112 protein-coding genes, 4 tRNA genes and 2 riboswitches (2 of these 118 cut by a window edge) are annotated in these 115343 nt (G+C 36.6%); of the genes, 31 read left to right on the forward strand and 85 right to left on the reverse strand.

Annotated elements, in window-relative coordinates; translation table 11 throughout:
* Positions 1-442: the 3' portion of an alpha/beta hydrolase gene (locus tag FN817_RS05505; RefSeq protein ID WP_142717102.1), read on the forward strand. Its footprint begins 377 nt before the window's first position; only the last 442 of its 819 coding nucleotides appear in the window; the start codon falls outside the window, past its left edge; its stop codon occupies positions 440-442.
* Between the two features lie 47 nt (positions 443-489).
* On the opposite strand, the gene FN817_RS05510 is transcribed toward FN817_RS05505, so the two are convergent.
* The 9 genes from FN817_RS05510 to FN817_RS05550 all read right to left on the reverse strand — a co-directional run bounded on the left by FN817_RS05510 (position 490) and on the right by FN817_RS05550 (position 10194).
* Positions 490-1776, reverse strand: coding sequence for a citrate synthase (locus tag FN817_RS05510; RefSeq protein WP_047422422.1), 1287 nt, complete (start codon positions 1774-1776; stop codon positions 490-492).
* Positions 1777-1864: 88 nt separating this feature from the next.
* Positions 1865-3157 carry a phosphopyruvate hydratase gene (gene eno / locus FN817_RS05515; protein ID WP_105702132.1) on the reverse strand — a complete coding sequence of 431 codons (1293 nt, stop codon included), beginning with the start codon at positions 3155-3157 and terminating at the stop codon, positions 1865-1867.
* A gap of 222 nt (positions 3158-3379) precedes the next feature.
* A complete protein-coding gene (locus FN817_RS05520; RefSeq protein WP_142717103.1) occupies positions 3380-4360 on the reverse strand; it encodes a hypothetical protein in 981 nt (326 codons plus the stop codon).
* Positions 4361-4540: 180 nt separating this feature from the next.
* Positions 4541-4855: a hypothetical protein gene (locus tag FN817_RS05525; protein ID WP_047422419.1), complete on the reverse strand. Its 315-nt coding sequence runs from the start codon at positions 4853-4855 to the stop codon at positions 4541-4543.
* 21 nt (positions 4856-4876) lie between these two features.
* A complete protein-coding gene (locus tag FN817_RS05530; RefSeq protein ID WP_047422418.1) occupies positions 4877-5206 on the reverse strand; it encodes a hypothetical protein in 330 nt (109 codons plus the stop codon).
* 69 nt (positions 5207-5275) lie between these two features.
* Complete coding sequence (locus tag FN817_RS05535; RefSeq protein ID WP_142717104.1) at positions 5276-6064, reverse strand: sensor histidine kinase; 789 nt, start codon at positions 6062-6064, stop codon at positions 5276-5278.
* Positions 6065-6697: 633 nt separating this feature from the next.
* Positions 6698-7486 (reverse strand): hypothetical protein, encoded by a 789-nt coding sequence (locus tag FN817_RS05540; protein ID WP_142717105.1) that lies wholly within the window; start codon positions 7484-7486, stop codon positions 6698-6700.
* 6 nt (positions 7487-7492) lie between these two features.
* Positions 7493-8125, reverse strand: coding sequence for a response regulator (locus FN817_RS05545; RefSeq protein ID WP_047422414.1), 633 nt, complete (start codon positions 8123-8125; stop codon positions 7493-7495).
* Positions 8126-8340: 215 nt separating this feature from the next.
* The gene (locus tag FN817_RS05550) at positions 8341-10194 is read right to left on the reverse strand and encodes a glycoside hydrolase family 35 protein (RefSeq protein WP_142717106.1); all 1854 of its coding nucleotides are present in this window, start codon (positions 10192-10194) and stop codon (positions 8341-8343) included.
* A gap of 66 nt (positions 10195-10260) precedes the next feature.
* Here FN817_RS05550 and FN817_RS05555 point away from each other — a divergent pair, with 66 nt between their 5' ends.
* The gene (locus tag FN817_RS05555; protein ID WP_142717107.1) at positions 10261-10695 is read left to right on the forward strand and encodes a hypothetical protein; all 435 of its coding nucleotides are present in this window, start codon (positions 10261-10263) and stop codon (positions 10693-10695) included.
* A gap of 110 nt (positions 10696-10805) precedes the next feature.
* Here the strand turns inward: FN817_RS05555 and rplQ are convergent, their stop codons facing one another.
* The 29 genes from rplQ to FN817_RS05700 form a co-directional block, all read right to left on the reverse strand.
* Positions 10806-11327, reverse strand: coding sequence for a 50S ribosomal protein L17 (gene rplQ, locus FN817_RS05560; protein WP_047422412.1), 522 nt, complete (start codon positions 11325-11327; stop codon positions 10806-10808).
* Positions 11328-11333: 6 nt separating this feature from the next.
* On the reverse strand, positions 11334-12329 hold the full coding sequence (locus FN817_RS05565) for a DNA-directed RNA polymerase subunit alpha (RefSeq protein ID WP_047376582.1): 996 nt from the start codon (positions 12327-12329) through the stop codon (positions 11334-11336).
* A 33-nt stretch (positions 12330-12362) separates the two neighbouring features.
* Entirely contained in the window at positions 12363-12971 is a 609-nt protein-coding gene (gene rpsD / locus FN817_RS05570) for a 30S ribosomal protein S4 (RefSeq protein WP_047096812.1), read from the reverse strand.
* 19 nt (positions 12972-12990) lie between these two features.
* The gene (gene rpsK, locus FN817_RS05575; RefSeq protein ID WP_047376581.1) at positions 12991-13380 is read right to left on the reverse strand and encodes a 30S ribosomal protein S11; all 390 of its coding nucleotides are present in this window, start codon (positions 13378-13380) and stop codon (positions 12991-12993) included.
* A gap of 12 nt (positions 13381-13392) precedes the next feature.
* Positions 13393-13770 carry a 30S ribosomal protein S13 gene (rpsM, locus tag FN817_RS05580; protein WP_002983260.1) on the reverse strand — a complete coding sequence of 126 codons (378 nt, stop codon included), beginning with the start codon at positions 13768-13770 and terminating at the stop codon, positions 13393-13395.
* A gap of 9 nt (positions 13771-13779) precedes the next feature.
* Positions 13780-13896, reverse strand: coding sequence for a 50S ribosomal protein L36 (gene rpmJ, locus FN817_RS05585; protein ID WP_007839480.1), 117 nt, complete (start codon positions 13894-13896; stop codon positions 13780-13782).
* Between the two features lie 60 nt (positions 13897-13956).
* Positions 13957-14172 carry a translation initiation factor IF-1 gene (gene infA, locus FN817_RS05590; RefSeq protein WP_034684855.1) on the reverse strand — a complete coding sequence of 72 codons (216 nt, stop codon included), beginning with the start codon at positions 14170-14172 and terminating at the stop codon, positions 13957-13959.
* 3 nt (positions 14173-14175) lie between these two features.
* On the reverse strand, positions 14176-15555 hold the full coding sequence (gene secY, locus FN817_RS05595) for a preprotein translocase subunit SecY (protein WP_047376580.1): 1380 nt from the start codon (positions 15553-15555) through the stop codon (positions 14176-14178).
* Positions 15556-15564: 9 nt separating this feature from the next.
* Complete coding sequence (gene rplO / locus FN817_RS05600; RefSeq protein WP_047376579.1) at positions 15565-16014, reverse strand: 50S ribosomal protein L15; 450 nt, start codon at positions 16012-16014, stop codon at positions 15565-15567.
* Between the two features lie 21 nt (positions 16015-16035).
* Entirely contained in the window at positions 16036-16212 is a 177-nt protein-coding gene (rpmD, locus tag FN817_RS05605) for a 50S ribosomal protein L30 (protein WP_027371710.1), read from the reverse strand.
* Between the two features lie 11 nt (positions 16213-16223).
* The gene (gene rpsE / locus FN817_RS05610) at positions 16224-16745 is read right to left on the reverse strand and encodes a 30S ribosomal protein S5 (RefSeq protein ID WP_045491132.1); all 522 of its coding nucleotides are present in this window, start codon (positions 16743-16745) and stop codon (positions 16224-16226) included.
* Between the two features lie 19 nt (positions 16746-16764).
* Complete coding sequence (gene rplR, locus FN817_RS05615) at positions 16765-17118, reverse strand: 50S ribosomal protein L18 (RefSeq protein ID WP_034694689.1); 354 nt, start codon at positions 17116-17118, stop codon at positions 16765-16767.
* A gap of 15 nt (positions 17119-17133) precedes the next feature.
* Positions 17134-17679, reverse strand: coding sequence for a 50S ribosomal protein L6 (gene rplF, locus FN817_RS05620; protein ID WP_047422409.1), 546 nt, complete (start codon positions 17677-17679; stop codon positions 17134-17136).
* A gap of 17 nt (positions 17680-17696) precedes the next feature.
* On the reverse strand, positions 17697-18095 hold the full coding sequence (gene rpsH / locus FN817_RS05625) for a 30S ribosomal protein S8 (RefSeq protein ID WP_047376575.1): 399 nt from the start codon (positions 18093-18095) through the stop codon (positions 17697-17699).
* A 146-nt stretch (positions 18096-18241) separates the two neighbouring features.
* Entirely contained in the window at positions 18242-18511 is a 270-nt protein-coding gene (gene rpsN, locus FN817_RS05630; RefSeq protein WP_002983233.1) for a 30S ribosomal protein S14, read from the reverse strand.
* Between the two features lie 3 nt (positions 18512-18514).
* Positions 18515-19066, reverse strand: coding sequence for a 50S ribosomal protein L5 (rplE, locus tag FN817_RS05635; protein ID WP_047422408.1), 552 nt, complete (start codon positions 19064-19066; stop codon positions 18515-18517).
* An 11-nt stretch (positions 19067-19077) separates the two neighbouring features.
* Entirely contained in the window at positions 19078-19404 is a 327-nt protein-coding gene (gene rplX, locus FN817_RS05640; RefSeq protein ID WP_047376572.1) for a 50S ribosomal protein L24, read from the reverse strand.
* A gap of 21 nt (positions 19405-19425) precedes the next feature.
* Complete coding sequence (gene rplN / locus FN817_RS05645) at positions 19426-19794, reverse strand: 50S ribosomal protein L14 (protein ID WP_002983226.1); 369 nt, start codon at positions 19792-19794, stop codon at positions 19426-19428.
* Between the two features lie 2 nt (positions 19795-19796).
* Positions 19797-20051, reverse strand: a complete 255-nt coding sequence (gene rpsQ / locus FN817_RS05650; protein WP_027371715.1) for a 30S ribosomal protein S17 — start codon at positions 20049-20051, stop codon at positions 19797-19799.
* Positions 20052-20063: 12 nt separating this feature from the next.
* On the reverse strand, positions 20064-20249 hold the full coding sequence (gene rpmC / locus FN817_RS05655; protein ID WP_034694678.1) for a 50S ribosomal protein L29: 186 nt from the start codon (positions 20247-20249) through the stop codon (positions 20064-20066).
* Positions 20250-20261: 12 nt separating this feature from the next.
* Positions 20262-20687, reverse strand: a complete 426-nt coding sequence (gene rplP / locus FN817_RS05660; RefSeq protein ID WP_029297776.1) for a 50S ribosomal protein L16 — start codon at positions 20685-20687, stop codon at positions 20262-20264.
* 98 nt (positions 20688-20785) lie between these two features.
* Entirely contained in the window at positions 20786-21535 is a 750-nt protein-coding gene (gene rpsC, locus FN817_RS05665; protein WP_034694675.1) for a 30S ribosomal protein S3, read from the reverse strand.
* Between the two features lie 7 nt (positions 21536-21542).
* Positions 21543-21941: a 50S ribosomal protein L22 gene (gene rplV / locus FN817_RS05670; protein ID WP_034694674.1), complete on the reverse strand. Its 399-nt coding sequence runs from the start codon at positions 21939-21941 to the stop codon at positions 21543-21545.
* Between the two features lie 2 nt (positions 21942-21943).
* Positions 21944-22222 (reverse strand): 30S ribosomal protein S19, encoded by a 279-nt coding sequence (gene rpsS, locus FN817_RS05675; RefSeq protein ID WP_034678015.1) that lies wholly within the window; start codon positions 22220-22222, stop codon positions 21944-21946.
* Positions 22223-22224: 2 nt separating this feature from the next.
* A complete protein-coding gene (rplB, locus tag FN817_RS05680) occupies positions 22225-23046 on the reverse strand; it encodes a 50S ribosomal protein L2 (RefSeq protein WP_047422407.1) in 822 nt (273 codons plus the stop codon).
* A gap of 22 nt (positions 23047-23068) precedes the next feature.
* A complete protein-coding gene (gene rplW, locus FN817_RS05685) occupies positions 23069-23359 on the reverse strand; it encodes a 50S ribosomal protein L23 (RefSeq protein WP_047376571.1) in 291 nt (96 codons plus the stop codon).
* Positions 23360-23362: 3 nt separating this feature from the next.
* A complete protein-coding gene (gene rplD / locus FN817_RS05690; protein ID WP_047422406.1) occupies positions 23363-23992 on the reverse strand; it encodes a 50S ribosomal protein L4 in 630 nt (209 codons plus the stop codon).
* Positions 23983-24606, reverse strand: coding sequence for a 50S ribosomal protein L3 (gene rplC / locus FN817_RS05695; RefSeq protein ID WP_047422405.1), 624 nt, complete (start codon positions 24604-24606; stop codon positions 23983-23985). The genes rplD and rplC overlap by 10 nt, the downstream gene beginning before the upstream one ends.
* Before the next feature lie 249 nt (positions 24607-24855).
* Complete coding sequence (locus FN817_RS05700; RefSeq protein WP_142717108.1) at positions 24856-25620, reverse strand: DeoR/GlpR family DNA-binding transcription regulator; 765 nt, start codon at positions 25618-25620, stop codon at positions 24856-24858.
* A 116-nt stretch (positions 25621-25736) separates the two neighbouring features.
* Here FN817_RS05700 and FN817_RS05705 point away from each other — a divergent pair, with 116 nt between their 5' ends.
* From FN817_RS05705 to FN817_RS05735, 7 genes are all read left to right on the forward strand, one after another.
* Positions 25737-27335, forward strand: a complete 1599-nt coding sequence (locus tag FN817_RS05705) for a glycerol-3-phosphate dehydrogenase/oxidase (RefSeq protein WP_142717109.1) — start codon at positions 25737-25739, stop codon at positions 27333-27335.
* A 10-nt stretch (positions 27336-27345) separates the two neighbouring features.
* The gene (glpK, locus tag FN817_RS05710) at positions 27346-28842 is read left to right on the forward strand and encodes a glycerol kinase GlpK (protein WP_142717110.1); all 1497 of its coding nucleotides are present in this window, start codon (positions 27346-27348) and stop codon (positions 28840-28842) included.
* Positions 28797-29597 (forward strand): MIP/aquaporin family protein, encoded by an 801-nt coding sequence (locus FN817_RS05715; protein WP_262712097.1) that lies wholly within the window; start codon positions 28797-28799, stop codon positions 29595-29597. The genes glpK and FN817_RS05715 overlap by 46 nt, the downstream gene beginning before the upstream one ends.
* 4 nt (positions 29598-29601) lie before the next feature.
* The gene (locus FN817_RS05720; protein ID WP_394345033.1) at positions 29602-30414 is read left to right on the forward strand and encodes a hypothetical protein; all 813 of its coding nucleotides are present in this window, start codon (positions 29602-29604) and stop codon (positions 30412-30414) included.
* Between the two features lie 177 nt (positions 30415-30591).
* Positions 30592-31014, forward strand: a complete 423-nt coding sequence (locus tag FN817_RS05725; protein ID WP_142717112.1) for a hypothetical protein — start codon at positions 30592-30594, stop codon at positions 31012-31014.
* A gap of 170 nt (positions 31015-31184) precedes the next feature.
* Entirely contained in the window at positions 31185-32162 is a 978-nt protein-coding gene (locus FN817_RS05730; RefSeq protein ID WP_142717113.1) for a hypothetical protein, read from the forward strand.
* Between the two features lie 78 nt (positions 32163-32240).
* A complete protein-coding gene (locus FN817_RS05735) occupies positions 32241-34967 on the forward strand; it encodes a hypothetical protein (protein WP_142717114.1) in 2727 nt (908 codons plus the stop codon).
* A 60-nt stretch (positions 34968-35027) separates the two neighbouring features.
* Here the strand turns inward: FN817_RS05735 and FN817_RS05740 are convergent, their stop codons facing one another.
* From FN817_RS05740 to FN817_RS05785, 10 genes are all read right to left on the reverse strand, one after another.
* A complete protein-coding gene (locus FN817_RS05740; RefSeq protein WP_142717115.1) occupies positions 35028-37271 on the reverse strand; it encodes a zinc-dependent metalloprotease in 2244 nt (747 codons plus the stop codon).
* Between the two features lie 158 nt (positions 37272-37429).
* On the reverse strand, positions 37430-37921 hold the full coding sequence (locus FN817_RS05745) for a low affinity iron permease family protein (RefSeq protein ID WP_142717116.1): 492 nt from the start codon (positions 37919-37921) through the stop codon (positions 37430-37432).
* A 94-nt stretch (positions 37922-38015) separates the two neighbouring features.
* Positions 38016-39212, reverse strand: coding sequence for a PepSY-associated TM helix domain-containing protein (locus FN817_RS05750; protein WP_142717117.1), 1197 nt, complete (start codon positions 39210-39212; stop codon positions 38016-38018).
* 269 nt (positions 39213-39481) lie between these two features.
* The gene (locus FN817_RS05755) at positions 39482-40099 is read right to left on the reverse strand and encodes a hypothetical protein (RefSeq protein WP_142717118.1); all 618 of its coding nucleotides are present in this window, start codon (positions 40097-40099) and stop codon (positions 39482-39484) included.
* Between the two features lie 18 nt (positions 40100-40117).
* Complete coding sequence (locus tag FN817_RS05760; RefSeq protein WP_142717119.1) at positions 40118-42289, reverse strand: TonB-dependent siderophore receptor; 2172 nt, start codon at positions 42287-42289, stop codon at positions 40118-40120.
* A 305-nt stretch (positions 42290-42594) separates the two neighbouring features.
* Positions 42595-42900 (reverse strand): 30S ribosomal protein S10, encoded by a 306-nt coding sequence (gene rpsJ, locus FN817_RS05765; protein ID WP_002661363.1) that lies wholly within the window; start codon positions 42898-42900, stop codon positions 42595-42597.
* A 16-nt stretch (positions 42901-42916) separates the two neighbouring features.
* Positions 42917-45034 (reverse strand): elongation factor G, encoded by a 2118-nt coding sequence (gene fusA, locus FN817_RS05770; RefSeq protein WP_142717120.1) that lies wholly within the window; start codon positions 45032-45034, stop codon positions 42917-42919.
* Positions 45035-45040: 6 nt separating this feature from the next.
* Positions 45041-45517, reverse strand: coding sequence for a 30S ribosomal protein S7 (rpsG, locus tag FN817_RS05775; RefSeq protein WP_034694654.1), 477 nt, complete (start codon positions 45515-45517; stop codon positions 45041-45043).
* Between the two features lie 23 nt (positions 45518-45540).
* Entirely contained in the window at positions 45541-45954 is a 414-nt protein-coding gene (gene rpsL, locus FN817_RS05780; protein WP_002983146.1) for a 30S ribosomal protein S12, read from the reverse strand.
* A gap of 170 nt (positions 45955-46124) precedes the next feature.
* On the reverse strand, positions 46125-47072 hold the full coding sequence (locus FN817_RS05785) for an alkaline phosphatase family protein (protein WP_142717121.1): 948 nt from the start codon (positions 47070-47072) through the stop codon (positions 46125-46127).
* Positions 47073-47508: 436 nt separating this feature from the next.
* On the opposite strand from FN817_RS05785, the gene FN817_RS05790 reads away from it, so the two are divergent.
* From FN817_RS05790 to FN817_RS05815, 6 genes are all read left to right on the forward strand, one after another.
* Complete coding sequence (locus tag FN817_RS05790; RefSeq protein WP_142717122.1) at positions 47509-47985, forward strand: Dps family protein; 477 nt, start codon at positions 47509-47511, stop codon at positions 47983-47985.
* A gap of 95 nt (positions 47986-48080) precedes the next feature.
* Positions 48081-49259 (forward strand): nicotinate phosphoribosyltransferase, encoded by a 1179-nt coding sequence (gene pncB / locus FN817_RS05795; protein WP_142717123.1) that lies wholly within the window; start codon positions 48081-48083, stop codon positions 49257-49259.
* A gap of 131 nt (positions 49260-49390) precedes the next feature.
* The gene (locus tag FN817_RS05800) at positions 49391-49861 is read left to right on the forward strand and encodes a YciI family protein (RefSeq protein WP_142717124.1); all 471 of its coding nucleotides are present in this window, start codon (positions 49391-49393) and stop codon (positions 49859-49861) included.
* 81 nt (positions 49862-49942) lie between these two features.
* Positions 49943-50917, forward strand: coding sequence for a DUF6624 domain-containing protein (locus tag FN817_RS05805; protein ID WP_185149897.1), 975 nt, complete (start codon positions 49943-49945; stop codon positions 50915-50917).
* Positions 50918-51142: 225 nt separating this feature from the next.
* Positions 51143-51376, forward strand: coding sequence for a hypothetical protein (locus tag FN817_RS05810; RefSeq protein WP_077413577.1), 234 nt, complete (start codon positions 51143-51145; stop codon positions 51374-51376).
* A gap of 72 nt (positions 51377-51448) precedes the next feature.
* Positions 51449-52204: a DUF5995 family protein gene (locus tag FN817_RS05815; RefSeq protein WP_142717125.1), complete on the forward strand. Its 756-nt coding sequence runs from the start codon at positions 51449-51451 to the stop codon at positions 52202-52204.
* A 58-nt stretch (positions 52205-52262) separates the two neighbouring features.
* On the opposite strand, the gene FN817_RS05820 is transcribed toward FN817_RS05815, so the two are convergent.
* From FN817_RS05820 to FN817_RS05840, 5 genes are all read right to left on the reverse strand, one after another.
* Positions 52263-55361, reverse strand: a complete 3099-nt coding sequence (locus tag FN817_RS05820; protein WP_142717126.1) for an efflux RND transporter permease subunit — start codon at positions 55359-55361, stop codon at positions 52263-52265.
* Positions 55361-56476 (reverse strand): efflux RND transporter periplasmic adaptor subunit, encoded by a 1116-nt coding sequence (locus FN817_RS05825; protein WP_142717127.1) that lies wholly within the window; start codon positions 56474-56476, stop codon positions 55361-55363. The genes FN817_RS05820 and FN817_RS05825 overlap by 1 nt, the downstream gene beginning before the upstream one ends.
* Positions 56477-56479: 3 nt before the next feature.
* Entirely contained in the window at positions 56480-57682 is a 1203-nt protein-coding gene (locus FN817_RS05830) for a TolC family protein (protein ID WP_167498816.1), read from the reverse strand.
* A 311-nt stretch (positions 57683-57993) separates the two neighbouring features.
* Positions 57994-59355, reverse strand: coding sequence for a sensor histidine kinase (locus tag FN817_RS05835; protein WP_142717129.1), 1362 nt, complete (start codon positions 59353-59355; stop codon positions 57994-57996).
* Positions 59356-59357: 2 nt separating this feature from the next.
* On the reverse strand, positions 59358-60032 hold the full coding sequence (locus tag FN817_RS05840) for a response regulator transcription factor (protein WP_142717130.1): 675 nt from the start codon (positions 60030-60032) through the stop codon (positions 59358-59360).
* 172 nt (positions 60033-60204) lie between these two features.
* On the opposite strand from FN817_RS05840, the gene rmuC reads away from it, so the two are divergent.
* Together rmuC and FN817_RS05850 are read left to right on the forward strand one after the other, a co-directional pair.
* Positions 60205-61710: a DNA recombination protein RmuC gene (gene rmuC / locus FN817_RS05845; protein WP_394345034.1), complete on the forward strand. Its 1506-nt coding sequence runs from the start codon at positions 60205-60207 to the stop codon at positions 61708-61710.
* Positions 61711-61832: 122 nt separating this feature from the next.
* Positions 61833-62600 carry a TrmH family RNA methyltransferase gene (locus FN817_RS05850; protein WP_142717131.1) on the forward strand — a complete coding sequence of 256 codons (768 nt, stop codon included), beginning with the start codon at positions 61833-61835 and terminating at the stop codon, positions 62598-62600.
* Between the two features lie 127 nt (positions 62601-62727).
* Here the strand turns inward: FN817_RS05850 and FN817_RS05855 are convergent, their stop codons facing one another.
* Positions 62728-63069 carry a hypothetical protein gene (locus FN817_RS05855; RefSeq protein ID WP_142717132.1) on the reverse strand — a complete coding sequence of 114 codons (342 nt, stop codon included), beginning with the start codon at positions 63067-63069 and terminating at the stop codon, positions 62728-62730.
* A 183-nt stretch (positions 63070-63252) separates the two neighbouring features.
* Here FN817_RS05855 and FN817_RS05860 point away from each other — a divergent pair, with 183 nt between their 5' ends.
* Together FN817_RS05860 and FN817_RS05865 are read left to right on the forward strand one after the other, a co-directional pair.
* Positions 63253-64434 (forward strand): hypothetical protein, encoded by a 1182-nt coding sequence (locus FN817_RS05860; protein ID WP_142717133.1) that lies wholly within the window; start codon positions 63253-63255, stop codon positions 64432-64434.
* Positions 64418-64999: a hypothetical protein gene (locus tag FN817_RS05865; RefSeq protein WP_142717134.1), complete on the forward strand. Its 582-nt coding sequence runs from the start codon at positions 64418-64420 to the stop codon at positions 64997-64999. The genes FN817_RS05860 and FN817_RS05865 overlap by 17 nt, the downstream gene beginning before the upstream one ends.
* Here the strand turns inward: FN817_RS05865 and FN817_RS05870 are convergent.
* Entirely contained in the window at positions 64948-65523 is a 576-nt protein-coding gene (locus FN817_RS05870; RefSeq protein WP_142717135.1) for a 5-formyltetrahydrofolate cyclo-ligase, read from the reverse strand. The genes FN817_RS05865 and FN817_RS05870 overlap by 52 nt on opposite strands.
* A 63-nt stretch (positions 65524-65586) precedes the next feature.
* On the reverse strand, positions 65587-66948 hold the full coding sequence (trhO, locus tag FN817_RS05875; RefSeq protein WP_142717136.1) for an oxygen-dependent tRNA uridine(34) hydroxylase TrhO: 1362 nt from the start codon (positions 66946-66948) through the stop codon (positions 65587-65589).
* A gap of 361 nt (positions 66949-67309) precedes the next feature.
* Here trhO and FN817_RS05880 point away from each other — a divergent pair, with 361 nt between their 5' ends.
* A complete protein-coding gene (locus FN817_RS05880) occupies positions 67310-68845 on the forward strand; it encodes a trypsin-like peptidase domain-containing protein (RefSeq protein ID WP_142717137.1) in 1536 nt (511 codons plus the stop codon).
* Between the two features lie 69 nt (positions 68846-68914).
* On the opposite strand, the gene FN817_RS05885 is transcribed toward FN817_RS05880, so the two are convergent.
* The 3 genes from FN817_RS05885 to FN817_RS05895 form a co-directional block, all read right to left on the reverse strand.
* Positions 68915-69370, reverse strand: coding sequence for a hypothetical protein (locus FN817_RS05885; RefSeq protein WP_047422376.1), 456 nt, complete (start codon positions 69368-69370; stop codon positions 68915-68917).
* Positions 69370-69750, reverse strand: coding sequence for a RidA family protein (locus FN817_RS05890; RefSeq protein ID WP_034694591.1), 381 nt, complete (start codon positions 69748-69750; stop codon positions 69370-69372). The genes FN817_RS05885 and FN817_RS05890 overlap by 1 nt, the downstream gene beginning before the upstream one ends.
* 134 nt (positions 69751-69884) lie before the next feature.
* Positions 69885-72470 carry a putative LPS assembly protein LptD gene (locus tag FN817_RS05895; RefSeq protein ID WP_142717138.1) on the reverse strand — a complete coding sequence of 862 codons (2586 nt, stop codon included), beginning with the start codon at positions 72468-72470 and terminating at the stop codon, positions 69885-69887.
* Positions 72471-72523: 53 nt separating this feature from the next.
* Here FN817_RS05895 and FN817_RS05900 point away from each other — a divergent pair, with 53 nt between their 5' ends.
* From FN817_RS05900 to FN817_RS05940, 9 genes are all read left to right on the forward strand, one after another.
* Positions 72524-73810 (forward strand): N-acetylmuramoyl-L-alanine amidase family protein, encoded by a 1287-nt coding sequence (locus tag FN817_RS05900; RefSeq protein WP_185149898.1) that lies wholly within the window; start codon positions 72524-72526, stop codon positions 73808-73810.
* Between the two features lie 59 nt (positions 73811-73869).
* Positions 73870-73944 (forward strand) — tRNA-Glu (locus tag FN817_RS05905).
* Positions 73945-74315: 371 nt separating this feature from the next.
* Entirely contained in the window at positions 74316-74636 is a 321-nt protein-coding gene (locus FN817_RS05910) for a hypothetical protein (protein WP_047380487.1), read from the forward strand.
* A 66-nt stretch (positions 74637-74702) separates the two neighbouring features.
* On the forward strand, positions 74703-74957 hold the full coding sequence (gene rpsT / locus FN817_RS05915) for a 30S ribosomal protein S20 (protein WP_002983073.1): 255 nt from the start codon (positions 74703-74705) through the stop codon (positions 74955-74957).
* A 10-nt stretch (positions 74958-74967) separates the two neighbouring features.
* Positions 74968-75039 (forward strand) — tRNA-Glu (locus FN817_RS05920).
* A gap of 83 nt (positions 75040-75122) precedes the next feature.
* A tRNA-Glu gene (locus FN817_RS05925) sits at positions 75123-75194 on the forward strand.
* A 66-nt stretch (positions 75195-75260) separates the two neighbouring features.
* Positions 75261-75332 (forward strand) — tRNA-Glu (locus FN817_RS05930).
* Between the two features lie 344 nt (positions 75333-75676).
* The gene (locus FN817_RS05935) at positions 75677-76441 is read left to right on the forward strand and encodes a T9SS type A sorting domain-containing protein (protein WP_142717139.1); all 765 of its coding nucleotides are present in this window, start codon (positions 75677-75679) and stop codon (positions 76439-76441) included.
* 213 nt (positions 76442-76654) lie between these two features.
* A complete protein-coding gene (locus tag FN817_RS05940) occupies positions 76655-77443 on the forward strand; it encodes a T9SS type A sorting domain-containing protein (RefSeq protein WP_142717140.1) in 789 nt (262 codons plus the stop codon).
* A gap of 162 nt (positions 77444-77605) precedes the next feature.
* Here the strand turns inward: FN817_RS05940 and FN817_RS05945 are convergent, their stop codons facing one another.
* The 21 genes from FN817_RS05945 to FN817_RS06045 form a co-directional block, all read right to left on the reverse strand.
* Positions 77606-79864 carry a T9SS type A sorting domain-containing protein gene (locus FN817_RS05945; RefSeq protein WP_142717141.1) on the reverse strand — a complete coding sequence of 753 codons (2259 nt, stop codon included), beginning with the start codon at positions 79862-79864 and terminating at the stop codon, positions 77606-77608.
* Between the two features lie 28 nt (positions 79865-79892).
* Entirely contained in the window at positions 79893-81086 is a 1194-nt protein-coding gene (locus FN817_RS05950; protein WP_142717142.1) for a cell surface protein, read from the reverse strand.
* Positions 81087-81099: 13 nt separating this feature from the next.
* Positions 81100-82233, reverse strand: a complete 1134-nt coding sequence (locus tag FN817_RS05955; protein ID WP_142717143.1) for a YncE family protein — start codon at positions 82231-82233, stop codon at positions 81100-81102.
* Complete coding sequence (locus FN817_RS05960) at positions 82230-84263, reverse strand: TonB-dependent receptor plug domain-containing protein (RefSeq protein WP_142717144.1); 2034 nt, start codon at positions 84261-84263, stop codon at positions 82230-82232. Before FN817_RS05960 ends, FN817_RS05955 begins: the two co-directional genes overlap by 4 nt.
* A 109-nt stretch (positions 84264-84372) precedes the next feature.
* A riboswitch (cobalamin riboswitch) is annotated at positions 84373-84559 on the reverse strand.
* A gap of 90 nt (positions 84560-84649) precedes the next feature.
* Positions 84650-85597 (reverse strand): transporter, encoded by a 948-nt coding sequence (locus tag FN817_RS05965; RefSeq protein WP_142717145.1) that lies wholly within the window; start codon positions 85595-85597, stop codon positions 84650-84652.
* A 12-nt stretch (positions 85598-85609) separates the two neighbouring features.
* Positions 85610-86659, reverse strand: a complete 1050-nt coding sequence (locus FN817_RS05970) for a cytochrome-c peroxidase (protein ID WP_142717146.1) — start codon at positions 86657-86659, stop codon at positions 85610-85612.
* A complete protein-coding gene (locus FN817_RS05975; RefSeq protein WP_142717147.1) occupies positions 86652-87479 on the reverse strand; it encodes an MbnP family protein in 828 nt (275 codons plus the stop codon). The genes FN817_RS05970 and FN817_RS05975 overlap by 8 nt, the downstream gene beginning before the upstream one ends.
* Before the next feature lie 212 nt (positions 87480-87691).
* Positions 87692-88060: a hypothetical protein gene (locus FN817_RS05980; protein WP_167498817.1), complete on the reverse strand. Its 369-nt coding sequence runs from the start codon at positions 88058-88060 to the stop codon at positions 87692-87694.
* Between the two features lie 4 nt (positions 88061-88064).
* Complete coding sequence (locus FN817_RS05985) at positions 88065-88739, reverse strand: superoxide dismutase (RefSeq protein ID WP_142717148.1); 675 nt, start codon at positions 88737-88739, stop codon at positions 88065-88067.
* 188 nt (positions 88740-88927) lie between these two features.
* A complete protein-coding gene (locus FN817_RS05990) occupies positions 88928-89605 on the reverse strand; it encodes an SCO family protein (RefSeq protein WP_142717149.1) in 678 nt (225 codons plus the stop codon).
* Entirely contained in the window at positions 89592-89867 is a 276-nt protein-coding gene (locus tag FN817_RS23320; RefSeq protein WP_185149899.1) for a YHS domain-containing protein, read from the reverse strand. Before FN817_RS23320 ends, FN817_RS05990 begins: the two co-directional genes overlap by 14 nt.
* Before the next feature lie 211 nt (positions 89868-90078).
* Positions 90079-90441, reverse strand: a complete 363-nt coding sequence (locus FN817_RS06000; RefSeq protein ID WP_142717150.1) for a hypothetical protein — start codon at positions 90439-90441, stop codon at positions 90079-90081.
* A 404-nt stretch (positions 90442-90845) separates the two neighbouring features.
* The gene (locus tag FN817_RS06005; RefSeq protein ID WP_142717151.1) at positions 90846-92828 is read right to left on the reverse strand and encodes a heavy metal translocating P-type ATPase; all 1983 of its coding nucleotides are present in this window, start codon (positions 92826-92828) and stop codon (positions 90846-90848) included.
* Between the two features lie 44 nt (positions 92829-92872).
* Positions 92873-93292, reverse strand: a complete 420-nt coding sequence (locus tag FN817_RS06010; protein ID WP_002983024.1) for a Fur family transcriptional regulator — start codon at positions 93290-93292, stop codon at positions 92873-92875.
* A gap of 17 nt (positions 93293-93309) precedes the next feature.
* On the reverse strand, positions 93310-94206 hold the full coding sequence (locus FN817_RS06015) for a cation diffusion facilitator family transporter (protein ID WP_142717152.1): 897 nt from the start codon (positions 94204-94206) through the stop codon (positions 93310-93312).
* 18 nt (positions 94207-94224) lie between these two features.
* A complete protein-coding gene (locus FN817_RS06020) occupies positions 94225-95106 on the reverse strand; it encodes a bestrophin family protein (protein ID WP_142717153.1) in 882 nt (293 codons plus the stop codon).
* A gap of 132 nt (positions 95107-95238) precedes the next feature.
* Entirely contained in the window at positions 95239-96468 is a 1230-nt protein-coding gene (locus FN817_RS06025) for an efflux RND transporter periplasmic adaptor subunit (protein WP_142717154.1), read from the reverse strand.
* Positions 96469-96514: 46 nt separating this feature from the next.
* On the reverse strand, positions 96515-100873 hold the full coding sequence (locus FN817_RS06030; protein WP_142717155.1) for a CusA/CzcA family heavy metal efflux RND transporter: 4359 nt from the start codon (positions 100871-100873) through the stop codon (positions 96515-96517).
* Positions 100874-101020: 147 nt separating this feature from the next.
* Entirely contained in the window at positions 101021-101344 is a 324-nt protein-coding gene (locus tag FN817_RS06035) for a DUF6660 family protein (RefSeq protein WP_142717156.1), read from the reverse strand.
* A 1505-nt stretch (positions 101345-102849) separates the two neighbouring features.
* Entirely contained in the window at positions 102850-104343 is a 1494-nt protein-coding gene (locus tag FN817_RS06040; protein WP_142717157.1) for a RagB/SusD family nutrient uptake outer membrane protein, read from the reverse strand.
* A 17-nt stretch (positions 104344-104360) separates the two neighbouring features.
* Positions 104361-107294 (reverse strand): SusC/RagA family TonB-linked outer membrane protein, encoded by a 2934-nt coding sequence (locus FN817_RS06045; protein WP_142717158.1) that lies wholly within the window; start codon positions 107292-107294, stop codon positions 104361-104363.
* Between the two features lie 83 nt (positions 107295-107377).
* Positions 107378-107476, reverse strand: a riboswitch (SAM riboswitch).
* Positions 107477-107721: 245 nt separating this feature from the next.
* On the opposite strand from FN817_RS06045, the gene FN817_RS06050 reads away from it, so the two are divergent.
* Together FN817_RS06050 and FN817_RS06055 are read left to right on the forward strand one after the other, a co-directional pair.
* Positions 107722-108129, forward strand: a complete 408-nt coding sequence (locus FN817_RS06050; RefSeq protein ID WP_142717159.1) for a type II 3-dehydroquinate dehydratase — start codon at positions 107722-107724, stop codon at positions 108127-108129.
* A gap of 61 nt (positions 108130-108190) precedes the next feature.
* On the forward strand, positions 108191-108628 hold the full coding sequence (locus FN817_RS06055) for a hypothetical protein (protein ID WP_142717160.1): 438 nt from the start codon (positions 108191-108193) through the stop codon (positions 108626-108628).
* A 51-nt stretch (positions 108629-108679) separates the two neighbouring features.
* Here FN817_RS06055 and pckA read toward each other — a convergent pair whose 3' ends face one another.
* From pckA to bshC, 5 genes are all read right to left on the reverse strand, one after another.
* Entirely contained in the window at positions 108680-110296 is a 1617-nt protein-coding gene (pckA, locus tag FN817_RS06060; RefSeq protein ID WP_142717161.1) for a phosphoenolpyruvate carboxykinase (ATP), read from the reverse strand.
* A 127-nt stretch (positions 110297-110423) separates the two neighbouring features.
* Entirely contained in the window at positions 110424-111329 is a 906-nt protein-coding gene (locus FN817_RS23375; protein ID WP_142717162.1) for a GYDIA family GHMP kinase, read from the reverse strand.
* A 10-nt stretch (positions 111330-111339) separates the two neighbouring features.
* Positions 111340-112215 carry an ACP S-malonyltransferase gene (gene fabD / locus FN817_RS06070; protein ID WP_047422329.1) on the reverse strand — a complete coding sequence of 292 codons (876 nt, stop codon included), beginning with the start codon at positions 112213-112215 and terminating at the stop codon, positions 111340-111342.
* A 70-nt stretch (positions 112216-112285) separates the two neighbouring features.
* Positions 112286-114253 carry a LysM peptidoglycan-binding domain-containing protein gene (locus tag FN817_RS06075; protein WP_228451490.1) on the reverse strand — a complete coding sequence of 656 codons (1968 nt, stop codon included), beginning with the start codon at positions 114251-114253 and terminating at the stop codon, positions 112286-112288.
* A 38-nt stretch (positions 114254-114291) separates the two neighbouring features.
* Positions 114292-115343, reverse strand: the 3' portion of a protein-coding gene (gene bshC / locus FN817_RS06080) for a bacillithiol biosynthesis cysteine-adding enzyme BshC (protein WP_142717163.1). It continues 535 nt past the right edge of the window; 1052 of the gene's 1587 nt are visible here — the last part of the coding sequence; the start codon falls outside the window, past its right edge; it ends in the stop codon at positions 114292-114294.

The following is a 115343-nucleotide window of genomic DNA, read 5'->3' on the forward strand; positions in this document are numbered from 1 at the left end:
AAAAAATGTTTTCATCAGTGGATTGAGCATGGGAGGATATGGTGCTATCCGATATTTTTTGCTTCATCAGGATTATTTCAATACTGCCGGAAGTACGAGTGGTGCGTTTTCATTAGATCCTAATATTATCCAAAATGCAAGTTTACAGTTCTTTAATACAACAAGAATTACTAATGATCTGGGCAAAACATTAGGTTCACCAGAAGAATGGAGTCAATATAATATTTCAACACTTTTAAAAGCTTATAATAAAGGAAATCCTTTTCTAATAGATTGCGGCACGGAAGATATACTTTATCCTTCCACTATTGAAATTAGAGATATTGCCGATAGCCTGAAAATTCCCATCACATTTATTTCTCAACCGGGAAATCATAATACAGAATATTGGAAAAACTCCATTGAGCATCATTTTATTTTTTTCAGGCAACATTTTAAATAAAAAATCCCAAAGTAAGCTTTGGGATTTTTTTATGGTATAAGCAAATATTATCTGCTTGCAATGTCGATGTAGTTTCTTTCCTGAGCACCTTGGTAAACCTGTCTTGGTCTTCCGATAGGGTCTCCTTTCAGTCTCATTTCTTTCCACTGAGAAATCCATCCCGGAAGTCTTCCCAATGCAAACATTACTGTAAACATTTCTGTAGGGATTCCTAATGCTCTGTAGATGATTCCTGAATAGAAGTCTACGTTTGGATATAGTTTTCTTTCTACGAAGTACTCGTCTTCAAGGGCTACTCTTTCTAACTGCATTGCAATGTCAAGAGCTTTATCCTGAATACCTAATGCTGTAAGGATATCGTCAGCAGCTTTCTTGATGATTTTCGCTCTTGGGTCGAAGTTTTTGTACACTCTGTGTCCGAATCCCATTAGACGGAAGTTATCAGCTTTATCTTTAGCTTTAGCAACATATTTAGATACGTCACCACCATCTTTCTCGATCAATTCAAGCATTTCAATTACCGCCTGGTTAGCACCACCGTGAAGTGGTCCCCAAAGTGCAGATACCCCAGCAGAGATGGAAGCGAAAAGACCTGTGTGAGCAGAACCTACCATTCTTACTGTAGAAGTAGAACAGTTTTGTTCGTGGTCTGCGTGAAGGATTAATAATTTATCTAAAGCATTTACAACTACCGGATCGATTTCAAAATCAGCGTTTGGTAATCTGAATGCCATTTTGTAGAAGTTCTCTACGTAGTTCAGGTTGTTATCTCCGTGGTTTAATGGTAAACCTTGAGTTTTTCTGTAAGTCCAGGCACAAAGGTGAGAGAACTTAGCGATCATCAGCTCAGCTGCGTGATCCATTTCTTCTTTAGAGTTTACGTTAACTGCTTTCGGGTTGAAAGCTGTCAAAGCAGAAGTTAAAGAAGATAAAACTCCCATAGGGTGGGCAGAACGAGGAAAAACATCAATGATTTTTTTCATTTCGTCTGCGATAAAGTTATATTTTTTAATATTGCTGTCGAATGAAGTAAACTGATCCTGAGTAGGTAATTCTCCATGTAATAAAAGATACATTACTTCTGTGAAGTTAGATTTTTCAGCAATCTGCTCAATTGGATAACCTCTGTAGAATAATTCTCCTTTATCTCCGTCTAAGTAAGTGATGTCGCTAATGGTAGCTCCTGTATTTTTATAACCTAAATCCAGAGTGATCAAACCTGTCTGGTCTCTTAATTTTGAAATATCAATCCCTCTGTCTCCGATAGTACTATCCACAATTGGATATTCATATGAATTACCGTCGTAATTCAATATTACTTTGTTGTCTGACATTATTTATTTATTTTTTTTAAATATACCACTTTCCATAAAATACGGCAAACTAAAAATTTCGCTTGCCGTTATTTATAAATTCGATTAATTATCTTTTGATTTTAAAAGCTTCCAATCCTGGGAAAATTGCAGTTTCACCTAAAGCTTCTTCTATTCTCAATAGTTGGTTGTATTTTGCCATTCTGTCTGATCTTGAAGCTGAACCTGTTTTGATCTGTCCACAGTTCATTGCTACTGCTAAATCAGCGATGGTAGAATCTTCAGTTTCTCCTGATCTGTGAGACATTACTGAAGTGAATTTGTTGTTCTGCGCCATTTGTACGGCTGCCATTGTTTCAGAAAGAGAACCGATCTGGTTTACTTTTACAAGGATTGAGTTCGCAATATTTTCTTTTACTCCTCTTGATAATCTCTCTACGTTAGTCACAAATAAATCATCTCCTACCAATTGTACTCTGTCACCAATTTTATCAGTTAACATTTTCCAACCTTCCCAGTCATTTTCCTGCATACCATCTTCGATAGAAATGATTGGATATTTAGCTGCCAACTCAGCAAGATAAGAAACCTGCTCACTGCTTGAAAACTGAGCCGCATCCGGAGTCTGGAATTTTCTGTAGTCATAAATTCCGTCTTTGTAGAATTCTGAAGCCGCACAGTCTAATGCCAGCATAATGTCGTCACCAGGCTTATAACCTGCTTTTTCAATTGCCTGAAGTAAGGTATCCAAAGCATCTTCAGTTCCTTTGAAAGTAGGAGCAAAACCACCTTCGTCACCTACTGCAGTAGATAAACCTCTTGAATGAAGAATAGATTTAAGATTGTGGAAAATTTCAGTTCCTTTTCTCAATGCATGAGAGAAAGAGTCTGCTTTTACCGGCATAACCATAAATTCCTGGAATGCAATAGGAGCATCTGAGTGAGATCCACCATTGATTACATTCATCATTGGAACAGGAAGTGTGTTTGCGTTTACTCCTCCTACATATTTATAAAGTGGCATTCCCAATTCTGCAGCCGCAGCTCTTGCTACAGCCAAAGAAACACCAAGAATAGCATTAGCACCAAGATTTCCTTTGTTAGCCGTTCCGTCAAGATCAATCATAATCTGATCGATATAGTTTTGTTCGAAAACCGGCTGTCCAACTAAATTCTCTGCAATTACTTCTTTTACATTTTCAACAGCTTTCAGAACTCCTTTCCCTTGATATTCTGAACCACCGTCACGTAATTCTACCGCTTCATGTTCTCCTGTAGATGCTCCTGAAGGTACAGCAGCACGGCCCATTGCTCCGCTTTCTGTAAATACATCTACTTCGATGGTAGGATTACCTCTGGAATCTAAAATCTGTCTTGCTTCTATATAAGAAATTGCACTCATTTTTTATTTTTTTTAGTTTAGACAAATTTAATCAAAATTTAACTTTTAGGGCTATTTCGAGGGATTTTTTTGAAATAAATCCAAGTTAAATTTTAGTTAATTTATATTATGATAATTCCATAATTTCTTTGTGTTGGATTGAGGATTTAAAATAGGGAAAGAATAATAAAAAACTCACCTTTTAACATTGGAAAGGTGAGTTTTCATTCTTTAATTATTATGCTATTCTTTTTTCATTGCATCAAAATTGAAACTGACATTTAAGAAACCAAAAAGATTATTGTTTTTAATGTCATATTTTAAAATCAATGGAATCCAGAGGTTTTTTAAAATTCTTATTCTTAAATCTGCATTGGCCAGGAACTGGTCATTTTTTTCATCAGTCATTATTCCTGAAACAATCCTTTTATATTCAAAATTAGGCTTAAGTTCTACGATAGATTTCTCTTTCGTTTCCCAAATCGAAATATTCAATCCTAATTGTGATGAAAACTCCTTTCTTTTTATAACCGATGTTGTGATACTATCTTTTGCTTTAAACTGATTCCGGAAATCTATTTCCAGTTTGCTTCCCTTTTTAGATTTCAATCCTTGCAGATAAACCAAATTGGCATCAAATTCATCTAAAAACTTAGAATCCTTTTGAAAATTACTATGAAATCCTACAGTTAATAAAGGCTGCCTTTTTAACTTTCCTAGTTCATCTTGAAAAGTATCTAAAAATTTTTTGGCATCTATTCCATCTTGCTCTTCCAGCAATATCTTTTTAAAATCCTCCGGCAGGTTATCTATAGGCAAGTAATATTGTTTTTCAATAGAAGCCTTTGCTAATTTCTCAATTTTCTGATAGTTTTCAGGAGTTGCTACGTTTCTATATTTTTGTAAAGCAAAAATTAAAGCCGAACTAAGCTTTTCAAAATTTTCACCTGATTCATACTCTTTTCTAGCTAAACTGGCTACGGTTGTATCTCTTTTATTAATGATTGCCCAATCAAAACCATAATTAAATCCTTTAAATTTATAATCATTATCAAGATTCAATCCTATTTGTATCTGAAAATTCCTATAAAATGTTTCCCTTTTACTTGCATAGTTATAGTCAATTAATAAAGTACTATCAACTTTCGATCTCAAAGAAAAAATGTTTGCTTTAAATTGAAAAGATTTGTTTTCACTTGTTAATCCTTTAAAAGAAGCCTGCATATAATCAGTCAATACATCTTTCCAGTTTCCTGATTTTGTTTCTTCAATTTTATTATAAAAACCTTCTGATTTTAAATCTTTTTTTGCAAAACCTCCATTCTGGGCACAAACCAATAATGCATTAAAGAAAAACAGAATAATCCCTAATTTATGTATAAATGTTTTCATGATTCCTATTTATTACTTTACTTTAAAATGATATGTTAATAAATACCCATTCCCTTTTCTATTTGCTGGATTTAAATCAGAATCCTCACTAAGGACAATATCTCCATCAATTTTTACTCTTGTATTTCTATCTGCTGATAAAGGATTCGACCCAATTATATAAAGATCATATTCTATTTTTTCTTCTAATTCAAATTCTTCAGAGAAAGAACCTTTTTCAGTTTTTTCAAAAAGTGGTTCTGTACTGCCTTTTTTAAAAATTTTATAGATAATTCCTAAAATTGAAGTTCCACCTGTTACTGTAATATTTAATGTTATAGTTTTCATGATATCTGGTTTTTAAGTTATTTATTTTCTCGGTGTAGGAGATAAAAGGCCAGCCAAAGCTCCAATAGCTCCTGATGAAATGGTTGCAAAGATTGTTACAAGTTGATTATTCTTACTTTCACCGTCATTCCAGTAAGCAATAAGGATAAGTCCTGCTATAATGGTAATTACTGCCAGCCCAAGCATAAGCACTATAATTCTGTAGATCCAATAATCGGTGTCTTTGGGGTTTCTTATTTCCACCTCTTTCATAGCTTCTACAGGATTGGTTTTAAATTTCTCCTGAAGATCTGTATTGTTTTTTAAAGCAGCTTCTAAATCTCCAATACTGTCATTAATAAGAGTTTTCATGGCTTTTAGTTTTATAGATCAAATTTCCCTCTAAAAAACACACCAGTCAATTACACAAAGGGGTAATTTTTATATTAGTATTTTAAAAAGCAGGCAGGTACCAGGTTTTTCGGATGAAATATGACATTCACCGGATAATTCATTCATCCTTCTTTTCATATTTCTGAGGCCGTTTCCTTTTGGCAGGTCGTCCTGAATACCAATTCCGTTATCTGATATTCTCATAGAAAAGTTATTTTCTTCCTGTGAAAATGAAAGTTTCAATGTATCTGCATGACTGTGTTTGTATACATTATTCACCGCTTCTTTTAAGCAAAGAAAAAGATTACGCCTCATTTCTGTAGAAAGAGGAGTTTCGGCAGTGATATCTTCACATTCTGAAAGCAGTACTATTTTTGTTTTCTTTAAAAAATTTCCGGTATACAATATCGCATAATCAATAAAACTGCCTAATGTATCATTGCCTGAGTTCAGGCTCCAGAGCATTTCCCGCATGGAAATATTCATTTCTTCTGAAGTCTTCAGGAGTTCATCAATATCACTCTGCAGATCATCATCTTCTGCTTTCTGCTTTAGGAATTCGGCCTGAAGTTTCAACGCTGAAATTCCGGCTCCCAGATCATCATGCATATCGTGGGAAATGCGTTCGCGTTCCTGCTCAAGAACTTTTTGTTTTTCGAGTTCTTTCTGCAGGAGCTGGTTCTGATGTTCTGCTTCTTTGAGCTGTTGCTGCTGAATAAAAAAGAGCTGTCTTTTATTATACAAAACAACAATTAAGACAATAAAAATGACAAAAGTTATTAACAGAATAACAGCAATAATGTAAGCCAGTCTTATTGTATCCGGTAGCTGTTTCATACTGTATTGTTTTTTTCAAATTTCCTTAAGGCAATATAGAACAATCCATACATAATGATATTAACACAATACTGTATTAGTTTTAAAATTTGTAAAAATTCAGGATCATTATCTTGAAGAAAAAACATAGGGATTGACCTGAAAATAAAGAAAATACTCCAGAAAAGTAATCCACAGGAGACCCAGAAATTCGGGTCATTAAAAATTTTTACTTCATCAAAGTTTTTCAGTCTGACATAAAACCAAACCAGTGCATTAATAATGAAATAAAAGCAAACTAATATTCCCAGTATATTCTCATAGTTTTCACTATAAAATTTCACAAACAGCATGATATATACTAGAATAGCAATGAGCACAGATAAAAAAAATATTCTGATTTTTTGAGGGAAGATTTTGGCGTAATAGATATTAAAAAAAATGATCAGAAAAATACTGTAGTAATTAAATAGATAAGCAAAGTCAAATTCTTTACTATATATTTTATAATGCCCATAGAGCTCCAGGCAAAGTGAAAGGAATAGGTAAACAGCAAAATAGTTTTGGCTGGAAAGGCCTTTCTTTCCAGCTAAAACTATAGACTTTACAGTAGCTGCCAGGAGTACTGCAATGTATAATATTTGAATTAACATTTTATGGATATAATGAACCCATATCGTAATATCCTTTTTCTGTACTAAAAACAAGTGTCATTTGTTTTTCGTGTGTTTCAAAGTGTTTTTTATATTGATCTTCCCGAAATCTATCACCAAGATTATTTTCAAAAATCACTTTCTTAACATCACTGATCTCGCAAAGATTGATCTTAAATGTATCACTAGCATCTTTTGACAAAGTATCTATCAGATCAACGATATGGTAACTGATATAAAATGTATTGCTTCGCCCTAAATAATTAGTTAGTACTCGATGTCCATTATCAAGATAAAAATCATTAAGCTCTTTTAAACTCTCATTGGAGATTTTCAGATCTTTAAGTGTAAGATCCTGATTGGCATTAATGATGAGATAATTATTTCCATCAATCGTATTTTTACCTTGTGTTTGCAAAGAGGCTACCATGTAGATCACCCTGTTTCTAGAATACGGTGTGAGTCTTACCCTGGAATCCTGAGGATCTATCTGTACGAAAGTAAATGTTAAATAGGTAGCCTTAATTTCATTCATAATCTCGCAAATATCTTTTAGGAGTAAATGTTTTACAGCATACATACCTCCGAGATTAAAATTCACATTTTGATTTTGCATAAATGGCAAGACTCCATTTTTAGCACTATCAATAAAACTTTCTGCCAGAATGCGGCTAATAGGCAGCATTTCCACCCCATCCACTAACTGATCAAGTTTATTACCGATAGGGCCTTCTCTGTAAGATAAATTATCATCAAGAACTTCCTGACTTGTTGCATTTAAATTTTCCATAATTTCTTAGTTTTTTGATTGGTTAAATTTATTAATAGCCTCCACTTTATTGTTTACGTGAAGTTTTCTGTAGATATTTCCGACGTGCTTTTTTACGGTATCAATGCTGATGCATTTTTTATCTGCAATTTCTTTGTATAGAAGACCTTCTGAAAGAAGTTCAAGAATTTCCTTTTCACGCTCTGTAAGTTCATCAAAACCTTTAATTTCCGGTAGCTTTCTTTCAAAATGTTTGAGAACTTTCCTGGCAATGGAAAAACTCATAGGAGCTCCACCTTGGTATACATCCCGGATAGAAGAGAGGATTTTGTCCATACTTTCTCCTTTTACAAGATAGCCCATCGCACCGGCCTTTAAAGAATTAAAGATCTTTTCATCATCATCAAAACTGGTACACATAATAAATTGCGTATCAGGCATTTCTTTTCGCAGTTTTTCTATGATTTCAATTCCGAGCATATCCTGCAACTGGATATCCATCATCACGACATCCGGGGAAACGGCAGGAAGGTTTTGAATGGCATCATTTCCGTCAAAGAACTGAGCAGTTACCTTCATATCCTGTTGGTAATTGATTACTTTCTTCAACGCATTGTTGTAGTTTTTTTCGTCTTCTACTATGGCGATGGAAATGCTCATGACTTATTTTGTTTGTAGCAAATTTCAACAGAAAACAAATTGAAATCAATTACACCTTCGGGTAATATTAGTATTTGAGTTACGGCTATGGTTTGGTTTTTAGCGGCTATTAAATTTAATCAATTTTTCATTTTAAAAACAACAATAATTTAATTATTTTACAATAAATTAAAGTAAAGACAAATAAATTCAAACTTATATTTAAAAATTAATTTTTATTTCGTAAGCTGATCAAGAATAGGATGCTCAATACCACTTACTGTATTATGAAGTTTAATCTGCTCAAAGATCTGAATCAGGTTTCTCCCTTTTTTCAACCATACCCCGGGAATGTAAAGTGTTTGTTGAGGGCCTGCAGCACTCCAGTATCTTCCTGCATTTTTTCCGTTGATAAAAACAATTCCTTTTCCAAAATTTCTCATATCAAGAAAAGTATCTCCTGTTTCATCCAGTGTAAATTCAGCTTCCTGAATTACAGGTGAGTGAGCGGCAATGTCTTTTTGCTTAAAAGTATGTTTGGGAAAAGTATTAAAAGGCATTGGAAGCATTTCCCAGTTTCCGGAGACTTCAGTTCCGTTGATTTTTACCGGACTGATAATGCCTTTTAAATTATGGACAATCTCTGCTCCATAATTAATCCTGCCCATATTTTCAACCAAAATTTCCAATCGGTCCCCGGATTTAATTTCAATGTCAAGATCATATTTTTTGTTCATCCTGTTCAATTCTCCTTTCCATCTGCCATTGATGTAGATATTGGCATAATCACGTAATCCTTTTATTTCTAATTTTCCTTTCGTATCATTATCAAATTTTCTTCTGTAGAGAACATACCCGTTTCCGATATTCAGATCTTCAAAGGTGAGCGGTTTGTCACTCATAACAGGTTTTTGACGATTGGTAAGATCAAAAAGGCAATTTATTTTTGAAAATTTAATGGTGGGAATAGTAATGACCTTCATCGGCCTTGGAATATCCGGAAGCGTATTCTGATGTATTTTTTGAAAAATTTCTCTCAACGCATTATACTTTGGAGTGGCCCAACCTGCTTCACTGATGGGAGCATCATAATCATAGCTTGTAATATCCGGCTGTATATCGTGATCCTTATCGTAATTTGCACCGCTGGTAAATCCAAAATTGGTTCCGCCATGAATCATATAATAATTAAAAGAAATTCCGTTTTTTATATACATCTCTGTTTGCTTTACCACTTCTTCTGTAGTAACCTTAACAAAGGGTTCTGCCCAATGATCAAGCCATCCGGGGTAATATTCGGCAACCATGTAAGGACCTTGCCCTCCATTATATTCATTGATACTTTTCTTTAAAATATCAATATCACCTTCTCCGTTTGCTGTTGGTATCGCTCCTTCAATAGAACCACCTTTAAAAAGCGAGCTTCCATCTGAAGTAAATAACGGAACCGAAACTCCGCTGTTCAAAAGCATCTCTTTTATCTTATGGCTGTATTTTCTGTGCTCTTCGAGAGGAATATCTTTTCTTTGAGCGACATAGGAACCAAATTCATTTTCAGCCTGTACCATAATCACCGGACCACCATTATTGATCTGTAAGGGTACTATTTGTTTTGCCAGCTGATTGATATATTTCCGGCATTCTTCGAGAAAAGCTTTATTGTCTCTTCTTATCTCAAGATCTTTATTTTTTTGCAGCCACCAAGGATATCCACCAAATTCCCATTCCGCACAGACATAAGGTCCCGGCCGAATAATAACATATAAACCGACTTCTTGTGCTGTTTTTATAAACTTCTTCAAATCTTTTTCTCCCGAAAAATTCCATTTCCCGGGAGATTCTTCATGGTAATTCCAAAAAACATAAGTGGTAACTGTATTCAAACCCATTGCCTTCATCATCTCCAGCCGGTGTTTCCAATATTCTGAAGGAACTCTGGGATAGTGCATCTCACCGGAATATACTGTGAACGGTTTCCCATTTAAGATAAAATGTCCATTCTTAATTTCAAAATTCCCTTTTTGTGAAAACATTGTATTAAAAGAGAAAAAGAAAAGAATTATGTATAAATAATGACTAAAATTTCTCATATTGTAAGGCATGATTTTTGTAAAATTAAAATATAAAAATCATATTGAATATCAAATAATATAATCATGAAAAAAAGTCTTTTAGCATTAAGTGCTGTACTTGCACTAACAGTTATCAGCTGTAAAAAAAATGAGAGCGGAAACAAAAGCATTATCAAAACAGATAGCTCAGAAACTGTAGTTACAGACAACAACGGAAAAATAGATTCGGTAACACAAAGTTCTTCAACGGTAGATATAAACGGGCAGAAGATTGAAAAAACAGATTTTGTTTATAAAGCCACAGACGGAACCTTAGTGAAAGTTGTATTCAAAAACGATCCGAAAGAAAGTACAGTTGCCATTACCAGCAACAAGAAAACTTTTACATTACCTAAAACAGAAACCAAAGGTGATGAAACAATTTACAAGAAAGATGATATGACCGCAAGGGTAAAAGGAGACAGCCTTCACCTTGAGCAGGGCAATAATATTATTGAATTGAAAAGAACAAAGATCTAAAATAAAGTGTCCCTCTATATTGAGGGACACTTTATTTTACAAGTGTATTGAAGAAAATAAAAAAACCATCCGGCAATCCGGATGGTTTTTTTTATATATCTGAATGAATATTATTCTTCAGTTTTCTCTTCAGTAGTGTCAGCTTTAGCTTCTTCTACTTTCTCTTCTACTGCAGGAGCTTCAGCTACTACAGCTTCAGCTTTTTTAGGTGCAGCAGTTGATCTTCTGCTTCTTCTTGTAGCTTTTTTCTCTTCAGCATTAGGGTTGTAAAGCTCGTTGAAATCTACTAATTCGATAAGAGCCATATCAGCAGCATCACCTGGTCTGAAACCTGTCTTAATGATTCTTGTATAACCACCGTTTCTTTCAGCGATTTTAGGAGCTACAGTTCTGAATAATTCAGCAACCGCAAATTTATTTTGAAGGTAAGAGAATACTACTCTTCTGTTGTGTGTAGTATCTTCTTTTGCTTTTGTTAATAGAGGCTCAACATATACTCTTAAAGCTTTAGCTTTAGCTACAGTAGTGTTGATTCTTTTATGCTCAATTAGAGAACAAGCCATATTAGAAAGTAAAGCACTTCTGTGAGAAGCTGTTCTTCCTAAGTGATTGAATTTTTTACCGTGTCTCATTATTAATTATTTATCAGCGTCTAACTTATATTTTGCAACGTCGAAACCGAAGTTAAGACCTTTTGAATGCACTAATTCTTCTAGTTCTGTCAAAGATTTTTTACCAAAATTTCTGAATTTCATCAAATCAGACTTACTGTAAGAAACCAATTCTCCAAGAGTTTCTACTTCAGCTGCTTTTAGACAGTTAAGGGCTCTTACAGAAAGATCCATATCTGCTAATTTAGACTTAAGAAGTTGTCTTGTGTGAAGAGTTTCTTCATCGTACTGGATAGATGCTTTTACAGCTTCAGTTTCAAGCGTGATTCTCTCATCAGAGAATAGCATGAAGTGATAAATTAATATCTTAGAAGCTTCAGTTAAAGCATTCTGCGGGCTGATAGACCCGTCAGTTTCTATATCTAGTACAAGTTTTTCGTAGTCTGTTTTTTGCTCTACACGATAATTTTCAATGCTATATTGTACTTTCTTGATCGGCGTAAAAATAGAGTCGATAGCAATAGTTCCTACAGGAGCATTGTTTGACTTATTTTGTTCAGAAGGCACATACCCTCTACCTTTTTCAATATTGAAAGTAATTTCGAAAGTTACATCACTGTTTAGGTTGCAAATCACTAAATCCGGGTTTAAAACCTCAAATCCATTGATAGACTTACCTAAATCACCAGCAGTAATAACCGTTTGACCTGAAACTTTAGCAACAACCTGCTCGTTCGCCTGGCCTTCTGCTGCAGCTTTTAATCTTACTTGTTTAAGGTTAAGAATAATTTCGGTAACATCTTCGATTACTCCTGGAATAGTTGAAAATTCGTGCTCTACACCTTCTATTTTGATAGATGAAATAGCGTATCCTTCCAGAGAAGAAAGCAACACTCTTCTCAAAGCATTACCGATTGTAAGCCCGAAACCTGGTTCTAAAGGTCTGAATTCGAATTGACCTTTAAATTCATCAGAGTTAAGTAAAATTACTTTATCGGGTTTTATGAATTGTAAAATTGCCATATTATTGGGTTGAGCAAAAATTTGATTAAAAAATTATTTAGAGTAAAGTTCCACGATAAGGTTCTCCTTGATGTCCTCCGGAATCTGGATTCTTTCTGGAGCAGAAATGAAAGTACCTTCTTTCTTCTCATCGTTGAATTGTAACCACTCATAGTTTGACTTAGAAGCCAATGCATTGGTAACAACTTCAAGAGACTTAGACTTTTCTCTTACAGTGATTACATCACCAGCTTTTACCAAGTAAGAAGGGATATTAAGAATTTCTCCGTTTACAGTGATGTGTCTGTGAGAAACTAATTGTCTTGCACCTGATCTAGTTTTAGCAAAACCTAATCTGTACACTACGTTATCCAATCTTGATTCACAAAGTTGTAATAGAACTTCACCTGTTACTCCTTTGCTTCTGTGTGCTTTTTCAAATAAGTTAGCAAACTGTCTTTCTAAAATACCGTAAGTATATTTAGCTTTTTGTTTTTCAGCTAACTGAACTGCATATTCTGATTTTTTAGCACCTCTTCTTTTGTTAGGACCGTGTTGTCCTGGCGGTTGGTTTTTTCTTTTTTCGAAGTTTTTATCATCTCCGTAGATTGCAGCACCAAACTTTCTAGCAATCTTAGTTTTAGGTCCAATATATCTTGCCATAATGGGTAAATTCTAAAAATTAAACTCTTCTTCTTTTTGGTGGTCTACATCCATTGTGCGGCATTGGAGTCACATCAATGATTTCGCTAACTTCAATTCCTGAATTGTGAATAGATCTGATAGCAGATTCTCTACCTGCACCTGGACCTTTCACAAACACCTTTACTCTTCTTAATCCAGCTTCATGAGCTACAGCAGAGCAATTTTCAGCTGCCATTTGAGCAGCAAAAGGAGTGTTCTTTTTAGAACCTCTGAATCCCATTTTACCGGCAGATGCCCAAGAGATAACCTCTCCACTTTTATTTGTTAAAGAAATGATGATGTTATTGAAAGAAGCTTGAATATGTGCTTCACCAATAGCTTCAACTTTTACTTTTCTTTTTTTAACTACTTTACTTTGTTTTGCCATAATTCCTAACGATTATTTACTTGCCTTTTTCTTGTTAGCAACTGTTTTTCTCTTTCCTTTACGGGTTCTAGAGTTGTTTTTCGTTCTCTGGCCTCTTAAAGGTAATCCTAGTCTGTGACGTATTCCTCGTTGGCATCCTATGTCCATCAATCTCTTGATGTTCAATTGCACTTCAGATCTTAATTCTCCTTCTACTTTAACGTTTTCAGAGATATATGTTCTGATTGCAGCCAATTCATCGTCATTCCATTCGTTGACTTTCTTGTCTTCGCTGATACCGGCAGCTTTAAGGATTTCAGAAGAAGTACTTCTTCCTACTCCATAGATGTAAGTTAAACCGATAACACCTCTTTTGTTTTTTGGTAAATCAATACCTGCAATTCTCGCCATAATTTAATGTTAGCCTTGTCTTTGTTTAAATTTTGGGTTCTTCTTGTTGATTACGAACAGTACACCTTTTCTGCGTACGATTTTGCAATCAGCGCTTCTTTTTTTAATTGATGCTCTTACTTTCATTTTGATAGTATTTATTTTTTACAAATGCCAAATGGAAAGTGTATTCCATTTGGCTAATTGTTAATATCTAAATGTGATCCTCCCTTTTGTTAAATCATAGGGAGACATTTCTAGTTTTACCTTATCACCAGGTAAAAGTTTAATATAGTGCATTCGCATTTTACCGGAAATATGAGCAATAAGGATATGCCCATTTTCAAGTTCTACACGGAACTGAGCGTTCGAAAGTGCTTCCGTTATAACGCCGTCTTGTTCAATATGTTTTTGTTTTGCCATAAATTAATATCCAGTCGTTCTAGACAGTTTAGACTGCATTAAGCCATCATAATGATGATTCAGCAGATATGTATTAATCTGTTGAACAGTATCTAAAATTACACCCACCATAATTAATAGTGACGTTCCCCCGAAAAATAGGGCAAACGCATCTGTCTGAACAAAGCTTCCATGCACAATTGCCGGAAGGACTGCAAAGATAGATAAAAAAATTGCACCTGGCAAGGTAATTTTTGATAAAATATCATCTAAGTAATCTGCTGTCTCTTTCCCTGGTCTTACTTTCGGTACTAAACCTCCATTTCTCTTCAAATCATCAGCCATCTGGTTTACCGGAATTGTAATTGCAGTATAGAAAAACGAGAAGATAATAATTAATAGCGCAAACAATACATTGTACTGCCAGCTAAAAACATTCTTGAAACCTGCAAGAAAAGTGTTAGACTCATCGAATTTTGTTAATAATCCTGGTACGAACATCAATGCCTGAGCAAAGATAATCGGCATTACACCAGCAGCATTTACTTTCAATGGAATCCATTGTCTTGCGCCCTGCATAAGATTCTTGTTTACACCTCCTCTTGCTTGAGCTCTGCTTACATACTGAATTGGAATTTTTCTAACAGCCACAGATAAAATCACGGCCAAAAGAACAACTACCATCCAGAATAATACTTCAATAAGGATCATGATAGATCCCATTCCTCCTTTTCCGTTCTGCACGGCCATTTCCTGTACGAATGCTTCAGGTAATCTTGAAAGGATCCCAACCATAATAAGGATGGAAATACCATTTCCGATTCCTTTGTCAGTAATCTTTTCACCTAACCACATTGCGAATACTGAACCAGCAACCAAGATTACAATACTTGGCAACCAGAACATGATAGAATTTGGCTCTACAAAATATGCAGATTGGAACTGAGCATACGGTAAGAATAATTGAGTAATAGAAGTTAAATAAGAAGGTGCCTGTACCAGACAAACTCCAATTGTTAACCATCTTGTAATTTGGTTCAATGTATTTCTACCTGACTCTCCATCTTTCTGAAGCTTCTGAAGATAAGGAATAGCCATTCCCATCAACTGAACAATAATAGAAGCAGAAATATAAGGCATGATACCCAACGCCATTACGGAAGCGTGGCTGAAAGCTCCCCCCGTAAACGACGAAAGCAAGCCAAGGAGACCTGCTCCTTGCTTGTTACCGCCTTGATTTTTATAATGCTCTAAGAGATCTCCCACCTCTGCAAGGTTAATTGCCGGAAGTGAGATATAAGATGCGAATCTATACACAAGGATAATACCTAACGTAAAGAGAATTTTATCTCTTAACTCCTTTAGGCTCCATATATTTTTAAGTGTTTGTATAAATTCTTTCATTAGTAAGTATTATAAGGTAATTGCTTTTCCACCTGCCTTAGCAATAAGCTCTTCAGCAGATTTAGTGAATTTGTCAGCAGAGATTGAAACCGCAGATTTCAATTCTCCTCTACCCATAATTTTCACTAATTCGTTTTTAGAAACTATCCCGTTTGCTACTAAAACTTCTTTCGTGATATCTCCAGTGATGGATTTGTTCTCGATTAAAGTTTGAATAGTATCAAGGTTAATTCCTCTAAACTCTTTTCTATTTACGTTTTTGAAACCGAATTTAGGTAATCTTCTTTGTAAAGGCATCTGTCCACCTTCGAAACCGATTTTCTGAGAATAACCAGCTCTAGCTTTCTGACCTTTGTGTCCTTTTGTTGAAGTACCTCCTTTTCCACTACCTTGACCTCTACCAATTCTTTTTGAGTTGAAAGTAGATCCTGCAGCAGGTTGTATATTATTTAAATTCATTTTAATTTCTCTTTTATAAAATTATTTTTGAACTTCTAGTAAGTGACCTACAGCAGCTATCATTCCTAAGATAGAAGGAGTAGCTTCGTGTTCTACCACTTGATGAAGTTTTTTTAATCCTAATGCTTCAAGCGTTCTCTTTTGGGTTTTTGTTCTACCAATAGCGCTTCTTACTTGCTTTACTTTAATTGTTGCCATTGTTTTAATTATTAACCGTTAAACACTTTACTTAGAGAAACTCCTCTCATTCTAGCGATCTCTTCAGGTCTTCTGATATCCAATAACGCTTTGAAAGTAGCTTTCACCACGTTGTGAGGGTTAGAAGATCCTTTAGATTTTGAAAGGATATCGTGAATACCAGCAGATTCCAATACCGCTCTTACCGCACCACCGGCGATAAGTCCTGTACCGTGAGAAGCAGGTCTTAAGAAGATATCTGCACCACCGTATCTAGCAGTAGTTTGGTGAGGAATAGTATGGTTCATTACAGGAACTTTCACAAGGTTTTTCTTAGCGTCTTCAACTGCTTTAGCAATTGCAGAAGCAACCTCTTTAGATTTTCCTAAACCGAAACCGATGATACCTTCTTCATTACCTACTACAACAATAGCAGAAAATCCGAAAGCTCTACCTCCTTTAGTTACTTTTGTTACTCTGTTAACAGCTACGAGACGATCTTTTAATTCTAATCCTCCCGGTTTTACTCTTTCTATATTATCTAGTCCTAACATATTTTCCGAAATTTAATGATTAGAATTTAAGTCCACCTTCTCTCGCACCATCAGCTAGAGCTTTTACTCTACCGTGATATACGAAACCGTTTCTGTCAAATACAATACTTTCGATTCCTGCAGCGATAGCTTTAGCAGCGATAGCTTTACCAACAGCAGCAGAAACTTCAGTCTTAGTACCTTTAGCGTCTACACCTTTTTCTCTAGAAGAAGCTGATGCTAAAGTTTTACCATTTTTATCGTCGATTAACTGAGCGTAAATTTCCTTATTACTTTTGTATACAGATAATCTTGGCAATTCAGAAGATCCAGAGATTTTCCCTCTTACTCTTCTTTTGATTCTTATTCTTTTTTCTAATTTACTTAATGCCATAATACTTATAATTTATTAAGCAGATTTACCAGCTTTACGTCTAACAATTTCTCCTACGAATCTTACACCTTTTCCTTTGTATGGCTCAGGCTTTCTGAAAGAACGGATCTTTGCAGCTACCATTCCTAGAAGTTGGTTGTCGTGAGACGTTAAAGTAATAATTGGGTTTTTACCTTTTTCAGTCAATGTATCAACTTTTACTTCACCTGGAAGTTCTAATACGATACCGTGAGAGAATCCTAAAGCTAACTCAAGTTTTTGACCTGCGTGTGAAGCTCTGTATCCTACCCCTACTAGTTCTAGTTTCTTTTCGAAACCTGTATTTACACCAACAATCATGTTGTTGATTAACGCTCTGTATAAACCGTGAAGCGCTTTGTGTTGTTTAGAATCAGATGGTCTGTTTACATTCAGTTCACCATCTTTTTGTTCTATAGTAATTCCTGCCGTAAGCTCTTGAGAAAGTTCTCCTTTCGCTCCTTTTACAGTTACTACACCGTTGTTTTCAGTGATTGTAACTCCAGCTGGAATTGTTATAATTGCTTTACCAATTCTTGACATTTTCCTCTGATTAAAAATTAATAAACATAGCAGATTACTTCACCGCCTACTTTCTCTTCTCTAGCTTTCTTGTCAGTCATTACTCCTTTAGAAGTAGAGATGATAGAAATACCCAAACCGTTTAGTACTCTTGGAAGTTCAGTAGAACCTTTGTACTGTCTCAAACCTGGTCTAGAAGCTCTTTGAATAGACTTAATAGCAGGTTTGTTAGTTTGCTTATCGTACTTTAAAGCGATTTTGATCACTCCTTGAACAGCGTTATCTTCAAACTTGAAGTTTAAGATATACCCTTGATCAAATAGGATCTTAGTAATCTCCTTTTTGATTTTCGATGCAGGAATTTCCACCACTTTGTGGCCTGCGCTTTGTGCGTTCCTTACTCTTGTTAGGAAATCTGAAATTGGATCTGTTACCATTTTTCTTTTATAAATTATTGGTTAAAGAACAATCAGTATTGAAAAGACTTGAAGAGAAAAATATCAGACTTCAGAAAACTTCAGTCTGATATTTTATTCTTTAGTATCTTGACAACTTAATTGTCCCGATTTTTAATTAGTAATTATTACCAACTAGCTTTTCTTACCCCTGGGATAAGACCGTTGTTTGCCATTTCTCTGAAAGTTACTCTGGAAATACCGAACGTTCTCATGTATCCTCTTGGTCTACCTGTTAGTTTACATCTGTTGTGTAATCTTACAGGAGAAGCATTTTTAGGCAATTTTTGAAGTCCTTCGTAATCACCAGCTTCTTTAAGAGCTTGTCTTTTAGCAGCGTATTTAGCAACTAGTGCTTCTCTTTTGCGCTCACGCGCTTTCATTGATTCTTTAGCCATTTCTTAGTTCTTTTTAAATGGTAAACCGAAGTGAGTTAATAATGCTTTAGCTTCTTTATCTGTTTTCGCAGTAGTTACGAAAGTGATGTCCATCCCTTGGATTTTTTTCACTTTGTCAATTACGATCTCAGGGAAGATAATTTGCTCAGTAATACCTAAGTTGTAGTTACCTCTACCATCGAAACCATCTGCTTTGATACCAGAGAAATCTCTGATACGTGGTAAAGCAGAAGAAGTAAGTCTGTCTAAGAACTCATACATTCTCTGAGCTCTCAATGTTACTTTTGCTCCTACAGGCATTCCTTTTCTTAGTTTGAATGCAGCTTCATCTTTCTTAGAGATTGTACCTACTGCTTTCTGACCTGTAATGTTTGTAAGTTCTTCTACAGCATAATCGATAATTTTCTTATCTGCAGTAGCGTCTCCTAAACCTTGTGATACAACAATTTTCTCTAATCTAGGTACTTGCATGATTGACTTGTACCCAAATTCTTCCATCATTGCAGGAACAATTTGCTCTTTGTATATTTTTTTGGGTCTTGCTATAAATTCCATGTTAATTCAAATTATAAAGTTTCACCCGTTTTTTTGTTAACTCTCACTTTCTTATCTCCTTCGATTTTGTAACCGATTTTGATAGCTTTTCCGTCTTTACCAACTAAAGCTACGTTTGAGATATGAATAGAAGCTTCCTTTTCAGTAATTCCTCCTTGCGGATTTGAAGCTGAAGGCTTAACGTGTTTTTTAACGATGTTAAGTCCTGCAACGATTACTCTAGGGTCTTTTCCTTCTTTCTTGATCACTTCAATAACTTCACCAGTCTTACCTTTGATATCTTTCTTACCAGTAGTAATGATTACGTTATCTCCTCTTTTTATTTTTAACTTTGACATTTCTTTTAAAAATTTTAAAAATTAAAGTACTTCAGGAGCTAATGAAATGATTTTCATATATTCTTTGTCTCTCAACTCACGAGCAACAGGTCCGAAAACACGTGTTCCTCTCATTTCTCCCGCTGCGTTTAGTAATACACAAGCATTGTCGTCGAATTTGATGTATGAACCATCTTTTCTTCTTACTGCTTTTTTAGTTCTTACTACTACAGCTTTAGATACCTGACCTTTTTTAGCGTTTCCTGATGGTGTAGAATCCTTGATAGTAACAACGATTTTATCACCAACTGAAGCATATCTTCTTCTGGTTCCTCCCAGAACTCTAATAACTAGTACTTCTTTAGCACCTGTGTTATCAGCAACTTTTAATCTTGATTCTGTTTGTAACATTATTACTTAGCTTTTTCAATGATTCTTACTAATCTCCATCTCTTGCTCTTGCTCAAAGGTCTAGTTTCTTGGATCAAAACTGTATCACCTTCTGTGCATTCGTTGTTCTCGTCGTGTGCAGTATATTTTTTCGTTTTCAAAACGAATTTACCGTACATCGGGTGCTTTACTCTTGTAGTTTCACTAACAACAATAGTTTTTTCCATTTTATTGCTGGAAACCACTCCGATTCTTTCTTTTCTTAAATTTCTATCCATTGTAAAATGAAATTATTGTTTGTTAGTTAACTCAGTGTTTAGTCTTGCGATTGTTTTTCTCAAATCTCTGATTTGAATCGGGTTTTCAATTGGACTGATTGCATGAGCTAATTTCAATTTAGAATATTGAGCTTTTGCTTCAGTTAATTGAGCTTGAATATCACCCGCGCTTAAATTTTTAATATCAGCATTTTTCATTGTATTCAAAGATTATAGAGGTTTAACAAAATCGTTAGCAACGATGAATTTAGTAACTACTGGTAATTTTTGTGCAGCAAGTCTTAAAGCTTCCTTAGCGATATCGTAAGGTACACCTCCGATTTCGAACATAATTTTACCTGGTTTTACTACAGCTACCCAATATTCAACAGCACCCTTACCTTTACCCATACGTACTTCCGCTGGTTTCTTAGTAATTGGCTTGTCTGGGAAGATTTTGATCCATAGTTGACCTTCTCTCTTCATATATCTTGTCGCAGCGATACGAGCTGCTTCAATCTGTCTTGCAGTGATCCAAGCTCCTTCCGTTGCTTTGATCCCAAAAGTTCCGTAAGCAAGTTGACTACCTCTTTGGGCATTCCCCTTCATCTTCATCTTGTGAACTCTACGGAATTTGGTTCTTTTTGGTTGTAACATAATTTCTAAATTTTAGATTTTAGATTTTAGATTTTAGATTTTTTTTAATTTTAAAAAAGTAACGGTAATTTAAAATTCAAAATTTCTAATCTAAAATTTTAATTATTATTGTTATTGTTGTTGTTTTTTCTAGGTCTTCTGTTGTCTCTGTCTCCTCCTCTGTTTCCTCTGTCTGACTGACCTCCTTTTTTCTGTTGTCCCACTAGTGGAGAAAGTTCTCTTTTACCGTAAACTTCACCTTTCATGATCCAAACTTTTACTCCTAGTCTACCGTAAGTAGTGTGAGCTTCTGCCCAGTGGTAATCAATATCAGCTCTGAAAGTTGACAATGGAATTCTTCCTTCTTTGAAAGATTCTGATCTTGCCATTTCAGCTCCGTTCAATCTACCAGAGATTTGAACTTTGATACCTTCAGCACCCATTCTCATAGTACTTGCCATTGCCATTTTAACAGCTCTTCTGTAAGAAATTCTGTTTTCAATTTGCTTAGAAATACTATCAGCAACTAATACAGCGTCTAATTCAGGTCTTTTGATTTCGAAGATGTTGATTTGAATATCCTTACCTGTAAGTTTCTTCAATTCTTCTTTCAATTTATCAACTTCCTGACCTCCTTTACCGATGATAAGTCCCGGTCTAGCAGTAGTGATTGTAACTGTTACTAATTTAAGTGTTCTTTCGATATAAATTTTTGAAATACCACCTTTAGATAATCTAGCCTCAAGGTATCTTCTGATTTTGTAGTCTTCAGCGATTCTGTCTCCATAATCGTTTCCACCAAACCAGTTAGAATCCCATCCTCTGATGATACCTAATCTATTACCAATTGGATTTGTCTTCTGTCCCATACCTTGATTAATTTTCTTTTTTACCTAAGATTAATGTAATGTGGTTTGATCTTTTTCTGATTCTGTACCCTCTACCTTGTGGAGCTGGTCTTAGTCTCTTCAATTGTCTAGCACTGTCTACAAAAATTTCTTTAACGATAAGATTTGCTTCTTCAATATCAGCACCTTCGTTTTTAGTCTGCCAGTTAGCCATTGCTGAAAGCAATACTTTTTCTAGCTTGTTAGATGCGTCTTTTTTAGAATATTTTAGAATGTATAAAGCTTTGTCTACCTGCTCTCCTCTAATGATATCAGCTACTAATCTCATTTTTCTTGGAGAAGATGGGCAATCATTGTGTATTGCTTTTACTACGTCTTGGTTTGTCAATTTACGTGCTAATGCACTTTCTCTTTTTCTTGATCCCATGATTATCTGCTTCCTTTGTTTTTGTTACCACCATGACCTCTGAAAGATCTTGTTGGAGAAAATTCGCCTAGCTTGTGACCAACCATGTTTTCTGTAACATAAACTGGGATAAAAGATTTCCCGTTGTGTACTGCAATAGTTTGTCCTACGAAGTCTGGAGAGATCATTGATGCTCTAGACCAAGTTTTGATAACAGTTTTCTTGTTAGCTTCTATATTTGCCTGAACCTTCTTATCTAAAGTATGATGAATGAACGGTCCTTTCTTAAGTGATCTTGCCATAATTATTTTCTTTTAGATACGATGTAACGGTTAGACACTTTGTTTTTCTTTCTAGTTTTGTAACCTTTAGCTGGTTTACCGTTTCTAGATCTTGGGTGACCTCCAGAAGAACGTCCTTCACCACCTCCCATTGGGTGATCAACCGGGTTCATTACAACCGCTCTTGTTCTTGGTCTTCTACCTAACCATCTGCTTCTACCAGCCTTACCTGATACAGTTAACTGGTGGTCAGAGTTAGAAACAGATCCAATCATTGCATAACACTCAGTAAGGATCATTCTTGATTCTCCTGAAGGCAATTTGATGATTGCATATTTTCCGTCTCTTGAAGTCAATTGAGCTGAAGAACCAGCACTTCTTGCTAAAATTGCACCTTGACCAGGTTTCATTTCAACACAAGAAATAACAGTACCTAAAGGAATGTTTTTCAACTTCATTGCGTTTCCTACATTTGGCTCTACGCTTTCTCCAGAAATTACTTTCTGATCAACTTTGATACCGTTTGGAGCGATGATATATCTCTTCTCTCCGTCTGCGTACTCTAATAAAGCGATAAATGCAGTTCTGTTTGGATCGTATTCTACAGATTTTACAGTTGCTTCAACGTTTGCTTTGTTTCTTTTGAAGTCAATAATTCTGTATTTCTTTTTGTGTCCACCTCCGGTGTAACGCATGGTCATTTTACCTGTTTGGTTACGTCCACCTGACTTTTTAATACCAACTGTTAGAGACTTCTCTGGTTTGTTGGTAGTAATTTCCTCAAAATTGTTTACAATTCTGAATCTCTGTCCCGGGGTGATAGGTTTTAATTTTCTAACAGACATTACTATTATTTATAATTAATAATTAATTTACAGCAAAAATATCGATAACCTCACCTTCAGCAAGTTTGATTACCGCTTTTTTCAATTTGTTTGTCTTTCCTACTTGAAGACCTTTTTTAGTGTACTTTGAAGAAACCTTCGGAGCATAAATCATTGTGTTAACGTCTGCTACTTTTACACCGTAAGCTGCTTCAACAGCTTTTTTAATCTGGATTTTATTCGCCTTAGGATCAACTAAGAAAGAATAAGAACCTCTTAAATCTGTAAGGTAATTAGCCTTTTCTGAAATAACTGGTTTAATAATAATAGACATGACTTATTTCTTTAAATTTTCCTGGAATTTTTCAACTGCACCTTCGAAGAAAATAATCTCACCTGCATTTACTAAATCGTAAGAACTGATCTCGTTGAAGTTCATTACTTTAGTTTTAGGTAAGTTTCTTGAAGATAAATACACATTCTTGTTAGCTTCAGGAAGAACGAATAAAGATTTTTTACCGTTAAGTTCCAATGCATTTAATACATTGATGAAATCTTTAGTCTTAGGAGCAGCAAAGCTCACATCTTCTAAAACTTTAATGCTGTTGTCTCTCATTTTCTGAGATAAAACAGATTTTTTAGCTAATCTCTTAAGAGCTTTATTCAATTTGAATCTGTAGTCTCTTGGTTTTGGTCCGAATACTCTACCTCCACCTCTGAAAGTTGGAGATTTGATATCCCCGTATCTAGCAGATCCAGATCCTTTTTGCTTCTTAAGCTTTTTAGTAGAAGCAGTAATTTCGCTTCTTTCTTTTGCTTTATGAGTTCCTTGTCTTTGTGCTGCAAGGTACTGTTTAACTTCTAAGTAAACCGCGTGCTGATTTGGCTCAATTCCGAATACTGTTTCGTCTAGAGTTACTTTTCTTCCGGTCTCTTTTCCTGATGTATTTAATACTACTAGTTCCATTTTCTGATAATTACATAAGAATTTTTAGCTCCCGGAACAGCACCTTTTACTACTAAAAGATTTTGTTCTTGATCAACTTTTAACACTTGAAGGTTTTGAACAGTTACCTGCTCACCTCCCATTCTTCCAGCCATTCTCATCCCTTTGAATACTCTTGAAGGGTCTGAACCAGCACCGATAGAACCTGGAGCTCTAAGTCTGTTGTGCTGACCATGAGTTGCCTGCATTACACCTCCAAATCCGTGTCTTTTAACAACACCCTGGAAGCCTTTACCTTTTGAAGTTCCTGTTACATCTACATACTCACCTTCGATGAATAGATCAACACTTACTACCTCTCCTACTTTTGCTTCAGTAAATCCATCGTGGAATTCTACTAATTTAGCTTTAGGAGCAGAACCAGCCTTTTTAAAATGACCAGCTAACGCTTTACCAACGTTCTTCTCACTCTTGTCATCGAAACCTAATTGAACAGCTGTATAACCGTCTTTTTCTAAGGTTCTGACCTGTAAAATCGAGCATGGACCAGCTTGAATAACTGTACAAGGAATGTTTTTTCCTTCTTCGTTAAACAAAGACGTCATACCGATTTTTTTACCAATAATACCTGACATTGTTTATATTATAATAAAATTTATCCTTTATTTATCACCATTTTTCGGAAGTCTGAAGTAATTTCTACTTTTGATATAGGCATACTACGCTCCTAAAATGAGTGTGCAAATTTATGAATTATTTTATAACTGACAAATATTTTGAGTAAAATATTTTGATTTTTAATCAATTAGATGATTTTGAAAAAAGTCAGAACAACTTTCTCAAAGATTTATTTTGATTTTAGAAAAGAAATTAAAATGATACCCTTACTGAGCAACAACAGTAACTCCAACTTCTTCCAGTCCAGCCCTGTCTTCCGCAGAAATACAGCTGTCAGTAATCAGATAATCCACCTGATCCAAAGCTGCAATTTTCCCAAATCCTTTCTTATTCAGTTTTGAAGAATCTGCAAGAATCACTGTTTGATCTGCGCACTCCATCATAATCTGGTTCAGATGAGCTTCCGCAGCATTGGAAGTACTGATTCCGAATTCCGGATCAATACCATCCACTCCCAGAAAGAGTTTATTGCATGAAAACTGCTTAAGGATCCCTTCAGAAATAGAACCTACTATAGATGTAGAACTTTTCCGCACTTCACCACCCAACTGTATAATATTAATATTAGGATTATTGCAAAGTTCAATGGCCACCCGCAGAGAAGATGTCAACACTGTAAGCGGACCAAAATTCATCAGCATCCTGGCAAGATAATGCATGGTAGTTCCGGATGCCAAGATGATACAGTCATTTTCCTGAATCAATGATAAAGCTGCCCTCGCAATAGCCTGCTTCGCCTCTACATTGATGTTTTCTTTTTCTACAACATTTTTTTCATAAGCATACCTTACCTGCTTACTCGCCCCTCCGTGATTCCTGAAAAGAAGCCCCAAACTTTCAAGATAGTTCAGATCCTTTCGGATCGTAACTGAAGAAACATTGAGCTTTTCACACAAATCCTGAACAAGAACATGTCCTTTTTCATCAAGCTCTTTCAATATTTCATCCTGTCTTGGTAGTAGCTTTTCCATTTTATTCGTTTCATCAAAAATACCGTTTTTTTTTCACTTCTTAAAATTTCATTTATTTTCTTTTTGCTTTCATTTTTAATTTATATATTTGAAAACGAAACATAAACGAAACATTTATGAAACGAAACGAAGAACTCAGTAAGTTAACCAATGTAAAAGAATGGGACTTTATTGTCATAGGAGGAGGAGCCAGTGGTTTAGGTTCAGCATTAGACGCAGTAAGCAGAGGATTCAAAACTTTATTGATTGAATCTCATGATTTTGCAAAAGCAACATCCAGCAGAAGTACCAAACTAGTACACGGCGGAGTAAGATATCTTGCCCAGGGAGATGTCGGATTGGTAAAAGAAGCATTGAAAGAAAGAGGACTTCTGGCAAAAAATGCAGCACATATCGTAAAAAATCAGTCTTTCATTATTCCGAACTATACATGGTGGGGAGGGATCTACTATAAAATAGGACTCTCCGTTTATGATTTCCTTGCCGGAAAATTAAGTTTGGGAAAAACAAAATACATCAGCAAATCAAAAACTGTTGAAAAGCTTCCTACTATTGAACAAAATCACCTGATGAGTGGTGTTGTTTACCAGGACGGACAATTTGACGATGCCAGACTTGCGATTAACCTTACCCAGACCATTATTGAAAAAGGCGGAAGTGCAGTCAATTACGTAAAAGTCATCAACCTTCTAAAAGATGCTTCCGATAAAGTAATCGGGGTTGTGGCGGAGGACCAGTTTTCTAAACAGCAATATCAGATTCACGGTAAAGTGGTCATCAATGCAACCGGTGTCTTTACGAATGATATCCTTAATATGAACAACCCTAAGCATGGTAAACTAGTAGTACCAAGCCAGGGAATTCACCTTGTATTGGATAAATCTTTCCTGAAAAGTGATGATGCGATCATGATTCCAAAAACTTCAGACGGCAGGGTTTTATTTGTTGTTCCATGGCATGACAGAGCTTTAGTAGGAACTACAGACACTCTTTTAAAGGATGAAAGTTTTGAGCCTCGCGCCCTGGAAGAAGAAATCAACTTTGTTTTAAATACCGCCAGACAATATTTAGCTAAAAAACCAACCCGTGAAGATGTAAAATCAGTTTTCGCCGGGCTTCGTCCTCTTGCCGCTCCTAAAGATGGAAGCAAAAGTACAAAAGAAGTTTCCCGAAGCCATAAAGTGATTACATCAGAAACAGGACTGGTTTCTATTATCGGAGGAAAATGGACAACCTACCGTAAAATGGCGGAAGATACCGTAGACGAAGCTATGAAAGTTCACAAGTTGGGAAATAGCCCATCTAAGACTGAGCACCTTTCCATCCATGGAAATGTAAAACCGGAGCAGGTAGACAGAACGAACCACCTGTATGTTTACGGATCTGATATTCCTTCTATAAAAGCACTGCAGGAAAGCAACCCTCGTTATGCCCAAAAAATTCACCCGGACCATCCTTTTACTGTAGCAGAAATAGTTTGGGCTGTAAGAACAGAGATGGCAGAAACTATTGAGGATATTCTGGCAAGAAGGGTACGTTTACTGTTCCTTGACGCAAGAGCCGCTATAGACACCGCTCATAACGTAGCAAGAATCATTGCTGAAGAAAAAGGATATTCTGAAGAATGGGCTCAGCAGCAGGAAAATGAATTTATTGAATTAGCAAGAGGGTATTTATTAACTCCTTATTCACCTAAAGTTATCAACCTAAATTAGCACTATATACATGAATGAAAAGCTTATCCTCGCTCTAGACCAGGGGACGACTTCCTCCAGAGCGATTCTCTTCAATCACAGTGGAGAAATAAAATATGTATCTCAGAAAGACTTCAGTCAGAAATTCCCTACCCCAGGCTGGGTAGAACATGATCCGAATGAAATCTGGTCTTCACAGATCTCAGTAGCTGCAGAAGTTATCGCGAAAGCAGGGATCTCCGGACTGGAAGTTGCCGCTATCGGTATTACGAATCAACGTGAAACCACCATCGTTTGGGATAAGGAAACCGGTGAACCTATCTATAACGCAATTGTATGGCAGGACCGCAGAACTTCAAAATACTGCGACGAACTTAAAGAGCAAGGACATGCGGAAACAATCAAAGAAAAAACAGGACTTGTTCTTGACGCATACTTCTCAGCAACCAAACTAAAATGGATTCTCGATAATACAGAAGGAGCAAGACAAAAAGCAGAAGAAGGGAAATTATGTTTCGGAACTGTTGATACCTGGCTTGTGTGGAAACTTACCCGCGGGAAAATGTTTATCACAGACGTGTCCAATGCCAGCAGAACAATGCTTCTGAATATTCATACTTTAGAATGGGATAATGATTTATTAGAACTATTCAACATACCAAAAGCTATTTTGCCTACGGTAAAACAAAGCAGTGAGGTATATGGTGAAACCGCTACTACCCTGTTCTCTACCAAAATTCCGATTGCAGGAATCGCGGGAGACCAGCAAGCGGCCTTATTTGGCCAGATGTGTACTACTCCCGGAATGGTAAAAAACACTTACGGAACAGGATGCTTCCTGTTAATGAATACCGGAACGGAGGCTGTTACTTCTAAAAACAATCTGCTTACAACAGTAGCCTGGAAAATCAATGGAGAAGTGAATTATGCACTGGAAGGAAGTGTATTTGTGGGAGGTGCAGCCATTCAGTGGTTAAGAGATGGGCTTAAGCTTATTCATTCATCTGAACAGGTAAATGAATTGGCTGCTTCTGTAGAGGATAATGGCGGAGTGTATTTTGTTCCTGCATTGACGGGGCTTGGTGCTCCTTATTGGGATCAGTATGCCCGCGGAACTATTGTAGGTATTACCCGTGGTACTACCGATGCCCATATCGCAAGAGCTACACTGGAAGGAATTGCATTTCAGGTTTATGATATTGTAAAAGCAATGGAAGCAGATTCCGGAAGAGCAAGCCTTGAATTAAGAGTAGACGGAGGAGCCTCTGCAAGCGACCTTCTGATGCAGATACAGTCTGACCTTTTCGGTTTTAAAATCACACGACCTAAAACACTTGAAACAACAGCACTAGGAGCAGCTTACCTGGCCGGCCTTGCTGTAGGATACTGGAAAGATGTAGCTGAAATTCAGTCTCAATGGATTGTTGACAAAGATTTCCACCCTCAGTTGGAAAAAGAACATGTGGATAAAATGGTACACTCATGGAGAAGAGCTGTATCACGTTCTCAAAGCTGGATAGAAGATTAATTCACTTATCAAAAAAAACTTATATGACCCCATTTATCGCAGAAGTTATCGGGACGATGCTTCTAATATTGTTAGGCAACGGTGTTGTAGCCAATGTTGTCTTAAAAGATACGAAAGGAAATAATTCCGGGTGGATCGTTATTACTACCGCATGGGCATTAGCCGTTTTTGTGGGAGTAACCGTTGCAGGGCCAATAAGTGGTGCCCATCTGAATCCGGCTGTAACCATTGGACTGGCCGTTGCAGGGAAATTTTCCTGGGATCTCGTTCCTTCTTATATCGCAGCCCAAATGATCGGAGGAATGCTGGGTGCATTTCTGGTGTGGCTTTTCCATAAAGATCATTTTGCAATCACAGAAGATGAAGGCGCTAAACTGGCTTGCTTCAGTACTGGTCCGGCAATCAGAAAGACATCCTCTAACCTGATTAGTGAAATTATCGGAACATTTGTACTGGTATTCTGTGTTTTCTATTTTGCAGGCCCCAGCATTTCTTTGCAGGCAGACCCAACCGCTAAAGTAGGATTAGGCTCTATCGGGGCCATTCCTGTTACGTTTGTAGTGTGGGCAATTGGTTTATCATTAGGAGGAACAACAGGATATGCCATTAACCCTGCAAGAGACCTTGCCCCAAGAATCATGCACGCCATCTTACCTGTAAAAGGAAGCAGTGATTGGGGATATGCCTGGATTCCTGTTATAGGCCCAATTACAGGGGCTATAATCGCAGCAGTTATATATGGATTTTTAAAATAAACACATGATGAAAAAAATCTTAAAGGGAATCTTTCTTCTTGCTTTAGGCACAGGAAGGTTATTTTCACAGGAAACTGGTGAAACCAAGGAAACCAAAGAAGGCAGACTTGATTTTACAGCCAACATTCAGAATAATCACTTATGGAGAGGGCTTATTATTACAGACAAGCCTGTTGTAATGGGAAATCTTTCTTATGCTTTGGATGCAGAGAAAAAATGGAAAGTAGGAATTTGGGGAGCTTCTGCATTAGCAGATGATAAGGACAATACCCATTATAAGGAGATCAATTATTATATTCAGTATTCTGACGGTCGTTTTTATATTGGATTATGGGATCTTTATAACTCCAGAAATATCAATACTGCAGTGGCCGCTGATGATATCTTCAGCTATTCACAGAGAAGAACAGCTCATATTATTGACTTAAGAACAAATTATACTTTCGGGCCTTCATTCCCGATCAATATTGAAGCTGACATTATGCTGTATGGAGGAGCCAATGCAGGAGAAGTCATTCTGGAAGCCGACGGAAGTTATAAGAAAAACAGATATTCCACTTATGTTCAGGCAAGCTATCCTGTCATCAGTGGACAGAAAGTAAACCTGGATGCTTTTGTAGGAGCCGGATTTGCCCTTAACGATAAAACCTTTTTGTATGGTAATGGCAAAAACAGTTTCGACATTGTAAATGTAGGGGTAAAAGCAGGTAAAGTAGTCAAGATCACAGATCACTACAGCCTTCCTGTAACGATGATGGCGATGTGGAATCCGTCTAATAAGTATGCAAGAATTCAGCTTGCTGCAACCGTTTTTTAATCTGAATGAAACTAAATTATAGAAAAGCCACTCCTTTGGGGTGGTTTTTTGTTACATAGCTCTTCCTAAAAAGGAGAAGGATTATGTGACTTTAAAAAATGGTAAAAACCCCATCAATAACCGGGTTTTTACGGAGTATATTTTGTTTAAATATCTTTAATTTTGAAAAAAAGAGTAATGAAAAAGATTTTCAGTTTAATGATCCTGTTTATCAGTATTTTTACGTTGGCACAGCAGGTAAAGATTCCTTTTACCGGACACAGAAGCTTTGATATCATGAAAGGATACAGTGGCACCGGTACTCCGCACTACTATCTGGATATAAAAGCAAATGGTGATGTTCATTTTGGATATGTTCAGGTGAACCAGGCAGACGGAAAAGAAACAACAGAGGAAATCAATGCCGGAAAATATGCTCCTAATAAAGTCATGAAAGTAGTTTTCAAAGAATATGAGGAGACATTTTTGGTGAAATTCGACAAAGACAAAATTTACCTTACCGATGAAAGGGGAAATATTCTACATCTTGATGGATGCTGTTCTTCCAGAGAGAGCATTGATAAGGAAACCTGTAAGTGCGAAAGTGAACTTTACAAGTAGTAAAACAGTATATAGAGAGAGTCGTTCCATTGGGGCGGCTTTCTTGTTGGGAAAAGCGATCCGTCAAATTAATCACCGGGATTTTACGGTTTATATTTTGCTTAAATATCTCTATTTTTGAAAAAGCATATGACTACAATGAATTGTGGCTTCAAGAGTGATTTATATCAATGAGACATTTTAAAATTTTATTCGTATTTCTTCTCTTTCTTATAGGGTCATGCAATAAGAAAGAAAATCATCCTTATACTTTTTATTACTGGAAAACCAATCTGAAACTGGATCAGGAAGAAAAAAAAATAGCAGATCAGGCTACCGTACCTTATTTATACACCAGGTTTTTTGATGTAGACAAAGTGAACGGAAAATTTCAGCCGGTAGCTGTTATTACAAAAGACAAGAGTTTTCAAACGGATAAACAGATTGTTCCTACGGTTTTTATTACCAATCAGACTTTGCTGGGAATTTCTGCAGAAGAGATCAGATTTCTGGCTGAAAGTATCCATATTTTAATTCAGAAGAAAGCCGAAGAGTATCATCTGAAAACCAATAATGAAATTCAGATCGACTGTGACTGGACAGCGGGAACACGAAATGATTATTTTAAATTTCTGAAAGAGCTCAAAAAGATCTCCGGAAAGAAAGTCACCTGTACCCTTCGTCTTCATCAGGTAAAAGATAAAAAACAGACCGGAATTCCTCCTGTTGAAAAAGTGTATCTGATGTGCTATTCCACTTCATCACCACTGGAAAATTCTGACAAAAATTCAATTCTGGACATCAACATTCTGAAAAGCTATCTTTCAAAAATGGAAGACTACCCTATCAAAAAAATTGAAGTAGCACTTCCTATCTATTCCTGGGGAATTGTCACCAATCATTTGGGCAAACATAAACTGATCAATGCTTTATCCAAAAGAGATCTTGAAAGCCCAAATTTCAAAAAGATATCCGAACACGAAATTCAGGTGTTGAAAGATGGATTCTATTTTGGAAGTTATTTAAACAAAGGCTTCAAAATAAAGGCAGAAGAAATCTCTGAAGAACAACTTAAAGAGGTGATCTCATTTTTAGAGAAAAAAATCCCGCATTTTAATATTATTTATTATCAATTAGATAGTAAATTTGTGTTAGATCGGAAATTTTAATCTCCCGGAGATAGAGGCATACCTGTCTAGACCAAACCATAAACTATTACACAAAATTAAAAAAACACTACGAACCCTATGAAAAAGTATATTCTTTCACTTGCGGTTGTATCACTTTTCTATACAAAATCTGACGCCTGTGCGTGGTCAGATCCTGATTATGATTACTTCAACCTTTTTACGCAAACCATCATCAAGGACAAGGCTTATCTTCCTTTTCTGCACAACTATTCAAGCAGATTTTATGGAGGATACAATCCTGCGCTGATTCCTGATGACAATATTGAAACATGGAAGAAGTTCTTCAACAATCAGCTTAGCTATACCGAGACGCAGAATCTGGTGTATAAGATGAGTATGAACGACCTGAATGCCTTAAAGAATGGAAGTCCGACAAATCCTCTTCTACAAAAACTAGGAACCGGATTCTACCAAAAATACAAGGAAGGTCTTGATTATCTGATTGAAGCCAAGTATCTGGAGCCTTATATGAGCATCAATTATGTTGAGAATGAGAACTCATTTTATTACGACAGAGATGCCAACAGGAAAAATGCAACAGCTCTTGATTATAACAAAACTATTGCTGCTTTAACGTCTTTGTACAATGCAGCAAGAAACCCTGAGATCAAGCAACGTTACGGATATCAGCTTGTACGTCTGAACCATTATACCAGAAACTATGATTCTGCAATGCAGGCATTCAAAACCTATGTGGCTCCGATCAAATTGAAAGGAACTGTTTATTTCATGGCTCTGGACCAATTAGCCGGAGCACAGAGAGGATTGGAAATGAACAGTGATGCCAACTGGAATTTCTTCCAGGTATTCATGAACAGCAAAGACCGCAAGGAATCAGCATTTGTTTCTATGAAGCTCTCTGATACGGCATCTTTCAGCAATATTATGAAAAGAGCCAATACGAATGAAGAAAAGAATATGGCGTATTTCCTTTTAGGGTATGAAGACTTCAACAATCCGATTCCAACTATGGAAAAGATGTACGAAATCAATCCTGATTCTGAAATTCTGAAAGTAATGGCTGCAAGAAGCATTAATGAACTGGAAAGAAGCTATCTGCCTACGTATTACTACACTTCAGATGCTGCTAATAGTCCGTATATACAAAGAGGAAAAGCCGATAACAATACTACTACAAAAGATACTAAAGCCACTACCACTACTGAAGTAAAGGAGGAAAAGCTTTCTTTCTGGCAAAAAATTGTAAGGTTCTTTAAAAACCTGTTCGGAGGTTCAAAATCTAAAGAATCTGCTGACGGAAAGAAAGTGGATCAAAGCGACGATGAATTGCTGGACAATCCAAACAGAATTCCATTCTATACTACTTCCGGATATGGGTATGATGATAAAATGAAGGACTATCTTGATGACCTTCAAAAATTCACTGACAAAACTAAAGAAAAATCCAAAGATGAATATTGGCAGATTGCAGATGCCTATCTGAAATTCCTGAAAAAAGATTACAAAGGAAGTACGGAAATCCTGGAAGATATAAAAACAGCAAATCCTGAATATCTGGAAGAGATCAAAAGAATGAAAGTTCTGAATGACATTGTTTCCCAGCCGAGAATTGATGCCAAGTATGAAGATCATCTGATGAAAGATTATGCTGAATATTTCGTTGAGAAAAAGGTAGAGAAAGATACAGCCACTACAGATAATTACGATTATTATGGTGAAGTGCCGTCTACCGCCGATTTCCTTAAGGATGTTATGGCAAACCGTTATTTCCTTCAGGGTGAAGACGGAAAATCCTTCCTGATGAACAATAAGCTTTCGGATCTTCAGTACAACCCGAATTCTGGCCTGGTGAAGAGTGTGGAAGAGTTTTACAGAAAGCCTGATAAAACCCAGTTTGAACAGCAAATCATTGCTAAAAATATGGATAGCGTAGGTAATATCGACGCCTTCTTTAATACCATTTACGGAGACAGAGCAATGAGACTGGCTGATTTTGAAAAGGCGAAATCTTATTATGAAAAAGCAAAAAGCTTTGCCGGTATCCCAAGACAGAATTACGAATGGACCGAAAAGACTGGCCAGACCATTACAACCAAACAATACACTCCTACTGAATACGACGGATTCAAAAATATTTCAAATCTTGTATTCGGACATAATGTTTGGGAAAGTTTCGGAAGTGCTGATACAGAAAGTATGAAAGCTGAAAATTATGCTGATTTCCCTTTCATTAAAACCAGCATGAACAAGCTTGAGCTGGCAGATGTATTGATTCAGCTTAAAAAAATCGGAAATGGAACGGGTGAAAAAGCCGCAAAAGCCAATCAGCTTATCGGAAACCTATTGTACAACACCTCTATTTTAGGATATTACCGTGAGTTGTTTGTAATGGATATTGACAACAGCAACGGAGGCAAATATGACTTCTGGAATACGGACAGAAAGAATCCTTACAAGTATTATTATAAAAACTTCCTGGACACTTCTTATATTGAACCTGATAATTTTGATCTATCAATTAACTATTATCAAAAGGCACTTAAGCTTTCCAATAATAAGGAAGAAAAAGCAAGAATCTTATTCCAGATGGCCAGTGCTGAACAAGGTAAATATTACCAGTACGAAGCGAAGGCTCCAAAAGATTTTGATTATTCCGATCCTAAGTGGTCTGAAAAAGAAGATGCCCGCCAAAAGGAAATGGACAATCTGAAAAACCAGAAATACAGAACCTATTTTGCTCAGCTGAAAGCCCAGTATTCTGATACTGAAACAACGAAAAACCTTATGGGAAGCTGCAGCTATTTCAGCTATTTTATGAGATAACACAAACGATAAAAAAACCTCTGATGACTCAGAGGTTTTTTATTTTTACTTTTTGTTCAACTATTTTTTAACAAATTTAGTGGTAGTCTTTTCTTCTTTACCGTTGTTGATCGTAATAAAGTATACACCTTTTACAAGCGTACTGACATTAATTTTACCATCACCTATATTTCCATTTGAAACCAACTGCCCCGGAGCATTGAAAATTTCGTAAGATGCATTTGCAGATACATTCAGAACGTTCAATACATCTTCTACAGGGTTTGGATAGATCTTAACTGGTTTTACATCACTTTTTGCTTCAGAAACAGCCATTGTACCGGATACTGTAGCTTGTTTCACTGCATAAAATACATTACCAATAGCCGACACTCTCAAATGAATCGTCTTACCTGCCAATGATGCCGGGATGAAAACACTTGCAGATCCGTTATTTGGAACTGATGCTGCAAGATCTGTCCAGGTTACTCCGGCATCTTCCGTATAATCAATTTTTACATTAGCTACATTATATGGGGAAGCTGTTGTTCCGGAAACAGTCCATGTAATCGTAGAATTGACATTAGGATTAAGTGATGTTGTATTGACTGTAAATGCTGCTGCAGATCCTACTACTATTGTTTGTGTTGCATAAGCTGTCTGAGCCTGTCCTGCTGGTTTGTTATCTCTTACTGTTACACGGAAGTTTGTAGTTCTCGCTACCGTACTTGCTGCTTCAAAATCAGTTGTATTTTTTACAGCTCCTCCCAAAACAGTTGCCAGTTTAGGGAAATATCTTGTAGGGCTGGTAGTAGGAGCCCATGATCTGAAATTCGCTCCCGTGGATGTATTTCCGATATTACTTTTAGTAACACCTCCTGATAAACTGCTTGAGTTCACTTGTTCCCAGCAATAGGTCAATGCATCTCCATCCGGATCCGTTGCTGATGCTGTCAGTACAAATGCTGTAGATTTCGGAATAGTATAAGTGGTGTTCATTGCAGTTACAACAGGAGGATTATTGGTGATTGGTGTTTCTACATCAACTGTTACTGCAGCAAGATTAGTCTGTACCTGATCAATACTTACAGTATGAAAATAAGCATCAGAATGTTGCTGAACATCTGTATTGTTACCTGTAATTCCGGCATAGCCCATAATTGTAGATCCCGATCCTGGTTCCACACATACGCCTGTTCCTTCATTAAAACTGTAGGTATGATTGTCTCCCAATTGATGTCCTATTTCATGAGCTACATAATCTATGTCAAAAGTATCTCCCATTGGGACATTATTTGCTGGCGAAGTAAAACCACTCCCTTTGTAATTATCCGGAGAAGTGTAAGCATAATAATTACCCCCAGCATCCTTACAGTCACTTTGCGCAGCAGTATAAGAGGTTGTACTGATATCATTACTTCCTATACAGCCTATACAGCCTGCATTTCCACCTCCCCCAGAAGCTCCGAACAGGTGTCCGATATCAAAACTAGCATCTGTGACTCCATAAGCGCCACCATGTAACACATTCATTAGTTCATTATTCCACTTACACATAAAATCCGATGTACTGTAAGGATCTGTAGCAGCATTGGTAAAAATAAGATTGGGAGCATCGATTGCATTGACATGCAGATTAAATTCTTTTTCAAATACACCATTTACTCTTGACAAAGTAGCATTAATCTGTGCAAGCGCTCCAGCAACACCACCAAAATAGGTGGTATACTCACCTGTCACAGACATTGCAAGTCTAAGGGTATGAAAAGTTTTGTTATTTGATTTTGCCGCTGTTCCGGAATTCATCAGCTTCTGTATTCTGGCAACAGCTTCTTTATCCTCTTTTGTACTACATGCAAATGCATGCCCATTTTTGCTCGCCTTACCATGTACAGAGTAATAAGATTTATCTGCAGTTGCCGGTTCTATAAATTCATATTTACCATCAGGACCAATGATCATAGATTGAAAATCATTGGGAGCGACACTAAACCTGATATATTTGGAAGGATCATCAGTGCCGATTCCTACATAGGACCCTAACTGATATTTGTTAGCCAAAGTCTCATCCATTACCGGAAAACTGTTTACTGTAAATTTCTCAATTTTTCCCTCAAGAGTAGGAATACTGATCGTAATAGGAGCGCCCTCACCTATTTTAGGAGCCCTCAGCAGTTGAGTTCTGATCTGATCTATATCGAGTTTATAATAAACTGAGTGATCACTTTTCTTTACGATTTTTTGTTCTGGCAGCCCTCTGCTCCATTGTGCATTTGCTGATATTGCTAAAAATAATACCGGCAAACAAAATAGTTTTGTTTTCATTTAATATTTTTCAACAAACTTAAACATTCATCAAACAAAATACTAAATAATAAACAAAAAATCAAATAAATATACAAAAACACAAATTAAAAATAAATAATATTGAAAAAATATTACAATAATTAAATTTGAAAGAATTTTTTAAATCAAAAAACCGTTTATTTTTTTTGTTCCTGCTTCTGCATCCATTCTTCATGTTTTCTTTTGAAGAATTCATATTTGTAATCCTGATTTCTTTGTGCGGCGTCAATGGAATGGGAAGTATGAATATCAGCATCTTTTTTAGCAAGCTGAGCCAGCTTTTCATAATAATGGTGAAGCTGGTCAAGCTCTACCTCTGTAAGATCTTCAATATCTACAATTCTGTTGCTGGCTTTTTCGTGGGCGGCAATAATTTCGTTCAGTTTGATCTGTATTGCTTTTGAATCTTTATTCTGAGCTTTCTGAATAAGGAATACCATTAAAAAAGTGATAATTGTGGTTCCGGTATTGATGACAAGCTGCCATGTTTCTGAATAACCAAAAAAAGGACCTGTAACTGCCCATATCACTACGATCAGGAAAGCTCCGATAAAAGCAATAGGACTTCCGGTAAATTTCACAGCCCAGTTTGAAAATTGTTCAAAAATATGATGATCTTTATGGCTCATAGCTTCTTTTTTTATCTGTAATAAATGTATAAAAATTAATCTGAAATCATGAAAAGGTTTAGAATATGAGGTATCTAAATACTTTGGGTTGTTTCTATTTCATTTTTCTGAATCTATGCCACCAGATCACAAACCCTGTCACCGGCAATGAACAACCGATAAGAGAAACTATAAAGTAGAGAATAATACTGGGCAGTCCCATGATCTCTCCTGTGTGTAAGGGTTTAGCCAAAGCAGTAAACTGTTTGTTCAAAGGTTTGTCTGAAAACAGTTCCTTTGTTTTGAAAACTCCGGTTTTATCAAATGTCACTTCATCCGGGAACATCATTCCAAGGAAGTTTTGTCTGTTGGCTTTGATAACAACATACCGCGGATTTTCTTTATTGGGAAGTTCTATACTTGTAACAGCAGTGTAAGGAAGGTGCTGATCTGCCAGCTTTACAATTTGATCTATAGATGCGGAAGTAACATCTTTCAGGTTTTTCTTTTCATCCTGTTTCTGAAGCATATCTTCCAGAAGTCCTCCGAAGGCATCATCTTCACTGTCTTTTTCTTTTGAAATGTTATCTATTGATGACCCTCCAAGACTTATGATCAAAGTATTCTTTACCCATGGATAAGTTACATACAAACCGGTAACGGCAATAAAGAAGAGCATCAGAAAAGTATAAAATCCCAGTGTATTGTGCAGATCATAATTGACCCTTTGAAATTTTGCTTTGAACATAACGGTGAGCCCTTGTTTCAAAAACTTCAGTTTCTTCGGAAGCCAAAGAATAAATCCTGAAATCAGCAGAACACAAAACATAAGAACTGAGGCTCCTACCATCTGCCTTCCTGCATTTCCCATCATCAGGTTTCTATGAAGATCCAGAACAGTTTCAAAAAATTTCCCCGGGCCAACATCCGGCTGTCCGAGAACTTCTCCTGTATATTGGTTATAGTAAGTACTTTTATCCAAATTATTCTCCCGGTAACCAATCATATAACTTTTCCCTTTATCATCGGGAATCATCAGGGAAGTAAGTTCTTTATTATGCTTTAATAATTCTGTCTGGATCAGGTCAGGGTTCATTGCTTTTCCTGAGCTCGGACTTATGTATACTTTATCCCTATTGCTAAAATCAATAATCTGATTCTTGAAAGCATACAAACAACCGGTAAGACACATTACAAAAACAATGACACTTGATAGAAGTCCCAACCAGAGATGAGTAATCCAGATCAGGTATTTTGTAAGCGATTCGTTTTTTCTTCTTTTTCTGTAAAGGCTTTTGAATAATAATCTCATTGTTTAACAGCAAAAACATTAAGACAGTAGTACCGTCTTAATGTTTTAAATTAAAATTGATATGAATAAATTAAAAAAAGTTAATACAAATTCGGGTAAGGAAGCATGAAGCTTTTGATGGAATTATCTTAGTCCAAAAGATTACCACCTAACTTTAATCTACATTCACCAAATTGAATATGTTTTCTTAAAAGTAATAAGAACTTTTAGCCCAATATCATATCCATCTCCTGCTTCCTGCTTCCAGCCCTCATAGGTATCAATGTGGTTTATTTTCTTCCTTTAAACTGAACATCTTTTACGATTGCTTCAAACTTCATATAGTGTTCAGGACTTAGTGCTTTCTGAATAGCAGCTTTTCTCTGGGTATCAAACTTCTCCCAGTATTCTTTGGCCAGATCATTGTTGCCGTGATAGACATCATGCGCATCATTGAATGCTTTTTCAAAAGCATCATTTGCCGCATTTACTACTTTGAACTCATCTTCAGAAAGCTGAGCTTCTGTTTTGATTCTTTCCAATAATGCATTGTCATATCTTGGTCTTTTTCTGGAATTCTCATCTACAAACTTATTGAACTTCTCCATCTGTGGGCCGTCTAAAACTGTAGCCATTTCGATAGACTGCTGTGCTCTCAGTTCTTCGTTCTTGATCCCTAAAGCTATGCGGTCCATATTACCACCCTGAGCTTTTGCAGCCTGGAAGTTCTGCTCCTGAAGCTGCTGATATTTTGCAGTGATTTCATTAAAGCTTTTTTCCTGTTCAGCAGTAAGTTTCACTTCTGTTTTAAACTGGTTATAGTCTATCCCTTTCTTTTTATCTCCGGAGCACGAGACAGCCGCTGCTCCAAGAGCTAATGCAAAGAATATAGTTTTGATACTTTTCATAATGAATAATTTTGTTGATTAGAATTTATAGTTTACCTGTACAGCAAAGTTTCTAGGCTGAATCTGATCGATGTATCCTCCTCTGAAATAAGAATTATACCCTACTGAATCAAAGATGTTGTTGAAGAAACCTCTTAATCCTAGTCCATTTTTGAAGGAATATCCTATCTGGGCATCTACCGTAGTATATTGTGGCATAAAGAAGGGTTTTTCTCCGGGTTGAGTTCCATTCACGTGACCGTTTTCTGTATTGGTATATATTTGTTTATAGTCATCCACTGGTCTTTCTCCAACAAAATAGATTCCGGCTCCTACGTCAAGACCTTTTAACATCCCTGTGTCGAATTTATAATTCAGCCATGCATTAGCAGAATGCTTAGGTGTATTAATAGGCGCTGAACCATTTACAAATGAAGGGCTGTCTTGATATTGTGCATCCACATAAGCCCATCCTGTCATCACTTGTAGGTTTGGAAGAATTTTACCTATCAATTCAACTTCAACACCTTGTCTTTTTAAATTACCCGCCAATGCATATTTTCCCGTAGGATTTCCACCATCAAGAAGTTCATATGATAAATTATCTGTCTTGATATCAAAGAGAGTTACATTAAATCTTAATCTTTCATTCAGCCAGTCTGATTTAATCCCAGCCTCCCATTGTTTTGTAGTAGATGCTCCTACAGTTCCTCCATTGAACAATACATTATTTGAACTTCTCAGCGCTGTAGTACTCGTATAGGAACCAAATATGTTCATATTTTCAATCGGCGAGATCATAATTCCCAAAGAAGGGTTCCAAGCGTAGTCTTTTTCTTTATCTGAACCAATTAATCTACTGTAACGAACTCCCAAATGAGCTTTAATATACTTATTAAAAGTAATGACATCCTGTGCCATTAGTCCCATTGTAGGTGCTACCGTGTTAATAGAACTAGCCGTTGATAAATCTATATTAACTCCGGCAGGAAGTATATTATTTATTTCATTCAGAACATTAATCTGATCAACGTCTTTAGCCTTATAGGAAGTAGTTGTAACATTAGATTCTTTCCAGTCAAAACCTACCTGAAAAGTGTGTTTCATGAACCCTGTCATTACATCAGCTCCGATAAAATCGAATTGAAATACTTTATTTAAATCCTCTCTTTCAGATCTCGTCAATGTTCTGTTACGGAACTCTGTCGGATTATCTCTCTTTAAAGGAGCTAGAGCCGCACCTACAATTTCAGTCTGATAAGATGAGCTCATATAAGCAGCTCTTAATTTCAATTTCTCAGTCAGCTTTCGTGTCACAGTTGTTGAGAAGTTGAATGTTTCAGTCTTTGCCTTATCTGTAGAAAACCCAAGAAATTTTCTTCCGGGCATTCTGTATATTGCCTCGGTATCTCCTTTAGCAAGATTTACAGTACCTCTGTCTGGGGTAGTATTGTTATGCATATAATCCATTTCCACAACAATCTCAGTTTTATCGTCCGGACGGATGGCAATGGATGGATTTACGTAAATACGCTCTGTATTAATAAATCTTCTGAAGCTATTATTATTTTGGTAAGCTGCATTTAGTCTGACAGCAACTTTCCCCTGAGAATCTAATACTCTCTGGAAGTCAACTGTTGGTCTATAGAAATCCCAGCTCCCATATCTGAAACCAACATTAGTCTGATTGATAAATTTAGGAACTTTAGTAACCACATTGATTACTCCACCTGCAGAGCCTAAACCGTCACCTATTCCCTGTGTAACAGCAGCAGATCCTTTAATTATCTGAATACTTTCTATTCCCTGCATATCAGTAAGCATTCCTGCGGTACGGAAATCGGAATCCATCTGAACCCCATTCTTTAAAACCGGAACCCCTCTATATCCTCTGATAGACATGCTTTCTCTGGTTCCTCCATAACTACCGAATTGAGTTACTCCGGGAACATTCTTTGCTACATCTGTAACTGTTAACCCTCCTAGATCCTCAATTACTTTATGGGAGATTACTGAAATACTCTGAATCTGATCTCTGGTTTTCAAAGGCAATCTTGTGATTGCTTCCAAACCTTGTGGTTGTTTTTTTCTTTCACCAAATAATTCTACTTCGTCAATTTCTTTCGACTTTTTAATAGAATCATTAACTTTCTGTGCATTTACAAAAACCCCACCTAACAACAGCAGAGAAAAGGATACTACTTTATTCATCTGATAATTTTTAGCAAAATTATTATTTTTATTAATTCTAAATAAACAAACAAGAGTGATATATGTCACCTGAAAAAGAACTATTAATATCGGATTATTAATCTCTGCTAAGGACTCTTTACAATCCCTAAACAGATGTACACTATCATTAAGAGTAATTCCCTGAAGGGTTTTTATGGTTGGAGAAAGTTCAATTCAAAAAAAAGCAGATTTGATGATGTATCAAATCTGCTTTTCAAGTAATATAAAAAAACCGTCCCTTAAAAAAGGAACGGTTTGTATAATCATTGCAAAGTATGCATTTATCACACTTTAATTTCAACGTCTACACCTGAAGGAAGTTCTAATTTCATTAGAGCATCAACAGTCTTAGAAGAAGAAGAGTAGATATCCATTAGTCTCTTGTGAGCTGATAATTGGAACTGCTCTCTTGCTTTTTTGTTTACGTGCGGAGATCTCAACACTGTGAAGATTCTCTTATTCGTTGGCAATGGAATTGGACCGTTTACAACAGCACCAGTAGCCTTTACCGTTTTTACGATTTTCTCAGCAGACTTGTCTACCAAGTTGTAATCGTAAGATTTTAGTTTTATTCTGATTCTTTGTGACATTTCTTTAATTTAAAAATTAACCTTTTGCTTTAGCTATGATTTCTTCAGCAACGTTTTGTGGAGTAGCCTGGTATTTCTCTAATTCCATAGAAGAAGTAGCTCTTCCTGATGAAAGTGTTCTTAGAGTTGTTACATATCCAAACATTTCAGAAAGTGGAACAGAACCCTTGATTACAACAGCACCGTTTTTCTCTTCCTGACCACTGATTGTACCTCTTCTTTTGTTAAGGTCACCAATGATGTTACCCATATATTCTTCCGGAGTTACAACTTCCAGTTTCATAATTGGCTCCATAATTACTGGCTTAGCAGCACGTCCCGCTTCTTTAAATCCTAATTTAGCAGCCATTTCAAATGAAAGAGCATCAGAATCCACCGCGTGGAAAGATCCGTCTTTAAGAACAACTTTAATACCTTCAACTTCGAAACCAGCCAAAGGACCGTTCTTCATTGCAGCTTTAAAGCCTTTTTCAATTGCAGGAACAAATTCTCTAGGAACGTTACCACCTTTGATCTCATTGATGAATTCTAAACCAACTTTACCTTCTTCAGCAGGTCCTAGTTCAAATACAATGTCAGCAAATTTACCTTTACCTCCAGATTGCTTTTTGTAAACTTCTCTGTGGCTGGCAACTTTTGTTAAGTTTTCTTTGTATTCTACCTGAGGTTGTCCTTGGTTAACTTCAACTTTGAATTCTCTCTTCATACGATCTACGATGATATCAAGGTGAAGCTCACCCATACCAGAGATAATCGTTTGTCCAGAAGCTTCGTCAGTTCTAACCGTAAACGTAGGATCTTCTTCAGCCAATTTAGCTAAAGCGTTACCCATTTTATCCTGGTCAGCTTTAGTTTTAGGCTCAACAGCGATACCAATTACCGGATCAGGGAAAACCATCGATTCAAGAACGATTGGGTTTTTCTCGTCACACATTGTATCACCTGTTTTGATAGATTTGAATCCTACCGCTGCACCAATATCACCAGCTTCAATATATTCTACCGGGTTTTGTTTGTTAGCGTGCATCTGATAGATTCTAGAGATTCTTTCTTTATCTCCTGAACGAGTGTTCAAGATATAAGAACCTGCATCCAGTCTTCCAGAGTATGCTCTGAAGAATGCTAATCTTCCCACGAACGGGTCAGTAGCAATCTTAAATGCTAATGCAGAGAAAGGCTCATCTACAGATGGTTTTCTTGTGATTTCAGCGTCAGTTCTTGGATCAGTACCTTTGATATCATCTTTATCCAATGGAGAAGGCAAGTATTTACATACTGCATCCAACATAAACTGTACTCCTTTATTCTTGAATGAAGAACCACAAGTCATTGGGATAATAGATAAATCGATAGTAGCTTTTCTAAGAGCTTCGTTGATTTCGTCTTCAGAGATTGAATCTGGATCTTCGAAGAATTTCTCCATCAAAGTCTCATCGTAGTCAGCTACAGCTTCTACTAATTTCTCTCTATATTCCAGAACTTCAGCTTTCATGTCTTCAGGAATTGGCACTACTTCGAAAGTAGCTCCTTGTCCTGCTTCATCCCAGATGATAGCTCTGTTTTTAATTAAGTCAACAACACCTTTGAAATCTTCTTCAGCACCGATTGGTAAAACGATTGGAACTGCGTTAGATCCTAACATTTCTTTAACCTGGTTTACCACGTTAAGGAAGTCAGCACCTTGTCTGTCCATTTTGTTTACGAATCCCATTCTTGCAACTTTGTAGTTGTCAGCAAGTCTCCAGTTTGTTTCAGACTGAGGCTCTACTCCATCTACTGCAGAGAATAAGAATACCAATCCATCCAATACTCTTAAAGATCTGTTTACTTCTACTGTGAAGTCAACGTGTCCCGGTGTATCAATGATGTTGAAGTGGTAAGGCTTAGTTTCAGGTAAAGCTTTTCCTTGATCTGTTGGAAAGTTCCAAGAACAAGTGGTAGCTGCAGAAGTAATGGTAATACCTCTTTCTGCTTCCTGCTCCATCCAGTCCATTGTAGAAGCACCATCGTGAACTTCTCCAATTTTGTGGTTTACCCCTGTATAGAATAGAATCCTTTCTGTAGTGGTAGTCTTACCTGCATCAATGTGAGCAGCGATACCAATATTTCTTGTAAATTTAAGATCTCTTCCCATTTCAGATTAGAATTTGAAGTGTGAGAAAGCCTTGTTAGCTTCCGCCATTTTGTGAGTATCAGATTTCTTTTTGAAAGCAGCACCTTCTTCTCTTGAAGCAGCTACAACTTCGTTAGCTAATTTCAAAGCCATAGACTTATCATTTCTAGCTTTAGAATATTTGATTAACCATTTCATTGCCATAGAAATTTTTCTATCAGCTCTGATTGGCATAGGGATTTGGAAGTTAGCTCCACCTACTCTTCTAGAACGTACTTCTACGTGAGGCATTACATTTGTAAGTGCATCTTTCCAGATTTCAAGTGCAGTTTTTTCGTTATCTCCTTTTTTAGTTTCTACGATCTCTAATGCATCATAGAAAATTTTGAATGCGATTGACTTCTTACCGTCAAGCATTAAGTTGTTTACGAATCTCGTTACCAATTGATCATTAAATTTCGGATCTGGTAACAACGGTCTTTTTTTCGCTTTTGTCTTTCTCATTGCTTTTGTACCTTATTTAATGATTATTTTTTCTTTCCTTTTGCAGGAGCAGCTGCTGCTTGTCCTGGTTTAGGTCTCTTAGCTCCGTACTTAGATCTTCTCTGAGTTCTTCCATTTACACCAGCGGTGTCTAATGCACCTCTTACGATGTGGTAACGTACTCCCGGTAGGTCTTTCACCCTTCCGCCTCTAACCAATACTATCGAGTGCTCCTGTAGATTATGTCCTTCGCCCGGGATATAGGCATTCACTTCTTTACCGTTTGAAAGTCTTACCCTTGCTACTTTTCTAAGTGCAGAGTTAGGTTTCTTAGGTGTAGTTGTATATACTCTCGTACATACACCACGTCTTTGTGGACAAGAATCAAGGGCAGCCGATTTGCTCTTCTTGGCAAGCGTGGCTCTTCCTTTTCTTACTAATTGTTGAATAGTAGGCATTTAATTGCTTTTTATTTTAGGGTGCAAAAATAATAATATTTTTTTAATTGACAAGTAGTTATGTATTTTTATTTCTTTAAAAAATATTTTTTTTGCTTTTCCTAACTGTTAAAAACCTCTCTGATTTTAGGGTATTTACATCAAAGAGGCAGATAGCAAAAAATATTTTTTTATTTAAAAGCATCCTTTATAACTTTTCCTTTTGCGTATTGTAGAGGAAACCTTAAAAGTTCTGCAATTGTACTTGCGATATCAATCTGCTCATAATTTCCCGTGCTTATAGTTGTGTTCTTTTTAAAATCAGGCCCCATCGCAAAGAACTCAATATGTCTACATCCTGCACAATCATCTCCATGCTCTGCAAAACCTCCATTGGCATCTATATGTCTGCCATGATCGTTTGAGACAATAAGGGTTGTTTTATCTTTATAAGCCGGAAGCGACTGGATATAATCCCAGATTTCTTTAATGGAGGCATCTGTAGTTTTAATCGCTTTGATATATCCGTCCCAGTTGTTAGCATGTCCATTAGAATCTACATCTTTAAGGTTGATTACAATAAGATTCGGACTATATTTTTTCATAACCTCTTTTGTATTGGTCATAGTCACTGCATCCTCACGATATCCTGATCCGTTACCGCTTACCCCACAATCAACACTCGGCTGAAACTTTCCTTTCCAGTCTGTTAACTTACAGTCATTGAGTACTTCCAGTTTATCTTTGGAAGCAATTACCCATGCTTTTGTCTTATCTGCTCCTGTAAACTTTAACCATTGCTGCATTACAGAAGGATATCCCGGTAATTCGGTACCATTGTTTTTAATATTTTCATATATCCCCGAACACATTGCACTGTGTCCCGGATTGGTATTGGTTGTTCCATTGTTTTTAAAATTGCTGATAAATACACCCTGACTTAGAAGATTAACCCTGTTTGGAATATTTTCCTTATTGGCAGCTTCCCAGGTTTCAGAAATACGGGGCCCGTCTACAACAAGTAAAACTACATTTTTGGTTTGGTATTTTTCTTCGGTTTTTGTTTGTGCATCCGTATCATTATTGCTACATGACAAGGAGAAGAATGACAAGATAGAATACAAGAAGATTTTTTTCATAGCTTTATACATATTATTTGTGGATTTTGATTGCAAATCTATAGAAACAGACACCCCTGTATATTAACAGATTATTATCTAATTCTTAATAATTCAACAACAAGGGAATAATACATACACCTAGAATTCATCGTTTATTATTTACAATACCATTATTGATTTCAGGATTATTCAAAATTGTTATTTAGTTTGTCAGAGACAAAGGTCCTAATAACAATTCCCCATACCTTATCCTGTATATTCTAATAAATCCAAACTATTTTAAAAAATTTTCTTATAGTTACCATCTATTAATAATCAATGGATTTCGGCACGATATTTCGTAAATTTGAGATATCAAATGATAAACACATCGGTCACCCTCAAAGCTTCACAGAATATTATATTCACTGTAGCTGGTGATTATATCTTACTTTAAAAAAATAAATATATACATATGAAAAATGCTAGTATCATCGGCCTTAAAGAAGCCGATTGTAAAAAGATTTCAGAAAAATTAAATGTACTTTTAGCCAACTATTCTGTGTTTTACCAGAATACAAGAGGTTCTCACTGGAACATCAAAGGAGAGCAATTCTTTACCCTTCATCCAAAATTTGAGGAGTTATACAACAGCCTTGTTTTAAAGATTGATGAAATTGCAGAAAGAATCCTTACGTTGGGAGCAACCCCTGCACACAATTACTCAGACTATTTGAAGGTAGCAACCATTAAAGAAAGTAAAGAAGTCACTGATGGTAACAAAAGTGTTGAGCAGATTCTGAGTTCTTTCAAAGTAGTCATTGATCTGCAGAGAGAGCTTTTAGATATTACGGATGAGGCAGGAGATGAAGGTACCAATTCGCAAATGAGCGATTATATTACCGAACAGGAGAAAGAAGTTTGGATGTACAATTCTTATCTTGGAAAATAACTCCATAAAATGCATTGAAATATTTCAAAAAAATCGCCTTACATTTAGGCGATTTTATTTTTTATTTTTATATTTGCGTTAAAATTACACATATTATGATCGACGTAAGACTGAACTCTATTCTAGATAATGATTTTTATAAAATAACCATGCAGAACGCAGTGGTAAAACTATTCCCCAGCTCTATTGTAAAATACGAATTCATCAACAGGGGAAAGCACCACTTTCCGGAAGGATTTGACGTTGCTTTAAGGGAAGCTGTTAATAAAATGGCTGAACTTAAACTTACGAAAGACGAGAAAAAGTTCATGGCAAGAACATGTCCTTATATTGATCTTCCTTATCTTGATTTTTTGGAGGGATATCATTATGACCCTTCTGAAGTAAAAATACACCAGGAAGGAGGCGATCTTTCCGTTGTTGTAGAAGGACTTTGGTACAGAACAATTTTATGGGAGGTTCCTTTACTGGCCCTGATCAGTGAACTTCACTATGAAATGAACCACATGGAAAGAGACTCCAATGAAGTAGTAATGAGCAAAACCATAGAAAAAGCAGACTCATTAGGCAGGCTAGGGGTAACTTTTGCAGAATTTGGAACCAGAAGAAGACATTCTTATAAAGTACAGAATCTGGTAATGGAAGCATTGACTCAAAAAAGAGACTCAACTTTTATCGGAAGCTCTAATGTACATTTTGCAATGAAATATGGTGTAAAACCTATAGGAACCCATGCCCATGAATGGTTTATGTTCCATGCTGCTGAGTACGGTTTCAAAATGGCCAACGAAATGGCTCTGGAACATTGGGTAGACGTATACAGAGGGGATCTTGGAGTGGCGCTTTCAGATACATATACTACGGATGTTTTCTTCCAGCAGTTTGACAAAAAATTTGCAAAACTTTTTGATGGTGTACGCCATGACAGTGGTGACGCTTTAGAATTTGCAGACAAAACCATAGCCCATTATCAAAGGAATGGTATCAATCCTATGTTTAAGTATATTATTTTTTCCGATGCGCTCAATCTTGAAAAGGTAGAAGAAATCACCAATTACTGCAGAGGAAAAATTGGCATTTCATTCGGAATAGGAACCAATCTTACCAATGATGTAGGCTTGAAACCAATGAACATTGTAATGAAACTTATTGGTGTACAGGCTCCAAATAAAGAGTGGATTCCTACGGTAAAACTTTCGGATGAGCATGGTAAATATACCGGAGATCCGAAGATGATTGAATTGGCGAAAGAATTTTTAAGAATTAAAGACTAATAGTCTCATCAGAACAATTAAATATAACCTCGTAACCGTCGAGGTTTTTTTGCGTCTTATCATTTAAAAAATTCATTAATCATTAATCATAAATCTTTAAGGTTTTATTATATTTATCAAAATAAAACAAGATGAAATCAAGAACATTATTAACTATATGCCTCCTCATATCAGCATTGTCCTTTGCCCAGGAAAAGAAAGCAGAAAAACCTAAGTATAATGAGGAACTGGCAACTTCATTAGGAGCTGACAAATACGGTATGAAACCTTATACTATTGTCATGCTGACAACTGGCACTGCAAAAATTGATGACAAAACCAAAATGGGCGAACTCATGAAAGGTCATATGGCCAATATCGGTAAACTGGCAGATGAAGGCAAAATTGTGGTAGCCGGTCCTTTCCTTGAAAAAAATAAAGAAAACTACCGCGGAATGTTTATTTTCAATACCAAATCTAAGGAAGAAGCTGAACAATGGGTAAAAACAGATCCCGCTGTACAAGCCGGAGTCTTTAGTTATGAAATTCTCCCATGGTATGGTTCAGCAGCGCTACCATTGTATCTTAAACATCATGATGAAATCTCAAAAGAAAATCCATAATATCATTTTAAAAATATTGAAAATCTTGAAGAATTAAATTTAAATTCACACTTTTGTAAAGACTCAAAAAAAATAACACCCATGAAAATAAGACTATTCGTACTGTTGCTTTTAGCATCAACAAAACTGTTCTTCGGACAAACTGTTCCCAAAGAATACACCGATAAAGTAAAAGCGGCTGAATCATTTTACCAAGCCAAGGATTTCAAAAACTCTGCCAACAAGTATTCAGAAGCATTTAAATCTAATGGCTGGAAAGCATCTCTAAATGACAGGTATAACGCAGCATGCTCCTGGGCAATGGCATCAGGACCAGACAGTGCATTTTCCCAACTTGACAGGATTGCAGCAAAATTCAGTAATTACAACCATATAACTAAGGATACAGACCTTAGCTCTTTACATAATGATAAACGATGGAAGCCTCTCATCGAAAAAATCAAACAGAATCAGGAGAAAGCAGAAGCAAATTTGAATAAACCCTTGGTAGCAAAGCTTGGTAATATTTATAATGAAGACCAAAAGTATAGACGACAAATCGATAGCATTGAAAAAAAATACGGTGGGAGTTCAAAAGAAATGGACAAGCACTGGCGGCTTATCAATAAAAAAGATTCACTAAATCTTATTGAGGTAAAAGCCATTCTTGATAAATATGGCTGGCTGGGTCCTGATGTTGTTGGCGGGCAGGGAAGCGTTACATTATTTCTTGTTATCCAGCATGCAGATCAGGCAACACAGGAAAAATATTTACCTATGATGAGAGATGCTGTAAAAAACGGCAAAGCACAAAGCGGCAGTCTGGCCCTTCTCGAAGACAGGGTGGCCCTGAGACAAGGTAAAAGACAGATTTACGGCAGTCAGATTGGACGTGATCCTGAAACACAACTATATTATGTATCTCCACTGGAAGATCCTGAAAATGTAGATAAAAGACGGGCAGATGTTGGACTTCCCCCATTGGCAGAATATGTAAAGAATTGGCAAATGAAATGGGATGCTGAACAATATAAAAAAGACTTGCCTAAACTGGAGGCAAAAATAAAGCAGAAATAGCAGAAATCACATCACTATACTATTCATCGTTAGATTTCCAATCTAATTGACATTCTTCCATTTTAAACTTGGCATTTAAAAAATCTAATCTTCATTTTAATATTTATCATCAATTAATTCAAACATCATAGAATAATTTACTATTTTAGTTCAATATTTTTAAACCTACTTATTTAATTATAAGAGTGTTAAGAAATTAATTTACTAAACAAAAAAAATTAAACCATGAAAAAGAACTTAACAAAACTTTTGAGAACAGATTTGAAAGATGTATTTGGAGGAACGCTGTATCCGGCAGAATGTCCCGGAGGATGCCACGGTGAAGGCATGATCAGATGTCCTGACGGCACCACCACAATGACGAATTTTATATGCATGGGAGGAACCTGCCAACCGGCAGCAATGTGTAAACCATTGGTTCTTGAACCTTTTCCAGATCCGATTATAATCACCCCATAATCTGAATGAACAATACATAAAGTGAGCTTTCCGGCTCACTTTTTTAGTATCTTTAAGTAAACAAAACCTACCATGAAAACCATTGAAGAAGTTCTTAAAAAACTGGATGAAATTATCATCTGGTGTAAAGAAAATCAAAGTCCGGCAGGATATTTTGCCTGTACGTACAGGATCATGACTGCACAGGTTCTGAAAGGTATTCAGCAGAAAAAATTTGAAGACAATCCACGAATGACATTACTGGATCTCGCTTTTGCACAAAGATACATTCAGGCATGGGAGAGTTACAGCAAAGGAGAGAAATGTACAAATTCATGGTATATTGCCTTTGAAGCCGGCAAAAATAAAAACCTGTTGATCCTACAGCATATATTTTTGGGAATGAATGCACACATCAATCTCGACCTTGGTATTTCTGCAGCTTCAATCATGCCTTACCGGAAAATAAATCCTTTGAAAAAAGATTTTGAAAACATTAATAATGTTATTGCTTCCATTAATCAGAATGTACAAAACTCTTTAAACAAAATCTGTTATCCGGTAGATCTTGTTGACAAACTCTCCAATGGAAAAGATAATGCTGTACTTGATTTTGCTATTTCCAAAGCGAGAGACACTTCCTGGGCAACGGCAGTCATTGCATCCAATACTCCCAATTTTTTTAGAGAATCTGTAATTGGCATTGTAGATTATGCAGCAGCAAAAGTTGCCACCCAAATTTTGAATCCGAAAATCCTCACTCCTACCCTTTTAAAAGAATTTAAAAAATGCGAAAGCAGTGATGTGGTGAAAAATATTGAAATTTTAGAATCTACAAAAAATTCATAACAAAAAAGCCGGGATCTTCCTCACGGATCCCGGCTCATAATGAACAAAATAAAAGAAACTATATTGCTTCCTTATGCTTTTTGCGATAAGCATAATGGAAAATAATTGGTAACACAGTAAATGACAGCAGCATACAGATAATCAATCCTCCAACGATCATAATGGCTAAAGGTTTCTGAATTTCGGAACCCATTCCATTTGACATCGCTGCAGGAAGTAATCCCATAGATCCCATCAGGGCAATCATTACTACCGGACGGATTCTGCTTTTCACTCCCTGGGCAATGGATTCTTTGAGTGACATTCTGTTTTGCAGATTCTCTTTCATCACTCCAATCAGAACGATACCATCTATGGTAGCCACTCCAAAAAGGATGATGAAACCTATTCCTGCTGAAATTCCAAAAATGGTTCCCGTAAACCAAAGGGATAAAAATCCTCCGATAAATGCAAACGCAAGGGTGATGGAAGAGATCAGCGTATCTTTTACGTTCCCGAAATTGAAATACAGCAGCATCAGAATCAAAACTAAAGAAATCGGTACTACCATTGCCAGCTGTTTTGCGGCTCTTTCTTTGCTCTCAAATTCCCCTGCCCATGTCATTTTATGATTCTTTGGAAGCTTTACTTCTTGATCTACTTTGGCTTTGGCTTCTTTAATGGTACTTCCAAGGTCACGTCCCTCAATATTAAATCCGACTCCGATATATCTGCTGTTTCCTTCACGGTAAATAAATGATGGTCCCGTATGATAATCAATGGTGGCGATTTCTTTCAATGGAACTTTCTTATTATCCTGGGTCGGGATGAGAATATTCCCCATTTTTTCCGGTGTGTCACGGTATTGTTTTTCAAACCTAAGCATGACGTCAAACATTCTTTCTTCTTCGTAAAATTTGGTTGCAGCCTGTCCTCCGATCGTCATTTCAATCACGGCCTGTGCATCTGCTGTGGAAACACCATATTTTGCCATTTTGGAATCATGGAGCTGTATTCTTAGTTCCGGAAGTCCAATATTTTTGAAAACATTCACGTCTGATATTCCCGGAACCGTTCTGATGGAATTGGCTACTTTATTGGCATAATTTTCTAGCTCAAATAAATCATTCCCGAAAATTTTAATGACCAACGGAGCTTTTACCCCTGCTACATATTCTTCCACATTATCCTGAATCGGCTGGCTGAATCCGAAATTGATTCCCGGATATTTTTCAAGGGAAATTCTCATTTCTTCGAGAAGTTCATCTTTGGATATTTTTTTCTTCCACTCATTCTCTGGTTTCAGCTGAATATTAAATTCGATATTAAAGAAACCTGTAGGATCGGTACCATCATTCGGGCGGCCAGTCTGAGTCATGACAAATTTTACTTCATCATATTTCATGAGAATTTCTTTCATTTCTTTGGTTAACCGTACAGATTCATCCAGATTGACACTGTTTGGAAGGGTTGCCCTCACGTAGATGGCGCCTTCATTCAGCTTGGGTAAAAATTCAGATCCGTAATTCGAGAATCTCCATCCACAGACTGCAAGCAAAGCAACGAAACCAATAATAAATCCTTTTTTGTAACGGTCACTGAATTCGTAAATTCTGTAGATATTGACTCTGAAGAATTTTGAAATAAAATTTTCTTTCTCTTCAATATTTTTTGTCAATAAAAGTTTACACATCGCCGGAACATAAGTCAAGCTTAAGATCAACGAGCCTAATAAAGCATATCCCAGTGTAAATGCCAACGGAGAGAACATTTTACCTTCTACTTTCTGGAAAGAGAAAATCGGCATCAGGGCAACGATAAGGATCAACAGGGCAAAGAAAATATAACTGGCCACACTTCCTGCGCTTTTCTTAATGATTCCCAGTTTTGATATTTTGTTGAATCTTTTCAGCCCTATTTTCTTGGCCTTAAGCTCGAGGGCGACAAAGACGTGTTCAACAATGACGAGCGTTCCTTCCAGCAAAAGCCCGAAGTCCAGTGCTCCCATTGAAATCAGGTTGGCAGGCAATCCCTGAATTTTCAACATAATAATGGCAAATAAGAAAGCCAAAGGAATGACCGATGCTACAATAAAGGTTGTTCTCCAGTTGTAAAGAAATATAAATACAATGATGGAAACCAGAATAACCCCCTCAATAAGGTTTTTGGAAACGGTATGAACAGTTGTATTCACCAGTTCTGTACGATCAATAATCGGAACAATCTGAACATCACCCGGAAGTTCTCCTCCATTCAACTGTTCTATTCTGTCTTTCAGTCTTGCAATCACTTCACTTGGGTTTTCACCCCGAAGCATGATCACAATTCCTTCTACTACATCATTTTCCTTGTTATACCCTACCTGACCCAATCTTGGTTTTGCTGAAACTTTTACTTCAGCAACATGCTTTACCAGAATTGGTGTAGAACCTTTTACCTCGATCTGAATATTCTCAATATCTTCTTTTTTCTCTAAAAGACCAATCCCCCTCACTACATAAGCCTGATCTCCTTTTGCTACTACATCTCCTCCTACATTAATATTACTCTTCGAAACTGCTTCATACACATCCAGGGGGGAAAGGTCGTAATTGTGTAATTCCGTAGGATTAATTTTTATCTCATATGTTTTTTCTTCTCCACCAAAGCTTACGACATCTGCAACACCGGGAACGGCCAGCAATTCTCTTTCCACCACCCAATCCTGAATGGAGGTAACTTCTTTGATCGGAAGTTTACTTTTAATGATATACCGGTAAATTTCACCTGTAGCACCAGAGGGAGGTTCAATGCTGTATTCTGCTCCTGCGGGAAGTTCTACATTTCCGAGTTTATTGGAAGCATACTGCTGGGCATAAAAATCATTGACATGATCATCAAAAATCACAGTGACCACAGATAATCCGAACAGGGAAATAGAACGCACCGAAGTTTTGTTCGGGATGGCATTCATTTCCTTTGAAATGGGTAAGGTGACAAATTTTTCTATTTCTTCAGCACTTCTTCCCGGCCATTGGGTAATGACTCTTACTCTGGTATTGGTAACATCCGGAAATGCTTCAATAGGAGTATGTATATAGGAATAGATTCCTCCGGCAAGCAATAGAAAAGTTCCCAAAAGAACAATCAATGAGTTTTTTAAAGAGAAGGAAACTATATTCTGTACAAATTTTCGCATTACTTCGTGGAATTATTTAATTGGTTTTTCAGGTTTTCATAGATCAGCAGACCGTTGGAAGCAATGACATTTTCACCTGGTTTTAAATTGCCTTCTACATAGATATACTGACTATTGGAAGCAATCTCTGTCACAGGTCTTATCTCAAGTTCACAGTCTTTTTTGTAGACTACAACATAGCTTTGATTATTATCAAAGATTAAAGCTTTCGCAGGAATAGCCAGTGCACTTTTATTTTGTGAATTAATGGGCAATACTACATCTGCAGACATTCCCGGTCTTAATTTCATTCCATTATTATCCATAATGATTTTCGCTTTGAGTACTCTTTCATTTTCATTGAAAACCTGAGAAATATTATCAATCTTTCCGGAAAAACTGTCATCAGGATAAGCTAGAGTCTTCACTACTACAGGCTGGTCTACATAAACGTGTCTCATATTGGTTGCGTACACATTCGCCATTACCCATACCTTATCCAGATTGGAAATCGTAAAAAGCTGATCTCCTCCTGCTGTAACCGGCATTCCTTTGGAAATATTTTTGGAGATAACATATCCGTCTGCAGGCGCTTTGATCTGAATGGTATTCCCTCCCGCTGAATACAGCTGCATATTTTTCTGTGTTTTGGAAATATTAGACTGCAAAATGGCAACTTCCGATTTTGCTTCCTGCAAATCTTTCTGAGAGGCAATATCATCTTTATACATTGCTTCTACGGAAGACAGTTTTCTCTTCGCTACAGCCAGTTGAGCCTGCAAAGTTTGGGTATCATCCTGCATTTCGTTGACAGCCGTACTTTTTACACTCGCCAGCGTCTGTCCTTTTTTTACATAATCTCCGAGGGAGAAATAAGTATCCATAACAACTCCGTCTACAAGACTTACAAAAGGAACTGTTTTATCAGAATTGCTTTCCACTTCTCCGGTGAGCGTGATACTTTCTTCTATGGGAAGCATTTCTGCCTTTACGAGCTTAATATCTTTTTTAAGCTCTCTACTGATGCAATAGCTTTTTTCAGCTTCTTTATTTTCTTCTTTTCCGACACAGCCTGTAAAAATAATGAGGGCAGACAGGTAAGCTGCAGCAATGTATTTGGTAATATTTTTGTTCATATCTTATAAGTCTTGTCCTACAACATACTGCAGGTTTTCGTAGTATTGATTAAGTTCTTTTTTCGTGTCCAGGATAATCATTTTGTTTCCGATATAAGTATCCAGAAAATCCATATATTCGAGCATGCTGATATTTCTTAGTCTGAAGTTTTTCTCGTGGCTTACCAGCAATCCATCCAATGTAGATTCATAGCTATCATCGATTTCTTCTGAAACCTGCTGTGTTCTGATATAATTTCTAAAAACAGAGACAATTTCGTTTTCTGACTTGAGCATATTTTTACGGGTCTCAAGCTTACTTTTCTCAATTTCAAGCTTAGCTTCCTGAATATTTCCTTTGTTACGGTCGAAAATGGGTAGATCCATAGAAACCCCCAATCCTATAAAGTCTTTCATAATATTCCCCCCACGGTCGTATCCAATGGAAAAAGCTACGTCCGGTATTTTCATGGCATTTTGAATCTCCAGATTTTTGGCGGCTAGCTTCTCCTTGTTTTTTGAGATCATGATATCGGGACGGTTTTCTTTTGCCTTTTCCATCCATTGGTTTACTTCCAGTTCTGAAAGTTGTTTTTCCGGCATGACAAATGGGTCTGAAATCATCAGATATGGTTGAGAAGGCAGCATCAACAAGGCTTTCAATTCTACCTGCTGATCTTCAATTTCCTGTTTTAATGAAATCAGCTTTTTCTTGAATTCAATTTCCTGTGCTTTCAGACGGACATATTCAGCTTTGCTGATATTTCCCAGCGTTAACTGATTGTTATAGGATTTTGTTAATTTCTCAATGGAAGCAATTTGTCCCTGATAGATTTTCTGCTGTTCCTGATTGTAAAGAATTTCAGTGATCGTATTTCTCAGTGTTTTCTTAAGCTCACGCAAAACTTCCTGCAGTTCATACTTCTCACCTTCCACTTCTATTTTTTGAAGCTCAATATTTTTTCTTCTCTTTCCGGCAGTCTGAATCACCTGCTCTATTTCAGCAGAGATCTGTGTATTTTTCCCCCAGTTTCCAATGAGTGCAGGCTGTTCTTCTATATCATAAGTTCTCCATAGATTCACTTCGCTGATGCTTAATTTGGGATTGGGCCAGTATTTAGCCTGAACAGCTCTTGCTTCTGCTTGTGAAATTTCAAGCTTCTGTGCAATAAGGTCCAGGTTTTTAGCCAGAAAAATAGTTTCAGCTTCCTTTCTGCTGATTTTCATAGTATCTGAAATCTGCGCGGAAAAGAAACTGAAACAGTGAATATAAAATAGGGTTAAAAATAGCTTCTTCAAGATCTTTTATTTTAAGACCACAAAGCTATTCGTCTAATATTAGAGGGAATTTTAAAGAAAATTAAAATTCGGTTAGTTCAACATTAGAGTTTGATTAGAATGATTTTAATTTCCGGGAATTGTGTTTGAATAGTAATGTTTGGGCTAAAGCCAAATGATTTCGGATATATTTTGTAAGCGGGTTAAAACCCGCTCCTATTGAATATTTTAAAACACGAATAATTTCACCAATAACACGATTATGAGTGAACCGGAAATTGAAGAAGGACAGTCGTTCCGGCGTTGACAACAGAATCAATTTTCATTACAATATGATGATGATCGAAAATACTCTTCGAAAGGGACAAACCAATTCCGCTTCCTTTCACCGTATCTACATTTTTTCCCCTGTAGAAGGTTTCGGATATTTTAGCAAGATCTTCTGTAGGAATTCCTCTTCCTTCGTCACGAACTTCAATATACAGTTGATTTTCTTTTTCAGACAAAGTAAGCACTACAGGTTTATCGTAAGAATATTTAACCGCATTTTCAACAATATTATATATCGCAAGGTAAAGCAGTGTTTCGTTTCCGGGAAATTCCAGCAACCCAGGTTTTGTTACCTGAAGCTGTATTTTAATAGATGAGTTGTTTTCTTTTGCCTTAGGTTCCAATTTCTCATAAATTTTCCAGATCAGCTCATCCACTCTCATTTGTTTGTGGGAAGACTCAAGCTTTGTCATTCCGGACATCAGCAAAAGGTTGTTGAGAATATTTTCAATCTCGTACACATTTTCTAATGATTCCTTCGCTACTTCCCTGTACTCTTCCGGAGTTCTGTCTCTTTGGGCAAAAACTTCCAGATTTCCGGAGATCGCAGCCAAAGGAGTTTTAAACTCATGAGAAACATAATTGATAAAATTCTGCTGCAAAAGAACGTTTTCAGAAATCCTTCCCAACAGTTTATTGTACGATTTAATAAGATCTTCAATCTCATCATTGGTATTGGTAGAAGTAATTGCCGTAGAAATATTATTGTATTCCACTTTATTGATACGCTCTACAACATTGGAAATAGGCTTATAAACCACCTTTGAAAGATACCGGCTCAAAAAATAAATAGCCAGCAAACCAATCACCAATACCGAAAGCATAATAATGGCCAGCCTCAATATCTGGGATTGAAAAGAATCATTTGAGGATTTTACAAAAACTACGAAATCCCCCTGGTTGTCCGGATAAAAAATCCCATAGTAGAATTGATTATCAGACATAAACTGAATCCCTTTATTAGCCCGGACTGACTGCAAATGGGAAAGCTTTATATTTTTATCATTAAGGTTATGTCCAAAAGTGACTTCGTTATTCTGATTGTAGACTGCTACCCTGTTATTCTGAATAAGATGATTGTACTCTTTCTTGATCTGGGCATGTCTGTCTTTTGGAAGTTCATCTTTTTCAAGATAATAAATAGCAGAAATAAGCGCCGTATTCCTTAGTTTTTCAAAATAAAAGATCTTAGTACTGTCATAATACGCAAAGAATATCACCGCAGATGTGATGATAGAAACGATGCCGAATGAAAGGCTTGAAATAAGGGTAAACCTGTTTCTGAGCGTCATTTTCAGTCTTTGATTAAATATCCGGTTCCTTTTACAGTATGAATAATTTTCTGTTCGGTTTCGTCAATTTTATTTCGGACATAGGAAATATAAACATCCACTACATTCGTTGTATTATCAAAATCAATTCCCCAAACTTTATGTAAAATCTGAGTTCTGCTCAATACCTTATTTTTATTCTCCATCAGGAAAGTAAAAAGTTTATATTCCGTAGGGGAAAATTCAATTTCTTTATCATCCTGGGTTACCTTATGCAGATCGGTATCAATGACAATATTTCCGCAAGATAGATATTGATCTTCCTTCTGGTAGCTTAATTTATTTCTTCTGGTTAAAGCTTTAATTCTTGAAATCAATTCTTCAAAATGGAAAGGTTTTGATAAATAATCGTCGGCACCCATATCCAGCATTTTGATCTTATCATCCGGGCTGTTCAAGGCACTTAAAACCAAAATCGGAGTATAGTTTCCTTTAAATCTTATAATTTGTGTTAACTGCATTCCATCCAAACCGGGAAGCATGATGTCCATTAAAATAAGATCAAAATCATAGGTATGAAGAAGTTCCCGGGCTTTTTCCCCGGAATCTGCAAGGGTGAGATTATATCCAGCCTCGGAAAGGCCTTTAATCAGGAAATTGCTGATTCTTTGATCATCTTCTACCAACAAAATATTCATAAGTCTCTGAAATTTCCTATAAATATAAGTATTCTAATTAAGAAAGGAAGCTGGAGACTGGAAGAGAGAAGCTTTAAAGCTCTATCAAATGGTACATCTATATTTTAAAATACCAGAACAAACAACTAGCATTGTTCATAAAGTTTCCAGCCTTTTTTCATAATTTTGGAAGATGGAGATGACATATTTAATTATTTGGTTTATTGCCGGTGGCTTACTGGGTGCTGTCATATTATATTTTGCACTGAAATCATCAATGGTTTCAAGAAGTTCTTATGATGAGTTGAATACCCTATCCATTAAAAATCAATCTGATCTTGAAAATTCCAACCTGAAAATTCAGGAGCTTACTCAAAATATTAATAAAGAGAAAGAAGCTAATATATTGCAACAGGACCTTCTGGATGACCTGAAAAATGAATTTTCTAAAATCTCCGCAGAATATTCTTCCTTAAACATCCAGTTCCAGGAATTGAAGCAAATCAATCAGCGACAGGTATCTCAAATAGAAACTCACCTTATTGAAAAGCAGACTCTTTTTGCTAAAAACGCTGAGCTTTCTGCTAAGAATGAAGGGCTACAAAAATCTCTTGATACCCAAAAAGAAGAAATTATTAAAATCCAGGAAGATTCTAAGCTTCAGTTTGAAAACCTTGCCAATAAAATTTTAGAAGAAAAAACAGAAAAGTTTACTGCTTTAAATCAAAATAACTTAAAAAATATCCTTGAACCATTTCAGGAGAAAATTGCTGATTTAAAAAACAAGGTCAACGAAGCCTACGAAAAGGAAAACAAAGAACGTTTCTCTCTTGCTGAAAAAGTAAAAGAACTGGCAGAACTGAACCAGCAGATTTCCGAAGATGCAAAAAAATTGACCCGTGCGCTAAAAGGAGAAAGTAAAACGCAGGGAAATTGGGGTGAGATGATCTTAGAAAGTATTCTTGAAAAATCAGGTTTGGTAAAAGGAAGAGAATATTTTCTGGAACATGAATTACGGGATGAAGATAACAAGGCTTTATTCTCAGAATTTTCCGGTAAAAAAATGCGTCCGGATGCTGTTGTAAAATATCCGGATGAAAGAAATGTCATCATTGATTCTAAAGTATCATTGACTGCTTTCACAGAACTGGTAGACGAAACTGATGCCGATGTTTATGCTATAAAAGTGAGCCAGCATCTTGGTTCAATTAAAAACCACATTAATCAACTAAGTCAAAAAGCATATGATGACTATGGAAAATCATTAGACTTTGTGATGATGTTTATTCCTAGTGAACCCGCTTATATTGCAGCAATGCAGGCAGATCAGAATCTCTGGAACTATGCGTATGAAAGAAGAATTTTGTTACTGAATCCAAGTAATCTTATTACTTCTCTTAAACTGATTGCTGATCTTTGGAAACGCGAGTATCAAAACCGAAACTCCATAGAAATTGCAGAACGCGGTGCCAGACTCTATGACAAATTTGTAGGTTTTGTAGAGAACCTGGAAAGAGTAGGGCGAAATCTTGATCAGGCCAAGAACGTATATAATGATGCTTACAAACAGCTTCATACCGGAAACGACAACCTTGTGATCCAGACTCAAAAATTGAAATCGCTGGGAATTAAAAATAAAAAAGATCTGCCGCAAAGCCTTATTGACAACAGCAATCTCATTGATCCATCAGAAAGCTAAATCTCTCAGAATCCGCTAAACAACTTAATATTACCAAATAAAGTTTTGCTTAAAATTAACCGGAAAAACCTTTTTATCAAAACCAGAGAAGTTCAATCATAAATTTTGCATAATTTTGCGGAATGTTGATAGAAAGTTTTCAAAACGAAAAAATAAAAAACGTCACTAAGCTCCTTACTGACAACAGATTTCGTAAAAAATCAAAAGTTTTTGTGGTAGAGGGCCAGCAGGAAAATGAAAGGGCAATGCAGTATGATTTTGAACCGCTGGAATTCTTTATCTGTGAAAATATCTTTAAAGGAACACTTCCCAATGGAAGAATACATTATGTAAGTGAAAAAGTATATGAAAAAATAGCTTACAGAGGAAGTTCTGAAGGAATTATCGGGATCTATAATGCAAAGGAAACCCCACTTTCCTCATTTGTTCCTAAAGAAAATTCTACGGTAATTATTGTTGAAGGAGTAGAAAAACCCGGAAACCTGGGAGCTATTCTGAGAAGCTGTGAAGCATTTGGAATAGATGCACTGATTGTTGCTGAAGGAAAAACAGATTTCTATAACCCTAATGTAATCAGATCAAGCGTGGGATGCCTTTTTGGAATGGAAGTATATCAGGCTGAAAATGAAGAAACGTTAGAATTCCTGCAGAAAAACAGCTTCAATATCTACACTACGCTGATGGATGAAAGTGCAGAAGACCTTTATAAGAGAGATTTCACACAGCGTTCAGCAGTATTATTCGGTACGGAACATTCGGGATTGAGTGATTTCTGGATCGGAAAAGGAAAAAACACATTGATTCCGATGGCCGGAAGTATAGATTCATTAAACCTGAGTAATGCCGTAGCGATTACCTGCTATGAATCTTTAAAGCAAAAGAAAGGATAAATATTGATTAGTCCTTCTGACTTTGTTATTAATGTGATTGCTTTCGCCTTTAGCTCGCAATGACTAAGCATAAAAAAACCGTCTCACTGGGTGAAACGGTTCTTTTATTGTTAAGCGTATGCTAGAATTATTTCTTAGCAGCGTCTTTTGCAGCATCTTTAGCAGCGTCAGCAGCACCTTTAGCAGCATCAGCAGCTCCTTTAGCAGCTTCTCCAGCTCCTTTAGCAGCATCTTTAGCAACTTCAGCTCCAGCAGCAGTAGTAGCAGCAGCAGCATCTTTAGTAGCTTCTACAGCAGTAGTTGCAGCAGAATCAACAACTTTAGCAGCAGAATCAGAAACTACAGCAGCAGAATCAGCTACAGAAGCAGCAGCAGAATCAGTTGCTCCTTCAGTAGAAGTAGCTTCAGTTTTTTTACAAGCAACTAGAGAGATTGCAGCGATAGCAGCTACGAATAATGACTTTTTCATAATAAATTAAATTTAATTTTGTTAATATTGTTTTATAAAATTTTCTTCTGTTCTGTTATTTGAACAAGACAAAGGTATAGCAGTTAGAAAATTTGTTTATGAAAAATAATTGTAATACCTTTGTAAAATAGTTTTACAAAAAAACATAACTGATAATCAACAATTTAATTATTTTTTGAAAAATTGACAGATTTAGATCTATTACACTTTGAGCAGCTAAAAAAGGATGTTCAGGGTCAATACTTAAAAGAACATACCCCTTCGCAGGATGATATATCCAAGTGGAAGGGTATTGATATTATATATTTTCAGGAAGACCTGCGCAAAAAAGCAAAAGGTAACATCAGTGAAAAGTCATTTTACACCTATTTTAAAAGTTCACCGGTTACTAAATTACCAAGGATAGACATGCTCAATTTATTAAGCATTTATGCAGGTTACGACTCTTGGTATGAGTTTAAGAAGCTGCACCTTTTTGCAGGTGAACTGCTGCAGGAAAATGAAAATTTGGAGGAGGAAGAAATCAATGAACTTGAGAAAACAGTTTCTGTGGCCCCTGAAATTCCAAAAACTGAATTTCAGCCTAAAAAAATCGAAAATACCACTACGGAAAACATTGATTTACAAAAATCAAATACTGTAAATCAACAAGTTAACCAAAATAAAAATACTGCTCAGGAAATTGAAATTTCATCTGTTCCACCTAAGAAAAATTTCTTCAAAAAGAACGCCTGGGCATTGGTTACTTCTGTTTTAATTACAATTACTGGTCTTTTAGGATTTAAAGACGTTCTTTTCTCTAAAACTTATAAGTATTGTTTCATCGATAAAGACAGAGGAGTTTCTGTAATCAACACGTTAGAAATAATGGTGGTGAAGGAAAATGAATCTCCATTGATGTATAAAATAAAACCTGGTGAGTGTTTTTATTATTCTACTAAGGATAAAAATTTGAAAATGCGCATCAGTGCTCCTTTCTACGAACCTTTGGAAGTCAACCGAAACCTTGAAAATGCACCGGAAGAGGAAAAAATAGAACTCAAGCCAGATGATTATAAGATGGCGGTATACTATTTCTCTATAAAAGACATCAAAGGAGGAAATCCGGACGAACAGGTTGCCCTTATTAAGCAGAAAAGAAATCAGCTGGAAAACCTTATCAGCAGTAATGCCGTGATCTATCAGGTATATGACAATGATACCTATGGAATAGAAAGACTGGATAAACAGAAATACATTACCCTGGTAACGACTCCAACGACTTCACTGAAAAACCTGAATGTAATAGAAATGAAAAAGGATATCAAAGGTAAGATTGTATCCATCAAATTTAAAATTGCTACCACAAATGAAAAAAATAAGTAATTTTTTAATTTTCACCGTACTTCTGACACTATTTATTGCCTGTAATAATAAAACCTCAGAGGTAAGTGACCTCGATAAGCTACGAAACAGCAACAATGAAAAAAGTTATCCTGCAGTGCAGATGGACAGCATGCAGGCGATTAATTCCATTACCAAACAGAAAGTTCAGGAACTTTTTGACCTGTCTACCCTTTACCTGTCGGGAAACAGAAATACAGAAATAGATACTGTCATTTATTCACAAATGGAAAGCTATTTCCATAAACCGGATTCTTTGACCTTTAAAAGATTACTTAAGGAGCTGGATAGCATGAAAGTAAAGACAGCAAAGGTGAGCAACCTGAATGTTTATAAGGAGTTCTATAAAAAAGATACATTGGACTATGCCAAGTTTAATGTGGAATATTTTGATAACAAAAACAAATCTTTGGGAAGCTTTGAAAAGAACGCACAATATATACTGTTGTCTACTTCCAAACTCAAAAAGGAATTTAAATTCTACTTTTTAGATTTCTATTCCCAACCGCTTAAGAAAGACAGTACTTCAGTAGGAGTAACTAAATAATCGACGGGAATATCTTTTTCCCAGACATCATCCACATATTCTTCGGGGTCAAAGTAATTGACTCCGATTTTTTTGGCCTCTGCAGATATATTTTGGAATAACCCATCGTAAAAACCTTTACCATATCCTACCCTGTTTCCTTTTCTGTCACAATACAGCAATGGCGTTATCACATATTGAAAATTATTTTCACCCGAATCTTCATTGGAAACAGGTTCCGAAATCCCCCAACTGTTCGTTTCAAAAACAGTCTCTTCAAAGATTTCTATACTAATAAGTTTATCACCTACAATTTTAGGAACATAAACACGGATATTTCTCTTTAAAAAATACTGAATGAAGATTTGAGTATCAATTTCTTTTCTTGCCGGAATCGGAATGAAAACATGCACTTTCTCTCCTTCCTGAGGGTTAAAATGACGAATGAAATTTTCAAAAATTTTCCCAGATAACAAGAAAGCCTCATCTGGAGACAAGGCTTTTCTTTTTTGAGTATATTTTTTTCTAAGCTCAGCTTTTAGCATAATTATTAAGTTGTTTTGACTGAAATAATTGTTACCCGACAGGCTTTGAAGTTTTATTGTTGACTATGCGTTTTGCACAATTCTGTACAGCTTATCAGATAAACGAACTCTGAATGGAAGCTCAAAAGTAACCTGATCTCCGATGTTTGCAGTTTCGCAAGGACCGCCATTGGCATAGATTTCAGTAATGGTTACTTCCTGTTCTCCTGTTGTAGGACCGGAAATTAATACTTTATCTCCAACTGACAAATCTTTATGTTCAATTAAGAACTGTGCAATTTTTGATTTTGAGAAATAATGCTCTGCTTTTCCAATCAATTCCTTTTTAACAGCAATCTTCTGACGGATATTCTTTGTTTCAGCTTTTGCTAAAGGTTTAGCTGGTAAATCTCCTGAATTTTTGAATTTCAAAGCATCAGATTTTCCTTTTCTGAATACTTTATTTCCAACTTGCAGTCCTTTTCTCAGTTTCACCTGTTCATCCCAAGGCAGATGTATCGTATCCAGACATTCTGTAGAACAGCAGTTTTCCATGGCTGCTTTACATTCATCACATTGGATAAATAAAAGGTGACATGCATCATTAGCACAGTTGGTATGGTTATCACATGGTTTTCCACACTGGTGGCATTGTGAAATAATATCGTCTGTAATTCTTTCCCCTAAACGGTGGTCAAATACGAAGTTTTTACCAATAAACTTACTTTCTATTCCTTCTTCTTTGATCTGGCGGGTATACTCAATGATTCCCCCTTCCAATTGATAAACATTTTTAAAGCCCTGATGTTTGAAATAAGCACTGGCTTTTTCGCAACGGATTCCTCCGGTGCAGTACATCAAAAGGTTTTTATCTTCTTTAAAGTCTTGTAACTGTTCATTGATAATCGGTAAACTTTCCCTGAAGTTTTCCACATCCGGAGTAATTGCTCCTTCAAAGTGACCTACTTCACTTTCATAGTGATTTCTGAAGTCTACAACGATTGTATTCGGATCTTCAAGTAAATTATTGAACTCCTGAGCTTTTAAGTGAATTCCTTTATTGGTAACATCAAAAGTTTCGTCATTCAAACCGTCAGCAACAATTTTATTTCTAACCTTAATTGTCAATTTTAAAAAAGAATAGTTATCCTGGTCCACAGCGACATTCAAACGGATTCCTTTCATAAAATCATAAACTTCCAGCGTATTTCGGAAAGCCTCAAACTGATCTGCAGGAATACTCATCTGAGCATTAATTCCTTCTTTTGCTACATAAATACGGCCAAGTGCATCCAGTGCATTCCAGGCTATAAATAATTCGTCGCGAAATTTTTTGGGATCTTCAATTTTGGCATACGCATAGAAAGACAAAGTAAGGCGGTCTTTACCGGCTTCATCAATAAGTTGAGCTCTTTCTTCTGCGCTTAAGGTGTTATACAGTTGCATGCTATAAACGTTTTAAGTGAGAATAAAATTTTTGCAAAGATAATCATTTTTGAATTAAGTATCTTTATGACACAAATCACAGGAAGTTAATAATGAGCCGTCAAAATTGAATAATTCGCAATAAATAATGAAAAAAGGACCTATTTTATATGTTATAACTGACATATTTTCTTTAATTTTTTTTTAAGTATTGTTAATCTTGGCATTAACAATTATGACATAAGGTATAAAATGACATAATAGCCGTTAAATTTTAGTTAAAATTGAAACATAGCATACTAATTGCTTACTTATTTAACATTAAATTTGTTTACTCAAAAACATAAAAAAGAAATTAATTAATAAACAAGAAAGATATACAATGAAGAGTACTTTAAAAAAACTATTACCATTTGCAGTAGTAGGAGTAATTTCCGGAGCTACTACCGTTGGAGCCATACAATATTTAGGACACAACTCCAACAATGGAGATCAATCTTATTTCACAACGTCCGCACCTAATACTTCATTCGCAGGAATGAATACGGGAGCTGTAGGCGACGATTTTGTGAAAGCAGCCAAAACAACCGTTCCGGCTGTAGTTACCATCAAAAATTACCAAAGCAGGACAGCAAGCAGAGCTTCTGAGCAGGATTTATTTGACTTTTTCTTCGGTGATCCTTTCGGAGGAAGAGGCCAGGGCCAGCAGAGACAGAAGCAACAGCAGGCTCCTGACAATATGCCATCGGGAATGGGTTCAGGTGTGATCATCTCTCCGGACGGTTATATCATTTCCAATAACCACGTGGTAGCAGGTGCCAATAAGCTGGAAGTAGTATTAAGCAACAAAAAATCATATATCGCTACCTTGGTAGGAACCGATCCAAATACAGATATCTCTCTATTAAAGATTGAAGAAAAAGGTCTTCCTTACTTAAATTTCGCGAATTCTGACAATATTGACGTAGGGCAATGGGTTCTTGCAGTAGGAAATCCACTTGGATTAAACTCTACGGTAACAGCAGGTATTGTTTCGGCTAAAGGAAGAGGGATCGGAATTTTAAGCAGCCAGGGGAAAGCAGCTAATCCTATTGAAAGCTTTATCCAGACAGATGCTGCTATTAACCCTGGTAACTCAGGAGGAGCTTTGGTAAATACAAATGGGGAACTTATCGGAATCAACTCTGCAATCCAGTCTACTACAGGATATTATCAGGGATACGGATTTGCAGTTCCTTCTAACTTAGCCAGAAAAATTGTTGAGGATATCAAGAAATTCGGAATTGTACAGAGAGGATTCTTAGGCGTTCAGTCTTTAGACCTTTCGAATGATCAATTGGTAACTTCCTACAATCAGCAATATAAGACAAACCTAAAAATAGGATCTGGAATCTATATTACAGGATTTGGTGAGAACAGTGGCGCAGAAGATGCAGGCTTGAAAAAAGGAGATGTTATCACAAAAGTAGACACCTACGATATCACAGACTTTGCAGATCTTTCTATGTCAATCGGAAGCAAACGTCCGGGTGATAAAGTACAGGTAACGTATTTAAGAAATGGTAAAGAAGGCACTACTACTGTAACACTTAGAGATCAGAAAGGAGGTACTTCTACAAGAACAAAAGCGGATCTTAGTGTAACTGAAAAAATTGGATCAGAATTCCAAAGCATTGATGACAGAACGAAAGCTTATTACGGCTTAAATAGTGGAGTTGTTGCTAAAAATGTTATAGAAGGAAGTGAAATGGCTAAAGCAGGAATTGTAGACGGTTATATCATCACAGAAATCAATGGTAAGCCTGTAAATTCACAGAAAGATGTGGAAAGTTTACTGAATAAATTCTCCGGAACCGCACAGATAAAATACATGGACGACTACGGAAGAAATTACCAGAGAGGATTCAAAATGCCTTAATAAGGAAACTAAATTAGTTTTTCATATCAACAAAAAACGCTGCAGAAATCTGCAGCGTTTTTTTATTATTTATTTAGGCTTATTCATTTTTTCAGCAATCCTTTTCTGCTTGTTCCGCTCATAAATCACTTCTACAATTTTACCTCCAATCCAGGAAAACGGAAAGAACGTAAGGAAAATAGAGATCTTATAAAATGTAGGATGGTAAGGAAATATAATCACATCCAGCATCGCGATAAAGAGCATAATAAAACCGATCAGAATAGCATAAGCTACTTTAGCATATTTAACGATGATAGCCGTTGCCACTCCACCAATGGTAGTTCCCAATCCGGAAATAAACAACAGGAAGCCGAAAAAGGCCTGATCATCTTTCATACTGAAAAGAAACCTCTGCCAGTGCTCAAACGGAGCAAAAGCATCAAAAGTAACCCATTGCGGAAAAGCCCTTATACCAAGAGTAATAATAAGCCCTGCAATACCAAGACCTACCAGAACCGCAATTGTATTTCTTATAAAATTCATTAATCCTGATGTGCGATCATAGAAATTTCGATATCCACATTTTTAGGCAGGCAAGAAACCTGTACTGTTTCACGGGCAGGATAGCTTTCTGAATCTAAGTAAGAAGCATAGATATCATTCATTACAGCAAAATCATCCATACTCTTAAGGAAGATTGTTGCTTTTACAACGTTTTTGAAAGTCATTCCGGCTTCAGTAAGAATTGCCTCAAGGTTTTTCATTACCTGGTGCGTTTCTTTTTCAATTCCTTCTACCAGTTTACCAGTTGCAGGATCTACAGGAATCTGGCCGGAGATATACAAAACTCCGTTTGCCATATTAGCTTGTGAATAAGGCCCGATAGCTGCAGGTGCATTAACTGTGTTGATGATTTGTTTCATAGCGGATATTTATTTTTTTTCTAAGGTCATATGTCATCACTTTTGCCGGTAAGAAAATTCTGCCAGCAGTGATTTCATTAGAAACTATTTTGGTTGCAAATATAAAATTTATATTCTCAAATCCCAATCTGATATTAGAAAGGTGCATTAGGCTGAGTAAAGCTTCTGTCTTTATACTTCAAGGCGTCGCTTAAGATATTGGCTTTGATACCGATAAAGAAGTCATACACTTTATACTGTCCGAAAGGAACCCAGTTGAAATTGATCGTAAAGCTTCGCTGATCTCTTGAAAAACCAATTCTCGTATACGCCAATTCTTTAGTCACCATATCATAATGCGTACTTCCTGTGATATTCCAGAAAGGAGTAAGCTTAAGACTCCCGTCTAATCCTATGGAAGCAATCTTATTGGCAAACCTGCTCAGTCCTTTTGAATAGGCATAATTGGCGCTGATGTTTAAAGTCCATGCCTGATCAAAATGGGCATAATGATCATCATCAAAATAATAATTTTCATTTCGGACCTCTCCTTTTGAAGAATATTTTTTAGCATAATCTGTTTTCTCTCCAAAAATTTCGCTGCTTAAAGGATAAGACAGCTGAACATTGAATCCCTGTACACTGAAGTGCCCGAACTGTTCTGTTCTTACCCCGGTATCCTGACCGGAAGAGAAATCGATTTTATATGGTTCCAGTGCAAGACTGGTATTTACTGTAAGCTTATTATTAAAGAATGAAGACTGCCCGTTGATTGAGAAGACAGACCAAGGGTGATCATTAGCCGCAAAGTTGTAGCTTCCTGAAAGGTTTAAAGATTCAAATATCTTGATTTTTTTCACCCCTGTAGAATCACTCTTGGATTTTACTTTCATCTCAATATTGTTACCGATATTGAAACCTAAAGCTCCCTGCATGCCACTTGACGGACTTCCTATGATTCCTTTCTCGAAAATAGAATAAGGAGTCAACGCTCCGGTTGCATTGTAATAATTTTTATAATATCCGAAATTAGGACTTGAAAAATCCGGAGAGTATGTAAAGCTGACACTTGGTGTCATCATATGTCTTACCGCTTCTATCGCAGACCCTTTTTTGAATTTCATCATTCCGAAAAGTGTAGTCTGAAGACTGGCAGAAGTAGAGAATGTAGAATATCCTGAGAAGTTTTTATTGATCTCATCCACTGTTACATTCTTTACCGGATCATAATATCTATTAAGTGTTTTCGTAGTCAAAGCATTATCGATATTGGCACTTAAACTGAACGTGAAATATTTTGCCACTGTGGTATTGGTAGCTAATGCAATATTATTTTTAAGTCCCGTCTGCATTTTGTCCCACATTTCTTTTTTAAACAGTTCGTTCTCCTGAGTATTAACGAAATTGGTAAGGTTGAAACCTGTATTCACCGTAATATTTTCAAGAAGTCCCTGTCTTATTCCTGTTCTTGATTTAAACAGATAAAACTGATTGATCGCTACGTTCATCTGTGGAAGACGAAGATCTGCCAATCCGGTCGCAAAGTTCTGTGAATAAGAAGCCGTTCCGGTAATTGTTGCCGGAAGTTTCAGAAATCTTTTGGTAAGGGTTACCGTAGAGTTCTGCTGGGTATTCAATACATTCTGGTTGAAAATATAGTTGTTGTTAAGCGGGTTGTTATAAAACTTTGTACTTACGATATCCACAGAAGCACTGAATGTAAGGAAAGGATTCGCTTTAGAATCCTGGGAGTGCGTCCAGTTGATTCTATAAGTACTGTTTTTGGTATAATCGTCCAACCCCTTAATACCTCTTACCATGGTTCCGATATCCGCTGTAAAGTTTCCGGAGTAACGGTACTTCTTCTGATAATTTACCTGAGGACGTAAGTTCCAGCTTCCTTTTGTATAGATATCAGCAAGAACCTTCAAATCAAAGTGTTCTCCAATAGGCTGGTAATATCCTATTCCGTTAAGGAAAAACCCTACATCTTCCCTTTCCCCGAAACTTGGAATCAGGATACCCGCTGCCCTTTTATCTGAAAACGGTAAAATAGCAAACGGAAGATAAAGAGGGGTAGGAACCTGCTCGATAAACATTTGGATAGGTCCTGTAACGATCTGGGATTTTGTTTTGGTTTTAATCAGCTTGATATTATAAGCCCTCATAAAATAATCCGCAGCCGTATCTTTTTTCTTAATGAAATAATCATCCGTGGTATAATCCGCTTTTCTCATCGCGAATACGGAATCGTTGTATTTTTTAGTTTTCTGGGCTATAATTACTCCTTCACTTTCTTCTGTTCTTGCATTGAAAGCAATGGCTTGTTTGGTTTTTGTATTATAGCTAAACTCGTTGGTTTCGTATTTTTTCCCGGCCTGTGTAGTGATTACAGGCTCAATAATTTTTCCTAAAGAATCCTGCTTTCCTCTGGCGTAGATCAGATTTTTATTATCATCTATTGAAATATAGTCTGCATCAATCTGCATATCCTGATACTTCACCTGTGCATTTTTGTTGAGAAAAGTCATCTTTTTGGGGATGTCTCTTCTCTGATCATCAGCTTTTGTGCGAAGAACATCTTCCAAAGTTTCTTTTTTTACAACTATGGTATCCTTTTTGGAAATAGTATCATTAACCGCATTTTTAGGCAATTTTTCAGGAGTTTTCTGTGCTAAAAAATTGTTAAAAATTAGGATAATTAAAATTTGTAATATATTTTTGAGGACGGTTTTGGCCAATTTTATTATATATAATTAAGGCCCAAAATTAATATAATTTTTATAACTGTAAGATGCACAAACAAAATTTTAAAATAATTTTATCATTTCTCCTTATCCTTACCAGCAACTTTATTTTCTCTCAGAAGAAGTTTACTATCGTTCTGGATGCTGGACACGGAGGAAGTGATCATGGGGCCAACAGGACCTATTCTGATATCGGAAGAGTCGCGGAAAAAGACATTACACTTGCCATTACGTTAAAAGTAGGCGCAATGTTAGAGAAAAACAGAGATTTCAAAGTTATATATACCCGTAAGATTGACGAGTATCCTTCCCTATCTGACAGAACCAATCTGGCCAACAGGAGCAAAGCAGATCTGTTTATATCGATTCACTGTAATTCTTCCCAAAGACCTACAGCTTATGGTACAGAAACATATGTACAGGGACCTAACCAGAATAACGAGAATCTTGAAGTAGCCAAAAGGGAAAATGATGTGATCTTCCTGGATGAAAAAGATAAGCAGACCTTCGGATCTTACAACCCTGATTCTCCGGAGTCATTGATTGCCTTAAAGCTTCAGCAGAACAAATATCTGGAATCAAGTCTTCTTTTGGGAGGATTGGTAGAGGATAACTTTGTAAATAAAGATAAGCGTTCCTCAAGAGGAGTTTTTCAAAAGAACCTTCACGTTCTCCGTATGAATGCCATGCCATCTGTACTGATAGAAACAGGTTTCATCAACCATCCGGAAGAGAGTCATTATATTGCTTCAGACAAAGGACAGACTGAAATTGCAGAAAGTATTTACAATGCTATTATTGATTATAAAAAAGCAGTTGATAGAAAATCCGGCGGTTCTATTGCTGTCAGAAAGCCAGAGCCTGAAAAACCGGCAGAAGTTCCTTTGAAAAATGATTTCAGAATTCTATTGATGAGTTCACCTACGAAATACAATGAAAATGATCCTGCCCTGAAAGGACTGAACTATATTCTTACTCTTAAGGAGAACGGACAATACAAGTATTACTATGCCGTAACCAATATGGCTTCCGTAAAAGATATCAATCTTAAAACAGCCAAGGATGCAGGCTTCAGAAATGCTTTTGCCGTAGGATTTATGCCTAATCAAAGGATTAATATGGGGTATTACACCATTGAAGTATACTCCGGGGACAAGCTGAATGGCAATTCTTACATCCTTCAGAACCTGAAAGACGTAGAAAGAGAGAAAGACAATGGCGTTTTTTATTATACCTATGGAAAGGTGTACACGTTGGAAGATGCAGCAAAACTTCAAAAGGAGCTTGAAGCTAAAGGCATCAAAAACACCGTGATACAAAAAGTCTATAAATAATTAAAAAAAATAATTTTGAAGTTAAAAAGTTAATGATTACTTTTGCAACCTCAAAATTTGGCCTATTCGTCTAGTGGTCAGGACTCAAGATTTTCATTCTTGCAACAGGGGTTCGATTCCCCTATAGGCTACCAATTTACAAACCTTTAACGGATTCGTTAAAGGTTTTTTTATGACCTATTTTTCCTTGTATTTTATTTTCAAAAAATAATCCGGATATTTTTTAAGAACTCTATTAAGGTTAATATTCCCAGGATTTTTTATCATGTTCTGACAAAATCATTAGAAATTGTGACATTCTAACAACCTGAAAATTACTATCATTATAATATAGGACAATTACTTTTATTGTAAAAATTCATTCCCTTTATGTTATATGTCACAAAAGCATTATATTTGCAAAAATTTTAGCCATGGTTGGTCACCCAAATATGGCCGCATTGATGAAAAATAATATTGATAAATCATTGTTTGTAGTTTTCTACAGGCTACCAAATTTTATATCATGCCGGATTTAAAAATACAAGAAGCGAAATTGCTTTTTAAGAAAATCCACTCTAACCCAAAAAGTTATGATTTACAAATCAATGAAGACGGGATTACAGGCAGAGATGATAAAATCAGTTTCAGACTTTACAGGACTGGAGAGAGGGTTGCTTTTGAAGTAACAATTGACGGACTCACTTTCACCAACACCACTGGAGAATGGAACAATGCATTGATCATGCTGGGAAATACGATCAAAAAATTAGAAAAAGAACAAGAAAATTTAAAAATAGAACAAGCAATAAATAAACTAAGAAAGTACCTCTCAGAAGAAAATTAAAATTTTTGAAAATAAATTTGGTAGTTTTAAAAAAAGTTTATAGTTTTGCACTCACATTTAAACGATATGGCAAATCATAAATCAGCACTAAAGAGAATCAGACAAAACGAAACTAGAAGACTTCGTAACAGATATTACCACAAGACTGCTAGAACAGCTTTAAAAGCTTTAAGAAATGAAGAGAACAAAGCTGCTGCTACAGAACAACTGCCAAAAGTTATCGCTTTATTGGATAAATTAGCTAAGAAAAATATTATCCACAAGAACAAAGCAGCTAACTTGAAAAGCAAATTGACAAAGCACGTTAATAAATTAGCGTAAAAATATAGCTGGCCCGTTCGTCTATCGGTTAGGACCTCAGATTTTCATTCTGGTAAGAGGGGTTCGATTCCCCTACGGGCTACTTACATCTTATAAAACCACTGTAACAATAGTGGTTTTATAAAGATCACAGTAGAAAAAAGCTATATTAAAATAAATCTAACCGGCCCGTTCGTCTATCGGTTAGGACCTCAGATTTTCATTCTGGTAAGAGGGGTTCGATTCCCCTACGGGCTACAAGATTAAGAGTTGACACTTATAAAAACAAAAGCTAACACATTATTTCGGTAATGGAAGATAGAGGGCCCGTTCGTCTATCGGTTAGGACCTCAGATTTTCATTCTGGTAAGAGGGGTTCGATTCCCCTACGGGCTACAAAAGGATTTTTTCGAAAGTCCTTTTTTTTGTTTTACATACATTCAGGCCATCTTTACCCGGAAATATCTTATCTATTTGATCACCAGATCTCCCAAATTACCACACTACCCTTCCATTTTGGGAATTCTTCATTGAATTACATCTAACAATATCAACAAGAGATGCCCTTCAATTTTGCATCTGTATGTTATACAATCCAATTGAATCAACAGTCTGTGTTACCCTATGACACAGGTATATTAAATTTCATTAAAAATATCACCAATAATGGAAATATTATTTTTTACTTGGTCTATTAATTCTTAAATTTGGCTAAAACTATTCACAATAAAATAAATAACATGAAAATTAATTTACATTCGGGGAACTTTAAGGCTGGATTAATGGCTTTATTTTTATTTTCAGCCAGCACATTATCTTTTGCACAAAACAGAATTTATGCACACGCTCAGAGCTCAGGTGTATTTGGAGTTGCATGCCTGGGATGCCACATCGAGAATCCTTTGAATGCAGTTGGGTATAACGAAGATGACTATTCAACAATGGTGTTGGGAACAGCTTTGTTAGGTGGAATTCAACAAACACTGATTTTCCCTGACCTAAGATCAGACACAAGACTGGTTGTAGGAATCGGGACAGACAACATCCCGTTATCTGTACAGTTATTAAGCGGAGTAACTCTTGAAACCATGAATGGAGGCACTTCTAATGACGACCGCAGAACGATAGATGTAAGTCTTCTTAAACTGGGAGCAATACCCAACAGAGGAACAGTAGAATTCAAGCCAACAAAACCTTATGACGGGATCAGAATAGGTTTAACCGGAGGTGTATTAAGCCTGGGCGGAGGATTCAGAATTTATTATGCTTATCAGGATCCATTGATCAGCATTATGGCTCACAGCCAAAACGGTCAGGTTACTCTTGGAGGAAATGTTCCGGTAGAAGGTTCAGAAGTCACATTATTCAACACATCCGGAAAAGAAGTATTCCGCTCCACATTAAAATCAAACACTTTTGAACCCAGACAATCTGAAGGCATTTATATTATGAATGTGCAAACTAAAGAAGGAAAAACATATTCGCGAAAAATTTTAATTAAATAAACGATACGATAAATGCGGCAGACTTTTGAGCTGCCGCTTTTTTTTGTATTCATTTTCAGAGAAATACACAAAATAATTTCATTAAATAAAATAAATTCATAATTACAAATATCAACAAATTATTAACATTTCACATAAATATGAAATAAAATAAGCAACATAATCAATTTATTTATAAATTTACAAAAAACTAAAATCCAAAATTTTATACATATGAAAACTTATTTATTACTTGGCCAACGCACAATGAAAGCTGCAGTTTTGGCATCATTCCTATTTTTAACAAGCACAATGTCTTTTGCACAAATTGTGAAAACCTATGCAAGCAGTCAAACCAATCAGGTATTGGGAGTATGTTTAGGCTGCGGAGTACTGAATCCTCAAAATGCATTGGGAAGTAACGAAGATGACTACTCAACGATCCAGGTTTCAGTAGGTCTCCTGGCAAGAACAGAACAGACATTGATCTTCCCAACGACCAATATCGCCAACAACACCAATAAACTTGTCATTGGTATTGGTTCAAATGGTACTCCACTATCTGCTCAGGTATTGGGAGGGGTAACAATTGAGACATTCAATGGGCAGGTTTCTAACAATGACGCTCAAAATCTTAACAGTAATATACTCAACCTTGGAGCGGGAGACCCTAGCAAAGGTGAAATTGAGCTTACTATGAATATTCCTTTTGACCGTATCAAAATCAATGTGAATTCAGGATTACTGAGTATTGGCGGTGAGCTTAGAGTATACTACGGATATCAGTACAAAGATCCGTACATCAATTTCATGGCACACAGTGAGCATGGACAGTTTACTCTTGACAAAAATATTTCTGCACAAGGTTCGGAAGTTACTCTGACCAATACTTCAGGAAAAGAGGTATTCCGTTCCAAGCTGACATCCAATACATTTGAAACAAAGCAACCACAAGGAGTATATATTATGAACCTTACTACAAAAGAAGGAAAAACATATTCTAAAAAGGTGATCATCAAATAAGGAAGATCCATACAGGTCAAACCCGGCAAGCTTTTCAAGCTTGCCGGGTTTTTTTATAGGGGTAATGTATTATTATATGTGATAAAATATTTCTATCACTTCATTAAAAACCCTGACCAAAACTGGTCAGGGTTATATTAACAAGATTTATCTAAAATAGTATTAGTTTTTGATTACTTTTTGTTGATATACTGCTTTATCTGTAACTGCTTTCAAAATATAAATACCTTTTGGAAGTGCACTTACATTGATTTGTCCGTTGTTCAGCTGAACATTAACCATTCTTCCTGAAGCATCATACATAGAAACATTCTGGATTTTCTCCTGAGTTTTAAGAGTAAGGATATCGGTAACCGGATTCGGGTAAATACCGAATTCAAGTTTCTTCACTTCAGCGGTTGCCAAAGTAGTTCCTAAACTGTTTACACTCACCGTTTTTTCTACCAGCTTACCGTTTGAGTTAAAGCTGATCACAATATCAGAAGTTCCTGAAACAAGAGGTGTCAAAACCAATTCATCATTCTCATTAATCGCTGCGGAAACTGCTGTAGGATTACTGTTTGATTTGATAGATTTCACTACGGATACCACCATATTATCAGCATCGGAAACTATTGTTTTCAGATCTATTGCAGTAGTACTTGCAGCTGTAAGCTGTGAAGGTAAAGTATTGCTTACTACAGGAACCGAATTATTGGTAAATACCGTCAGAGAAGGGAACCAGTAGTAATCATTCAACGTTTTTGTATTGATAAGAGTTCCGCTCATATTATAAGTATGGATCCAGTTTTTCTGATAGTGTGCACCGTATCCGCTTTCTGTTGTGTTCAGAACAAGTTCACCGGTAACAGGGTTTACACGAAGTGCCGCACCATAAGGAATTTGCTTAAACTGTCCTGTCTGCCCGGGAATGGCAGCAAAGTTTTCATTAAATGTTTTCGTTGTAACATCAAATCTTACAATCTGTGTTCCTGAACTCCAGCTGCTGATTGAATTGATCCAGTATAAAGCATTTTCTTTATTACTTGCTGTAAATCTCCCTGCATGCCATGCTCCCCAGTCTCCGATATATTTGGTAGTAGGAATATTATAAACCTGTGTTGCAAAGGTAGTAGGATTGATGCTGATCAGCTTCTGATCCTGAATTCCCCATACACTTCCGTCTTTAGCCTGAACCACTGAGTAGAAACCTCCTGCAATTGTACTGATCACGGTATCTGTATTAGGATTAATGACTAAAATCCCTACCCCTTGTTTCACCGCAAATACATATTGTGAAGTACGGATCATATTTCCAATCTGGCCGTTGCCACCTGTTCCGGCAATCAGGGAACCTACCTGCAGATTATCAATATTGAAAAGAACGATTCCGGTAGAAGTACCAATATATCCTTTATGTTCGTTCACTCCCACAAATGATCTTCCGTCTCCGCCACCAATTATATTAAAGCCGGCAATTTTCTGCATAGTCTGTGCATTGGCAACCACAAGTCTTCCACCTGGAGTATATTGAGTATCTCCCCCATCGGCAGCCTGTTTTGATACAAAATAGAATTTATCGCCATAGATTGTTCCGTATTGTGTAGTTGCACCGAAAGCCTGATTGTTGTTTGCATTACTGTACACGCGGTAATTGATCTGACCGTTATTATCAATGAAGTTTACAGAACCGTTGGTATGGCCAAACCATTCTTCATTCACCATGAAATATCCGTTGGTAAAGTTGTTGGAAGCTACATACGGAGAAACGGGAGTAACGGTAGAGGATACAGGTGTTTGATTAAAGCCTACATTAAAATTCCACACATCCCATGAACCGTTTTCCAATACACGTGAAGAAGCTCCTACGCTAGAATATCCGAAATCAGCATCTGCAGGATTCTTTACCCAATAAGACCAATATCCGTTAACTGTCCATCCGGACTGCCAGTGATCGTTAGCGGCATCTACGATGGTATAGCTGTCAAAATCATACGCTGTAGTATTGACAAACCCATTTACCGGATATAACGGATAAGTGGTATTTCCATTTTTGATCAAAGCATTGGTACCTTGACCGTTCAAGTCAAAACCAATTCCTCCAACAGCTGATCCAAATTGTGTTCCCTGATACAGCAATGTGTATAGTCTGTGATCTGCTTTAGCAATCGCTTTAAGCATATCTTCACCTGTAGCATTTCCGTCCCATTTGAATCCCCACACCATCGCATCAGGATTTTTACTGTCGTTCCACTGTACTACAAAAGCAGCCTGGTTAGCTCCCGATCCTACCCAATACTGGATATCAGAAAAACTGATCGTAGTGGTGTTAAGATTGCTGATCCCTGAAATATCATTTCTGGGAACACCCTGAACTTTTATCTGTGCATTTGATACGCATGCAAACAGAAAAAGCATCATAAAAAGATAAAACTTTTTCATTTTTTATTAATTTAAATAGATTGAATTATTATTTGAAATGTAAATCGTAAGCCCCTGCCACTTCTGTAGAAACTTCACCCAGCCAGCCAGCTTCCTGGTTGACTCCTGTGTATATTTTCATAAAATCGACTCCGGGAAGTTTTACATATTTTCCGTTTCTGTCTACGGCCCAGGAAATATCAATATTGGATGCTTCATCATTATTCGGGGCATTATCAGCATATCCGAAATCATATGATTTCCCTACCCAATAGGATCCGTCCCCGTTCTGATCGTAAAAATTATTCGCCAGTCTTGTTCCGGAAAATCCGTAAGAACTTTCGGTAAACCATAAAGGATAATAGCTTTGTGCATGGAAGGTATTTTTTGTTTTAAAACCCTGATTCCCCAGATTGTCACTCCATTTTATATATTCTACATCGGTCTGCCAGAATTCGGTTCCGGATACGGGAGTTTTATTTTCATCAGGCTTATGATATGTGATACTGTAATCTCTTACGGTTGCGTTTTTAAAATATTCGCTGCCTGCAATTTCGTACCATTCATCATTATCCGGTTTTCCATTTTTGTTTCTGTCGTAGGCTACCATAATAATTCCCGGTTCACAAGAGCCGGAACGCTGATCAGCAGCATCATTTCCAAAGAATGCATTCCCCAGTACTTTAAAATCCCTTCCATTCAGATTGGGAATCGTATGATCAAAACCAAACACTACATATCCACCATATCCGCCCAGGCTGATCATGGTAGAATTACCTCCCACCAACGATTCATTTGCTTTCTGAAGCATATTTGCAGCCGTATTTCCAGGTGAATATTCCGGAATCTCGTTCATGAATTGTCCTACAGCAGGACGGAACTCTAATACTTTAGCGATATATTTACTGTAAGGTGTTTTTTCTTTGGTAACGATGATTTTAGAGTGATAAACCTGTTCATTCCCTTTATTATTAATTTTTAAAGTCAAAGGATAAGCCTCTGCCGTTGGACTAATAAATTCAAGTTCCGAATTCTGAGAGATAATGGAATCATTGATACTCCATGTGACGGATCCTGAAGCATTGGTAGGAATATTCAACACTCTCAAACGCTCAATGGTATAGGAATCATCAAGACCATTAAAGGTAAATTCATCCTGATCATCATGTTTACAGGCTATCACTCCTACAAGGAAGATTGATAAAACTCCGATTTTTAAATAAGTAAAGGTATTTCTGTTCATTTCTTAAGTTTGGTTATTTGTATAAAAAAGCGAAGTGAGCCGGAATATTTCCGCCCTCTGTCTTCCATTTAAAATGTCCGTTTTTATCAAAGCAGTACACAAATCCAAGAGAAACATAATTCCTGGCATCTGTGATATAGATATCTTCTGTGATTGGGTTTACAGCAATTCCGTAAGGTGTTTTAATTGCAGTTTCGTATTCTTTATCAAAAATTCTGTTGGCAATGATCTGTTCTGTTTTTACATCGATTATCCCAAAGCTCTTTTTATAGCTGTGGGTATTGTAATTGAATTCGTTTCCGTAGAAATAGAGTTTATCATTCACTATTGTCATTTCATTCACGGCGAGATGGAAATCTTTCTTGACAATCCCCGTTGCCGCATCTATAAGGTATAAGCTGGAAGGAATGTTATAGTAATCTCCTCTTGAGCTTACATACAGATCACCATAATTGTCTTTTTTAATATGATGAAGATTGATCGCAACATTTAATTTCTGAATTTCAGTAAAAGTGTTCAGATCAATTACTGAAACAGTATTATCATAATCGGGAGCTTTATATCCTCCGGAATTGGCAACAAACAATGTATTCCCTACAATTTCCAATTCTTCAGGCTGATATCCCACTACCACTTCACGCTGGATAGAAAGAGAAGTGGTGTCAATTTCCACCACTTTTCCCTTGGGTGCTTTTGGATTAATTGCTACCGGACCTGCATAACTGCTGGCATATGCTTTCCCGTCTTTGAAGGTTAAATAACGGCAGTTTTGTAACGGAATAGAAGTGATACGTTTAGCTGTTTTGGCATCCAATACCTCAATTTTATTGGAAACATTGACTACGATATATAGTTTGCTTCCGTAAACTTTGATATCATTTCCTACATCTCCCAGTTCTTTTACTACATTGGGATTAATTTCTGCATAGATGTTCCTGTAATAGGTTCCTTTGGTATAATCAAAAAAGTCCAGCGTACATTTATTGCTCCCCATATTCCCTTCGTTCAGCATATAGAATCCTTTTATTGCTGTATTTTCTGAAGGAAGTCCTTCCACTACTTCCTGACGGACGATGATATCATCTGTACGGCATGAGGTAAGAAAAGCTAAAGCAAGAAACAGAAAATAAAAGTTCAGTTTTCTCATAAGGTGAAGTTTAGAATAAGTTTAAAATTTCTTCCCGGCATCGGATAATTGATGACCACATCATAATATTGGTTGAAGATATTATTCATCTCAAGGCTTACTTTAAACTGATGATCCGCCCAGTTGAATTTTTTCTGAACAGAGAGATCATGAGTATACCAAGGCTGTACATAATTGTATTGAATATTATCCTGGTTCACATCATAGCGCTTTCCTACATACATTGCGCTGTAATTGAAGCTCCAGTCTTTATAATCGGCCATCAGTGCAAATGATCCGCTATGCCATGGTGTGTAAGGAATCTGATTTTTGTAGAATGTATCTTCCGGATCTGTCATATCTCTTGCACTTTGATAGGTATAAGAAAGTAATGGCCTAAGTTTTACTTTTCCCAACTGCATTTCTGCCTGAACATTTACGTCAGCACCAATAATCTCAACCAGACCAAGGTTCATCATCAGCCAGCGGAACATGCTTCCGTTAGGAGCGGCGACAATTTTATCCTGTACCTTGTTGTAATAACCGTCTACTTTAGCATAAAAAGATTTAAAGAAATAATTGTTGTAGTTTTTCTGGTAGGTAAATCCCACATCATACTGATTGGTAAATTCCGGCTTCAGATAAGTGTTTCCGATATTCGTGTAATATAAATCATTGAAAGTGGGCAGTCGGAAAATTCTTTTATAGAAAGCTCTGAGGGTAAGCTCAGGAATTATTTCAGGCTGGTAGCTCATAAATACAGCGGGTGTCCATTCTCTGCTGTCTCCCGGTCTTTTATTTTTCCTTACTTCTTCGAAAGTAAATGTTCCCAAAAGGCTTCCCAGAATTTTAAACCTGTTCCACTGGTAGGTTGTTGCCAAAGCGACTAATGTTGTATATCGTGTAGGATAGGAAAAGTTATCAAGGTTGGCATCCAGATTATTGTACTGAAAATCTCCACTCAGACTCACATCCCAATTGGGTGTGATAGAATATATATTGGATGAAGAAAGATAAACTTCTCTTTGAATATAGACATTATCCGTATACATAATAGATTGCGAACGAACGGTATCCATAAAATGGGTATAATCGTAGGCAAATTTTGCTTTCAGCTGTGTTTCAAATTTTGGGAACAGTTTTTTCCGCAGGTTGGCCTGTACGAAATAATTTTCATCGGAAAGTCTGGCTCCTCTTCCTCCAAAACGGCCGTTCACAATAGGTGCCGGCATTCCGCGGTCTGAAATATAACCGTAGCCACGGATATTCCAGCTTCCGTTATTTAAAATTCCATTTAAAGAAGTTTCAAAACGTTTTGCCTTAATATCTGAATCCTGTCTTTTTGCAATGGTATCATAAGCCTGCTGTCCATCAGGGTATTTCTTGGCATACCGGAATCTGTAAATTCCGTCACTTTGCATAAATTCTGCACTGAAACTGGCAGAAACCCGGTCTGAAATTTTCTGCTCTAATCGGAATGAAGGATTGAAGAGATCAATAGAAGCACTTTTGGCTCTTATAACAAGATTGGTTTTCCTTGTTCCTTTAAACACAGGAATTTTAGGCTGCAAATAGATAGATCCGGAAGAACCGAAATCTTTTGCCGGCTGGAAAATCTCGCTTTTCTGTCCGTTGTATAATGATATTTCTTCAAGATCATCCAAAGAATATCTTCCAAGGTCGACTAGGCCATTTTGCACATTCCCCAGTTGAATTCCGTCATAGAAAACCCCTACATGCTGACTTCCGAGACTTCGGACGTTAATGGTTTTCAGCCCTCCTATTCCACCATAGTCTTTAATCTGAACTCCGGAGAAATACCGCAGCGCATCTGCTACAGAATGACTGTTCAGTCTTTCAAGTGCTTCCCCTTGGATGGTTTGGGCCGGAATGATTTCTTTAAAATTCTTTTTGTAGAGACTGATCGCCTTGATAGATTCTTCCTTCAGCGTGTCATTTTTCTTTTTTTGGGAATATAAAAGCTGAGATGTGATCACCAGTATTGTGAAAACAGCTTTATAAATTGTAGAAGTAATTAGTTTTGCCGTCATTAGCTCATTTAGGATAATGATGACGCTAATGGGTATAAGAATACAACGACAAAGCACAGCTGTCACTGCACAGAATCATTGATGTCCTAAGCTTTATTCCACGAAAGCGTCAAACGATTATTTTCTGGCAGGTCTTCTGACTTACTCCATTTTTGAAATCCTTCCCATTCCTGAAAACAGTGGATATATTCTTCAAAAACTTTGGTGCGGAGCTTACAGCAGCGGGTCTGTTCCGGATTTTCACCGGATTCCCTTTTAAGAGCTTTTTATGGCTCACCAAATTCCGGCAAAGATAAAAAATTATTTCTAACCCCCAATTAAATTCATGATTCATAAACAATTAAAGCTCCCGAAGGAGCTTTAACATTATTAAAAGGGGTTTTATTTTAAATTCCGATATTCAGGAAAATACTAAATCTTGATTTTGCTTCAATATCTCCTCCTGCCAAATGAGTATACATCGGAAGCATCACTTCACTTCCCAGGCTCAGTTTTTTATAAGAAGCTTCAAATCCCAGTTTCCCATACAAAGCACTTCCTGCAGTATTAGGCAGGGCTTCATCAAACTGTTTATTCTGTGCATACACTTCTCCCTGCACTCCGGTTTTTACAGAAAAGATTGACTTTTCGTTTCCGGCAACCTGATAAAATCCTGTTGCAGCATAGTTCCACTGGTTTCCGAAACGGTAATTTTTCTTATTTTCCGTTTTAATAGTATAATCTGTGTTAACCAATACAGCTACTTTATTCTTTTGAAATTTATAATTCAAAGCCGCCTGGTAATCCCAGCTTCCGGTTCCCAATTGAAAACTCGGATTTACGCCGGATGCACCTTTCTCATCAAATTTCCCTAAGGGAATTTTCACTCCCAAGCCTCCGCTTATGTGATGGAAATTATCTTTAGAATTCATCAGCTGGTAGATTCCCATCAGGTTCAGATCACCAATTCCATTGATTTTAATATCTCCCTGCATGGTCTGCTTTTCATGGAAATGGAAGGGCAGACTTGCATAAACACTCAGTTTTTTAGTCAATGGAATTTTTCCCCAAAGCTGCAAAGTATTGAAATACTGATCCTGGGTAAGGTCTTTTACAAATAAGTTTTCCTTTGCTTTATAATGCTGTGCAAAGTATTTGATTCCGATAAACTGTGGATTCAGTAAAGATTCAAAACCGGATGATCCGTTACCGGCTGCACAGCCGCAAGCATCACAGTCATCATCAAAATCAAATCTGCTAAAGGTTTCCGGTGCAGTATACATGCTGTCTCTAACCACATTGGCCTGGTTCAGGCTAAATACCATTAAACTTAGTATTGCTATAATCTTCTTCATGTTTTCTATAAATTATTCTGCAAATTTTGGATTGGAGATAAAACGTTTATCTGATAATGTTTTCAGGAAGGCAATGATGGATTGCTTTTCCTGGCTGTTCATGGCAATTCCCATATGGCCATTCTGTTTCAGCTGAGGATCGAGATTGGGATTATCTTCTACCTGGTCCGAATAGAAATTGAGCACAGCCTCTAAGGTGTAAAACCTTCCGTCATGCATATAAGGTGCTGTATATTCTACATTTCGCAAGCTTGGAACACGGAATTTCATCCAGTCAACCTGATTGAGAGAAACTCTGTACCGTCCGGCGTCTTTGAACTCCGTATTGTAATACATTCCTGTATTTCTGAAGCTTTCATCGGTAAATAATTCTCCGCTATGGCAAGAAGCACATTTCTGATTAAATAATGCCATTCCCTGCGATTCTGCTGAAGTGAGCTGCTCTTTTCCCTGCTTGAATCTGTCGTATTTTGAATCTGCAGAAATTAAAGAAGCCATAAACTGTGATAATGCTTTTAAAATTCTTTCGCCGGTAATGGTTTCGTCTCCATATGCTTCTCTGAACAGCTTTTTGTATTTCTGATCATCTTTAATCTTTGAAATTGCTTCCGGTATCGAACTGTCCATTTCATTAACATCTGTAATAGGACTGATGGGCTGTTCATTAAGGTTATGAATCACTCCGTCCCACATGTATCTTTTCAGAAAAGCCATGTTCTGAATGGGCGGTGCATTTCGGATCCCTATTCTATCATCTACTCCATGACTTACGGTATGCCCGTGATGGGTAAAAGCATTTTCCTGAATATGACAGAAACCGCATGAAATGGTATTATTTCTGGAAAGTCTGCCTTCATAGAATAATTTTCTTCCCAACTCCACCCCATTTTTAGTTACCGGATTCACCGATTGATCAAAAGTCATTTCCGGGAAATACGAAGGAAACTGCAGATTGTAGGCTTCATCTTTTTCCAACGGCTGGATCACCTCATCGGAACAGGATATATAGCTCAGGAACAATACAAGCAGAACCAATATCGTCTTAACAAAAACATTAATCATTGTGAACGTGATCTACTTTAAACATTTTTGTAAGATTGTTGGTAACGTCTACCAGGTGCTGGTTTGACCCCATCAGCATATCATTGCCTGTTGTAAGTGTCAATGCCTTATCTCCGCTTAAAAACTGGTTCAGATCTGCCAGAATATGAACAGAAGGACGAATTTGTCCTGTCACTCTTGCTGTTGTTGGAAGGTTTAATGTGATTTCACGGTATAGGTCAGGCTGCTCATTAGCAACAACATTTCCCATATTTCCGGTATGATTCATAAATTCCTTGGAAGGAGCATCATTTCCATATTTCCCTTCCAGTTTTACAAAAACATAACCGGCAGCCCATGACCATGTTAATCCTTTCTGCTTGGCTTTTGTCCAGAATTCGGCTTGCCCGTCCTGTCCCAATAAATAGGCTTTCTGGCTGATTCCCAATCCGAATTTTATTTTTTTGTAATTGTTTTTCGGAACACCATCAAGGTTAAGGTAGATGATTCCGGCTACCGCATCTGCCTGATCTACTATAAAAGCCCCTTTATCAGGATTGTTTTCATTGTATTTAAATTCATTTCCACCTTCGTCAATCAATGTGATATTGCTGATGATATATTTTAAAGCCGAAAAATTATGCTTTTGTCCCTGGGAAGAAGTCTGAACCGTCTGATTTAAGACAATATCTCCTACATTATTAAATCCGTTTTCAAATTTGATCTGAAGTTTTCCGGGAGTGGTATCCTGCGGATCATCATCCCTGCTACTTTCACAGGATACAAAAGAGAATAAAGTAAAGGCAATAAAGAATAATGATAAAAATTGAGAAATTTTCATTGTTGATTTTTTAAGTTGAATACAATTTTGAATGAGTTATTTGAATGTGAAAACATTCTTTTTACCACAAAAGGCACAAAAGTTTTTACACTTAAGTTTATTAAGTGATCAATTTTATGCACAATAAGAACACTTAAGCTTTTTAAAAATCTTTAATTCTTAATTGAGGTAAGCTTTTGTGACTTTTGTGGTTAAATAGTGATAATTCTAACTTAAAAAACCGGTGGTTTGAAAATATGGGTCAGAAACAGGAAAGAATAGGCTGTTTCGTAAGTGAAGTTGAAAATGAAAAACGATCGTTTTTCAGTGGTAGTAATCTCTGTAGTTTCAGGCAGGATATAGATATCAAGAATTTTCTGTCCTGAATTTTTGAGTTTCTGGAAAGGTGAAGATTCTGAATCATTGGTTTTAGCCAATTCTTTACTCAGATAACATTTTCCGTTACAGTGAATCTCCGGCCTGGATTTATTAATACAGAGCACTTTAACGATATAATCATAATTTACAGCATACTCTACCAATGGCACTAAAGGTCTTAGCACCATATAAAAAGTAAAAAGTATGCTGTAAAATAATTTCATCAGATTATTTCTTGCTTATCGCTTCGTCATATCTTCTGCTGATCTCCTTCCAGTTCGTAACGTTCCAGATAGCGGTAAGATAATCTGCTCTTTTGTTCTGATATTTTAAATAATAAGCATGTTCCCAGACATCAATTCCGAAAATAGGAGTTCCTTTCTCTTCCACGACATCCATCAAAGGGTTATCCTGGTTAGGAGTAGAAGAAACAAACAGTTTCCCGTCTTTTCTTACAGAAAGCCATGCCCATCCTGAACCGAAACGGTCTGCTCCTGCTTTAGACATTTTTTCTTTAAAAGCATCCATACTTCCGAAAGTTTCAGTGATGGCTTTTGCCAATTTTGCAGAAGGCTGTGTATTTTTCTGAGGTGTAAGAACGGTCCAGAATAATTCGTGGTTGTAATGCCCTCCCGCATTATTTCTTACTGCAGCAGGCAGTTTTGAAGCATTGGAAAGAATCTGAAACAACGTTTCTTTTTCCTGTGGAGTTCCTGCAATTGCTTTATTCAAATTGGCTGCATAAGCTGCACCATGCTTTGAATAATGAATTTCCATCGTCTGGGCATCAATATTCCCTTCCAGAGCATTATAAGCATACGGCAGAGGAGTCTGCTTAAACTGAGCCAGTGCAAACTGAGCCGCGAAAACTGCGCTTAAGGCAGCTATTTTCATAATCTTCATAACTTTTTTGTTTATGGTTGAACAATGTTTTCTTCTTAAGCTGGAAGATGGGAGATGGAGGCTGGAAGTAATTCTCTTGAATGTATAACTTCTTCAACTTCTATTTACCTTTACAGCCCTCTCAAAAATCGCCGGAGCTACTTCGTCTTGAATAACTTCCAGCTTCCTGCTTCACGCTCCCATCTTCCCTATTTCAATAATTTCTTAATATCCTCAATCAGGATTTCTCTGTCAGGGTGATATTTCCCAGTCAGCATTGGTGTTTTACCTTCCGGATCGTCGTAATTCAATCCTGAGTAATACAGAATCGGCATATTTTCTTTGTTGTATCTGCATCGGATATTTCCGTCCTGATCTACCAGCGCAATCATACCGCTATGGTTCAGACTTTCTCCTTCATCTTCCTTATCACCTACGTAGATATTAAATTGATCAGCAAGATTACCAATGTACGTGCGGTCCCCTGTCAGGAAATGCCAGTTGGGAGATTTTGCCCCTATTCTTTGAGCATGTTCTTTCAAAGCTTCAGGGGTATCATTTTCCGGATCAATACTGATGGAGATAATCCCGAAATTGGGATCATTGATCTGATTCTGAATCGCCTTCATATTGGTATTCATTACAGGGCATATGGTAGGACATTTGCTGAAGAAAAATTCTACCAGATATACTTTTCCCAGCATGTCTTTATTGGTAATTTTTTTACTGTTCTGATCCGTCAGTTCAAAATCAGGAACTTTCATCACGGTATAAAGGTTCTTTTTAAAATATCCCATTCCTACCCCTATTCCCAGGAAAAGCAATGCAAATACCGCAATGGGTATGATCACTTTACTTTTATTTGTGGTCTTCTTATTTTTGGGCATATCTTTCAGGGCTTTTTTTGAATTCACCTTTGCAGGAGACACTGCAAAAACCGTACGTTTTATTTTTATATACAGCAGTATCTTTTATAGATCCGGCGGTTTTCATATGGCAGATGGGATCTTCATCATTCACAACCTGTATATTTTCCAAGTTTTTTCCGGAAGAGTCCATATGGCTTGCATGCTTTACCTGAGGGGTTTCTTTGGCACACGACAGCAATGAGATTGACAGCAAAGCAGTCAAAATAATAAGAGATTTCATTTTGATGTTAAATTGAAATTAATAATGTTAAATAAAGTTAGAAACAAACCCAGATTTCCAATTAATGAACCACCATTCTCACATACAGAATTTTTGATAAGAATTCAGATGTTTAGTATTCATTTAATTGTTTGGGATGCCTTTAACAACTTAATTGTAATAGCTTTAAAACTTCTGCTCTATAAACTAAAAACATAGTTTACAGGAATAATTAAGCTAAAGGAGGATGAAATATCCTGGAAAAGTATTCTGAAGAGTGAGAATTGAAATAGCTTGAATCCGAAACCTCAGTAAGCAGCTCTGAGTTCAGTTGAGAGGAGAAGGAAAGAATATCATGAGAAATAAAAACATCTAATCCTGCAATCTTTATCGTTTGAGAGCTATTGGACTGTTTTTCTGTTTTTGCCAGTTCTTTTTCCACATAGCATTTTCCTTTACAGGTTGATTGTGGTATATTCCTGTTCTCACACAGGTTTTTCACAATATAATCATAGTTCACAGCATAATTCACCAATGGCAAAACGGGGCGTATTGCAACGGTAAAAATGATGAATATGGAAATGAATAACCTCAACGATTTGTTCTCTGTTACAAATATACTACTTCAAAATTGTTTTATAACAGATTTATGATGAATGTCATTATGCCTATCTACTGTTACCTATAAAAAACACAAAACTGTGCCTGTCACCGGAATAATTTTATCCCGAACTTTGAGTAAGACTTTAGACCTAAATAAAAAATTTAGTTCTTTATATACAATTTAATCTTGTTGATAAAAGCTTTGCTGATGTTTTTTGGCAGAGCTTTTTTTATATTTTTTGTTTTGTTGGAAATCGCAAGGACGCAAATTTTTTTTTTAGTGCTTCCTGTTTTAAGGCGCAAAGATTTTATCGGATAAAATTTAAAATAAAAGCCCCACTGAAATTCAGCAGAGCTTTTATTGAATATAATTGAGTTGTGTTTATTATTTGCTTCTTAAAATTTCATTCTTTGAATTCTCACCGCATTTAAAATAGCCAGCAATGCTACTCCTACATCTGCAAAAACAGCTTCCCACATGGTTGCCAAACCTCCTGCTCCCAACACCAGAACGACAGCTTTTACCGCGAAGGCAAGGATGATATTCTGCCAAACTATCTTTTTCGTTTGTTTCCCGATGTTGATCGCCATTGGGATTTTGCTTGGTTTATCATCCTGAATGACTACATCTGCTGTTTCAATAGTAGCATCACTTCCCAATCCTCCCATTGCAATTCCTACGTCACTTAAAGCAACTACAGGCGCATCATTCACTCCATCTCCTACGAATGCTACGGTTTGGTTTTTAGCTTTGATTTCTTTAACCTTATTTACTTTATCTTCAGGCAGTAAATCTCCGAATGCATTGTCAATTCCCAGCTGGTCTGCTACATATTTTACTACAGTTCCTTTATCACCGCTCAACATGGTGGCTTTTACATTCATTTTATGCAAATTGTCTACGGTTTCTTTGGCATCTTCTTTTATGCTGTCTGCAATCGTGATATAGCCTGCGAACTTTTTATCATAAGCTACTGCGATTACAGTATATACGATGTTGGCATGGTTGATCTCATAGCTGATGTTGAATTTATCCATCAGCTTAAAGTTTCCTACCAGAAGTTCTTTACCATTAATTGTTGCTTTCAATCCGTGTCCGGCAATTTCTTCTACATTTTCTAAAGGAATGGCGTGATTAATATCTCCTACATAATTGTGAATAGCTGTTGCGACAGGGTGGGTACTTTTACTTTCGAGAACATTCACCATCTGCAGGATTTCCTCTTTATTAAATTCAGGGCTCATACTTACTTCCTGAACTTTAAATACCCCTTCTGTCATCGTTCCCGTTTTATCCATCACTACATTCTGAATTTCTGCAATGCTGTCCAGGAAATTACTTCCTTTGAATAAGATCCCGTTTCGGCTTGCGGCACCAATTCCTCCGAAATATCCTAACGGAATAGAGATTACCAAGGCACAAGGACATGAAATTACCAGGAAGATCAATGCTCTGTACAGCCAGTCTCTGAACTGATAATCGCTCACAAAGAAATAGGGCAGTAAACAGATTCCTATGGCAAGAAATACTACGATAGGAGTATAAACTTTTGCAAATTTTCTGATGAATAATTCTGTAGGTGCTTTCTGAGCCGTAGCATTCTGAACCAGTTCTAATATTTTACTTAGTTTACTGTCTTCATAGGCTGTATTTACTTTAACCAAAGCAATACTGTTCATATTAATCATCCCTGCAAGAACGGCTTCGCCTTTATTTTTGGTGTCAGGTTTACTTTCCCCAGTTAAAGCAGCCGTGTTGAATGATGCTGAATCTGAAAGCAATTCTCCATCCAGCGCCAGTTTTTCACCAGGTTTCAACTGAATAATATCTCCAATTTTAGCTTCTTTAGCTTTTATTGTTTTAGGCTGATTATTTTCCATTACCGTTACCTCATCGGGACGCTGATCCAATAGGGCTTTTATGTTTCCTTTGGCTCTGGTGACCGCCATAGACTGAAACACTTCTCCTACGGCATAAAAAAGCATTACTGCTACGCCTTCCGGATATTCTCCGATGGCAAAAGCTCCGATAGTGGCGATGCTCATCAAAAAGAATTCTGAGAATACATCTCCCTTGATGATACTTTTATAAGCATCTTTCAATACGGGAAATCCTACAGGAATGTAAGCTGCCAGGAACCATACCAAACGTACCCAGCCTGTAAACCATGCGGGTTTTATATAGTTATCAAAGGCGATTCCCAATAATAAAATGACGAAAGATATAATGGCAGGAAGAAACATCTGAAAGACCGTCTGATCTCCGGAGTCGTGAGAGTGATCATGGCCATCATGGTCATGGCCGTCTCCTTCTGCATGGTTATGTTTGTGCCCTTTTGTATCGGGCTTTTCCGGGGTTGTACTACAGCATTTTTCCATAACTGATATTTTTATACAAATGTAAAGATGTGACTGATGCAATGCTATTGCAAACTTTCGAGACAGTTTTCGCAGATTCCTTTGGCAAACAATCTTATTTCGTCTATCCTGAAATTGGTCTGTATATTTTCAGGGAAGGAAATATCTTCCTTACAGGTAGTTTGTTTGCATATTTTACAGTAGAAATGCAGATGCCAGTCTTTATGTGTTTTTTCATCACAATCGTCTTCGCATAATTTGTATTTTGTGGTGGTGTTCTCCTGAATGCTGTGAACAATTCCTTTTTCCTCAAAGGTTTTCAGTGTTCTGTAGATGGTAATCCTGTCAGCATTGTCAAAATGATTTTCTATTTCAGAAAGAGATAAAGCCGCTTCCTGAGAGCTTAAGAAATCATATACCAGAATCCTCATACTGGTAGGTTTGGTATTTTTATCAATGAGTTTGTGTTCTATATCTTTTTTCATTGTATGCTTTTAAATTTTTACAGATGTACTTCATTTTCTTCATAGCCTTCCTCCTCTATCTGAAAAGTGGTATGACTGATCTTAAAGTTATTAACAGTGGTATCCGTTAATGTTTTTAATAATTGATTCTGAGAATATCCCGTTTCCTTTACAACATGGGCACTCATTGCATTCACACTGGATGTCAGCGACCATACATGCAGATCATGAACATTTTTTACCCCGGGCGTTTTTTCCAGAGATGTACGAAGTTCATGGATATCAACATCTTTTGGAGTTCCTTCTAGTAAAACATTGATTGCTTCTTTCAACAGCCTCCATGTTCTTGGAAAGATCAACAGTCCGATTGCTGCCGAAATCAACGGGTCGGCATAGTACCAACCGGTTGTCAGCATAATCACTCCGGCAATCATTACGCCTACTGAAGTAAGCATATCTGAAAGCACTTCAAAATAAGCACCTTTCATATTCAGGCTGCCTTCTGAGTCTTTTCTCAAAATCATCATTCCGACAATATTGACAATCAACCCGATTCCGGCTACAATCAGCATTGATTTACTTTGTACTTCCGGCGGATTCTGAAACCTCTGATAAGCTTCAAACAAAACATAGATCGAAATCCCCAGTAAAACAACAGCATTCACTACTGCTGCCAGTATTTCAGTACGGTAATATCCATATGTTCTGGAAGGATCTGCTTTTCTTTCTCCAATTTTGATGGCTATAAATGCCAACAATAATCCTACCACATCGGTGAGCATATGAGCGGCATCGGCTAATAATGCAAGACTATTGGTCATGATTCCGCCAATAACCTCAGCAATAAGATAAGTTCCACTAAGGCATAGTACGATCAGTAAGCTTTTTTTATGTCTGCTTCCTGCAGAAACGGTTTGTGTTGGTGTGTTTTCCATATTGTATGTATGGTTTAATTACATTTCGAAATAAGATGTATTTTCTTTTTTGGGTGGAACATTTTGTTCACCGATCATCTGTCTGATATTGATTTCTATGGTTTGTGCCAGAGAAGTCATCGGAGTATCTACAGGACCATTTTCAAAAGGATCCTGCATAATGATGGATGTTTTTTCAATCGCAATAAAAGTCACCGGAACCAGGAAAGTAATTGCAATTTCTACCAGCAGCTGTGAATCATCAAGCCCAAACGGAAGTAGGACCGCAAAAACATAGATCAGAATATGTACTAAAACACTATAGGAACGCGGAAAAACCGTATTCTTCAACCTTTCACATTTTCCCATACTGTCGCAAAGTCTTGTGATGATGTCGTTCAGCTGCATCTGCTGGAAATCTGTCAGTCCTTTAGAAGCTGCAATTTCTTTCAACTGTTTTGAGTGTTCATCCAGAATAGCATTGGGAATATTGGCTCCTTTAATCTGATGTTTATTGAGATATTGCTGTACTTTTTCAGAAAACGGAAGTTTTCTCAGCGATTCTCCAAGGGCATAGGTCCAGATGATCTGCCTTTCGGCAAAATTCTTTATTGTTTTATCATCTCCGGCAGGCATAAACTGAATGATCAGTCTCACAAAAGTTCTGGAATCATTGACAATGGCTCCCCAGACTGTTCTGGCTTCCCACCATCTTTCGTAGGACTGGGAAGTCCGGAATGCCAACAGCAATGATACCGCTGTTCCCAGCAATGCAGGAATATTCAAAGGCAGTGAGATTTTACGAAACCACGGCAATTCGTCCAGAAGACCAATGGCAATGGCAAATATTCCGATGAACAGAATTTGGGTTTTTATTTCACGGATGAAATACCAGACTGATATTTTTTTGTTTAGTAACATAATCAGAGGATTTATTAAAAATTCAGGGAGATACTCTTTACTTTTTTCCTGCCGTTTTTATTCAATAAAAATTCCGTAAACAGCTCTAATGTAAGGATAAAAATCGACATTTTCCAGGTTCCGATGCCTTCATTAATGTTCATCCTCTCCTGAATTCACCAGTTTCGCATTGACAAAGAATGCTCCTTTCACTACTATTTTTGCATTGTCCGGAATACTTCCTACCGGAGTTATTGCGGTATATCCCATATCAGATGTTCCTTTCACTATTTCCATTTTTTCAAAGTTTAAAGTTTTCGGATGTGGTTTGCCTTTTTCTTCGTGTTCTTCTTCCACTTTTTTATCAGTCTGAACAAACACGTAGTATTTACCATCTGCTTCTACAATAGCCTCTGTAGGAACTGCCGATGTTGTACTTTTATCAAGGCTTACAATTCCGGTGATATTCATTCCATCGATCAGTCCGGACTTGTTCCCAATTACCTCACAATGCATAGAGATGGTTTTACTTTCGTTCTCAAAAGAAGATCCTATGCTGTAAATTCTTGCGTCGTATTCGGTTTCCGGATTGTTGGTCAGTTTAAAATGAACAATCTGCCCTACTCTCATTTTAGGAAGATCTTTTTCAAACACCTGAAGATCGAGATGGATAGAACCGTTATCAATTACTGTGGCAACGGGAGAAGAAATATCTACATAGCTTCCGATCTGCGCTGTAATACTGCTGATCGTTCCGCTGATAGGTGCTGTGATCACCAGACCGGATTTCATATTTCCATTGTTTACTTTCCCGGGACTTATTCCCATCATCTGAAGCTGTTTCAACAGGGAAGCTCTTTTTGTTCTTAATGTTTTAAGTTCAGCATCGGCACTCTGAAGGTTTTTCTTCGCTCCTGCATCATTATCAAAAAGTTCTCTCTGCCTTCTGTATTCCTGTTCTGCATAGGTGATTCTGCTGTTTGTGGTCAGATAATCTTCCTGAAGCTGGATGTATTCCGGATTGGCAATGGTTGCAATAACTTGTCCTTTTTTCACGATACTTCCAACCTGAATATTGATGGTTTTGATAATTCCTCCGTACAGCGAAGTAATGGTCGCTTTATTACTATTCGGAACACTGAGAAGACCATTGGCTTTTATAGTAGAGGTCAGTTCTTTCATTTCTACTGTTCCTAATGCAACTCCTACGGATTTCATCTGATCTTCTGTAAGTGAAGCTATCGTCGCTGGAGCTTCTTCATGTGCAGATTCTTTCTGCTCTGTTTTTTCAGGAGCCTTTTCTTCTGCGGTTTCTTTTTTTCCACAACTTGTCAGTACTAGTGAAATCAGGATAAAGGGTATGATATTATATTTGAGTTTCATATCTAAGAATGTATTTTGTCTGATATTGTATTTCAGCACTTTCATATTATTTATTAATGATTGAATTAATGGTCACTACAGATTGGTTCACCTGTTGGATAGATTCCAGGTATTTCAACTGAATATTAGTAGCTGTCTGGAGGGCAAAAAGATATTCCACATAAGAAATTTCTCCTGTTTTATATCCTAACTGGGCTGCTTTTACGATTTTATCAGCATTAGGCAAAGCCTGGCTTGTGTAATAATCATACTGCTGAATATCCTGCTGGTACTGGCTAAAAGCATTGTCCAACTGTGCTGAAAGTTGTTTCTGCTGCATTTTCGCATTGGTTTCTGCAACCTGTCTGTCATATTCCAAAGCCTGAATTCTTGCTTTTGTAGCCCCAAACGTCAAAGGAATTGCTACTCCTACTGTTGCCGATTGAAAACGTTTTCCTGAATTATAAAAATTTTCCTGTCCGTTAACAGTATGGAAGCCTATCAAAGACTGATTGGTATATCCTAAGCTGAAATCAGGTAGACCAAGTGATTTTTCAACCTTCTTATTTTTCTCAGCAATTTCCATTTCCTGGTAAAAGGCTTTTACAGATGGGTTGTTGGCTACCACAGAACTGTCGAGTACATTTTCCGCTTTTAAAGGAGCATAATCTTTATTAAAAGGAACTTCAATATCTTCTGAGGTGTTCATCAAAGTTTTTAAATTCTTATAAGCGTTATTCAGATAAACTTCATTCTGTCTGAGCAGCAGATCAATTTCTCCTTTCTGGGTTTCTGCAGTACTGATTTCTATTTTCTTGATATCACCTGCTTTGAATCTTACGGTAGCAATTCTGATAAACTCTTCATAATATTTATCCAGACTGGTCAGTTGTGCCTTATTATACTGGAGATATTCAATCTGATAATAGTAAGTACGAACCTGTTTTATCAGTTCATTAGCTGTAACTTCCTTATCAATCTGCTTGCTTTTAATATTCTCATTGATTAAGTCTTTTCTTGCTTTAAAAAGTGTTGGAAAAGGAATACTCTGTGAAATAGCAAACGACTGGTCAAACTTCGGGCTGTTGTATTGCCCAAGCTGAGCTGTAACCCCTAATTTGGGAAGTTCTTTTGCGGTTGGTCTTAATGCTTCAGCGGATTTAATACTTAAGTCTTTTGACTGCAGGGTTAAATTATTATTCACTGCCTGTTCTACCGCCTGTTCTACAGAAATTGGTCTGGACTGTGCTTTAAAAGTCTGCCCCATCATCATAAATCCTAAAACAAGAACTGCAGTAATGGCTCCTGTATTATTATTCTTTCTTTTCAAAATCTTTGTGTTAAAAATGATATATAACATCGGCAAAACAAATAATGTAAGGAATGTAGCTGTCACCAAACCTCCAATCACTACCGTTGCCAAAGGTTTCTGCACTTCGGCACCCGCACCTGTAGAAATAGCCATTGGTAAAAATCCTAAAGAAGCTACTGTTGCGGTCATTAATACCGGTCTCAATCTGGTTTTTGTTCCTTCAAATACTCTTTTCAGAATATCCGTTTCACCCTCTTTTTCTAACTGATTGAATGTTCCGATCAAAACAATTCCGTTCAGTACTGCCACTCCAAAAAGAGCAATAAATCCGATCCCGGCACTGATACTGAACGGCATATCTCTCACTAAAAGCGCAAATACACCACCAATGGCACTCATAGGAATAGCTGTAAAGATCAATGCAGCCTGTTTGAATGAACGGAAGGTAAAATACAAGAGCATAAAAATAAGCAGTAATGATACCGGAACTGCAATCATCAGGCGTTTGCTTGCTTCCTGTAGGTTTTCAAACTGTCCACCATACGTAAAGTAATATCCGGAAGGAAGTTTCACTTTATTCAGTTTGGCCTGAATATCTTTCACCACACTTTCTACATCACGGTCTTTTACATTAAATCCGATAACAATCCTACGTTTTCCCTGCTCACGGCTGATCTGTGCAGGTCCTAATTTGTAGCTTATATTTGCTACCTGTGACAATGGAATCTGTGCTCCAGTACCGGAAGTGATCATCAGGTTATTTACATCTGAGATATCAGTTCTGTGAAGACTATCCAAACGGACTACCAGATCAAAACGTCTTTCATTTTCAAAAACCTGCCCGGCTGCTTTTCCGGCAAAGGCTGTACTTACTGCATTGTTGACATCTTCGATATTCAATCCATAATTGGCGATTCTTGTTCTGTCATATTGAACATTAATCTGTGGAAGACCACTCACTCTTTCAATCTGCGGTGCTGTGGCTCCGTCCACTGTCTGAATTATTTTCCCAACTTTATCTGCATACACAGCTAAGGAATCAAGGTTTTCTCCGAAAATTTTCACAGCAACATCCTGCCTGATACCAGTCATCAGTTCATTGAAACGCATCTGAATAGGCTGGTTTTTTTCAAAAAACACACCTGGAATCGTTTCTAGTTTTTCACTGATCTCATCAGCAAGTTTGTCATAAGATTTTTTGGTTTTCCATTCGCTTTGCGGTTTCAATACCACAATCATATCGGTTGCTTCAGGCGGCATCGGGTCTGTAGGAACCTCAGCAGAACCGGTTTTTCCGACTACCATTTTCACCTCATCAAACTGTTTGATAATTCTTGACGCCTGCATAGAGGTTTCTATACTCTGGCTCAATGAGCTTCCCTGCGGTAAAATACAGTGAAATGCATAATCTCCTTCCTGCAGCTGAGGAATAAATTCACCACCCATATTTTTAAAGATAAAAGCAGAGATAAGGAACACTACAGCGGTTGCTGAAACAATGATATACTTTAATTTTATTGCTTTCTGTAATAATGGCTGATATATCTTTTGCAGACGGTTCATCATTTTATCGGAGAAGGTTTCTTTATGCGATATTTTTTTGGATAAAAATAAAGCGCTCATCATCGGAATATAGGTAATCGATAATATGGTTGCTCCAATGATGGCAAAACCTACCGTCTTAGCCATTGGTGTAAACATTTTCCCTTCCACACCGGCCAATGTCAGGATCGGAACATACACAATCAGGATGATAATCTGCCCGAATATGGCACTATTCATCATTTTGGAAGCTGCAGTTCCTACTTCCTGATCCATCTGAACCTGGGTCAGTATTCCTTTATTTTTATTGTGTAACAGATGGAGCGTGGCCTCGACGATAATTACCGCTCCGTCTACGATGAGTCCAAAGTCTATGGCTCCTAAACTCATCAGGTTGGCACTTACCCCGAAAACATTCATCATTCCCAATGCAAATAACAGGGAAAGCGGAATCGCTGAGGCAACAATAAGTCCTGCTCTTAAATTCCCAAGAAAAACCACGAGAACGAAAATAACGATTAAAGCTCCCTCCATCAGATTTTTTTCTACAGTACTGATCGCTCTGCTTACGAGATCTGTTCTATCAAGGAATGGCTCAATCACGACATCATCCGGAAGAGATTTCTGGATAGTAGGAATTTTTGCTTTGATATTGCTGACCACCTCATTACTGTTGGCTCCCTTTAACATCATCACAACACCACCCACAGCATCTACTTTTCCGTCATACGTCAATGCTCCGTAACGAACAGCACTTCCTAAACGGACATCGGCAACATCTTTTATAAAAATTGGAACGCTTCCAGTTTCGTTTTTAACGGCAATGTTTTTAATATCTTCAAGAGAGGATACTAATCCGATTCCACGGATGAAATAGGCATTAGGCTTTTTATCAATATAAGCTCCTCCCGTATTCTGGTTGTTTTTTTCAAGGGCTGTAAATATTTCGGTAATACTGGTTCCCATGGCTTTTAGTCGATTGGGATCTATAGCCACTTCATATTGTTTTAATTCTCCACCAAAACTGTTGATCTCTGCCACTCCCGGTGTTCCGTTCAACTGCCTGCGAACGATCCAGTCCTGCATGGTGCGGAGTTCTTTGGCATTGTATTTCTTTTCGCTTCCTTTTTTAGGATGGAGAATATACTGATATACTTCTCCAAGACCTGTACTTACAGGAGCCAGCTCGGGAGTTCCTACTCCTTTTGGAATTTCTTCCACTGCATTTTTCAGCTGTTCATTAATGAGCTGTCTGGCAAAGTACACATCTACATTTTCTTTGAACACCACGGTAATTACAGAGAGTCCGAATCTTGAAATACTTCTTGTTTCCTGAATATCGGGAACATTGGCAATACTCTGTTCAATAGGAAAGGTAACCAACTGTTCCACTTCCTGTCCCGCCAATGTAGGACATACAGTAATGATCTGTACCTGGTTATTGGTAATATCCGGTACAGCATCTATGGGCAGCCTGGTGGCACTCCAAACTCCCCAGATGATCCATACTAAGGTCATAAGACCAATGACCACCTTGTTTTTAATACTGAATTTTATAATTTTATCTAACACGATTTGTATTTAATTTTTATTGAAAAGTGAATGCACACAGCATACAATGCTGCTGCAAAAATATCCTGAAAACCTCTGCAATGGTATTGCAAAGTTTCAAGCACGATTAAGCATTAGAAAGCATCGCTTTCTAAAAGTCAATAAAAATTAAATTTTAGGAGGCTGCCAGATAGGATCGTAAATCTGGTAAGCAAAGTCGTTTTTGTGGAATAAGATCTTCTTTGAAAAATAAGCTGGAATCTGCTCCGGAATTTCTAATAAAGGATCCATTTTAAATGCTGAAACTGTCATCTGACAACAGCTGCACACACACAAGGGAGAACAGATATCTCCTTTCTCTGTAGAATGAACACCATTAATACTTAATACAATCTTATTATCGCCTGTATTCAATGGATGGGACGTATCTTCACATGGCATCAGTGATAATGCTATGAAGTAAATTGCCAGTATCCATCTTAAGAGGTTCATTGTTACAAAGGTAGAGATTTTTTCTAAAGTTGAAACCTTTCTCTATATAACTGGCTCATAAAAAAATATAATTTTTAATTCCAGTTTATTTAATAGAATAGATTTTTAGTTAAAAAAATTCACCATATAGATAGTTTACAGCAATAAAGAAACAGCAAAATAAAATATTCATTAAACAAAATACAATATTATTTAATTTTTATACATAGCCGTAATCCAGGCCAAAGTAAGGGTGTCACTGTAAATGTAAATGTTATTATTGGAACTAGTGGAGGTGGTTACACCAACATTAGTATATATGATATATCTACGCATAGATATTTAAATGGAGGACAAATCTTACATAGAAGATAATATGAAAATCAGACTAATTCATTCAATAACTATAGTCATTATTTTTTTTAAGGATTTTTTATAGTAATTCAATACAAAATCTTTCGGAAAATTTAAAAAAGTTTTTTAAATTCTATTTTGAAGATATCAGAAGTTTGACTTATCTTTTTTTAGGTTTTTCAATGTTTATAAATATCTTTTTACTCAAAAAAAATAATGCAACTGTAATTGTGTACTCTCTATTAATATTAATTAATATTTTGCTTATACTTTTTTCAATAAAACTTTATTAAAATAGTACACTAATTACTAATAAAAAAACATTATTTTCTTATTGGAAACATTGACTGCCTCTATACTGGGGCAGTCTTTTATTAATTCAAAAAGCTCCCGCAATACGCAGTGGATAAAAAAATCAATATAATTATAGAATATGTTTTATAAATTCGGACTAATCTCAAACTCTATCAGTCAAGTACTGAATAAATAATAATTGCTGTTCGGTGTGAAAACCGTTATATTCGTGCAGGTAATTAATCAATAAGCAAAAGCTTAATTTTGCACACTAAATGAAATATTTTTTATTTATACCTTTTATGATCTATCAGTTTTTGAAAAAGCGAAATAAAACTGATAGCGATGCTTATATGAATAGCATTCTCATTTTATATATATATACATTCCTCTATACTTTTTTTTTAATCCCTCAAAGTGTAGATTTTGTATTTATTATAATAAATAAAATTTCTGGAAGTCTGGGATTTTCAACGAATAATAGACTGGTGAAGTATGTCTTTTTCATTATATTAACAATACCCTTTTTTGCTTTTATTAGAAAAAAAAGGTTGGATACTATAAAATTTAATGACTTTGAATATAAAATAGCTTACGTGCTCACAGGTTTTATCCTCTGGTTTCCTATAGCTTTGTTTATTTTTTTACTTATCAAACTTTTACTGATTGATTAGAATGTACTATAAATTTGTAAGCTATGGGTTTCATCCCATTGACTAACCCTGAAAAAGATTGACTAATTCATTAATAATTTAAATATACTTAAATCAGAATAGGGAAATTCCTATTCTGATTTTGTCTTTTATAGGTTTTAAAAATAAAAAACCACCGCAATCGCAGTGGCTTAAAAAATCAAATCTAATTATATGTATGTCCTCTTATAAATTCGGGTTATTTTCAGCTTCTCTCTGTGGAATACTGAATAAATAATAATTACTGTTGGGTGTAAATGCAGATTTATCCGGGAAATCAAGAACAGAATGTCCTTTACCGTCTACTGTTTTCACTGTTCCTTCTGGTGTAGTGATCTGAACTTTTATAGGTTTACCATCAGCATCTACGAATGGTTTTCTTACTACTGTTCCCTGCGTTCTGATAATATCTGAAAGGGAAAACCCTTCTCCAAATAATTCTTTTCTTCTTTCAATTAAAACTGCTGCTACAACCTCATTTTGTGATAAGGAACCATTGTAAATATTGGCATTTCTAGCGGTTTTTAACTGGTTCAGGACTGTTACTGCCTGAGATACATTTCCGTTTCTGGCTTCAGCTTCCGCTTCAATCAAATACATCTCTGCAGCTCTCATGTAAACAATATCCGCAATAAGAGTTGGCTTAAATTTAAACTTGGCATACCTCAGCAATCCTTCTCTACCTTTCTGCCCGTCCCATGAAAACAACTGGTATCTGATGTCATTGGTATCAAAAAGATCTTTAAAATAAGGATCCGCCATAAAACTGTAATAATAACTTCCTGATGAAGAAACATCCAGATAATGGAAGGCATAACTTTCATCGGACTGTTCCTGGGTCTGTGCATGTCCCCAGATCCATTCAGCATTATTGATATCATTGAAGCCATCTTTATATTTCTCCGGAGCCATTAGAGAAAAACCTTCTCTTGCAATTTTTGCAGATGCTGAAGCTTTGCTCCATTCACCGGTATTCAGATAAGTTCTGGCAAGAAGTCCGTTGACTACAGCACGATTGATCTTATCTTTATTATTTCTTGTATAGGTTTTCAACAGGTTGTCTGCATCTGTAAGATCACTTTTAATCAGAGTATAAATTTCTTCAAGACTTGCTCTTTTCTTTCCTACCGTACTGGTTGTAGAAGGTTCAGTATAAATAGGAGCTGTTAATGCTGACTTATCTTTCAGATAGCTGAATTGGTAAAAGCTCGCCAGATTCAGATAACAGAAAGCACGCAATGCTTTTGCCTGTCCTTTCACCTGATCTTTTTTCTCCTGACTTCCTTCCGTCCCATCAATTCTTGTAATAACATTATTCATATTATTGATGGTGGAATACAACATCGTCCAGATAAATAAAGGTCTGCTTGCCGTACTGTTTACCATTTCTGTAAAAGCATAGGTAGAAGCAAAGCCATATTTATTGGTCAACACCGCTACATCACTTCCCATGGCATCACTGGCTCTTAAAACAGTGGAATACCCGATATTGGCATAGGTTGTCCCATCATTATTAAATTTTGCCCAGGTACCATTCACCACTGTCTCGGCACTTTCGGCTGTTTTGAAAACTTCTACGCTGCTGGCCTGATCAGTCGGAGCAGTATCCAGCTCACTTTCACAGCTTGTCAGCGATAAAAATCCGATAAGAGCAAACGATAGATATTTTAATTTTTTCATTGTTTCAATTTTAAAGGTTAAAGTGTTGCCTGAAGACCGAAAGTGATCGTTCTCATTGCAGGATATCTGTAGTACGTTGTTCCATCCAACGCCTGCTCAGGATCCATTCCCTTATGTTTATAGAAGGTCAGAAGGTTTTCTGCCTGGATATAAATTCTGAACTTCTTCAATCCTATTTTCTCAAAATAATCTTCAGGAAGGGTATATCCTAAGCTTACATTTTTAAGTCTTGCATACGTTCCGGAGTAAAGAAATCTTGAAGACGTTGAGGTCCAGTTATTCGTTGTTGTACTTAATCCCGGCACATCTGTATAAGGATTTTCCGGGGTCCATCTGTTCAACATTTCTGCGCTCCAGGCACGTCCTCCGGCACTTCCGTTATGCATGATGGAAGTATAATCGGTATCCAGAATCTTTCCACCGATTTTGAATGTCAGTAATCCTGAAAAATCAAAATTCTTATATGTAATACTTGTACTGATACCTCCGGTCAGTTTAGGTAATGCGGAACCTTGTAAAAGTTTTGTAGCTTTTGAATATTCCGAAGTAGTTCCTTCCACTGAATTTCCGCTGGCATCTGTAGAGACCGTTTTCCACAATGGTTTTCCATTGCCTGGATCTACACCCACCCATTCCGGAATAAAGAAATCATATACAGAACCTCCTACCGTTAATAACTTGCTACCCACTACAAGAGAACCTCCTGGTAATTTGGTTACTTTGTTGTTTAAAGTACTTAGGTTAACATCAAGATTCCATTGGAAATCCTCAGTCTTAACAGGTGTTGTGAATAATGAAAATTCAAATCCTGTATTCTGAATCGTTCCGATATTGGCAGGATAATCACTGATTCCCAACGACGGCGCAACCGGCATATTAAAGAGAAGATCCTGGCTTTTTCTTTTGAAGTATTCGATATTCCCTTTAACCCTGTTATTCAGAATCGCGAACTCCAATCCTACATTCAAATTAAGGTTGGTTTCCCACTTTACATTATTGGTAGACGTTTTTTCAAGGGTTGTTCCCGGTTCTCCACCAAGGCTGATAAATCTGTACAACTCCTGATAAGCATAATAAAGCGGCTGCCCGTTAGGTCTAAGTAATTTATCATTTCCTTGTCCTCCGTAGCTGGCACGCAATGTCAATTGATTAAAGACATTCAGGCTTTTTACAAATTCTTCATTTGAAATCTTCCATGAACCTCCCACTGACCAGAATCTCCCCCATCTGTTATCCTTCGCAAATCTTGAAGAACTGTCTGCTCTTCCTGATGCTGATAAAAAGTAAGTATTGTTATAATCATACTCCACCTTTCCAAGGAAGCTCAATAAGCTTAATTTATTACTGTTTCCACTGAAACTTCCCAGTAGAGAAGCAGCATCCGGCTCATAGTAATAAGGCAGTGAGAACTGACTTCTTGTTCCTGAAATAGTTTGATAATCATATTTATAGAATTCATGTCCTGCTAAAGCATTTACATGGTGCTTCCCAAATTTCTTATCGTATGTCAGAATATTGCTGGTTGTGTAAGAAAGTGTTCTGGTATTGGTTTTCGTTACTGAACCTCCAATTTCAGCACCTTGTCCCAGCAATGGATTTGAATAATAATGTCCGTTATAATTCACCAAATCAACAGAAAAACTCGTTTTGAATTTCAACTCCGGTAAGAAAGTGAATTCCATGAATCCTTTTCCTGAGAAGTTGTCTTCTTTATTTTCGTTTTTATCTAATGGCAAGGTTGCAGCCGCATTCTGATTCTGAAGCGCATTAGTAGGTCTGTACTTTCCAAAATCATAAATCGGGTTTCCATCTGCCCCTAAAATATAGCTTCCATCTGCATTTCTTTCATAATAAGGATAGAATGAAGGAATAAATCTAGCAGCATTGATGATATTGCTGGCCTTAGAATCTGAAGAAGTCGGCGCTTGTTGAATGCTGTTTGTGTAACTTAAGTTTACCCCAACATTCAGCCATTTTTTTACTTCAGAATTGATCTTTAATCTGGTATTATATCTTTTAAATCCTGATTCAATCGCCATCCCTTTATCATCCAGATACCCTAATGAAAAGAAATAATTACTTTTTTCACTTCCTCCGCTGATGTCAAGATCTACCTGATTTCTTGAAGCCACTCTCTGCAGAATATCTCTCCAGTCATCATTCCAAAGTGGTGATGCACCTGGTAATAATTTCCCATCTGTTCCTATAGGTTTCGGATATGCTGTTCCGTATGGATTGATCCCAAGGGTAGAGACAAGATTGTCTGTTGCCATCTGTGCCGCCTGTTGAGAAGATACTTTTCCAGACTGGTACCCGTTTCTCAAGGCTTCCCAGTATAATTGAAAGTATTGGTCTGTATTTACCTGTTCGTAATCTTTTACAGCTCTTCCGGAGAATCCCTGACTGATATTAAAATTAACTTTCGCTTCTCCTTTTTTACCTGATTTTGTGGTAATAATGATAATCCCGTTTGCTCCTCTTGATCCATACAAAGCACTCGCAGTGGCATCTTTCAAAACACTGATGGATTCAATATCACTTGGGCTTATAGAGTTAATATTTCCATCAAAAGGAATTCCGTCTACTACGTATAGCGGATCGCTGGAAGCACTTATTGAACCAATCCCCCTGATCCGGATGGTAGAAACCGCACCAGGCTGTCCTGATGCACTTGTTGTCTGAATCCCGGCAACCTGCCCTTCCAATGCCTTGGTAATATTGGTTACAGGTCTGTTATTGATCTTATCACTTGAAATTGTAGCAACGGAACCGGTATAGCTGTTTCTTTTAGCTTTTCCATAGGCTACGACTACAACTTCATCAATTTCTTTTTCATGAAGGCTATCCTTTTTCGGCTTGGAATTCTGTGCATGTACACTGGTAACCCCAAGAAAAAATGCAGCAACCGGAGGAATCCAGGCTTTAGCAGAGAATAGGTTTTTGTTAATCATAATCAATTTTATTTATCATATATTAAAATTTTGCCCTTTGCCGAAAAGTCAACAAAGGGCATCGATAAATACGATTAACCAATTGCTTATTTTTCCTTAAAAGGCTGAATGTAACACCTTGCCCAATGGGTAGGTTGTCAAGATTTCATAGGGTCAGTTCCCTCCATCTTTCTTTATAAGCCGATCGAAATATGGTTGCAAAGCTAAAAAGTTTTAGTCCACAAAACAAGTAGACTTATTATTTTTTTCATGATAATTTTTCAAAAATTAACATAAGATTTTAATAAAACCCATTCCTGCAAGGAGTTGTAGCCATTATCATTTTATCAAACATGACAAATATCATTATTAATAATTCAATTTAACAAAAGTCAATCTATGCTGAAATTTCTGATCATTAATTAAAAAAAGTTTCTAAATTTATAGTATGAAAATTTTGATTATAAATGGACCTAACCTCAACCTATTAGGCACCAGAGAACCTGAAATCTATGGAAATGTCTCTATGGAAAGCTATTTGGAAATTTTAAAGTCCGAATTTCAATCTTATAAATTACAATATTATCAGTCAAATATTGAAGGAGAGCTTATCAACAGGCTTCAGGAAGATGACTTTGATGCCGTTGTGATTAATCCGGGAGCTTTTACCCATTATTCTTATGCAATAGCTGACTGTTTGAAAAACATCAGAAAACCAAAGGTTGAAGTTCATATCAGTAATATCTACAAAAGAGAGGAATTCAGGCAGAAGTCTGTCACAGCAGCTAATACGGATGCGGTTTTATCTGGTTTTGGAATGGATGGATATAGATTGGCTTTATTGAGCTTAAAATAAGTTTTTAACCACAGATTGCACAGATTTTCACAGATGTTTGTGGATATAGAGAGAGTAATTTATGAAGATAAATGATAAAATTTACTGTAAGGATGTTGGGGTATATTCCGGTCAATTAACAAAAAGAGAATCCTATATCATTAAAGAAATAAACGATGAAAATGTAAGGATTCAAAATAATGAAGGAAGACTGAAATGGTATTCGAAATTTTATTTCAGTTTAAATAATGAACCGGAAATAATTTCGATTAACATAGATGATACAATAGAAAATATTGAATCTGATGCCATAGAAGTAACCATTACATTTTCTGACAAAGCAAAATATTGGATGACCTTCACAACTCCAAAGTATTTAGATAAGATGTTGGGCGAAGAGTCTTATTTTTCTTCAAAACACTTTATGATTATAAAATCTCTAACTGAAGAATCAATCAAATCAACAGTCTTAAAACTTGATGAACAGGATGAATTGATTGAAAACTGTAAAAAATATTAATAAAAAAGCCTCATCGTTGATGAGGCTTTTTGTGTATGCTATTAATAACTATTAGATAGTTTGTTCCTGTAATTGAGGTCCTGAAGCAACTAATTTCTTACCTTCTTCAGTATCACAGTACTGCTCAAAATTCTTGATATATCTTGAAGCAAGATCTTTTGCTTTTTCTTCCCATTCTGAAGCACTCTCATAGGTATCTCTAGGATCTAAAATACCTGTAGAAACGTTTGGTAACTCAGTAGGAATCTCAAGATTCATGATTGGAACCTGAGTTTTAGGAGCATTATCAATAGAACCGTCAATGATTGCATCAATGATTGCTCTTGTATCTTTCAGAGAAATTCTCTTTCCGGTACCATTCCAACCTGTATTTACCAAATAGGCTTTAGCTCCGTGCTCCTGCATTTTGCCGATCAATGTTTTAGAATACATTGTTGGGTGTAATGTAAGGAATGCTTCCCCAAATGCCGGAGAGAAAGATGGCTGAGGTTCAGTAATTCCTCTTTCCGTTCCTGCTAATTTTGATGTATAACCGCAAAGGAAGTGGTATTGAGCCTGATCTTCATTCAATATTGAAACCGGAGGAAGTACTCCGAATGCATCTGCAGAAAGATAAACGATCTTCTTCGCATGACCAGCTTTAGATGGTAATACAATTTTGTTGATATGATAAATTGGATAAGAAACTCTTGTATTTTCTGTGATAGATCCGTCTGTATAATCTGCTACTCCATTGTTCACAACAACGTTTTCAAGAAGTGCATCTCTTTTGATGGCAGCGAAGATATCCGGTTCTTTTTCTTCTGATAAGTCGATAACTTTAGCATAGCATCCACCTTCATAGTTGAATACTCCGTTGTTATCCCAACCATGCTCGTCATCACCGATAAGGTATCTTTTCGGATCTGCAGACAAAGTAGTTTTTCCTGTTCCTGAAAGACCAAAGAATAAAGCTACATCACCTTTTTCTCCTACGTTAGCCGAACAGTGCATTGAAGCCATCCCTTTTAATGGAAGGTAATAGTTCATCATCGCGAACATCCCTTTTTTCATCTCACCTCCGTACCATGTACCTCCGATAATCTGTAGTTTTTCAGTAAGGTTGAACATGATGAAGTTTTCAGAATTCAATCCCTGAGCTTCCCAGTTAGGGTTGATTGTTTTAGAACCGTTGATTACTGTGAAATCAGGTTCTCCAAAGTTTTCAAGCTCATAGTGAGAAGGACGAATAAACATATTAGTAACAAAATGCGCCTGCCATGCTACTTCAACGATAAATCTTACTTTAAGTCTCGTATCCGCATTTGTTCCGCAGAATGTATCTACTACATAAATCTTTTTAGATTCAGCAAGCTGGTTCAGCACTAGTTCTTTACAAGACCCGAAAATTTCTGCAGTAGTAGGTAAATTTACTTTACCATCCCAGAAAATTGTATCTCTTGTAACATCATCCTGAACAATATATCTGTCTTTAGGTGAACGACCTGTGAAAATTCCTGTTTTTACTGATACCGCGCCAGATTCTGTAAGTTCAGCTTTCTCAAATCCCTGATTTTCAGGAGAAACTTCAGCCTGGTATAATTCTTCGTAAGAAGGATTGTACACTACTTCATAGTTTCCTTTAATCCCTAATTTCTCTAAATCCTGGATGATTTTAGTGTTTTTCATTTTACTTATATTTTCTATTTCTTTATTGACTTCAACAAAAATAATATTAATTATTTGTTAAAGGTGGTTTAAATATACTGATATAAGTCAGAATGGCAAACAAAAAATAGGTTTTGTAAATTACTGATTATGAATCAATTATTTCAGACCATTCAAAAACGGAAGGAAAACCTTTCTCCCAAAAATAGTTCTTATAGTCCCCAAATTTGGCACTCATTACAAAATCTCCGCCCCATGCGCCTAAACTTTTGACAAATGAAGGACAATCTGAGAATAATTTCTCTTCAACTGTGAGAATTTCAAGAAAATCAGCTATTTTTCGCTCATGAATCATCATTAATTCGGAAAAGTTTTCCAATTCATCGCATAACATTATTTTCTTTGTGATTTCCGAAAATTCATTCACCAGTTCCGGAGACTTCTTTTTTGATTTGTAAAAGTTGATTCCTTCTCTGCTATCCTGCTTCTGATTTAAATGAATAAAAATCAGTTCATTTTTAAATGAGGGATTGAAATCTACCTTCTCATATTTTACCTCAGGTTTGCTTTGGAAAAGAACTGCAGATTTTTCTTTTGCGACTGCTATATCATATCCACTTCCGCCCAAACTAATAGTATTAAGATGAAAAGGATCAATCTCTGCCCATTCTGCAAGATTGTTCATCAACGTGGAACTGCTCCCAAGACCATAGTCTGCAGGAAACTGAAGGTTGGTTTTTAAATGGTAAGTAAGATTTGACTTGAATTTAATATTAGAAAGCTGCTGAACATTCTTTAATGTTTTCACAATAAATTCAGCGCTTGATAGAATATTGGTTTCTAAGACCTGCCAGTTTTTATAATCAATGACAGCCTTCAACCAGAATTTGTTTTGATGATAAGCCTCCCAAAAAACAAGTGACTTGCCATCCTCTTTTTCTTCAAAAAAAAACTCTTGTCCCAGCTTGGTAGGTACCGCTAAGACAAGAGCTCCATCGATTGCGAAATATTCTGAAGTAAGCATAAGCTTGCCCGGTGAAAATATCGCGTTCATATATTTTTAATTAGATTGCAGAAGCAGCATCTACTGATCCGTCAATTTTTTTGATCAATCCCTGAAGGGTTTTTCCTGGTCCTACTTCTACGAAGTTAGAGGCACCATCCTTAATCATATTCTGAACAGACTGTGTCCATTTTACAGGACCGGTAAGCTGAGCGATCAGGTTTTGCTTGATCTCGTCAGGATTTGTTACCGCTGTTGTAGTGATATTCTGATATACAGGAATCGTTGCTTTTCTGAATTTTGTTTTTTCGATAGCCGCCGCCAATCTTTCCTGTGCAGGCTGCATCAATGGTGAATGGAAAGCTCCGTTTACCGGTAGTAACAATGCTCTTTTAGCTCCTGCTTCTTTCAGTTTTGCACAAGCTTCTTCTACTGAAGGTGTTTCTCCTGAGATTACCAGTTGCCCCGGACAGTTATAATTTGCAGGAACAACAATTCCGCTGATCTGTGCACAGATTTCTTCAACCTTAGCATCATCTAATCCTAAGATAGCAGCCATAGAACTTGGATTGGCATCACAAGCGTCCTGCATAGCTTTTGCTCTTTCGGAAACTAATTTCAAACCGTCATCAAAGGATAAAACTCCATTGGCAACCAAGGCTGAAAACTCTCCTAAAGAGTGTCCTGCAACCATTTCAGCACCAAGACCATTTACGGCTTTTAATGCTGCTACTGAATGTATAAATATTGAAGGCTGGGTAACCTCTGTTTTTTTAAGATCTGCATCCGTTCCGTTAAACATAATGGAAAGAATGTCGAAACCTAAAATTTCATTGGCAGATTCCATCAGATCTTTAATATCTTTTCTAGAATCATACAATTCTTTTCCCATTCCTACGAACTGAGAACCCTGCCCTGGAAATACAAGTGCTTTCATGTATTGAATTAAATATTATGCAAATATAACTATAATGTTAACAATATTCTTTTAAACAGCTATAAATCATTTAAGGTACTAACCTGATTACTCTATAACCAGTATTTACATAAGCACCATTAGCTTTAGATTTTACAAACTCAAATTTTGTAGCAAGCTGAGTCTGAACTTTATTCATCTGTTTAAAGATCTCTCCTTTTTTATTTTCTCTGGTTAACATGTCGTTTACTACATCAAAACCTACGATAGCATATTTTGGAGGAGTTTTACAGTATTTGCTTTTATAAGCAGCCAGAATTTCTTTTTCAAAACCACCTTCAGTGTTGATCTTTCTGTCCATAAGATACACCAGACTTGCCTGGCTCAGCTCGTCAACTTTTTTCTCAAAAGTTGGAGAATAGAACATACTGAACGCCTTCACACCCTGTACTTCCTTAGAAATAGCGATCACTCTGTTGGCAAAAGCATCTCCTGCTGCATTATCATCATTGGCCAAAATGGCAATAACCGGTGCAGACTGACCTGTCATCATATTCTGATCAGGCTGAATATCTGCCGGAGAGTTGACAATAATAATATTAGGGTTTTTCACCGCTTTTTCAAGCCCTGCTTTGATGTAATTGGCATTTTCTTTCTTAGCATCTGCCACTACATATATTTTCTGGTCAGAATAAATTCCTTTTACTTCTTCTACAATCTTATCAGCATACGTCTGATTATTGGTTTCAACGATAATAAGATTACTATAGTTATATAATTCCGGAGTATTAGCAAATGGCGCAACAACCGGGATTTTCTGATTTTTGGTAAAATCAAGAACATCAATTACATTAGATTTAAAGAAAGGCCCGATAATAAGATCTGTATTGTCAGGATTAATCTGTGTCAAAGAGTTTTTGAATGACGCTTCATTTCCTGAGTCTACGATTTTGATATCCAGTTTTTGTCCACCTCTGGCATTTCTTTCAATAGCAAGTTTAGCTCCTGTTAAAAAGTCAAGTGCCATTGTTCTGTACTGGGTTTCGTTTGTACTGTACCCGAATGGAAGCATTAGGATCACACTAAGAGCATCACCGTTTTTCTTACTATATGCTGCATCCTGTTTTTTGATCTTTAAAACCATTCCGGTTTTCAAACCATGAGAAAGATCCGGGTTAAGAGCAATAAGTTCATCAATAGAAACACCGAATTTATTCACGATGGAAAATACAGTATCTCCTTGTTGAACGGTATAGGTTACATAATCATCTCCTGTAGCAACATTGGAAGAGGCAGTCGATTTCTCATTACCTGAATCCATTTTTGCTTTTGGATTTACTGGCTCAGCAACGCTATCTGTATTTGTATTAGTATTAGATGTTTTTACTTTAATGGTTTCACCAGGTTTAAGGCCTTTTTCTTCCAATCCTGGATTTAAAGCATACAGGTCCTGCTGGCTGATTCCAAACTGTTTTGTAATTCTGTAATAATTATCTTTAGCCTGGATCACATAAGATTCTCCTTCTACAGCAGTGGTAACCGTGGTAGGTGTAATTGTTGTTATGTTTTTTTCTACAGCGGGCTCAGCGTGTTTTTCTGCTGGTACAGCCTGTTGTTCACCTCCATATTTTTTAATGCTGGCAAGAGGTAATGTGATCTCATCTCCGATTTTCATATGAGAATCCAGTTCAGGATTCAGCTTTCTTAAATCAGTTTCAGAGATTCTGTATTGTTTTGTGATGCCATAAATCGTTTGTTTTGGCTGCAAAACAATTTTACCCAGAGAAGAAGTACTTGCTGTTGAAGTTGCTTTTTCTGCTGGGGCCGTTTTTGTCACAACCGGAGTGGCTGCTTTATCTGATTTTATAGTTAAAACATCTCCGATCGCCAGTTTGCCATCTTTATGTTTTGGGTTTAGCTTCAGCAATTCATCTACAGTCATTCCATACTTTTTTGCAATGTTGTAAGGATTGTCACCTTGCACAACTGTATGTGATTTCTGGGCTGAAACTCCCAAAACCATACATAAACTGGATAGAATAAAAAACCTCTTTATCATAGTCGATAATTATAATTTACAAAAATACTTCTTTAAAATTAAATGGCAACAATTATTAATTTTGAATCTTGAACCACCATTTCTTCCAAACAATTTTCAAGCCACGAATAGCCGTAATCTGAAAAGAATACACTAAAGTTATACACTCTTTCCTGCCATGTTTTTGCGGGATGAACATCTAAAAACAGATTTTCAAGTCTTTCCAGCAATTCATTCTGTTTTATTTTTTCAGCATGAAGCAGACGTTTTTTCATTCTTTTAAATGACTTCAATTGTCGTACTTCTTCTGCCTTCACCATATTTCCGAAAGACTTTTCGGTTGTTTCTGCTGAAGCTCTCAATGCCGAAAAATTGCTAACCAACAATTCCTCTTTCTCGTCAAGCAATTGTAAAATCGGATTATCTTTTAAAATTTTATGATTGGTAAGTACGGTAAAATTCTGGAAAAAGTCTTCTATTTTAAGATCCAGTTTCTCAATTTTTCCTAAAGTTTTCTCTTTCAGGAAAAGCATCGAGTTTCTTGGAATAAGTATAGGAAACGGGATATTAATTTTTGAAAAATAATCTTTAAGCTCCAGCCAGTACATAATTTCAGCATTTCCTCCAATATAAGCCAGATTCGGAAGTACATTTTCCTGATACACGGGACGCATTAAAGCATTGGGACTGAATTTTTCCGGATGATTTTCCAATTCAGACAGTATTTCTTCTTCTGTAAACTGAATCGTTTTATCTACAATAATGTATTTCTGTCCGTTAAATTCTATTCTGTCTCTGGTTTCAGAAAGATAAAAAAGGTTAATCTCGCGGGGATTTACCTGAACTTTCCCATATTTTTTTGTCAGAAAATCTACTTTATTTTTAGATGTTTTCTGTAAACTAAAGTGTAGAAGTTCATCTTGAAAGATCTCCTTCATCTGATTTTTAAGTTCTTTAGAGTTTCCATCCAAAATCAAGAGCCCGAATTCTGAAAAAAGGCGGTTGACAAGAATCTTAATTGCCTCCGTTAAAGTGTTTCCTGCTTTATAAGCTTCTTTCATCATTAAGATCAGCTCGGTTCCGAAAATAGAATCTTTAAATTCTTTCTCAA

The sequence above is a fragment of the Chryseobacterium rhizoplanae genome (genome assembly GCF_900182655.1).
Lineage (GTDB): Bacteria > Bacteroidota > Bacteroidia > Flavobacteriales > Weeksellaceae > Chryseobacterium > Chryseobacterium rhizoplanae.

Coding starts and splice junctions, on each gene's coding strand:
- FN817_RS05510 (WP_047422422.1), bottom strand. CDS start 1,776: ATGTCAGACAACAAAGTAATATTGAATTACGACGGTAATTCATATGAA.
- eno (WP_105702132.1), bottom strand. CDS start 3,157: ATGAGTGCAATTTCTTATATAGAAGCAAGACAGATTTTAGATTCCAGA.
- FN817_RS05520 (WP_142717103.1), bottom strand. CDS start 4,360: ATGCAGGCTTCTTTTAAAGGATTAACAAGTGAAAACAAATCTTTTCAA.
- FN817_RS05525 (WP_047422419.1), bottom strand. CDS start 4,855: ATGAAAACTATAACATTAAATATTACAGTAACAGGTGGAACTTCAATT.
- FN817_RS05530 (WP_047422418.1), bottom strand. CDS start 5,206: ATGAAAACTCTTATTAATGACAGTATTGGAGATTTAGAAGCTGCTTTA.
- FN817_RS05535 (WP_142717104.1), bottom strand. CDS start 6,064: ATGAAACAGCTACCGGATACAATAAGACTGGCTTACATTATTGCTGTT.
- FN817_RS05540 (WP_142717105.1), bottom strand. CDS start 7,486: ATGGAAAATTTAAATGCAACAAGTCAGGAAGTTCTTGATGATAATTTA.
- FN817_RS05545 (WP_047422414.1), bottom strand. CDS start 8,125: ATGAGCATTTCCATCGCCATAGTAGAAGACGAAAAAAACTACAACAAT.
- FN817_RS05550 (WP_142717106.1), bottom strand. CDS start 10,194: ATGAGAAATTTTAGTCATTATTTATACATAATTCTTTTCTTTTTCTCT.
- FN817_RS05555 (WP_142717107.1), top strand. CDS start 10,261: ATGAAAAAAAGTCTTTTAGCATTAAGTGCTGTACTTGCACTAACAGTT.
- rplQ (WP_047422412.1), bottom strand. CDS start 11,327: ATGAGACACGGTAAAAAATTCAATCACTTAGGAAGAACAGCTTCTCAC.
- FN817_RS05565 (WP_047376582.1), bottom strand. CDS start 12,329: ATGGCAATTTTACAATTCATAAAACCCGATAAAGTAATTTTACTTAAC.
- rpsD (WP_047096812.1), bottom strand. CDS start 12,971: ATGGCAAGATATATTGGACCTAAAACTAAGATTGCTAGAAAGTTTGGT.
- rpsK (WP_047376581.1), bottom strand. CDS start 13,380: ATGGCAAAACAAAGTAAAGTAGTTAAAAAAAGAAAAGTAAAAGTTGAA.
- rpsM (WP_002983260.1), bottom strand. CDS start 13,770: ATGGCGAGAATTGCAGGTATTGATTTACCAAAAAACAAAAGAGGTGTT.
- rpmJ (WP_007839480.1), bottom strand. CDS start 13,896: ATGAAAGTAAGAGCATCAATTAAAAAAAGAAGCGCTGATTGCAAAATC.
- infA (WP_034684855.1), bottom strand. CDS start 14,172: ATGGCAAAACAAAAACATATTGAACAAGACGGCGTTATAACGGAAGCA.
- secY (WP_047376580.1), bottom strand. CDS start 15,555: ATGAAAGAATTTATACAAACACTTAAAAATATATGGAGCCTAAAGGAG.
- rplO (WP_047376579.1), bottom strand. CDS start 16,014: ATGAATTTAAATAATATACAACCTGCTGCAGGATCTACTTTCAACTCA.
- rpmD (WP_027371710.1), bottom strand. CDS start 16,212: ATGGCAACAATTAAAGTAAAGCAAGTAAGAAGCGCTATTGGTAGAACA.
- rpsE (WP_045491132.1), bottom strand. CDS start 16,745: ATGTTAGGACTAGATAATATAGAAAGAGTAAAACCGGGAGGATTAGAA.
- rplR (WP_034694689.1), bottom strand. CDS start 17,118: ATGGCATTAAGTAAATTAGAAAAAAGAATAAGAATCAAAAGAAGAGTA.
- rplF (WP_047422409.1), bottom strand. CDS start 17,679: ATGTCAAGAATTGGTAAAGCAATTATAACAATTCCAGCTGGAGTTACA.
- rpsH (WP_047376575.1), bottom strand. CDS start 18,095: ATGGTAACAGATCCAATTTCAGATTTCCTAACAAGAGTAAGGAACGCA.
- rpsN (WP_002983233.1), bottom strand. CDS start 18,511: ATGGCTAAAGAATCAATGAAAGCGCGTGAGCGCAAAAGAGAAGCACTA.
- rplE (WP_047422408.1), bottom strand. CDS start 19,066: ATGGAATTTATAGCAAGACCCAAAAAAATATACAAAGAGCAAATTGTT.
- rplX (WP_047376572.1), bottom strand. CDS start 19,404: ATGTCAAAGTTAAAAATAAAAAGAGGAGATAACGTAATCATTACTACT.
- rplN (WP_002983226.1), bottom strand. CDS start 19,794: ATGTTACAAACAGAATCAAGATTAAAAGTTGCTGATAACACAGGTGCT.
- rpsQ (WP_027371715.1), bottom strand. CDS start 20,051: ATGGATAGAAATTTAAGAAAAGAAAGAATCGGAGTGGTTTCCAGCAAT.
- rpmC (WP_034694678.1), bottom strand. CDS start 20,249: ATGAAAAATGCTGATATTAAAAATTTAAGCGCGGGTGATATTCAAGCT.
- rplP (WP_029297776.1), bottom strand. CDS start 20,687: ATGTTACAACCAAAAAGAACCAAATTCCGTAGAGTTCACAAGATGAAG.
- rpsC (WP_034694675.1), bottom strand. CDS start 21,535: ATGGGACAGAAGACAAATCCAATTGGTAATAGATTAGGTATCATCAGA.
- rplV (WP_034694674.1), bottom strand. CDS start 21,941: ATGGGATCAAGAAAAAGAGAAAGTGCATTAGCACGTAAATTGACAAAC.
- rpsS (WP_034678015.1), bottom strand. CDS start 22,222: ATGGCAAGATCACTTAAGAAAGGACCGTTCATTCATCATACTTTAGAT.
- rplB (WP_047422407.1), bottom strand. CDS start 23,046: ATGTCTGTTAGAAAATTAAAACCTATCACCCCGGGACAGAGATTCAGA.
- rplW (WP_047376571.1), bottom strand. CDS start 23,359: ATGTCTATTATTATTAAACCAGTTATTTCAGAAAAGGCTAATTACCTT.
- rplD (WP_047422406.1), bottom strand. CDS start 23,992: ATGGAACTAGTAGTATTAAATACATCAGGAAAAGAGACCGGAAGAAAA.
- rplC (WP_047422405.1), bottom strand. CDS start 24,606: ATGTCAGGTATTATTGGTAAAAAAATCGGTATGACGTCTTTGTTTAAC.
- FN817_RS05700 (WP_142717108.1), bottom strand. CDS start 25,620: ATGGAAAAGCTACTACCAAGACAGGATGAAATATTGAAAGAGCTTGAT.
- FN817_RS05705 (WP_142717109.1), top strand. CDS start 25,737: ATGAAACGAAACGAAGAACTCAGTAAGTTAACCAATGTAAAAGAATGG.
- glpK (WP_142717110.1), top strand. CDS start 27,346: ATGAATGAAAAGCTTATCCTCGCTCTAGACCAGGGGACGACTTCCTCC.
- FN817_RS05715 (WP_262712097.1), top strand. CDS start 28,797: ATGGAGAAGAGCTGTATCACGTTCTCAAAGCTGGATAGAAGATTAATT.
- FN817_RS05720 (WP_394345033.1), top strand. CDS start 29,602: ATGATGAAAAAAATCTTAAAGGGAATCTTTCTTCTTGCTTTAGGCACA.
- FN817_RS05725 (WP_142717112.1), top strand. CDS start 30,592: ATGAAAAAGATTTTCAGTTTAATGATCCTGTTTATCAGTATTTTTACG.
- FN817_RS05730 (WP_142717113.1), top strand. CDS start 31,185: ATGAGACATTTTAAAATTTTATTCGTATTTCTTCTCTTTCTTATAGGG.
- FN817_RS05735 (WP_142717114.1), top strand. CDS start 32,241: ATGAAAAAGTATATTCTTTCACTTGCGGTTGTATCACTTTTCTATACA.
- FN817_RS05740 (WP_142717115.1), bottom strand. CDS start 37,271: ATGAAAACAAAACTATTTTGTTTGCCGGTATTATTTTTAGCAATATCA.
- FN817_RS05745 (WP_142717116.1), bottom strand. CDS start 37,921: ATGAGCCATAAAGATCATCATATTTTTGAACAATTTTCAAACTGGGCT.
- FN817_RS05750 (WP_142717117.1), bottom strand. CDS start 39,212: ATGAGATTATTATTCAAAAGCCTTTACAGAAAAAGAAGAAAAAACGAA.
- FN817_RS05755 (WP_142717118.1), bottom strand. CDS start 40,099: ATGAAAAGTATCAAAACTATATTCTTTGCATTAGCTCTTGGAGCAGCG.
- FN817_RS05760 (WP_142717119.1), bottom strand. CDS start 42,289: ATGAATAAAGTAGTATCCTTTTCTCTGCTGTTGTTAGGTGGGGTTTTT.
- rpsJ (WP_002661363.1), bottom strand. CDS start 42,900: ATGTCACAAAGAATCAGAATAAAACTAAAATCTTACGATTACAACTTG.
- fusA (WP_142717120.1), bottom strand. CDS start 45,034: ATGGGAAGAGATCTTAAATTTACAAGAAATATTGGTATCGCTGCTCAC.
- rpsG (WP_034694654.1), bottom strand. CDS start 45,517: ATGAGAAAGACAAAAGCGAAAAAAAGACCGTTGTTACCAGATCCGAAA.
- rpsL (WP_002983146.1), bottom strand. CDS start 45,954: ATGCCTACTATTCAACAATTAGTAAGAAAAGGAAGAGCCACGCTTGCC.
- FN817_RS05785 (WP_142717121.1), bottom strand. CDS start 47,072: ATGAAAAAAATCTTCTTGTATTCTATCTTGTCATTCTTCTCCTTGTCA.
- FN817_RS05790 (WP_142717122.1), top strand. CDS start 47,509: ATGAAAAATGCTAGTATCATCGGCCTTAAAGAAGCCGATTGTAAAAAG.
- pncB (WP_142717123.1), top strand. CDS start 48,081: ATGATCGACGTAAGACTGAACTCTATTCTAGATAATGATTTTTATAAA.
- FN817_RS05800 (WP_142717124.1), top strand. CDS start 49,391: ATGAAATCAAGAACATTATTAACTATATGCCTCCTCATATCAGCATTG.
- FN817_RS05805 (WP_185149897.1), top strand. CDS start 49,943: ATGAAAATAAGACTATTCGTACTGTTGCTTTTAGCATCAACAAAACTG.
- FN817_RS05810 (WP_077413577.1), top strand. CDS start 51,143: ATGAAAAAGAACTTAACAAAACTTTTGAGAACAGATTTGAAAGATGTA.
- FN817_RS05815 (WP_142717125.1), top strand. CDS start 51,449: ATGAAAACCATTGAAGAAGTTCTTAAAAAACTGGATGAAATTATCATC.
- FN817_RS05820 (WP_142717126.1), bottom strand. CDS start 55,361: ATGCGAAAATTTGTACAGAATATAGTTTCCTTCTCTTTAAAAAACTCA.
- FN817_RS05825 (WP_142717127.1), bottom strand. CDS start 56,476: ATGAACAAAAATATTACCAAATACATTGCTGCAGCTTACCTGTCTGCC.
- FN817_RS05830 (WP_167498816.1), bottom strand. CDS start 57,682: ATGAAAATCAGCAGAAAGGAAGCTGAAACTATTTTTCTGGCTAAAAAC.
- FN817_RS05835 (WP_142717129.1), bottom strand. CDS start 59,355: ATGACGCTCAGAAACAGGTTTACCCTTATTTCAAGCCTTTCATTCGGC.
- FN817_RS05840 (WP_142717130.1), bottom strand. CDS start 60,032: ATGAATATTTTGTTGGTAGAAGATGATCAAAGAATCAGCAATTTCCTG.
- rmuC (WP_394345034.1), top strand. CDS start 60,205: ATGGAGATGACATATTTAATTATTTGGTTTATTGCCGGTGGCTTACTG.
- FN817_RS05850 (WP_142717131.1), top strand. CDS start 61,833: ATGTTGATAGAAAGTTTTCAAAACGAAAAAATAAAAAACGTCACTAAG.
- FN817_RS05855 (WP_142717132.1), bottom strand. CDS start 63,069: ATGAAAAAGTCATTATTCGTAGCTGCTATCGCTGCAATCTCTCTAGTT.
- FN817_RS05865 (WP_142717134.1), top strand. CDS start 64,418: ATGAAAAAAATAAGTAATTTTTTAATTTTCACCGTACTTCTGACACTA.
- FN817_RS05870 (WP_142717135.1), bottom strand. CDS start 65,523: ATGCTAAAAGCTGAGCTTAGAAAAAAATATACTCAAAAAAGAAAAGCC.
- trhO (WP_142717136.1), bottom strand. CDS start 66,948: ATGCAACTGTATAACACCTTAAGCGCAGAAGAAAGAGCTCAACTTATT.
- FN817_RS05880 (WP_142717137.1), top strand. CDS start 67,310: ATGAAGAGTACTTTAAAAAAACTATTACCATTTGCAGTAGTAGGAGTA.
- FN817_RS05885 (WP_047422376.1), bottom strand. CDS start 69,370: ATGAATTTTATAAGAAATACAATTGCGGTTCTGGTAGGTCTTGGTATT.
- FN817_RS05890 (WP_034694591.1), bottom strand. CDS start 69,750: ATGAAACAAATCATCAACACAGTTAATGCACCTGCAGCTATCGGGCCT.
- FN817_RS05900 (WP_185149898.1), top strand. CDS start 72,524: ATGCACAAACAAAATTTTAAAATAATTTTATCATTTCTCCTTATCCTT.
- FN817_RS05910 (WP_047380487.1), top strand. CDS start 74,316: ATGCCGGATTTAAAAATACAAGAAGCGAAATTGCTTTTTAAGAAAATC.
- rpsT (WP_002983073.1), top strand. CDS start 74,703: ATGGCAAATCATAAATCAGCACTAAAGAGAATCAGACAAAACGAAACT.
- FN817_RS05935 (WP_142717139.1), top strand. CDS start 75,677: ATGAAAATTAATTTACATTCGGGGAACTTTAAGGCTGGATTAATGGCT.
- FN817_RS05940 (WP_142717140.1), top strand. CDS start 76,655: ATGAAAACTTATTTATTACTTGGCCAACGCACAATGAAAGCTGCAGTT.
- FN817_RS05945 (WP_142717141.1), bottom strand. CDS start 79,864: ATGAAAAAGTTTTATCTTTTTATGATGCTTTTTCTGTTTGCATGCGTA.
- FN817_RS05950 (WP_142717142.1), bottom strand. CDS start 81,086: ATGAACAGAAATACCTTTACTTATTTAAAAATCGGAGTTTTATCAATC.
- FN817_RS05955 (WP_142717143.1), bottom strand. CDS start 82,233: ATGAGAAAACTGAACTTTTATTTTCTGTTTCTTGCTTTAGCTTTTCTT.
- FN817_RS05960 (WP_142717144.1), bottom strand. CDS start 84,263: ATGACGGCAAAACTAATTACTTCTACAATTTATAAAGCTGTTTTCACA.
- FN817_RS05965 (WP_142717145.1), bottom strand. CDS start 85,597: ATGAAGAAGATTATAGCAATACTAAGTTTAATGGTATTTAGCCTGAAC.
- FN817_RS05970 (WP_142717146.1), bottom strand. CDS start 86,659: ATGATTAATGTTTTTGTTAAGACGATATTGGTTCTGCTTGTATTGTTC.
- FN817_RS05975 (WP_142717147.1), bottom strand. CDS start 87,479: ATGAAAATTTCTCAATTTTTATCATTATTCTTTATTGCCTTTACTTTA.
- FN817_RS05980 (WP_167498817.1), bottom strand. CDS start 88,060: ATGAAATTATTTTACAGCATACTTTTTACTTTTTATATGGTGCTAAGA.
- FN817_RS05985 (WP_142717148.1), bottom strand. CDS start 88,739: ATGAAGATTATGAAAATAGCTGCCTTAAGCGCAGTTTTCGCGGCTCAG.
- FN817_RS05990 (WP_142717149.1), bottom strand. CDS start 89,605: ATGCCCAAAAATAAGAAGACCACAAATAAAAGTAAAGTGATCATACCC.
- FN817_RS23320 (WP_185149899.1), bottom strand. CDS start 89,867: ATGAAATCTCTTATTATTTTGACTGCTTTGCTGTCAATCTCATTGCTG.
- FN817_RS06005 (WP_142717151.1), bottom strand. CDS start 92,828: ATGGAAAAATGCTGTAGTACAACCCCGGAAAAGCCCGATACAAAAGGG.
- FN817_RS06010 (WP_002983024.1), bottom strand. CDS start 93,292: ATGAAAAAAGATATAGAACACAAACTCATTGATAAAAATACCAAACCT.
- FN817_RS06015 (WP_142717152.1), bottom strand. CDS start 94,206: ATGGAAAACACACCAACACAAACCGTTTCTGCAGGAAGCAGACATAAA.
- FN817_RS06020 (WP_142717153.1), bottom strand. CDS start 95,106: ATGTTACTAAACAAAAAAATATCAGTCTGGTATTTCATCCGTGAAATA.
- FN817_RS06025 (WP_142717154.1), bottom strand. CDS start 96,468: ATGAAACTCAAATATAATATCATACCCTTTATCCTGATTTCACTAGTA.
- FN817_RS06035 (WP_142717156.1), bottom strand. CDS start 101,344: ATGAACCTCTTAAGATGGATACTGGCAATTTACTTCATAGCATTATCA.
- FN817_RS06040 (WP_142717157.1), bottom strand. CDS start 104,343: ATGAAAAAATTAAAATATCTATCGTTTGCTCTTATCGGATTTTTATCG.
- FN817_RS06045 (WP_142717158.1), bottom strand. CDS start 107,294: ATGATTAACAAAAACCTATTCTCTGCTAAAGCCTGGATTCCTCCGGTT.
- FN817_RS06050 (WP_142717159.1), top strand. CDS start 107,722: ATGAAAATTTTGATTATAAATGGACCTAACCTCAACCTATTAGGCACC.
- FN817_RS06055 (WP_142717160.1), top strand. CDS start 108,191: ATGAAGATAAATGATAAAATTTACTGTAAGGATGTTGGGGTATATTCC.
- pckA (WP_142717161.1), bottom strand. CDS start 110,296: ATGAAAAACACTAAAATCATCCAGGATTTAGAGAAATTAGGGATTAAA.
- FN817_RS23375 (WP_142717162.1), bottom strand. CDS start 111,329: ATGAACGCGATATTTTCACCGGGCAAGCTTATGCTTACTTCAGAATAT.
- fabD (WP_047422329.1), bottom strand. CDS start 112,215: ATGAAAGCACTTGTATTTCCAGGGCAGGGTTCTCAGTTCGTAGGAATG.
- FN817_RS06075 (WP_228451490.1), bottom strand. CDS start 114,253: ATGATAAAGAGGTTTTTTATTCTATCCAGTTTATGTATGGTTTTGGGA.